Origin of the sequence: Mycobacterium sp. 141, from assembly GCF_000382405.1 — a bacterium.
GTDB lineage: Bacteria > Actinomycetota > Actinomycetes > Mycobacteriales > Mycobacteriaceae > Mycobacterium.
In genome coordinates this window covers 1-115,343 of the sequence record NZ_KB908265.1, presented here as the reverse complement: position 1 = coordinate 115,343, position 115,343 = coordinate 1, and the positions used below count along the sequence as shown (strand labels likewise).

General features: G+C 63.6%; 107 protein-coding genes and 7 pseudogenes (1 of these 114 running past the window's edge). 44 read left to right on the top strand and 70 right to left on the bottom strand.

The annotated features are described in order from the left end of the window. Positions 1–761, bottom strand: the 5' portion of a protein-coding gene (locus H276_RS0115415; protein ID WP_019972205.1) for a cation diffusion facilitator family transporter. Its footprint begins 202 nt before the window's first position; only the first 761 of its 963 coding nucleotides appear in the window; it begins with the start codon at positions 759–761; the stop codon falls past the left edge of the window. 126 nt (positions 762–887) lie between these two features. Here H276_RS0115415 and H276_RS0115410 point away from each other — a divergent pair, with 126 nt between their 5' ends. Continuing rightward, positions 888–2,072 (top strand): pyridoxal phosphate-dependent aminotransferase, encoded by a 1,185-nt coding sequence (locus H276_RS0115410; protein ID WP_019972204.1) that lies wholly within the window; start codon positions 888–890, stop codon positions 2,070–2,072. 142 nt (positions 2,073–2,214) lie between these two features. Here the strand turns inward: H276_RS0115410 and H276_RS0115405 are convergent, their stop codons facing one another. Further along, on the bottom strand, positions 2,215–2,733 hold the full coding sequence (locus H276_RS0115405) for an antibiotic biosynthesis monooxygenase (protein WP_019972203.1): 519 nt from the start codon (positions 2,731–2,733) through the stop codon (positions 2,215–2,217). Between the two features lie 152 nt (positions 2,734–2,885). Between H276_RS0115405 and H276_RS0115400 the strand changes: the two genes are divergently transcribed. From H276_RS0115400 to H276_RS0115385, 4 genes are all read left to right on the top strand, one after another. Next, on the top strand, positions 2,886–4,382 hold the full coding sequence (locus H276_RS0115400; RefSeq protein WP_051111456.1) for a PLP-dependent aminotransferase family protein: 1,497 nt from the start codon (positions 2,886–2,888) through the stop codon (positions 4,380–4,382). Positions 4,383–4,818: 436 nt separating this feature from the next. Then, a complete protein-coding gene (locus H276_RS0115395; protein ID WP_019972201.1) occupies positions 4,819–6,240 on the top strand; it encodes an amidase in 1,422 nt (473 codons plus the stop codon). Between the two features lie 254 nt (positions 6,241–6,494). Beyond that, on the top strand, positions 6,495–7,031 hold the full coding sequence (locus H276_RS0115390) for an AmiS/UreI family transporter (RefSeq protein WP_019972200.1): 537 nt from the start codon (positions 6,495–6,497) through the stop codon (positions 7,029–7,031). Positions 7,032–7,343: 312 nt separating this feature from the next. Then, a complete protein-coding gene (locus tag H276_RS0115385) occupies positions 7,344–8,618 on the top strand; it encodes a DUF222 domain-containing protein (RefSeq protein WP_019972199.1) in 1,275 nt (424 codons plus the stop codon). Here the strand turns inward: H276_RS0115385 and H276_RS0115380 are convergent. Genes H276_RS0115380 through H276_RS0115370 form a run of 3 tightly spaced genes read right to left on the bottom strand, consistent with a single transcriptional unit; the run spans position 8,599 to position 12,739 of the window. Continuing rightward, entirely contained in the window at positions 8,599–10,644 is a 2,046-nt protein-coding gene (locus H276_RS0115380; protein WP_231376690.1) for an acetoacetate--CoA ligase, read from the bottom strand. The genes H276_RS0115385 and H276_RS0115380 overlap by 20 nt on opposite strands. Before the next feature lie 23 nt (positions 10,645–10,667). Then, on the bottom strand, positions 10,668–11,414 hold the full coding sequence (locus H276_RS0115375; protein ID WP_019972197.1) for a 3-hydroxybutyrate dehydrogenase: 747 nt from the start codon (positions 11,412–11,414) through the stop codon (positions 10,668–10,670). Continuing rightward, a complete protein-coding gene (locus tag H276_RS0115370; RefSeq protein ID WP_019972196.1) occupies positions 11,411–12,739 on the bottom strand; it encodes an MFS transporter in 1,329 nt (442 codons plus the stop codon). Before H276_RS0115370 ends, H276_RS0115375 begins: the two co-directional genes overlap by 4 nt. Before the next feature lie 179 nt (positions 12,740–12,918). On the opposite strand from H276_RS0115370, the gene H276_RS0115365 reads away from it, so the two are divergent. From H276_RS0115365 to H276_RS0115340, 5 genes are all read left to right on the top strand, one after another. Further along, positions 12,919–13,695, top strand: coding sequence for a DeoR/GlpR family DNA-binding transcription regulator (locus tag H276_RS0115365; protein ID WP_019972195.1), 777 nt, complete (start codon positions 12,919–12,921; stop codon positions 13,693–13,695). 86 nt (positions 13,696–13,781) lie between these two features. Then, on the top strand, positions 13,782–15,269 hold the full coding sequence (locus H276_RS0115355; RefSeq protein WP_019972194.1) for an amino acid permease: 1,488 nt from the start codon (positions 13,782–13,784) through the stop codon (positions 15,267–15,269). Further along, on the top strand, positions 15,269–16,693 hold the full coding sequence (locus H276_RS0115350; RefSeq protein WP_019972193.1) for an FGGY family carbohydrate kinase: 1,425 nt from the start codon (positions 15,269–15,271) through the stop codon (positions 16,691–16,693). Before H276_RS0115355 ends, H276_RS0115350 begins: the two co-directional genes overlap by 1 nt. Then, positions 16,690–18,075: an NAD(P)/FAD-dependent oxidoreductase gene (locus tag H276_RS0115345; RefSeq protein ID WP_019972192.1), complete on the top strand. Its 1,386-nt coding sequence runs from the start codon at positions 16,690–16,692 to the stop codon at positions 18,073–18,075. Before H276_RS0115350 ends, H276_RS0115345 begins: the two co-directional genes overlap by 4 nt. Further along, positions 18,072–19,307: an NAD(P)/FAD-dependent oxidoreductase gene (locus tag H276_RS0115340; protein WP_019972191.1), complete on the top strand. Its 1,236-nt coding sequence runs from the start codon at positions 18,072–18,074 to the stop codon at positions 19,305–19,307. The genes H276_RS0115345 and H276_RS0115340 overlap by 4 nt, the downstream gene beginning before the upstream one ends. Here the strand turns inward: H276_RS0115340 and H276_RS0115335 are convergent. Next, a complete protein-coding gene (locus H276_RS0115335; RefSeq protein ID WP_196807928.1) occupies positions 19,291–20,709 on the bottom strand; it encodes an alpha/beta hydrolase-fold protein in 1,419 nt (472 codons plus the stop codon). The genes H276_RS0115340 and H276_RS0115335 overlap by 17 nt on opposite strands. A gap of 215 nt (positions 20,710–20,924) precedes the next feature. On the opposite strand from H276_RS0115335, the gene H276_RS0115330 reads away from it, so the two are divergent. From H276_RS0115330 to H276_RS0115315, 4 genes are all read left to right on the top strand, one after another. After that, positions 20,925–22,061: an LLM class flavin-dependent oxidoreductase gene (locus H276_RS0115330; protein ID WP_019972189.1), complete on the top strand. Its 1,137-nt coding sequence runs from the start codon at positions 20,925–20,927 to the stop codon at positions 22,059–22,061. Positions 22,062–22,239: 178 nt separating this feature from the next. Further along, positions 22,240–23,511 (top strand): acyltransferase, encoded by a 1,272-nt coding sequence (locus H276_RS0115325; protein ID WP_019972188.1) that lies wholly within the window; start codon positions 22,240–22,242, stop codon positions 23,509–23,511. A 191-nt stretch (positions 23,512–23,702) separates the two neighbouring features. Further along, positions 23,703–24,629, top strand: coding sequence for an SGNH hydrolase domain-containing protein (locus H276_RS0115320; protein ID WP_231376689.1), 927 nt, complete (start codon positions 23,703–23,705; stop codon positions 24,627–24,629). Between the two features lie 96 nt (positions 24,630–24,725). After that, entirely contained in the window at positions 24,726–25,781 is a 1,056-nt protein-coding gene (locus tag H276_RS0115315; protein ID WP_019972186.1) for an SGNH hydrolase domain-containing protein, read from the top strand. 41 nt (positions 25,782–25,822) lie between these two features. Here the strand turns inward: H276_RS0115315 and H276_RS25035 are convergent. Beyond that, positions 25,823–25,975 (bottom strand): annotated as a pseudogene (locus tag H276_RS25035) (IS1634 family transposase); the annotation flags it as partial. A 16-nt stretch (positions 25,976–25,991) separates the two neighbouring features. Further along, positions 25,992–27,662: a hypothetical protein gene (locus tag H276_RS0115305; RefSeq protein WP_019972185.1), complete on the bottom strand. Its 1,671-nt coding sequence runs from the start codon at positions 27,660–27,662 to the stop codon at positions 25,992–25,994. 299 nt (positions 27,663–27,961) lie between these two features. Between H276_RS0115305 and H276_RS0115300 the strand changes: the two genes are divergently transcribed. Beyond that, on the top strand, positions 27,962–28,948 hold the full coding sequence (locus H276_RS0115300) for an endonuclease/exonuclease/phosphatase family protein (protein ID WP_231376688.1): 987 nt from the start codon (positions 27,962–27,964) through the stop codon (positions 28,946–28,948). On the opposite strand, the gene H276_RS23080 is transcribed toward H276_RS0115300, so the two are convergent. The 3 genes from H276_RS23080 to H276_RS0115285 form a co-directional block, all read right to left on the bottom strand. Further along, complete coding sequence (locus H276_RS23080; RefSeq protein WP_019972183.1) at positions 28,935–32,711, bottom strand: alpha/beta fold hydrolase; 3,777 nt, start codon at positions 32,709–32,711, stop codon at positions 28,935–28,937. The genes H276_RS0115300 and H276_RS23080 overlap by 14 nt on opposite strands. Before the next feature lie 115 nt (positions 32,712–32,826). Beyond that, positions 32,827–33,999 (bottom strand): 3-dehydroquinate synthase II family protein, encoded by a 1,173-nt coding sequence (locus H276_RS0115290; RefSeq protein ID WP_019972182.1) that lies wholly within the window; start codon positions 33,997–33,999, stop codon positions 32,827–32,829. Positions 34,000–34,039: 40 nt separating this feature from the next. After that, entirely contained in the window at positions 34,040–34,879 is an 840-nt protein-coding gene (locus tag H276_RS0115285) for a 2-amino-3,7-dideoxy-D-threo-hept-6-ulosonate synthase (RefSeq protein WP_026357038.1), read from the bottom strand. A gap of 404 nt (positions 34,880–35,283) precedes the next feature. Here H276_RS0115285 and H276_RS0115280 point away from each other — a divergent pair, with 404 nt between their 5' ends. Then, the gene (locus tag H276_RS0115280) at positions 35,284–36,141 is read left to right on the top strand and encodes a glycosyltransferase family 2 protein (protein WP_019972180.1); all 858 of its coding nucleotides are present in this window, start codon (positions 35,284–35,286) and stop codon (positions 36,139–36,141) included. Between the two features lie 323 nt (positions 36,142–36,464). Here H276_RS0115280 and H276_RS23075 read toward each other — a convergent pair whose 3' ends face one another. From H276_RS23075 to H276_RS0115240, 8 genes are all read right to left on the bottom strand, one after another. After that, positions 36,465–38,639, bottom strand: a complete 2,175-nt coding sequence (locus tag H276_RS23075; RefSeq protein WP_155943116.1) for a hypothetical protein — start codon at positions 38,637–38,639, stop codon at positions 36,465–36,467. Between the two features lie 8 nt (positions 38,640–38,647). Continuing rightward, positions 38,648–39,913, bottom strand: a complete 1,266-nt coding sequence (locus tag H276_RS23070) for a glycosyltransferase family 2 protein (protein ID WP_019972178.1) — start codon at positions 39,911–39,913, stop codon at positions 38,648–38,650. 23 nt (positions 39,914–39,936) lie between these two features. Continuing rightward, the gene (locus H276_RS0115265) at positions 39,937–40,704 is read right to left on the bottom strand and encodes a family 16 glycosylhydrolase (RefSeq protein WP_019972177.1); all 768 of its coding nucleotides are present in this window, start codon (positions 40,702–40,704) and stop codon (positions 39,937–39,939) included. A 62-nt stretch (positions 40,705–40,766) separates the two neighbouring features. Then, on the bottom strand, positions 40,767–41,480 hold the full coding sequence (locus H276_RS0115260) for a DUF998 domain-containing protein (RefSeq protein WP_019972176.1): 714 nt from the start codon (positions 41,478–41,480) through the stop codon (positions 40,767–40,769). Further along, a complete protein-coding gene (locus H276_RS0115255; RefSeq protein WP_155943115.1) occupies positions 41,480–41,821 on the bottom strand; it encodes a hypothetical protein in 342 nt (113 codons plus the stop codon). The genes H276_RS0115260 and H276_RS0115255 overlap by 1 nt, the downstream gene beginning before the upstream one ends. Before the next feature lie 21 nt (positions 41,822–41,842). Beyond that, positions 41,843–42,799, bottom strand: coding sequence for a hypothetical protein (locus H276_RS24760; RefSeq protein ID WP_155943114.1), 957 nt, complete (start codon positions 42,797–42,799; stop codon positions 41,843–41,845). Between the two features lie 466 nt (positions 42,800–43,265). Further along, positions 43,266–44,840: a hypothetical protein gene (locus H276_RS24755; RefSeq protein WP_019972173.1), complete on the bottom strand. Its 1,575-nt coding sequence runs from the start codon at positions 44,838–44,840 to the stop codon at positions 43,266–43,268. Between the two features lie 297 nt (positions 44,841–45,137). Next, positions 45,138–46,325 (bottom strand): 4-hydroxybenzoate 3-monooxygenase, encoded by a 1,188-nt coding sequence (locus H276_RS0115240; protein ID WP_026357037.1) that lies wholly within the window; start codon positions 46,323–46,325, stop codon positions 45,138–45,140. A gap of 279 nt (positions 46,326–46,604) precedes the next feature. Between H276_RS0115240 and H276_RS0115235 the strand changes: the two genes are divergently transcribed. From H276_RS0115235 to H276_RS25335, 4 genes and pseudogenes are all read left to right on the top strand, one after another. Further along, on the top strand, positions 46,605–48,320 hold the full coding sequence (locus H276_RS0115235; protein WP_019972171.1) for an NAD(P)/FAD-dependent oxidoreductase: 1,716 nt from the start codon (positions 46,605–46,607) through the stop codon (positions 48,318–48,320). Then, positions 48,320–49,591 carry a cation:proton antiporter gene (locus tag H276_RS0115230; RefSeq protein ID WP_019972170.1) on the top strand — a complete coding sequence of 424 codons (1,272 nt, stop codon included), beginning with the start codon at positions 48,320–48,322 and terminating at the stop codon, positions 49,589–49,591. The genes H276_RS0115235 and H276_RS0115230 overlap by 1 nt, the downstream gene beginning before the upstream one ends. Next, complete coding sequence (locus H276_RS23660) at positions 49,588–50,745, top strand: alpha/beta hydrolase (RefSeq protein ID WP_019972169.1); 1,158 nt, start codon at positions 49,588–49,590, stop codon at positions 50,743–50,745. Before H276_RS0115230 ends, H276_RS23660 begins: the two co-directional genes overlap by 4 nt. Before the next feature lie 30 nt (positions 50,746–50,775). Continuing rightward, a pseudogene (locus H276_RS25335) lies at positions 50,776–50,895 on the top strand (trehalose-phosphatase); the annotation flags it as partial. A 4-nt stretch (positions 50,896–50,899) separates the two neighbouring features. Here the strand turns inward: H276_RS25335 and H276_RS23655 are convergent. Together H276_RS23655 and H276_RS23055 are read right to left on the bottom strand one after the other, a co-directional pair. Next, positions 50,900–51,727: an esterase family protein gene (locus tag H276_RS23655; RefSeq protein ID WP_019972168.1), complete on the bottom strand. Its 828-nt coding sequence runs from the start codon at positions 51,725–51,727 to the stop codon at positions 50,900–50,902. Positions 51,728–51,827: 100 nt separating this feature from the next. After that, a pseudogene (locus H276_RS23055) lies at positions 51,828–52,399 on the bottom strand (integrase core domain-containing protein); the annotation flags it as partial. Between the two features lie 110 nt (positions 52,400–52,509). Between H276_RS23055 and H276_RS23050 the strand changes: the two are divergent. The 3 genes from H276_RS23050 to H276_RS23045 all read left to right on the top strand — a co-directional run bounded on the left by H276_RS23050 (position 52,510) and on the right by H276_RS23045 (position 55,429). Further along, positions 52,510–52,953 (top strand): hypothetical protein, encoded by a 444-nt coding sequence (locus H276_RS23050; protein ID WP_019972166.1) that lies wholly within the window; start codon positions 52,510–52,512, stop codon positions 52,951–52,953. 21 nt (positions 52,954–52,974) lie between these two features. Then, positions 52,975–53,754: a tyrosine-type recombinase/integrase gene (locus H276_RS0115205; protein ID WP_019972165.1), complete on the top strand. Its 780-nt coding sequence runs from the start codon at positions 52,975–52,977 to the stop codon at positions 53,752–53,754. Positions 53,755–53,938: 184 nt separating this feature from the next. Further along, positions 53,939–55,429 (top strand): amidase, encoded by a 1,491-nt coding sequence (locus H276_RS23045; protein ID WP_051111462.1) that lies wholly within the window; start codon positions 53,939–53,941, stop codon positions 55,427–55,429. A 13-nt stretch (positions 55,430–55,442) separates the two neighbouring features. On the opposite strand, the pseudogene H276_RS24165 reads toward H276_RS23045, so the two are convergent. From H276_RS24165 to H276_RS25330, 4 genes and pseudogenes are all read right to left on the bottom strand, one after another. After that, a pseudogene (locus H276_RS24165) lies at positions 55,443–55,772 on the bottom strand (helix-turn-helix domain-containing protein); the annotation flags it as partial. 417 nt (positions 55,773–56,189) lie between these two features. Further along, the gene (locus H276_RS24750; protein WP_155943113.1) at positions 56,190–56,408 is read right to left on the bottom strand and encodes a hypothetical protein; all 219 of its coding nucleotides are present in this window, start codon (positions 56,406–56,408) and stop codon (positions 56,190–56,192) included. Between the two features lie 118 nt (positions 56,409–56,526). Continuing rightward, positions 56,527–57,573, bottom strand: coding sequence for an LLM class flavin-dependent oxidoreductase (locus H276_RS0115190; RefSeq protein ID WP_026357035.1), 1,047 nt, complete (start codon positions 57,571–57,573; stop codon positions 56,527–56,529). A 129-nt stretch (positions 57,574–57,702) separates the two neighbouring features. Further along, positions 57,703–57,962 (bottom strand): annotated as a pseudogene (locus tag H276_RS25330) (acyl-CoA dehydrogenase family protein); the annotation flags it as partial. 21 nt (positions 57,963–57,983) lie between these two features. Here H276_RS25330 and H276_RS24160 point away from each other — a divergent pair. Both H276_RS24160 and otsB read left to right on the top strand, forming a co-directional pair. Next, a pseudogene (locus H276_RS24160) lies at positions 57,984–58,093 on the top strand (TetR family transcriptional regulator); the annotation flags it as partial. 3 nt (positions 58,094–58,096) lie between these two features. Then, positions 58,097–58,834, top strand: coding sequence for a trehalose-phosphatase (gene otsB / locus H276_RS0115180; RefSeq protein ID WP_019972160.1), 738 nt, complete (start codon positions 58,097–58,099; stop codon positions 58,832–58,834). On the opposite strand, the gene H276_RS0115175 is transcribed toward otsB, so the two are convergent. From H276_RS0115175 to H276_RS0115160, 4 genes are read right to left on the bottom strand one after another with little or no spacing between them, the layout of a single operon-like run. Beyond that, on the bottom strand, positions 58,831–59,931 hold the full coding sequence (locus H276_RS0115175; protein WP_019972159.1) for a LacI family DNA-binding transcriptional regulator: 1,101 nt from the start codon (positions 59,929–59,931) through the stop codon (positions 58,831–58,833). The genes otsB and H276_RS0115175 overlap by 4 nt on opposite strands. A gap of 11 nt (positions 59,932–59,942) precedes the next feature. Next, positions 59,943–60,782 (bottom strand): metal ABC transporter permease, encoded by an 840-nt coding sequence (locus tag H276_RS0115170; RefSeq protein ID WP_019972158.1) that lies wholly within the window; start codon positions 60,780–60,782, stop codon positions 59,943–59,945. 14 nt (positions 60,783–60,796) lie between these two features. Continuing rightward, the gene (locus H276_RS0115165) at positions 60,797–61,591 is read right to left on the bottom strand and encodes a metal ABC transporter ATP-binding protein (protein ID WP_019972157.1); all 795 of its coding nucleotides are present in this window, start codon (positions 61,589–61,591) and stop codon (positions 60,797–60,799) included. Then, positions 61,588–62,565 carry a metal ABC transporter solute-binding protein, Zn/Mn family gene (locus tag H276_RS0115160; RefSeq protein ID WP_019972156.1) on the bottom strand — a complete coding sequence of 326 codons (978 nt, stop codon included), beginning with the start codon at positions 62,563–62,565 and terminating at the stop codon, positions 61,588–61,590. The genes H276_RS0115165 and H276_RS0115160 overlap by 4 nt, the downstream gene beginning before the upstream one ends. A gap of 55 nt (positions 62,566–62,620) precedes the next feature. Here H276_RS0115160 and H276_RS0115155 point away from each other — a divergent pair, with 55 nt between their 5' ends. Together H276_RS0115155 and H276_RS0115150 are read left to right on the top strand one after the other, a co-directional pair. Beyond that, complete coding sequence (locus H276_RS0115155) at positions 62,621–63,757, top strand: GTP-binding protein (RefSeq protein ID WP_019972155.1); 1,137 nt, start codon at positions 62,621–62,623, stop codon at positions 63,755–63,757. 9 nt (positions 63,758–63,766) lie between these two features. Further along, positions 63,767–64,528, top strand: a complete 762-nt coding sequence (locus H276_RS0115150) for a LamB/YcsF family protein (protein WP_019972154.1) — start codon at positions 63,767–63,769, stop codon at positions 64,526–64,528. A 201-nt stretch (positions 64,529–64,729) separates the two neighbouring features. On the opposite strand, the gene H276_RS0115145 is transcribed toward H276_RS0115150, so the two are convergent. The 21 genes from H276_RS0115145 to H276_RS0115045 are packed head-to-tail and all read right to left on the bottom strand — an operon-like array spanning position 64,730 to position 86,308. Next, complete coding sequence (locus tag H276_RS0115145) at positions 64,730–66,001, bottom strand: MlaD family protein (protein WP_369758488.1); 1,272 nt, start codon at positions 65,999–66,001, stop codon at positions 64,730–64,732. Then, on the bottom strand, positions 65,938–67,059 hold the full coding sequence (locus H276_RS0115140) for an MlaD family protein (protein WP_036461153.1): 1,122 nt from the start codon (positions 67,057–67,059) through the stop codon (positions 65,938–65,940). The genes H276_RS0115145 and H276_RS0115140 overlap by 64 nt, the downstream gene beginning before the upstream one ends. After that, positions 67,056–68,171 carry an MCE family protein gene (locus H276_RS0115135; protein ID WP_019972151.1) on the bottom strand — a complete coding sequence of 372 codons (1,116 nt, stop codon included), beginning with the start codon at positions 68,169–68,171 and terminating at the stop codon, positions 67,056–67,058. Before H276_RS0115135 ends, H276_RS0115140 begins: the two co-directional genes overlap by 4 nt. After that, the gene (locus H276_RS0115130) at positions 68,168–69,166 is read right to left on the bottom strand and encodes an MlaD family protein (RefSeq protein ID WP_019972150.1); all 999 of its coding nucleotides are present in this window, start codon (positions 69,164–69,166) and stop codon (positions 68,168–68,170) included. Before H276_RS0115130 ends, H276_RS0115135 begins: the two co-directional genes overlap by 4 nt. Then, complete coding sequence (locus H276_RS0115125) at positions 69,159–70,232, bottom strand: MCE family protein (RefSeq protein WP_036461151.1); 1,074 nt, start codon at positions 70,230–70,232, stop codon at positions 69,159–69,161. Before H276_RS0115125 ends, H276_RS0115130 begins: the two co-directional genes overlap by 8 nt. A gap of 12 nt (positions 70,233–70,244) precedes the next feature. Further along, entirely contained in the window at positions 70,245–71,771 is a 1,527-nt protein-coding gene (locus H276_RS0115120) for an MlaD family protein (RefSeq protein ID WP_036461171.1), read from the bottom strand. A gap of 2 nt (positions 71,772–71,773) precedes the next feature. Beyond that, a complete protein-coding gene (locus H276_RS0115115) occupies positions 71,774–72,568 on the bottom strand; it encodes an ABC transporter permease (RefSeq protein WP_019972147.1) in 795 nt (264 codons plus the stop codon). Positions 72,569–72,587: 19 nt separating this feature from the next. Beyond that, positions 72,588–73,457, bottom strand: coding sequence for an ABC transporter permease (locus H276_RS0115110; RefSeq protein WP_019972146.1), 870 nt, complete (start codon positions 73,455–73,457; stop codon positions 72,588–72,590). Next, the gene (locus H276_RS0115105) at positions 73,454–75,100 is read right to left on the bottom strand and encodes a fatty acyl-AMP ligase (RefSeq protein WP_051111460.1); all 1,647 of its coding nucleotides are present in this window, start codon (positions 75,098–75,100) and stop codon (positions 73,454–73,456) included. The genes H276_RS0115110 and H276_RS0115105 overlap by 4 nt, the downstream gene beginning before the upstream one ends. Positions 75,101–75,108: 8 nt before the next feature. Continuing rightward, positions 75,109–75,387 carry an acyl carrier protein gene (locus H276_RS0115100; RefSeq protein ID WP_019972144.1) on the bottom strand — a complete coding sequence of 93 codons (279 nt, stop codon included), beginning with the start codon at positions 75,385–75,387 and terminating at the stop codon, positions 75,109–75,111. A gap of 11 nt (positions 75,388–75,398) precedes the next feature. Next, entirely contained in the window at positions 75,399–76,184 is a 786-nt protein-coding gene (locus H276_RS0115095) for an ABC transporter permease (protein WP_036461169.1), read from the bottom strand. A gap of 41 nt (positions 76,185–76,225) precedes the next feature. Beyond that, positions 76,226–77,173 carry an ABC transporter ATP-binding protein gene (locus tag H276_RS0115090; protein WP_019972142.1) on the bottom strand — a complete coding sequence of 316 codons (948 nt, stop codon included), beginning with the start codon at positions 77,171–77,173 and terminating at the stop codon, positions 76,226–76,228. 7 nt (positions 77,174–77,180) lie between these two features. After that, positions 77,181–77,924 (bottom strand): hypothetical protein, encoded by a 744-nt coding sequence (locus H276_RS0115085; protein ID WP_019972141.1) that lies wholly within the window; start codon positions 77,922–77,924, stop codon positions 77,181–77,183. Next, entirely contained in the window at positions 77,921–78,427 is a 507-nt protein-coding gene (locus H276_RS0115080; RefSeq protein ID WP_026357029.1) for a hypothetical protein, read from the bottom strand. The genes H276_RS0115085 and H276_RS0115080 overlap by 4 nt, the downstream gene beginning before the upstream one ends. A gap of 7 nt (positions 78,428–78,434) precedes the next feature. Further along, positions 78,435–79,142, bottom strand: a complete 708-nt coding sequence (locus H276_RS0115075) for a hypothetical protein (protein WP_019972139.1) — start codon at positions 79,140–79,142, stop codon at positions 78,435–78,437. Continuing rightward, entirely contained in the window at positions 79,139–80,644 is a 1,506-nt protein-coding gene (locus H276_RS0115070; protein ID WP_019972138.1) for a pyridoxal-dependent decarboxylase, read from the bottom strand. The genes H276_RS0115075 and H276_RS0115070 overlap by 4 nt, the downstream gene beginning before the upstream one ends. Then, positions 80,641–81,993: an aminotransferase class III-fold pyridoxal phosphate-dependent enzyme gene (locus H276_RS0115065; protein ID WP_026357028.1), complete on the bottom strand. Its 1,353-nt coding sequence runs from the start codon at positions 81,991–81,993 to the stop codon at positions 80,641–80,643. Before H276_RS0115065 ends, H276_RS0115070 begins: the two co-directional genes overlap by 4 nt. Further along, positions 81,990–83,084 carry a fatty acid desaturase gene (locus H276_RS0115060; protein ID WP_019972136.1) on the bottom strand — a complete coding sequence of 365 codons (1,095 nt, stop codon included), beginning with the start codon at positions 83,082–83,084 and terminating at the stop codon, positions 81,990–81,992. Before H276_RS0115060 ends, H276_RS0115065 begins: the two co-directional genes overlap by 4 nt. Then, on the bottom strand, positions 83,081–84,061 hold the full coding sequence (locus H276_RS0115055) for an SDR family NAD(P)-dependent oxidoreductase (protein WP_019972135.1): 981 nt from the start codon (positions 84,059–84,061) through the stop codon (positions 83,081–83,083). Before H276_RS0115055 ends, H276_RS0115060 begins: the two co-directional genes overlap by 4 nt. Further along, entirely contained in the window at positions 84,061–85,296 is a 1,236-nt protein-coding gene (locus H276_RS0115050; protein ID WP_369758484.1) for an N-acetyltransferase, read from the bottom strand. Before H276_RS0115050 ends, H276_RS0115055 begins: the two co-directional genes overlap by 1 nt. Then, positions 85,226–86,308, bottom strand: a complete 1,083-nt coding sequence (locus H276_RS0115045) for a hypothetical protein (RefSeq protein WP_026357026.1) — start codon at positions 86,306–86,308, stop codon at positions 85,226–85,228. The genes H276_RS0115050 and H276_RS0115045 overlap by 71 nt, the downstream gene beginning before the upstream one ends. Positions 86,309–86,494: 186 nt before the next feature. On the opposite strand from H276_RS0115045, the gene H276_RS0115040 reads away from it, so the two are divergent. From H276_RS0115040 to H276_RS0115025, 4 genes are all read left to right on the top strand, one after another. Then, positions 86,495–87,106 (top strand): hypothetical protein, encoded by a 612-nt coding sequence (locus H276_RS0115040; RefSeq protein WP_019972132.1) that lies wholly within the window; start codon positions 86,495–86,497, stop codon positions 87,104–87,106. Positions 87,107–87,116: 10 nt separating this feature from the next. After that, positions 87,117–87,896: an RsiV family protein gene (locus tag H276_RS0115035; protein WP_019972131.1), complete on the top strand. Its 780-nt coding sequence runs from the start codon at positions 87,117–87,119 to the stop codon at positions 87,894–87,896. 23 nt (positions 87,897–87,919) lie between these two features. After that, positions 87,920–88,411 (top strand): hypothetical protein, encoded by a 492-nt coding sequence (locus H276_RS0115030; protein ID WP_019972130.1) that lies wholly within the window; start codon positions 87,920–87,922, stop codon positions 88,409–88,411. Between the two features lie 64 nt (positions 88,412–88,475). Then, positions 88,476–89,150 (top strand): bifunctional 2-polyprenyl-6-hydroxyphenol methylase/3-demethylubiquinol 3-O-methyltransferase UbiG, encoded by a 675-nt coding sequence (locus H276_RS0115025; protein ID WP_019972129.1) that lies wholly within the window; start codon positions 88,476–88,478, stop codon positions 89,148–89,150. 19 nt (positions 89,151–89,169) lie between these two features. Here H276_RS0115025 and H276_RS0115020 read toward each other — a convergent pair whose 3' ends face one another. The 3 genes from H276_RS0115020 to H276_RS0115010 form a co-directional block, all read right to left on the bottom strand. Continuing rightward, positions 89,170–90,024, bottom strand: a complete 855-nt coding sequence (locus H276_RS0115020) for a metal-dependent hydrolase (protein ID WP_051111454.1) — start codon at positions 90,022–90,024, stop codon at positions 89,170–89,172. A gap of 795 nt (positions 90,025–90,819) precedes the next feature. Beyond that, a complete protein-coding gene (locus H276_RS0115015; RefSeq protein WP_196807930.1) occupies positions 90,820–92,946 on the bottom strand; it encodes a cation-translocating P-type ATPase in 2,127 nt (708 codons plus the stop codon). Between the two features lie 44 nt (positions 92,947–92,990). Next, positions 92,991–93,275, bottom strand: a complete 285-nt coding sequence (locus H276_RS0115010) for a DUF1490 family protein (RefSeq protein WP_019972126.1) — start codon at positions 93,273–93,275, stop codon at positions 92,991–92,993. A gap of 90 nt (positions 93,276–93,365) precedes the next feature. Here H276_RS0115010 and H276_RS0115005 point away from each other — a divergent pair, with 90 nt between their 5' ends. Both H276_RS0115005 and H276_RS0115000 read left to right on the top strand, forming a co-directional pair. Further along, the gene (locus H276_RS0115005; RefSeq protein ID WP_036461161.1) at positions 93,366–94,364 is read left to right on the top strand and encodes a permease; all 999 of its coding nucleotides are present in this window, start codon (positions 93,366–93,368) and stop codon (positions 94,362–94,364) included. Further along, a complete protein-coding gene (locus tag H276_RS0115000; protein ID WP_019972124.1) occupies positions 94,361–95,074 on the top strand; it encodes a TIGR03943 family putative permease subunit in 714 nt (237 codons plus the stop codon). The genes H276_RS0115005 and H276_RS0115000 overlap by 4 nt, the downstream gene beginning before the upstream one ends. Here H276_RS0115000 and rpsR read toward each other — a convergent pair whose 3' ends face one another. Genes rpsR through rpmB form a run of 4 tightly spaced genes read right to left on the bottom strand, consistent with a single transcriptional unit; the run spans position 95,075 to position 96,037 of the window. Further along, the gene (gene rpsR, locus H276_RS0114995) at positions 95,075–95,335 is read right to left on the bottom strand and encodes a 30S ribosomal protein S18 (RefSeq protein ID WP_155943112.1); all 261 of its coding nucleotides are present in this window, start codon (positions 95,333–95,335) and stop codon (positions 95,075–95,077) included. Beyond that, the gene (rpsN, locus tag H276_RS0114990; RefSeq protein WP_019972122.1) at positions 95,332–95,637 is read right to left on the bottom strand and encodes a 30S ribosomal protein S14; all 306 of its coding nucleotides are present in this window, start codon (positions 95,635–95,637) and stop codon (positions 95,332–95,334) included. Before rpsN ends, rpsR begins: the two co-directional genes overlap by 4 nt. Next, the gene (rpmG, locus tag H276_RS0114985) at positions 95,637–95,801 is read right to left on the bottom strand and encodes a 50S ribosomal protein L33 (RefSeq protein ID WP_018603652.1); all 165 of its coding nucleotides are present in this window, start codon (positions 95,799–95,801) and stop codon (positions 95,637–95,639) included. Before rpmG ends, rpsN begins: the two co-directional genes overlap by 1 nt. Next, positions 95,801–96,037: a 50S ribosomal protein L28 gene (gene rpmB / locus H276_RS0114980; protein ID WP_018603651.1), complete on the bottom strand. Its 237-nt coding sequence runs from the start codon at positions 96,035–96,037 to the stop codon at positions 95,801–95,803. Before rpmB ends, rpmG begins: the two co-directional genes overlap by 1 nt. A 73-nt stretch (positions 96,038–96,110) precedes the next feature. Here rpmB and mrf point away from each other — a divergent pair, with 73 nt between their 5' ends. The 3 genes from mrf to H276_RS0114965 are packed head-to-tail and all read left to right on the top strand — an operon-like array spanning position 96,111 to position 98,848. Further along, on the top strand, positions 96,111–97,316 hold the full coding sequence (mrf, locus tag H276_RS0114975) for a ribosome hibernation factor-recruiting GTPase MRF (protein ID WP_026357022.1): 1,206 nt from the start codon (positions 96,111–96,113) through the stop codon (positions 97,314–97,316). Further along, the gene (locus H276_RS0114970) at positions 97,313–97,561 is read left to right on the top strand and encodes a type B 50S ribosomal protein L31 (RefSeq protein ID WP_019972120.1); all 249 of its coding nucleotides are present in this window, start codon (positions 97,313–97,315) and stop codon (positions 97,559–97,561) included. Before mrf ends, H276_RS0114970 begins: the two co-directional genes overlap by 4 nt. Positions 97,562–97,612: 51 nt before the next feature. Beyond that, positions 97,613–98,848, top strand: coding sequence for an SLC13 family permease (locus H276_RS0114965; protein WP_019972119.1), 1,236 nt, complete (start codon positions 97,613–97,615; stop codon positions 98,846–98,848). 8 nt (positions 98,849–98,856) lie between these two features. Here the strand turns inward: H276_RS0114965 and rlmB are convergent, their stop codons facing one another. The 5 genes from rlmB to carD are packed head-to-tail and all read right to left on the bottom strand — an operon-like array spanning position 98,857 to position 102,954. Further along, a complete protein-coding gene (rlmB, locus tag H276_RS0114960) occupies positions 98,857–99,798 on the bottom strand; it encodes a 23S rRNA (guanosine(2251)-2'-O)-methyltransferase RlmB (RefSeq protein WP_019972118.1) in 942 nt (313 codons plus the stop codon). Between the two features lie 32 nt (positions 99,799–99,830). Further along, positions 99,831–101,237: a cysteine--tRNA ligase gene (gene cysS, locus H276_RS0114955; protein ID WP_019972117.1), complete on the bottom strand. Its 1,407-nt coding sequence runs from the start codon at positions 101,235–101,237 to the stop codon at positions 99,831–99,833. A gap of 34 nt (positions 101,238–101,271) precedes the next feature. Continuing rightward, the gene (gene ispF / locus H276_RS0114950; protein ID WP_019972116.1) at positions 101,272–101,760 is read right to left on the bottom strand and encodes a 2-C-methyl-D-erythritol 2,4-cyclodiphosphate synthase; all 489 of its coding nucleotides are present in this window, start codon (positions 101,758–101,760) and stop codon (positions 101,272–101,274) included. After that, a complete protein-coding gene (gene ispD / locus H276_RS0114945; protein WP_026357021.1) occupies positions 101,757–102,458 on the bottom strand; it encodes a 2-C-methyl-D-erythritol 4-phosphate cytidylyltransferase in 702 nt (233 codons plus the stop codon). The genes ispF and ispD overlap by 4 nt, the downstream gene beginning before the upstream one ends. Before the next feature lie 7 nt (positions 102,459–102,465). Beyond that, the gene (gene carD, locus H276_RS0114940; RefSeq protein WP_018603643.1) at positions 102,466–102,954 is read right to left on the bottom strand and encodes an RNA polymerase-binding transcription factor CarD; all 489 of its coding nucleotides are present in this window, start codon (positions 102,952–102,954) and stop codon (positions 102,466–102,468) included. A gap of 239 nt (positions 102,955–103,193) precedes the next feature. Between carD and H276_RS0114935 the strand changes: the two genes are divergently transcribed. The 3 genes from H276_RS0114935 to disA are packed head-to-tail and all read left to right on the top strand — an operon-like array spanning position 103,194 to position 106,364. Next, positions 103,194–103,775, top strand: a complete 582-nt coding sequence (locus H276_RS0114935) for a hypothetical protein (protein WP_019972114.1) — start codon at positions 103,194–103,196, stop codon at positions 103,773–103,775. Positions 103,776–103,830: 55 nt separating this feature from the next. Next, positions 103,831–105,237 carry a DNA repair protein RadA gene (gene radA, locus H276_RS0114930; protein ID WP_019972113.1) on the top strand — a complete coding sequence of 469 codons (1,407 nt, stop codon included), beginning with the start codon at positions 103,831–103,833 and terminating at the stop codon, positions 105,235–105,237. Between the two features lie 8 nt (positions 105,238–105,245). Continuing rightward, positions 105,246–106,364 carry a DNA integrity scanning diadenylate cyclase DisA gene (disA, locus tag H276_RS0114925; RefSeq protein WP_019972112.1) on the top strand — a complete coding sequence of 373 codons (1,119 nt, stop codon included), beginning with the start codon at positions 105,246–105,248 and terminating at the stop codon, positions 106,362–106,364. A gap of 5 nt (positions 106,365–106,369) precedes the next feature. Here the strand turns inward: disA and H276_RS0114920 are convergent, their stop codons facing one another. Together H276_RS0114920 and H276_RS0114915 are read right to left on the bottom strand one after the other, a co-directional pair. Next, positions 106,370–107,152, bottom strand: a complete 783-nt coding sequence (locus H276_RS0114920; RefSeq protein WP_026357020.1) for a hypothetical protein — start codon at positions 107,150–107,152, stop codon at positions 106,370–106,372. A 72-nt stretch (positions 107,153–107,224) separates the two neighbouring features. Continuing rightward, positions 107,225–107,845: a carbonic anhydrase gene (locus H276_RS0114915; RefSeq protein WP_019972110.1), complete on the bottom strand. Its 621-nt coding sequence runs from the start codon at positions 107,843–107,845 to the stop codon at positions 107,225–107,227. On the opposite strand from H276_RS0114915, the gene H276_RS0114910 reads away from it, so the two are divergent. After that, positions 107,844–108,746 carry an A/G-specific adenine glycosylase gene (locus tag H276_RS0114910; protein WP_019972109.1) on the top strand — a complete coding sequence of 301 codons (903 nt, stop codon included), beginning with the start codon at positions 107,844–107,846 and terminating at the stop codon, positions 108,744–108,746. The two genes, H276_RS0114915 and H276_RS0114910, sit on opposite strands and share 2 nt — an antisense overlap. A gap of 376 nt (positions 108,747–109,122) precedes the next feature. Here the strand turns inward: H276_RS0114910 and H276_RS0114900 are convergent, their stop codons facing one another. After that, positions 109,123–110,115, bottom strand: coding sequence for a GlxA family transcriptional regulator (locus tag H276_RS0114900; protein ID WP_019972107.1), 993 nt, complete (start codon positions 110,113–110,115; stop codon positions 109,123–109,125). Between the two features lie 72 nt (positions 110,116–110,187). Here H276_RS0114900 and H276_RS0114895 point away from each other — a divergent pair, with 72 nt between their 5' ends. Then, positions 110,188–110,436 (top strand): hypothetical protein, encoded by a 249-nt coding sequence (locus H276_RS0114895; protein WP_019972106.1) that lies wholly within the window; start codon positions 110,188–110,190, stop codon positions 110,434–110,436. On the opposite strand, the gene H276_RS0114890 is transcribed toward H276_RS0114895, so the two are convergent. Then, positions 110,419–111,180: an alpha/beta fold hydrolase gene (locus H276_RS0114890; protein WP_026357018.1), complete on the bottom strand. Its 762-nt coding sequence runs from the start codon at positions 111,178–111,180 to the stop codon at positions 110,419–110,421. The genes H276_RS0114895 and H276_RS0114890 overlap by 18 nt on opposite strands. 39 nt (positions 111,181–111,219) lie before the next feature. Between H276_RS0114890 and mhuD the strand changes: the two genes are divergently transcribed. Beyond that, positions 111,220–111,537, top strand: coding sequence for a mycobilin-forming heme oxygenase MhuD (gene mhuD, locus H276_RS0114885; RefSeq protein WP_026357017.1), 318 nt, complete (start codon positions 111,220–111,222; stop codon positions 111,535–111,537). Beyond that, entirely contained in the window at positions 111,512–112,888 is a 1,377-nt protein-coding gene (locus H276_RS0114880; RefSeq protein ID WP_196807926.1) for a serine hydrolase, read from the top strand. The genes mhuD and H276_RS0114880 overlap by 26 nt, the downstream gene beginning before the upstream one ends. Here the strand turns inward: H276_RS0114880 and H276_RS0114875 are convergent. From H276_RS0114875 to H276_RS0114860, 4 genes are all read right to left on the bottom strand, one after another. Next, positions 112,885–113,439, bottom strand: a complete 555-nt coding sequence (locus H276_RS0114875) for a histidine phosphatase family protein (protein ID WP_019972102.1) — start codon at positions 113,437–113,439, stop codon at positions 112,885–112,887. The two genes, H276_RS0114880 and H276_RS0114875, sit on opposite strands and share 4 nt — an antisense overlap. Continuing rightward, positions 113,436–114,278 carry a CbtA family protein gene (locus H276_RS0114870; protein WP_019972101.1) on the bottom strand — a complete coding sequence of 281 codons (843 nt, stop codon included), beginning with the start codon at positions 114,276–114,278 and terminating at the stop codon, positions 113,436–113,438. Before H276_RS0114870 ends, H276_RS0114875 begins: the two co-directional genes overlap by 4 nt. A gap of 12 nt (positions 114,279–114,290) precedes the next feature. Beyond that, positions 114,291–114,500 (bottom strand): CbtB-domain containing protein, encoded by a 210-nt coding sequence (locus tag H276_RS0114865; protein WP_019972100.1) that lies wholly within the window; start codon positions 114,498–114,500, stop codon positions 114,291–114,293. A gap of 161 nt (positions 114,501–114,661) precedes the next feature. Then, the gene (locus H276_RS0114860; protein WP_019972099.1) at positions 114,662–115,027 is read right to left on the bottom strand and encodes a YbjQ family protein; all 366 of its coding nucleotides are present in this window, start codon (positions 115,025–115,027) and stop codon (positions 114,662–114,664) included. Between the two features lie 137 nt (positions 115,028–115,164). Between H276_RS0114860 and H276_RS24745 the strand changes: the two are divergent. Then, positions 115,165–115,343 (top strand): annotated as a pseudogene (locus H276_RS24745) (IS1634 family transposase); the annotation flags it as partial.

The following is a 115,343-nucleotide window of genomic DNA, read 5'->3' as shown; positions in this document are numbered from 1 at the left end:
CACTCCATGTGCAGGTAGCTGACCCGTTCGACGTCGCGATGGTCCCGCAGCGCGCGCAGCACATTGTTGCGGGCAAGCGGGGTGACCGCCTCGCCGGTGAGGAAGTCCATGTTGCGCCCGATGAGGAACAGCGCGACGCAGCCGAGCAGCAGACCGACCAGGATGGAGCCGATCGCGTCCCACAGCGCATTCCCCGTGAGCTGATGGGCCAGGATGCCGCACGTCGCGATCACGATGCCGATCAAGGCCGACAGATCCTCGGCGAAGACCGCGCGCAGCATGGGGTTGGACGTCACCCGGATGTAGCGCAGCGGATGAATGCGCCGCCGCACCGCGCCCGAGCGGGTCTGCGAAAACGCCTGTAGAAACGAAGTTCCCTCCAGTACGAAGGACACCGCCAGCACCGCGTACGCCCAGCCGTACGACGTTGCCTCGGCTTCCTCGCCCAACGACTGGATCCCGTGCCAGATCGACACCACCGCGCCGACGGTGAACAACCCGAAGGCCGCGAACATCGACCAGATGTAACCGGCCCTGCCGTAACCGAGCCGGTGTTCGGCGTTGGCCGGCTTGTTCGACTTGCGGGTGCCGATCAGCAAAAACACCTCGTTGCCGGTATCCGCCCACGAGTGAGCGGACTCTGCCAGCATCGAAGCGCTGCCGGTGACCACCGCGGCCAGGGTCTTGGCAACGGCGATCAATGCGTTGGCGCCGAGCGCCACGACGACGGTCAGAAAACTTTCGTCGCCGGAGTCACTCATACCTTGAACCTTAGGGTCCGACCGAGCTCTCAGCAGATACCTCATCGCGCATGTCGGCCAGGCCGCGGCGGTCGCAGCGAGGCCATCTGCGGTGGCTCGAAGCCGAGGTGTTCTAGCCTGGCTGAGATGGACGTCTCATTGCGCGCAGGTATCCCGCCGTTCCACGTGATGGACGTGTGGCTGGCCGCCGCCGAACGTCAGCGCACCCATGGTGACCTGGTCAACCTGTCGGCAGGCCAGCCCAGCGCGGGACCGCCGACCGCGGTGCGCGAGGCCGCTGTTGCGGCGATCCATGGCAACCGGCTGGGCTACACCGTCACGCTGGGGATCCCGGAATTGCGTGCCGAGATCGCCGCGTCGTACCGCAAGTACGGCGTCGAAGTAGGTGTCGACGAGGTAGTGCTGACCACCGGATCGTCCGGCGGATTCCTGCTGACGTTCCTGGCCTGTTTCGACGTTGGAGATCGCGTGGCGATCGCCAGCCCCGGCTATCCGTGTTACCGCAACATCCTCACCGCGCTCGGCTGCGAAGTCGTCGAGATTCCATGCGGCCCGGAGACCCGGTTCCAGCCCACGGTCACCATGCTCGAAGAGTTGGATCCCCCGGTCGTCGGTGTGATCGTGGCCAGCCCCGCGAACCCGACCGGGACCGTCATCGCACCCGATGAGCTCGCCGCGATCGCCACGTGGTGTGAGGCGTCGGGTGTGCGTCTGGTCAGTGACGAGGTGTACCACGGCCTGGTCTACGACGGCGCGCCCGCGACCAGCTGTGCCTGGGAGACTTCCCGAGATGCCGTGGTGGTCAACAGCTTTTCGAAGTACTTCGCGATGACGGGCTGGCGGCTCGGCTGGCTGCTGGTACCCGAGGAACTGCGCCGCGCGGTGGACTGCCTCACCGGCAACTTCACCATTTGCCCACCGGCACTGGCGCAACACGCCGCGGTGGCCGCGTTCACCCCGGAGTCTCTGGCCGAGGCCGACGGGTTGCTGGCGCACTACGCCGACAACCGCAGGTTGCTGCTCGACGGGCTGCGCGGTATCGGGATCGATCGGCTAGCGCCGACAGACGGCGCGTTCTACGTGTACGCCGATGTCAGCGATCTGACCGACGACTCGCTGTCCTTCTGCTCGAAGTTGTTGGCCGACACAGGTGTTGCCATTGCGCCCGGAATCGACTTCGACACGGTCCGCGGTGGTTCATACGTCCGGCTGTCCTTCGCGGGGCCAACGAGCGACATCAAAGAGGCGCTACGCCGGATCGGGCCGTGGGTGCAGAGCTGCAGCGAAGATTCACCGGAAACGCTTGCCTAATTTGACAAAACATCGGCTTGCCGCGACCGATTGTTGATCTTCGCTGCAAAAGCTCAGTTCAAGGATTGCTTGGTCGTCCGCCAGCGGAACACCCGGCATCACGCTATCGCGCTTGAACGCAGCGCCGGTGCTCGGACAGTCCCTATGCCAGCGATTCTGCTGGCGCGTGGCCTTCGACGTTGTCCTCAAGCGGCGGGTTGATGGCGGCGTCTTTGAAGACCGCGAAGCTCGACGGTTGTTCGGTCATGTATGGGAAGTGGAATCCGCATTTGGGGCACTGCTCATGCAGCGTCGCCTGTTCGTAAGCGAGGTCATATTTCTTGTCCTGCAACTCATTACAGCATGGGCAAATGCGTAGCAGCCGGGTTCCGACGAGCTCGAAGTTGGTGATGATGTCTTCCATGATCGCGCCGTTGGCGGCCCACGCCTTCGCATACTTGTGGTAGATATCCATGTGCCAGTCGTTGAGCGCTTTTTTGCTGGTCCAGAAGCTGCACTCGTTGAACCAGGTCGGATCGTCGGGATGCTCCCACCACGTCAGGTGCAGAAAACCCGGCAACTGCATCAGGTGGTGCCGAGTGTCGGCGAAGACGACCTTGAATTTCGCGTAGGCGTCGGGGCTGGAGAAGCGCACGCGCTGCATGCTCAGGTAGATCGACATATCGGTGTTACCTCCTTGAGAGGGTCAGACGCACTGTGCGCCTGGGGCTGTGGGGGACGGCGAAACCGGGCCCGGGTGATGTATTGGTTCTGTAGCCTAGGAAGAACTGGCGTAGATACCAGGACCAATTTGCGTTTGGTTGGAGGATCCACATGACATCGGACCGAAACAAGCCAGCGCACGGTGGCTCTGCGGGCGTGAAATCCGGTGTTCCGGCCTACAAGGTGCTCTACGAGCAATTGCGGTCAGCCATCCTGACGGGCCAACTGGCCGCGGGGGCACGACTCCCGGCGAGCCGAGTGTTGGCTGCAGACCATGGTGTTTCGCGCAACACCGTCTTGGCGGCGTTCGACCAACTTGGCTCCGAAGGCTATGTCGAAGGTCGCGCGGGGTCGGGGACCTACGTCTCGCGAGTGCTTCCCGAGCAGTACTTGCAGATGAGCCCATTTGCAGTGTCGGCGGCCTCAGCGCGTCCAGCGACGGCGACGCTGTCGCAGCGGGGTCAACGGCTAGCCGCCGCACGGCGCGTCCCGCTGCCCGCACTGCTGCACCGGCGGCCGCGCGGTACGGCCTTTCATATCGGCCTCCCCGCGCTCGACGCATTTCCGTTCGCGACGTGGAACAAGCTGTATTCATCGCGCTTGAACAAATCCGGTCCGTCACTGATGCGCTACGACGATCCAGCCGGCTACCGGCCGCTGCGGGAGGCGATCGCTGCTTACATCGGTACAGCGCGCGGCATCCACTGCACCGCCGACCACATAATCGTGACGACCGGCTCACAGCAGGCCCTGGATTTCTGCGCCCGGATTCTGCTCGATCCCGGTGATGCCGCGTGGCTCGAAGAGCCAGGCTACCTCGGTGCGCGCGCAGCACTGGTGGCCGCCGACGCCCGCATCATCCCGGTACCGGTTGACCGGTTCGGGCTTGACGTCGCCGCGGGCATCTCCTCAGAACCGGCGGCCCGACTGGCTATCGTCACTCCGTCGCATCAGTTCCCCCTGGGGCACACCATGTCGCTGGAACGCCGTCTAGCGCTGATTGATTGGGCAGACCGCAACAACGCCTGGATCCTTGAGGACGACTACGACGCCGAGTTCCGGTATGTCGGCAGGCCGCAAGCACCACTCAAAGCAATCGACACCCACCAACGCGTCATCTACATCGGCACGTTCAGCAAGGTACTCTTCCCCGGCTTGCGGCTCGGATATCTCATCGCGCCTGCCGATCTGACCGACGGTTTCATCGCGGCCCATCTGGGTGCCGATATGCACGCCCACCTCACAGACCAAGCGGTCGTGGCCGACTTCATGGAGCAAGGACACTTCGTGCACCACTTACGGCGGATGCGGACCCTCCACGCGGAGCGCCAACACCAATTGATTCGTGAAGCCGAACCGCTCAGCGAGCACCTCGAACTGAAACCATCCGATGGCGGCCTGCACCTGATCGGGCGAATGCACACCGCCGCCACGGACACGACAGTGACCAATGCTGCTCTGCAACAAGGGGTCCACGTCTGGCCCCTATCAATACACCACTACGAACCCAACCACACCGCCGGCTTGTTACTCGGCTACGCCGGAACCACCCGCGCCGACGTGCGCGAAGGCGTGCGCGTTCTCGACGACATCCTCAAGTCGCGATGACTCCTCAGTAGCATTTGCCTGTGGATCGCGCTCGCGCGATGCAGGGACCCGCTAAGACGCTGCGCTTGTGCGCCGCCGACGGTCCACAAAAAGCAGCTCGGCTAATGAAACGCTGTGAGCGGTACGGATATTGGGCTATACGCCCGACGCCCAGGCTAGCACCGCGACAATCAACCGGATTATCGGTGTCGCGGTCAGCCCGCCTCACGATCTTGCTACGACCATTTCCGTGGTACCTCTAATCAGGTCTCGATTGGACCTGGGAAACTACCAATTTCTGCGATTACCTTGCCAACAGCGCACACCGCGCAGTCACGTGAACCAAATCACGATCACGTGAAGCTATTTCACTCGATTCAATGTTGGCGTCATTCCAGCCCACGCGCCCACGCAGCGGCCCAGTGACGTATGCCCTCGATTAACAAGGAGAAAACCGATGACGGGTTCCGATGAACTCTGCTGGGTGCCGGCGATCGATCTGGCGCAGATGATCCGAAGCGGCGAGGTGACGCCGACCGACGTCGCCGAGCAGGTGGTCGCGCGGATCGAGGCGGTCAATCCCGACCTCAACGCCTATTGCGATTTCAACCGCGACAAGGTGCTGGACGATGCGGAGGAACTCACCCGCCTCCAGCGCGCCGGCGGTGATCTGGGGCCACTGCACGGCGTCCCCTACTCGATCAAGGACCTCACCGCCGTCGCCGGGCTGGCGCTCACGTTCGGGCTCGAGCCGCTCAAGGACAACATCCCCGACCGCGACGCGGCCGTCGTGACGCGGATGCGTGAGGCCGGTGGGCTGTTCCTGGGCAAGACGAACACCATCGAGAGCGGCTACCACTGCGGCAGCACCGACAACCACCTCTACGGCCCCACGCACAACCCATGGAAACACGGGCTGATCGCGGGAGGCTCCAGCGGCGGTGCCGCGGCGGCCGTCGCGGCCGGGCTTGGCCAGCTGGCCGAGGGTAGCGACGGCGCCGGCTCGGTCCGGTCGCCCTCGTCACTGTGCGGGATCGTCGGCCTCAAGCCCTCGGGCGGCCGGATCCCGCAATCGATCCTCGGCGTGCGATACAGCCCGTGGGTCTACCACGGCCCGATGACGCGCACCGTCACCGACAACGCGCTCATGCTCAGCGTGCTCGCGGGCCCCGATCCCTCCGACCCGACGAGCCTGCCCGCCGACGACGTCGACTACGTGGCCGAACTCGCCAAGGACATCTCGGGATGGCGGATCGCCTACTCACCCGACCTCGGCTACGCGCGCGTCGACGAGGAGATCGCGAGCATCTGCCGCAGCGCCGTGGCGGCGTTCGCGGAGCTCGGCGCGACCGTCACCGAGGACACCCCGCCGTGGGAGGACCCGATCGACGCGATGTGGAACGGGCTCTGGGTCCCCGGCATCGGCAGTGGGCACGACCTGCTCGACTGGGACGAGCAGCGCGGCCACGTCGACGACAACCTCATCGCGCTCATGCACGAGCTCGAGCAGCTCCCGGCTCTCGAGGTCGCGCGTGCCGACGTTTTCCGCGGCGGGATGTGGGACGCGTTCGCCGCGTTCATGACCAACTACGACCTGCTCGTCACCCCAACGCTCGCCGAGGCCGCCTTCCCGATCACGCAGTTCACGCCCGACCAGCTCGTCGGCGACACGCTGCGGCGCCAGGTAATGGCCTGGGTCCTCACGTTCCCGTTCAACATGATGACTACCCCGGCCATCTCCGTGCCGGCCGGCTTCACCGCTGACGGCCGGCCGGTCGGCCTGCAGATCACCGCGCGTCCACACGCCGACGCCGCGGTCCTGCGCGCCGCAGCCAACTTCGAGCGCGCCCGCCCCTGGGCCGATCGCCGACCGGGATAGCGCGATCTCGCCGCCCGCGCCGGTGGGCTCAACAGCCTGCCGGCCCGATCGAGAGCTGCGGTAGTCCCGGCCAGCAGCAACGCCGTTGTCAGGCCGATCAGCCCGCCGCCGACCACCATTAACACGACCGCGATACAGAACCAAAGTCTCGGGGCGCACCACTCTGGCGGTTCTCCGGCACCCGAGACGATCGTTTGCGTTCTGGTTCGCATGCCAAAGGATCGATTAACCTCACCACGAAAGCGTGTTTAACAATGCTTCCCGTCTTTCTCGTGTTCGTCGGCGCAAGCTTGCTCGTCAACGGCCTGTGGATGTGGCACTCCACTACACCGGCCCGTCCAAATCGTCTGGCTGGTAAAGATATTGCGATCGTCAATGTCTTCACCGGAGTGGTCGGATTGGTAATCGTTACGCTGACACTGGCCCGAGCTTCCGACGCCGCCAGTGCCGCCCCGGCCGCCTACATCGGGCTGTTTGCGCTGACGTATCTGTGGGTGGGCGCCAACCAATTCACCGGAGTCAACGGCGCTGCACTCGGATGGTTCTCACTCGTGGTGGCTGTCATCGCCCTTCCAGCCGGGCTGTATTCACTGTCGCACGCCAGTGGCGTCTTCGACGCGTGGATCGCTGTCAGCTGGTTCGCGTGGGCAGCCTTGTGGTTTCTGTTTTTCCTCATCCTGGGCCTTGGCAAGCCCCTTGCCCACACCGCCGCAGTAGTCGCGGTCGTCGAAGCTGTCGGTACCGCGCTCGCACCAGCAATCCTATTGTTTACCGGAGTCATTCACGCATGAACAACCGGACGAGGCCCCATCGCGGTTCCTCATGTCGCCGGCGGATGTCTGGTCGTCACTCGAAGACATGCCAACAAACAACGAACATTAGCTCCGTTGGCCGTACTTGCCGACTGACATGAAATAGAACGTTCGTACGAAATAAATTGGCACACACGGGATTTTGCACCGGAGGATTTAGACGCCGCAATGCGTCTGGACGCCATCGCCATCCCGCCGTAGTTGCCGTGGGTCAGGGCGAAGCTGCGTCTCGACACGTGGTCGCAGAGCTGACCCCGGCACTTGTCGGTAGCCGAGGGTAGCATCGGTAGCGTGTTCGAAAGTTTGTTCGAAGTCGATCCTGCGGCCAGCGAAGATGAGCTGCGCGCCCAGGTCGAGACCTTCGAACAGCTGAAGTCGGCCGCCGCCGCGGCGCAGGCGCGGGCAACCGTGTTGTGGGCCGCCAAGCGTCGCGCCGCCGAAGCTGCCGCCGGCGTGCCGGCCAAGCGGCGGGGCCGCGGGTTGGCCAGCGAGGTGGCGTTGGCACGCCACGATGCTCCCGTCTGCGGCGGCACTCATCTTGGCATGGCCCAGGCCCTCGTCCACGAGATGCCGTACACCCTGGCAGCTTTGGAATGCGGCGCGTTGTCGGAATGGCGGGCCACCCTGATCGTGCGCGAATCAGCCTGTTTGAGCATCGAACACCGCCGCCGGTTGGACGCCGAACTGTGTGCGGATGTCTCCCGACTGGAGGGTTGGGGTAATTCGCGGATCACCGCCGAGGCCAAGAAGATCGCCGCGAATCTGGATGTCGCTGCGGTCGTAGAGCGCTCGGCCAAGGCTGCCGAGGATCGATGTGTGACGATCAGGCCGGCGCCGGACACGATGACGTACGTGACCGTGCTGCTGCCGGTCCACCAGGGCGTCTCGGTCTATGCGGCCTTGAAACGCGCCGCCGACACCACATTCGACGAACGCTCACGCGGCCAGATCATGGCGGACACAGTGTTCGAACGGGTCACCGGCAGGCCGGCCGCACAACCCGTGCCGATCGCACTGAACCTGGTGATGGCGGATACGACCTTGGCCGGTGACGACCACGCCCCCGCATGGGTCGGCGGCTACGGGCCCGTCCCCGCGGGTTTCGCGCGCGCCTTGCTCAGCGACGCGGCCGCGGGGGTGAAGGCAACCCTGCGACGTCTGTATCGGCATCCTCGAAGCGGGCAGTTGGTCGCGATGGAGTCGCAAGCACGACTCTTCCCGAAGGGCTTGGCCGCTCTGCTGGATCTGCGGGACCAGACGTGCCGGACCCCCTACTGCAATGCGCCGATTCGCCATCACGATCATGCGGTGCCGAAACACCAAGGTGGTCCGACGAGCGCACGCAACGGGCTCGGCGCGTGCGAAGCGTGCAACTACGCCAAGGAAGCACCCGGCTGGTCGGTCACCACGAGTGAGACAGACGGCGTGCACACCGCCGAGTTCATGACTCCGACCGGGGCGGTCTACCGGTCGACCGCCCCGCCGCTACCGGGACCGCCGGTGAGAACGGTGAGCGTGATCGAGGGCCAGTTGAGTATTGACTTGGTCACGTTCGACGCTGCGTGACATACCAATCCAGCAGATCCGGGTTGTCCACGGCGCTGCGCTCGACGACCTTGACGGGATCGGCGCCCTGGAACAGCTTCTTGATCGGCACCTCGAGCTTCTTTCCGGTCCGGGTGTGCGGAACGCCTGGGGCGACGATGATCTCATCGGGCACATGGCGCGGGGACACCTCGGTGCGGATGGTCTGCTTGATGCGGTCCCGCAGCTCGTCTGTGAGCTCGACCCCATCGGCCAGCACCACGAACAACGGCATCCAGTAGCCGCCGTCGGGTTGCTCGGCGCCGATCACCAAGGCCTCGACGATCTCCGGCAATCGCTCGACGGACTGGTAGATGTCGGCACTACCCATCCGGATGCCGTTTCGGTTCAGGGTCGAGTCTGAACGGCCGTGCACGACGATGCTGCCGTGATCTGTGATGGTGATCCAGTCGCCGTGCCGCCACACGCCGGGGAACATCTCGAAATAGGCCGCACGGTAACGGGATCCATCGGCATCATTCCAAAAGAAGATCGGCATGGACGGCATCGGTTTGGTGATCACCAGTTCGCCCACCTCGCCGCGCACGGGATTGCCCGCCTCGTCCCAGGCATCGAGCGCCACCCCGAGGAACGGCGCAGACAACTCTCCCGGCCATACCGGCACAGTCGGAACCCCGCCGATGAACGCCGACACCACATCGGTGCCACCACTGATCGAGTTCACCTGGACCCGCTCACCGACGTTGTCCCGCAACCACAGTCCCGATGCCGGCGGCAACGAGGAGCCGGTGATTCCGACAGTCCGCAGCGCCGAGAGGTCGTGCTGTTTCCGGGGCACCGAGCCGGCTTTCGCGCAGGCGAGCACGTAACCGGGGCTGGTGCCGAGTACCGTGGCACCGATCGTGGCCGCGATACTCCACAGCGCATCGGCCTGCGGGTAGGTCGGGCTGCCGTCGTAACAGACGATGGTGGCCCCCACCAGTAGACCGGCCACCTGGAAGTTCCACATCATCCAGCTCGGGCTGGTGTACCAGAAGAAGGTGTCGTCGCGGCCGATATTGCTCTGCAACGCAATGGCTTTGAGGTGTTCCACCAGAACACCGCCGTGCCCGTGGACGATGCCCTTGGGCAGCCCCGTGGTCCCGGACGAGTACAGGATCCACAGGGGGTGATCGAAATCGACTGCGGTGGTGGCCAGCTCGGCGTCTCCGGGCGCACTCGCCGACTCCCAGTCGACCCAGTCACTCCGCGCCGAACCCAGCCGCGCGACGAGCACCGCCGCCTTGAGCGTCGGCAACCCGGCTCGCAGCGCGGCGATATCAGCGGACTTGTCGTGGTCCTTGCCGCCGAACCGGTAACCGTCCGCGGTCACCAATACGGTCGGCTCCAGCTGGCCGAGCCGGTCCAGCGCGGCCTTTGCGGTGTAGTCTTGCCCGCACGCACTCCAGATCGCCCCGATGCTCGCGGTGGCGAAAAACGCGATGATGGCCTCGGCGATGTTCGGCAGGTAGCCGGCCACCCGGTCCCCCGGCTGCACGCCGAGTGAGCGCAGGGTGTTCGCGAAAGTTGCGGTTCGCGCCAACAATTCGGACCAGGAAAGCTCGGTGACGGCACCGCCCTCGGCGACCGTCAGGATCGCGGGACGGTCGGTACGGGCGTTGCGGAGAATCTGGTCGACGTAGTTGAGCCGGGCCCCGGCAAACCAGCGCGCCCCCGGCATCGACTCACCTGTGAGCACCTCGGCCGGCCGCTCACCGAGTTCGAAGTAGTCCCACAGCGCACCCCAGAACTCTGCGGGATCATCGACCGACCACTGCCACAGATCGTGGTAGTCGGCCAGTTCGCGGCCTGCCCGCGCCGCCACGAATCGTGCGAAGTCCGTGACCCGCGCGGAGTCGATGTCGGCCTGCGTCGGCTCCCATTGAGGCGCGGTGCTTATTTTGCTCCTCGCGTCCGCGGTGCTTATTTTGCTCCTCGCGTCCGCGGTGCTTATTTTGCTCCTCGCGTCCGCGGTGCTTATTTTGCTCCTCGCGTCCGCGGTGCTCATTTTGCTCCTCGCGTCCGCGGTGCTCACCGCGCTGTCCACCCACCATCCATCGTGTACGACGCCCCCGTCACCATCCTGGCGTCCGGCGACGCGAGCCAACTTACCAACGAGCCAACCTCTTCGGGCTCGACCAGTTGCTTGATCGCGCTCTCCTTCAGCAGCACCTTGGCCACCACTTCGTCCTCGGGGATGTCGTGGATGCGCGCTTGGTCGGCGATCTGCTTGGCGACCAGCGGAGTCCGCACATATCCGGGGTTGACGCAGTTGCTGGTGACACCGTGCGGACCGCCTTCCAGCGCGGTCACCTTCGACAGGCCCTCCAACGCGTGCTTGGCGGTGACGTATCCGGCCTTGTATTCCGACGCGCGCAGCCCGTGCACCGAGGAGATGTTGATGATCCGGCCGAAACCGCTCGCGTACATGTGCGGCAACGCGGCCCGGATGAGTAGGAACGGCGCTTCGACCATCAGGGCGAGCAGCATCCGGAACTTCTCCGGCGGAAACGCGTCGATCGGGTTGATGCTCTGGACCCCGGCGTTGTTGACCAGGATGTCACAGTCCAACCGCAGGGTCTCGAGCACGCTGACGTCGAGAAGGTCCACCACCCAAGACTTTCCACCGACCTCTGTGGCCACGCCGGCGGCCCCGGCGGCGTCGATGTCAGCCACCGTGACGGTCGCGCCGCGCGCAGCCAACGCCCGCGCGCATGCTGCGCCGATCCCGCTCGCCGCACCGGTGACCAGCGCTTTACGTCCTCCGAGATCGGTCATGCCAGTGTCCGCTCCGCGTCGGCAGCATCGATCTCGACCAGGTCGATCCCCTTGGTCTCCCGCGCGAACACCACTGAAATCAGGGTGATCAGCGCGGCCCCGGCCAGGTACCCCGCGATCGGCACCCAGGAGTCGTACTGGCGCAGCAGCCAGACCGCGATGATCGGCGCCAACGACCCGGCGACGATCGAGGTCACCTGATAGCCGAGGGACACACCGGAATAACGCATCCGCGTTGGGAACATCTCAGCCATGATCGCCGGTTGCGGCGCATACATGAATGCATGGATCACCAGCCCGAGCGTAACCGCCGCGACCACCGGCAAATACTTGCCGGTATCCATCATGGGGTAGGCAACGAAGCCCCAACACACCGCTGCGGCCGCCCCGATGAAGTACACCGGCCGCCGCCCGTACCGGTCTGAGAGCCGACCGACCGTGGGGATCGCCGCCAGATGGGCCATGTGCGCGATGAGCAGCCACCACAGGATGTCGCTGGTGTCGGAGTGCACCTGTTCTTTGAGGTAGGTGATGGAGAAGGTGACCACCAGGTAGTACATGATGTTCTCGCCGAAGCGCAGCCCCATCGCGATCAGCACACCGCGCGGGTACCGCTTGAGCACCTCGATGGCGCTGAACGAGCTCTCCTTGATCTGTTCGGCCTCCTGTTGCGCCGCAATGAAGATGGGGGCGTCGGATACCTTGGTGCGAATGTAGTAGCCGATCAGCACCACGACGGCCGACAGCCAGAACGCCACGCGCCAGCCCCACGACAGGAAGTCCGCGGCGGACAACCCGCCGTAGAGCACCAGCAGCACGATGGTCGCCAGAATGTTGCCGACGGGCACGCCGGCCTGCGGCCAGCTCGCCCAGAACCCGCGGGTGCGGATGGGGCTGTGCTCGGCGACCAGCAGCACCGCTCCACCCCATTCCCCACCGACGGCAAAGCCCTGTACGAACCGCAGGATCACCAGCAGGGCCGGCGCGAGATAGCCGATCTGGCCGTATGTCGGCAGGCAGCCCATCAAGAACGTCGACGCACCTACGAGCAGCAGGCTGAACTGCAGCAGTTTCTTGCGGCCGTATTTGTCGCCGTAGTGACCGAAGACGATGCCGCCCAGCGGCCGCGCGATGAAGCCGACAGCATAGGTGATGAACGCGGCCAGGATGGCGTCGAGATCGTTGCCGCCCTGGGCGAAGAACACCTTGTTGAAGACGAGAGTGGCGGCGGTTCCGTAGAGAAAGAACTCGTACCACTCGACCACCGTGCCGGCCATCGACGCGACGACGACCCGTCGCAATCCGGTCGGAATGGGCGCGCTCATCGACGACTCCTCTGACGTGGATCATTGACTCTTCGAATTGTGACGGTCCTTACAGCTTTCTGTGAGCATTCCTGCGGCACGTTCTGCTCGTAGTCAACCTCGCCATGGGTTGACGTGAGCCACGCAACACTCCACAATTATCCTCATGAACGGTCAAAACCACACAGAAGTGGTCGATCGTGCTGCCGGTTGAACGGCATGAGGCCATCATCGAGGCGGTCGGCACCGCTCAGGCCGTGAGTACCGACGAGCTGGTCCGCCGGCTGGGGGTCTCCGCCGAGACGATCCGTCGTGACCTGGCCTTCCTCGAGGAGCGCGGCGCGGTGCGGCGCGTCCACGGCGGAGCCGCGGCAGTCACCGAGAGGCGGGTGATCGAACCGTCGTTCACCGAGCGGTCGATCATCCGGCACGAGGCCAAAGCGCACCTGGCGCGCACGGCCGTCGGGCTGCTCAAGAACGGGCAGACCGTCATCCTCGACATCGGCACCACCGCCGTCGCCGTCGCTCAGGCCATCCCGCGCGGCTTCACCGGAACCGTGATCACCCCGTCGCTGCCGGTTGCCGTCGAGCTCGCCGACCGGCCAGGAATCGAGGTGCTGCTGGCCGGCGGGAGGGTCCGCGCGGGCGACCTGGCCTGCTCCAACGCCCACACCAAGGCGTTTTTCGCCGATGTCTTCGCCGACATCGCGCTGCTCGGTTCCGGTGGAGTCGACGCCACGGCCGGGCTGACCGACTTTCATCTCGACGAAATCGACGTTCGGCGGACCATCATCGCCAACAGCGCGTCGAGCTACATCCTCGCCGACTCATCGAAGCTCGGGCTGGTCGCGCCCTACCGGGTGTGCGAGCTCGCCGCCGTCGACGGCCTCATCACCGATCAGAACACCGCACCGGCTGTTGCAGCAGCCATCGAGGAGATGGGGGGTGTAGTTCTCGCCGCAGGCCCTGGTGCCTGAAATGGGTGCGGGCGGCGTTGCAGCGCCGCCCGCGGACCGTGCTCTTGTTCCCGAAACAGTCAATTCCAGTCAGAAAGCCCGATCCGATGACAGATTCTTCCACATCACCCGGCGATAGCCGGGTCGCCGAATTCGGTTACACCGAGACCCTCGAACGATCGACGGGACGGTTCGCGTCCTTCGCCGTGGCATTCGCCTTCGTCTCCATCGCCACCGGCATCTTCACCACCTACGGCAGCGTGCTCACCAGCTCCGGACCGATGGGGATCTGGACCTGGCCCATCGTGATCGTCGGCCAACTGGCCGTCGCTCTGCTGATCGGCTCACTGGCCGCTCGCATCCCCGTCACCGGCTACGCCTACCAGTGGGTGTCGCGGCTGGCCAACCCCGTATTGGGCTGGATCACCGGCTGGATCTCGTTCACGTTCCTGGCCATCGTGGTGGTGGCGGTGGACTACACCGTGGCGGCCACCGTGGTGCCCGCGTTGTTCGATTTCACCGGCACTACCGGGACCGCGTTCCTGATCACCGCCGGAATCCTCGTGCTACAGGGACTGTTGGTCGGCCTGTCGACGAAGTGGACCGAGCGCGTCAACAACTTCGCCGTCACCGCCGAACTGATCGGCATGGTGACACTCGTGGTGCTGCTGTTCATCGTCGGGGTGATCGCCCACAAGCTCTCGGTCGGAAACCTGTTCTCCCGCAGTGATATTCCGGCCGACGGGTACTGGAGCTTCGGGACCGCCACGTCGGCCGGGCCGTGGATGCTGGGCTTCCTGCTGGGCGCGTTCACCATCGTGGGCTTCGAATCCGCGGCGAACCTGGCCGAGGAGACCAAGAAGCCCGAAATCGTCGTTCCCCGCGCCATGTGGCAGGCCGTGCTGGCGTCAGGTGTGCTGGGGTTTCTGTTCCTGCTGGTGGTCACGGCCGCGGTGAACGATCCGACGGCGCTGGCCCAGTCCGGCACGCCCATCGCCGACATCATCCGGGACATCCTCGGATCGTTCGTGGGCACCGCGCTGCTGGTGCTGGTGGCCATCGCAATCTTCGCGTGCGGTCTGGTCATCCTGATGAGCGGGGTCCGGCTGGTGTGGGCGATGTCGCGCGATCAGCGGTTCCCCGGTTGGCAGGTGCTGCACAAGATCTCGCCGCGGTTCAAGACGCCGCTCAATGCCACCGTCACCATGACGATGATCTCGGCGGTCATCCTGGGCCTGTTCTCCACGAGCACCGACGCCCTGTTCAAGCTGTTCTCGGCGGCCACTCTGCTGCCCGCCATCATCTACGCCATCACCGTGGCGCTCTACATCGCCACGCGGCGCAAGCTGCCCCCCAGCACGGGGTTCAGCCTGGGCCGCTGGGAGACACCGGTTCTGGTGGTGGCCGTGGTGTGGCTGGTTTTCGTGCTTTCCCTGTTCCGCGATGCCTCGTTCCGGGATCCTTGGCTGTATGCGGTGGTCATGGTGGCGGTCGGCGCGGTCTACCTCGGCTACCTGCTCGTCACGCGCGGCAGGCACGGTCTGAAGATGCCCGAGCTGTCCTCGATCGATGCCGAATTCGAGGATGCGTCGTAATGACCGTCCTGGCAATCGATCAAGGCACATCGGGAACGAAGGCCATCGTCTTCGACGACTCCGACGGTGTGGTCGGGTTGGCCGAAGTACCGGTGCACCCGCGCTACCTCGACGGCGGTGGTGTCGAACAGGACCCCGCCGAGCTGCTGGAGTCGGTACTCGGCGCCGGCCATGCCGCCGTCGAACAGGCAGGCCGCCCGATCGACGCGGTGTCGCTGGCCAACCAGGGAGAAACCGTGCTCGCGTGGGACCCGGACACCGGACGCCCACTCACCGCGGCGATCGTGTGGCAGGACCGCCGCGCCGAACCACTGTGCGCGGCATTGCGCGAACACCGCGAATTGTTTGCCACCCGAACAGGATTGGTTCTCGACTCGTATTTCTCGGCACCGAAGATGGCCTGGCTGCGCCGCCACGTCGAAACCGGCGGCGTGGTCACCACATCGGACACCTGGCTACTGCACCAACTGACCGGTGCCTTCGTCACCGACGCCACCACCGCCAGCCGATCACTGGTCGTCGAACTCGGCGCGCGGGACTGGAGCCGCGAGCTGCTCGGGCTCTTCGGTCTCGAAACCGAGCGGCTGCCCGCCATCGTGTCCAACGACGAGGTCATCGGGACCACAACGGCGTTCGGCACCGAGCTGCCCGTCGGTGGCATCGTGGTCGACCAGCAGGCGGCGCTGCTCGCCGAAGGCTGTCTCGAACCGGGAATGGCCAAGTGCACCTTCGGAACCGGTGCTTTTCTGCTCGCCAACACCGGCGACACCCCGGTGCACTCCACGGCCGGGCTGACCTCATCGGTGGCCTGGCGAATCGGCGACCAGGACACCTTCTGCGTCGACGGGCAGGTCTACACTGCGGCGTCGGCGGTCAAGTGGCTGTCCTCGCTGGGCATCATCAGTGGTGCGGAGGAGATGGACTCGGTTGCCGCGGCCGACGCCGGCGGGGTGCTGTGTGTACCCGCTCTGGCCGGCCTCGCTGCCCCATGGTGGAAATCAGCGGCCACCGCGACGATTTCGGGCATGTCGTTGTCCACCGGCCGCGGTCACATCGTGCTGGCGGTGCTGCAGGGCATCGCCGCGCAGGTGGCCGAACTCGCCTCGGCTATCGACACCGACTCCACCCCATTGACCAGGCTGCGGGCCGACGGCGGGCTCACCCAGTCCAAGGTGCTGATGCAGGCGGTTGCCGACATCCTGCAGGTGCCCGTGGACGTCTACCCGTCGGCCCATGCCACCGCACTCGGTGCCGCCGCACTGGCCGCGCTCAGCCTGCAACCCGGGCGGACGGTGTCGGACGTGGTTTCGTCATGGACCCCCTCGGCGAGCTACGAACCCAGTTGGCAACCGGCCCGTGTCGACGAATTCCGTTCCGAATGGCGCGAACTGGCCGCTACCACCTATTCCCAGGAGACCTCATGAACACCGCCTACGACGTCGTGATCGTCGGCGCCGGCATCGTCGGATCGGCGATCGCACGGGAACTGTCCGGATACCGACTGTCGGTCGCCCTGCTGGAGGCCCGCGACGATGTGGGCGACGGCACCAGCAAGGCCAACACCGCGATCCTGCACACCGGGTTCGACGCCAAGCCCGGCACGCTCGAATCGGCCATGGTCAGCCGCGGCTACCAATTGCTCTCCGAGTACGCCAAGCACACCGGTATCCCGGTCGAGCACACCGGCGCCATCCTGGTGGCCTGGGATGCCGAGCAACTCGAGGCGCTCCCCGGTCTGCGGGACAAAGCCGTGGCCAATGGCTACGACAGGTGTGAAATCGTGGACGCTGCAGCAGTTTACGCGGCGGTCCCGAGCCTCGGTCCGGGTGCGTTGGGCGGTCTGACGGTGCCCGACGAATCCATCATATGCACGTGGACAGTCAATCTCGCGCTCGCGACCGACGCCGTCAACCGGGGTACCACACTACTGCGCGGCCATCGCGTGGAACGGGTTGACGTCACACCCGACGGCACGACCCTGCACACCACCGCCGGCCCGCTCACCGCGCGCTGGGTGATCAACGCCGCGGGATTGGGCGCCGACGTGATCGACGGCCTGTTCGGCCACTCGCGGTTCACCGTCACACCGCGCCGCGGCGAGCTGATCGTGTACGACAAGCTGGCCCGCCCGCTCGTCGACAAGATCGTGCTGCCGGTGCCCACGGCCCGCGGCAAGGGCGTGCTCGTCAGCCCTACCATTTACGGCAATGTCATGCTGGGGCCCACCTCTGAGGACCTGCAGGACCGCACCGCAACCGGAACCTCGGAGAGCGGTTTCGAATTCCTTTTGGAGAAGGGCCGTGCCCTGATGCCGCGGCTGCTCGACGAGGAGGTCACCGCCACCTACGCCGGGCTGCGCGCCGCCATCGACCACGGCGACTACCTGATCGAGGCCGACCCACACCAGCACTATCTATTGGTCGGCGGCATTCGCTCCACGGGGCTGACCGCAGGCATGGCCATCGCCGAACATGTTCGCGACCAACTGATCTCGGCCGGGCTGGAGCTGACCCCGAGGCCCACCCTGCCGGATCCGCCCGAGATGCCCAATCTCGGTGAGGCCTTCCCCCGGCCCTATCAGCAGACCGAGAGAATCGCAGCCGACCCGGCATACGGGCGGATCGTCTGCTTCTGCGAACGCGTCACCGAGGGAGAGTTGCGCGACGCGTGCCACTCCGTCGTCCCGCCCGCCGGACTGGACGGGCTGCGCCGCCGCACCCGCGTCATGAACGGTCGCTGCCAGGCGTTCTTCTGCGGCGCCGAAGTGCAGACCATTTTCGAGAAGCAACAGGAGCAAAACGCATGAGCACCACCGACGTCGCGATCATCGGCGGCGGCCCTGCCGGGCTGACCGCGGCCGTCGCACTCGCCCGCGACCCGTCGCTCAATGTCGTGGTGTTGGAACGGGAATCGGCGGCCGGGGGCATTCCACGACACAGCGATCACCCCGGCTACGGCATCCGTGACATGAAGACGTTCATCAGCGGCCCGGCCTACGCGCGCCGGCTGGTGGCAAACGCGACCGCCGCCGGGGCCACCATTCGCACCAACACCATGGTCACCGGCTGGGCCGGCGACCGGTCGCTGGATATCACCTCGGCCGCCGGTCGGGAACGCCTCGACGCGCGCGCGGTCATCCTGGCCACCGGGGCCCGCGAGCGTCCCCGCCCGGCACGGATGATCCCGGGCGACCGACCGAGCGGCGTGTACACCACCGGTCACCTGCAGAACATCGTTCACCTCAAGCACGGCAAGGTCGGTCGCCGTGCGGTGGTGGTCGGCGCCGAACTGGTCAGCTACTCCGCGGTGCTCACCCTCAAACATGCCGGTTGCCAAACCGCACTGATGACCACCGAGTACCCCACACCCGAGTCGTATGCGGTGTTCAACCTCGCCGGTCGGACTCCCCTGCTCGGCGTCGACATCGCCACCCGCACGCGGATCACCCGCATCATCGGCAAGCCCGTGGTGCAGGGTGTGGAGATCGAGCATATCGACACCGGTGATCGTCGGGTGATCGATTGCGACACTGTGGTTTTCACCGGCGACTGGATTCCCGATCACGAGTTGGCCCGCTCCGGCGGTTTGGACATCGACGCCGGCACACTGGGTCCCGTCGTCGACACCGCCCTGCGCACCAGCCGCGACGGTGTCTTCGCGATCGGTAACCTGCTACACCCGGTCGACACCGCCGACATCGCGGCGCTCGACGGCCGCCACGTGGCTGACCAGGTGCACCACTACCTCGACGGGCGCCGGCCGCCGCAGGAGGCCATCCGCATCCAGGCCGATGCACCGCTGCGTTGGGTCGCTCCCACCTTGCTGCGCCCCGGCGACCCCGCACCGGCGCGCGGACGACTGCTGCTGTGGACCGATGCCCTCGTGCGCATTCCCAAAGTGGTTGCCCGCCAAGATGGCCGGGTGATCGGCCGCAAGACGCTGCCCTGGCCGGCATCACCGGGACGGGTGTTCCGCGTCCCGTCGAGCATCCTGCAATCAGCCGACCCGCGGGGCGGAACGGTCACCCTGTCGTTGTGACCTCCGGCATGGTCGGCACACCGGGCGTACCGAGTTCTTCAGCCATCCAGGGCAACGTGGTGACGAATGCCTGTGCAGCCATCGGCCAGTCGTGGTCACCTTCCATGACCAATAGCTGCGCATCTATTCCGACGCTGCGCGCCACGGTGCACAGTTGCCGAGCGGAATTTGCTTGATCGTCGAAGATGTCGTCGAAGATTTCGCATTCCGCGGGCGTATCTGGCGCCACCGGAGGCTGTTTACCGGAGCCTTGCGGCGTCCGGAAGACGACGAACCGCCCCGATACTCCGGTGTACGGCATATGCCGGGACATCGCATGTCGCGGATCGAACTCGTTGACCGCGTCCTGGTCACCGCCATACAGCTTGGCGACTGTATCCTGTTCGGATCCGATGTTGGGTTCGATGTCGCCGCCCATATTTACGAAGGCGCTGAAAATATCCGGATAGCGGGCCGTGAGGTGGATCGAGCAGGTTCCGCCCATCGAGAATCCGATGATGCCCCAACCCTGTCCGGCTGGTCGGGCACCGAACCGGGACTGTACATAGGGCACTAGTTCGCGGGTCAGATGGTCGCTGACGTTGCCTCGCGGGCCATTCACGCATTCGGTGTCGTTGTTGAATGAGCCTCCCACATCGGGCAATACGATGATCGGGCTGTTTCCTTCGTGTTCGGCAGCGAACGCGTCCAGTGCGGCAATCGCATTCCCGGTGCGTGCCCAGTCCTCGGGTGTATTGAACGCACCACCGATCAGCAATACTGCGGGCAACTGCGGAGGCGGGTCGCTAGCGAACCATGCCGGCGGCAGATACACGATTTCCTGACGGTGCCGGAAGCCTGACCCGCTGTCGGGAACGTCGATGCGGACAACGGCGCCAGGCACATTGGTGTTATGGGCCCGTTGGCGTTCGGCGAGCTGTTCGTCGGAAATCTCGTCCGGCAGCGGGCCGGCTGTCAGCTGCGCCCAGGCAATCTCGACGGTCGGAAAGTAGCCGATCCACACGTTGGTAGCCAGTAGTACACAGCACGCCGCCAACGGCACCGCCACAACCGTCGCACCGCGCCGCGACCACGAGGCGGCCCGCCAACCCAGAATGCAGATGACGACGGCAGCGCCGGTTACCGCTATCCACACCCACAACTGCATGGGCACAGGGTTGGTGGTCATGCTGTTGGCGAATATGTACCACCGCACCGCCAAGGCCAACGCGCCGCCGACGCCGGCGGCGAGCAAGCACATCAGCCACCAGCGTCGAGACGATCGCAGTGCGGCAACCGCCAATACGATCACCGCAACCAACTGAATAGTGGCGGGCAGCCAGCCGTCCAATAGACTGAGCCCTTGCGGGAGTGGGGCACCGGGGCGGTCCACCAGAGCCATAACTGTCACAGCACCCGTCATGCCTGCACGATATACGGCGTCCGACTGGATGGGTCGTTACAGTACGCGGCGGTGATGCAATGTCCTGTTGGTGCCCTTGTGGTCTCGACATCGGTGGCCGCGGAAGGAAGACCGCCGCGGCGGCGAGGTTTCTCGTACTCTGGGCGAATTACTCGAGAGCGTCATCACGGTGGAGGAATGCGGTGGAAGGCTGTAATCCGAACGGCCTGCGGATCATGTGGTATATCAACGGCGCAGACGGCGACGTACCTTGGCAGCCGGAACGGCGGTCACCACCATCACTGGCACACCTACGCAATCTGGCCGCAACCTTGGACCGGCTCGGCTATTTCGGTGCGCTGAGTACCGCGCGCGAAACGATCGCGCTGATCGGCGATACACAACGACTGCGGTTCATGATCCCGGAGTATCCGGGCGTCAAGCCGCCGGCGCTGCTTGCCGAAGAGGCCCAGGTCTTCGACCACTACTCAGGTGGGCGCCTGATCTACAATCAGGTCAACGGCGCGGACCCGGTGTTGGCCCGATACGGCAGTTTTGCGCCGAAGGCCCAGCGGTACAAGATCTCCGAAGAGTACTGGAAGCTGGTGCGGTCGCTGTACCTTGACGACACCGAGGCCGTCGAAGGCGAATATTTCCGGCTGGGACCCAGGTACAAGCCGCCGATCGCAGGGCCCCGCCAGCGTGGCGGGGTGCCGGTGTGGGGTACCGGAGCCTCACCCGAGGGCATCGCCCACGCCGCCGAGGTACTCGACGTATACCTGAGCTTCCTGGCCCAACCTCACCTGCTTGACGACACTTTCGGGGCAGCCCGGAAGGCGGCGGCGAACAACGGCCGCAGCCTGCCATGTGGCGTGCTGGCCTCAGTGGTGGTGCGCGACACCGACGACGCCGCCTGGGAGCACTTCGAATGGCAACTGGCACATACCGATCCGGAACGGATGAGGAAGCTGGCCGACCGCAACTTGCGTTCGTTCGGATTCGGCCCTCTGACGGAGATGTCCAGCACCGACCCCCAGGTACAGCGCCGGATCGACGCACTGAGCGCGGGGCGGATCCCCAGCCGCGACGACCTGGAATTCGTACCGGGACTCGCGGCCGGACTGACCACCTGGACCTCCGGAGAACCTCCGTTCGACATCGCCGGCAAGGGTTCGGGCAACTATCTCGTCGGGAGCCCGGAAACAGTAGCCAAGCTGATCACCGAGTTATCCGCCCAACTCGACATCGATACCTGGATTCTGTCCGGCTGGCCACTGGCCGTCGAGGCCCAGCGGTTCGCCGAGCAGGTGATGCCGCTGCTGGATGTCCGTCCATACGAGCCGCCGTTGGTCGATCCGGCACCGACGATCTGAAAGGGTTTCGCGAATTATCTGGGAGGGACTGCTGTCGCTGTCACCGCCTCCCCAGGCCTCGGATACGTAGGCCCCAATTCTTCTGGGAGAGGTGTTAATTTCTCTGCGTCGTTCCGCGACGGAACCATCCGACGGTTACTACGGCAAATCCGTCAGTCTTTACTGAAGGGAGGTCGACATGGCCGAGCAACCACTCGCGATCCAGATTGCGGATCCGCCTCCGGAGCGCCACCACGACACGGCCTCGATGTCTGCCGCGGGCACCGCACCTGCCGGGGTGTCGTCTCGGTTTCGGCCGGACATCGAGGGCATGCGTGCGATTGCCGTGCTGCTGGTGGTGCTGTATCACGCTTATGGAACGCCGTTTGTGGGCGGTTTCGTCGGTGTTGACGTCTTCTTCGTGATCTCTGGATTTCTGATCACCGGCCTGCTCCTCAGGGAACGGGAACGGTCAGGACGGATTTCGGTGTCCGACTTCTACGCAAGACGTGTTCGTCGGATCCTCCCGGCGGCCACCTTGGTGGTGTTGGTGACACTGTTTGCCACCTATCGTTGGCTCGGCTTCATCGCCGGGAACAGCGTTGCGGGCGACGCAAAGTGGTCCGCAGTGTTCGCGGCGAACCTACACTTCGGACTGACTCGCACCGATTACTTCGGCGCGCAGATGCCTCCTTCTCCGCTGCAGCACATGTGGTCACTGGGCGTCGAAGAGCAATTTTATTTGATATGGCCCGGCGTCACAGTAGCGCTGCTCCTGGTGGCCCGCAGAATGCACCATCGCAAAGTGCTCGCCGGGGCGCTGTGCGCAATCATCGCCGCTTCGTTGACTTGGTCTGTGCTACAGACCTCGGTCAATCAGACGTGGGCATATTTTTCGCCGCTGACACGGGCGTGGGAGCTCGCGCTGGGAGCACTGATCGCGGTCATGGCGCCGACTATCGCACGACGCCTGAAATATGGATTCGCACCGTCGGCTCTCGCGTTCGTGGGGCTGGCCGGAATCGTCCTTGCCGCTGTGCTTCTCACATCACAAACCCGCTACCCGGGTGCGGCCGTGGCACTGCCCGTGTTGGGTAGCGGCGCACTGATCGCGGCCGGTTGCGCGGACCCCCGAACACTCGTCGGGCGCTGCTTGTCGATCCACCCGATGCGCTGGCTCGGCGCGCGGTCTTACTCGTTGTACCTCTGGCATTGGCCACTTCTCGTCATTCCCGACCAGTACTCCGCCGATGACATGAGTGTGTTGGCGACTACGGGTTGGGTGCTCCTCGCCGTGGTGGCTTCAGAAATCACCTACCGACTCGTGGAGAATCCGTTTCGACGCGCCAAGCTGTTGACCGCGCGCACCGGAACAACCTTGGCATTAGGGCTGGCGCTGGTGGGAATCACGATACTTACCGCACAGTGGTGCATCGCAAGCCATTTCGGTTCCTGGGATGTTCTCCGCTGACCCGGAGCGCCAAATTCTTCATATTGCTGTCCCGTTCCAACATGCTTAGGAGTTGTTCCATGTCGGTCGCCACCGGAAAAAGGTTCTCCAAACCGAGCCGACGCTCGGTCCGACGGGTAGCTACGGCGCTAGCGGTACTGGCGGTCGCACTGACGGCATGTTCGGGCAGAGGTTCCGATCCCAACATCGATTTGTCCGAACTCCAGTCTGATGGCACCGGAAGCACTCCCCTGACCAATCAGACATACGCCACCACCGATCAAGTGCTCGCGGCCGTAGCCGCGGCCCAACAGACCCAGACGTTGCCCGAGACCGCTTCGGAACAGCTGGCGACAATCACTCAACAATTGAACGACCGCAATTACGACGATCACGCGGATTACTGTTTTGACAGGCGCGACGTATCTGCGCCGGTGGTTCAATTCAATGAGTTCGGCGAATGCGCCTACGGTGCCCCGAACGGCATGAAACACATGGTCCTGTTCGGGGATTCGCATGCGGAGACGTGGTCGGGCGCATTGGAGCGGGTCGCAGCGGTCACCGGCTGGAAGCTGCGAGTTTTCGACAAGCCCGGCTGTCCAGTGGCCGATTTACTGTTCCGTAACGAGGAAGCCGGCTCGCCCGATGCCGATTGCGACACATTTCGAGCCGCGGCGATCGACACGATTCGCGAACTGAGGCCACATCTTGTAGTTACCGCAAGTCTGGCTGGAGCCCCCCTGGCCAACGGTGACTGGCCGACTCAAGCCCAATGGCAGGACGGTTGGACGTCGACACTGCGCAAGCTCGCTCAGCCCGGCACTCGGCTGGCGGTACTCGGGGCCTATCCAGAATGGGAAAACTCCGGTGCTCGATGCCTTGCCGCTCATACCGGGGACATCCAGCAGTGCGGTACCGATCGGGTAGACATGACGGGTTCCCTCTTCGAGTCCGAGAAGATTGCGGCGGCACAGTCGGATGCACTGCATATAGACACCGTGCCGTGGGTGTGCGCGCAGCGATGCGTGCCGGTCGCCGCCGACATCATCACCTACAACGATCCCTACCACCTCAGCAAAAAATACACGGACTATCTTTCCGGCGCGGTGATGGAAGCCTTGAAACCCGCTATGGCATAGGTAAATCCGGTATCGCCAAATATGTGATTTCAGGTGCATCGTCGGCAGCACGACACGATGGTGCGATGAAACGCCTTATGTTTAAGGAGTTGTTCCATGTCGGTCGCCACCGGAAAAGGGTTCTCCAAACCGACCCGACGCTCGGTCCGACGGGTAGCTACGGCGCTAGCGGTACTGGCGGTCGCACTGACGGCATGTTCGGGCAGAGGTTCCGATCCCAACATCGATTTGTCCGAACTCCAGTCTGATGGCACCGGAAGCACTCCCCTGACCAATCAGACATACGCCACCACCGATCAAGTGCTCGCGGCCGTAGCCGCGGCCCAACAGACCCAGACGTTGCCCGAGACCGCTTCGGAGCAGCTGGTGAAAATCACCCAACAACCGAGCGACTATCTTAACGGCGGCGCGGATTACTGTTTTGACAGGCGCGAAGTGGCCGCACCGGCGGTCGAGCTGAGAGAATTCGGCGAATGCGCCTACGGTGACCACGACGGCGGGAAACTCATGGTCCTGTTCGGGGATTCGCGCGGGGAGACGTGGTCGAGTGCATTGGAGCGGGTCGCAGCGGTCACCGGCTGGAAGCTGCGAATTTTCGACAAGCACAGCTGTCCAGTGGCCGATTTGCCGCTCCGCAACCTGGAAACCGGTTCACCCGACGCCGATTGCGACACATTTCGAGCCGCGGCGATCGACGCTATTCGCGAGCTGAAGCCACAACTCGTAGTTACCGCAAGTCACGCCGGAGCTCGCCTGGCCAACGGTGACTGGCCGACTCAAGCCCAATGGCAGGACGGTTGGACGTCGACACTGGGCAAACTGGCTCAGCCCGGCACTCGGCTGGCGGTACTCGGGGCCTATCCAGAATGGAAAAACTCCGATGCTCGATGCCTCGCCGCTCACACCGCAGACGTCCAGCAGTGCAGCACCGACCGAGCAGACGTGATGGTTCCGCAATTCGAGTCCGAGAAGGCTGCGGCGGCACAGTCGGATGCACTGTATGTAGACACCGTGCCGTGGGTGTGCGCGCAGCGATGCGAGCCGGTGGTGGCCGACATCATCGTCTACAACGATCCCTACCACTTCACCAAACAGTACTCGAATTATCTTTCCGGTGCGGTGATGGAAGCCTTGAAACCCGCTATGGCATAGGTAAATTCGGCATCCGGCACGCGCAGCGGAGGCCTTCGCCAGGGTTCGACACCGACTTCGCTCAGGACCCGGATAGTGTCCAGCTTGATGATCGGTTCGATGATCTGGGCGAGTACCAGATCACGAAACACCATGTCGCTCTTGATGGCTGAATCGAACCCGAGCACGCGGTACGCGGTGCACAACCCGTCCCAGTCTGCGGGAGCGGTTCTATTCGTTCGTCGGCAAGGCAGGCTTCTTACCCCGAAGAGGTCCGTAGTATTCCTCGATCGACGGAGAGATGGCGGCGAGCTCTTGGATCACTTTTGTGTTCCGCGCAACCTCAGGGCGTACATAGACGGCAAACCCCGAGTCAGGCTGAGGTTCCGCAATCGCGGCAAGCACATAGTTGTTGCCTTCGGCGAAGCGGATCACTGGATCAGTCATCTGCTCCCATCCACGAACTGGGAATTCGGCACTCGATTCGTGGATCGACCGGGCGTTCGGCGATGTGGGAACATGGGCGACGATCACGTCTGGATGTAGGTCCATTAGCGCCGCCTGATCAAGCAAGCCCTCGTGCGCAATCCGCTTGTCGTTCAGGCCCCAAAGATCGATACATCTCCAGCCCGACTTCCAGCATACGTATCCTGCTTCGGTCGTTGCCACTACGAGGTCGTCTTCACCCGAAGCGGCCAGAGCCTTCGCGATTTTTTCCTGTGGTGTCTCCGCAATACGCCAAGTCAGCAACTGTGTCATAGACTGATGTACCACCGGTAACGTCACCGCGGCATTTACCATGACGATCAAAATGACTATCGCAGGCACCGACCTCAGAACCATCTTCGGGAAAGCTGCGATGCGCGCCGTCAAACGTGAAGCATTTCTCGAAAAAATATCTACTACCATAAGTAGAATCACAACGAGAATAGGAAACTGAAAGCGAAACCCATAGTTCATCTCACTGGAAAGCAGGGCCCACATCCCCAGCAGGGCAGCAATACTTGCCAAGTATGAGATGGCACGCCGATTCAAACCTGCGAGTATCGCTGTTGCAGTAAGCAATACAATCGAAATAAACCCGGACGACAAAGCGAACTGCACTGACGAGAGCAGGCCGCTGAAATGTATTCTTCCGCCGCCCTTTTTATAGTAGGGATTCGGGAACGGGTAGCCGAAGTATTGCCACCGTACGGCAACGAATGCGAACGCCGCTAAGAATAGCGTTGCAATTGCCCAGATGACAGAACGAAGTGCAGGGCGTCCACTTGCAGCGATTGCGGTTATAAGCAAGACGCCCGCGATGAGAAATCCCTCTGGTCGGATGATTCCAGATACCGCCCCCGCACAACCGAAATATATCGCGTTTCTCCGAGTAGGATCATCGGTGAACCTGAACATCGCCAGGGCAGTAAGGGCAACGCTCCCGCTGAAGAAGACAGCACCGAATCCGACGTTGATAATACCGACGGCCGGGCTGGAGATGAATATGGCGGTCAACAAAACTGCGAGCCCTAGGCAGGTTCGCCGCAGCGCATACACAAATATCAGCGCCGCGACTGAAAGGAATGCAATGGTGTTGACAATCAAGGCCGCGGCCTGCGTGCTGACGCCCAAATATTTTACCGCAACCACCAAGAACATATAACCCAGGTCCGTCGCACCATCCACGGGCGGCTCGCCGGTGTTCCATACGACGCCATGGCCGGCGAACACATTATCGACGTACCGAAAGAGCATCGCAGCATCCTCGGCTACCCGGAAGTTTGGCCAATCCATCCACCACAACCAGGCCGCAGTAAAAATGCTCAACAGAGCAACGGCGCCAAGAACAGATTTCCGCTGTGCATGCACGCTGGGGCCGGCTGTATCCTCTTGCATTTGTTCCAGCGCGCCAGTCATGCGCTTATGCTAACGGCACCTCACCTGCGGTTGCCGGCTACCATCGGAGCCTTCGCTGGCATCTCGCGCGGATGGTTGCACCCAGCATGATTCAGTGATCGTGAGGTGGTGAGTCGTGCGGTGAGCACGGCGGGCAGGTCGATAGCGTCCGCAGTGTTCCTCACGTCGATTCCTTTGCGCGAGTCGCCTTCACGTGACGAACAATCGGGGTAAGGCCAGTTTTACTACGGCACAAGTGAATCGGCTCTTACCAAGGCTTGGTTTCAGGTGCATCGCCGCCAGCATGGCACCATAGTGTGGTGAAGCACCTTCGCATCGTCTCGGCCATGCTCGGCGTAGTTGCCGCACTGGCCGCGCTGGCCGGGATAGTCACGCATTACCTCCGCATCGTCAGTTCCACTGCCACCCGGATCGCTTCCTTCACTCCATACCTCATCCTGTTGACGGTACCGGCGATACTGCTGCTGTTGTTCGCCCGCCAACGGGCACTGGCGGCAGTGTGCGTCTTGATCGCCGGGGCCGGGGTGTGGTCGCAGTTGCCGTTGTTTGTCGGAACGTCGCACCCGCCGCTCGCGGCGGACGGTCTCACAGTCCGGTTGATGCAGGCCAATATTTTCCTCGGCCAGGCTGACGCCGGGGCCATCGTGCGCACCGTGCAGGATGAGCGGGTAGATCTGCTCACAGTCGTAGAACTGACTCCGGACGCGGTGGGTCGGCTCAAGGCCGCCGGACTCGAACGGACGCTGCCGTATTCGTTCCTGCGCCCCCGCACCGGTGGCGGCGGAGCGGGCATCTTCTCACGCTTCCCTCTGCACGACGGAACCCTGCTCGAAGGGTACGCGTTGAACAATGTCAAAGCAGTCGCGGCCATCCCGGGCTCTCCCCCGACCGCCGTCTATGCGCTGCACCCGGTGCCTCCATTCCCGGAGCCCGCCTGGAAGTGGGTTCACGAGTTGCAGCGATTGCGTGCAGAGTTCGCCACGCAAACCCGACCGATGATCGTGGGAGCGGACTTCAACTCCACCTATGACCATCGCCAGTTCCGTGATCTGGTCAATGATTCGGTTGCCGAAGGCACGGGCCCGTTGCTGGACGCGCAACAGTACTTAGGCGCCGGACTCATAATGACGTATCCAGCCGACCAGTGGTATCCGGCATTGTTGGGCATCGACAAGATTCTTACGCGTGGCCCGCTCCCGGTCGCAATACATCGAATCGATCTGCCGGGCTCCGACCATCACGGTCTGATCGGTGATATTCGGGTAAAGCCGGTCAGCCAACCGTAGGCGCACTCAACCGATTTGCGGCCAGGAGGTCGACCACCGCCGATATGTAAGGCTCCCGAACGATCGAATTATGGTCGCATTCCAGTGTTTCCACGACCAGATCGCCGGTGAGCAAATACGGCCACAATCGGCGGTCGTCGCGGTTGAGATGGCTCAGGACCAGCAGTGCGCGTCCCGGCCACGGTCGCGGCCGATGCATCAATCCCACCCGCACGCCGACCTCTTCGAGTGCTTGGGCCTGCGCTTCGCCCCGGCGCTGCACAATTCCTGCCAGCGGCAGCATCATGCGCCGACGCCACAGTTCACGACGATCCAGATGAGCGCCGTCGAGGCTCAACACGGCGTCGCGGATCTCCAGGCGCGGTCCGCGCACTGCACCGGGCGAAAGGAACGGATCCAACAACACCACGAGGTCCACGGTCTCGTCCAGCTCCTCGAGCCTATGCGCAACCTCCAGCGCAATGTAGGAGCCAAGCGAGTGGCCGATCAACGTGTACGGTCCGTGGCGCTGTAACCGCCGTAGATCAGCGATATGCCGTTTGGCCGCACGTGCGACAGTCCAGTCGGGTATCGCACGATTCTCCAATCCGTTCTGGATGAATGCGTACACCGGGGTGCCCGGTCCGATACGGTCCGCAAGCGGTACGAAGGTCAGCGCCGAGGCACCCGCGCCGGCGAAGCAGAACACCGGCAATGACTCAGTTTCCGGCATCTGGTCCGGCGCAAGCGATCGGATGGGCACGGTGGTAGGCGCCAGCCGACGACGATGAGCGGGCAATCGGGAATCGCTTCGCGCTGCAACCGTTTCCGCGAACTGCGCCACGGTGGGCGCGCTGGCGAGGTCTGCGTGAGAGAGGTGGACATCGTGCAGGTCACTGATCCGCGCCAACATTTGCGTGACGGTCAACGAATCACCGCCCAACGCGTAGAAGCTCTCAGTGCGGCCGACTTCGATCAGTTGCAGAACCTCGGCCCATATCTCAGCGATCGCCGATTCCAGCTTTCCGCGCGGCGGTTCGCTCGCAACCCTGGTCGGCGCCGGCAAGGCCTGACGGTCCACCTTTCCGCGTTCTGTGCGAGGCAGTGCCGACAGGATCACCAAATGCGTCGGCACCATCCACGCGGGTAAATCACGGTGCAACCTTGCGCGCAAGTCTGCCATCGACGGTGCACGGTTGTCCTGCGTGGGTGCCAGGTAAGCGGTAAGTTCCGGCGAATCATCGTTGGTCTCACCAAGCTTCGGACTGACAACGACCACCGCCTCACGCACTTCTGGATAGCGAAGCAACGCGGCCTCGACCTCGGCGGGTTCTATCAGGTATCCGCGGATCTTGACAGCTGAGTCGGCACGACCAAGCAGGATCAGGTTGCCCTCATCATCCCAGCGCCCCAGGTCCCCACCACGGAATGTACGGCTACCGTCGGCATTCTCGGTGAACGTGCTGTCGGCCACCGACGGATCGAGGTAGCGCAACGCAAGGTACCGGGATGACACAGCTACTGCGCCCGCTTCGTCGAGTTCTATCCGCTTGTGCGGCGAAGGTATTCCGGCTGGAATCGCTCCGGTGGGGACTTCAGTATTCGGCGCAATGTCATAAGTTGCTATCGAACTCGCCTCCGACGACCCTACCCAGTTGGTAAACACTGCATGCGGTGCGAGCCTGCGTGCACGATGTACGTGCCGAGAGTGCGCTGCTTCGCCGGTCGTCACGATGCGGTCCAACCGCTGCAGCTCGTCACCGTGAGCCGCGGTGCACAGCGCTTCGAGGAAGGCCGGCGTCGAAACCATCACTTCCGCACCGATATCGGCGATGCGTTCGAACGCATCCCTTGGGGTTTCGCTACGGGGGTCGATCGCGACCACCTCGGCACCGCTGCACAACGAGCCGGTCAGCACGTTGAGGCCTGCTCCGAAGCTGATCGGCATGCACAGCGCCACCCGGCGTCCCGGGGTGATTCCGAATCGATCGTGCATGAGTTGTGCGTCGCACAGCCACATTCCGTTACCGTGCATCACGGCCTTGGGGGTACCGGATGAGCCCGAGGTGAACTGAATACTCGTGACATCATCGAGTCCGAAGCGATGTACACCGAGCGGTTCGGACAACGCCGACTCGGCTCGGATCTCGGTGGACTCCACGCGATATCCCGATCCCAGGGTCATGGCGAGACTGCCATTCGGATCATCCGTCAGGAGAATGTCTGGATGCCATCCCTGTTCGTCCAGAATGCGTACGATCGTCTGCACCCGGCTGGATGGTAAACCGGGATCGACAGCGACCAGCACGGAATCGGAGGCGAACGCACCCAACACGGCGGCCACCGTGCCCGGCGACATGCCGGCAGAAAGCAGAATCACGCCGGAACGATCGCCCGTATCGAAAATCGGACTCCACCGCTGCGCGGCAGCCTCGAGTTCCCCGTAGGTAATTCCACCGCGCGCGGTACGGACCGCAACCCGCTCCGACTGTTGCAACGCAGTGGATTTGAACTGATCGATTACCGACGTGAACTCGAGGGGTCGGTCGGCTACTGGGACCGGCTTCGTCAGAGACTCGGCTTGGATATCGGGTACCGGCGTACTCGCCAGCGCCCGGCGCAGAAGCCGCACAGTCGGACCGATGAGGATCAAGGTGCACACCACTTCCGTTGCCAGGTATGAATATCCCACTGCGTTAATGCCCCACCATGGGCTGGTGACTGCGATACCAGAAACAATCAGGACGCCGCCGAGGACCTGGACGGAAACCGCCAATTTGAGTTTGCGACGCAATCTGGACAACGCGCTGTAAATCGCCATCAGCGCCAGCGCAGGCAAGGTCAGGGCCATCAACCGGAGCATGGTCGTGCCGGCCTCGGCGTATTGGGGTCCCACGATGCTCAAGATCAAAGGGGCCCCTACCAAGAGGCCGGCACAACACGCCAGTGCCGCACCGCCGCACATAACCGTGAATCTCAGCGTGCACGCACGCAGGTCGGCACCCGGAGTCGAGGCAGCAGCAACGTATGGGGCGGAAGTTGCACCCACCAGCACACCGAGCGTGCTGATCACCAGCCAACAGACCGAGAAGTACGCATTCATTGTCGTGCCGAGCCTGGCCACGATGATCAGAGGCACCAGAAGTGGCACGACGACGACGACGGCGTCGATCGCATACGAGCTTGCAAAGAAGTGAAACAACTCGCTACGCGGCGGCAGGTCAGGTTCGCCACCACGGCGAGAACTCACCGGCGCGATCACGCGAAAGCCCACCAGAAAAGTGATCACGGCGGCGGGTAGCACCCACGCCCAGACAATCGCCGACCCCGTGGCGAACGGGATGAACGCCGCGACTGCCACGAGCTTCACGATCGACTGCCCGATATTTTTCGTCGCGACCATGCGGGTGCGGCCTATCCCGATGAGCACAGGGTCTTGGACGGTGAATATCGCAAGGATCATCACGCAGACCGGAAACAGCAGGGTTTCCGTTCTACCGGTGAACAACGCACTCGGCCCGAGGATCACAAAGAGGGTGCCGAAAAGCAGTGCAGCCAGGAGCACTACGGCAGATCCCGACCAGACAAGGCGTCGGGTGTGCACTCCTGCGATAGGCAAGAAGCGTTCATAGAGCCGACCGAGGCTCAGGGTGGCCAAGATGGCGATCAGCGTGGCCGAGGAGATGACTGCCGAGGCGCGACCGAATTCGGCAGTCGTATATCCCCGGGCGGCCACGGTCCAGAACACGAATCCGAGGGCACCCGTAGCGGCACTGGAAGTCATGACCGCGAATATGTCGATGCCAAGCGCGCGGCTGCGTAACCGCGATGAGCTTACTGCGGCAGGTTTCGTAACAGTGTCTTTCATCGAGAGCGGAGCCGGTGTTGAATCGGTATTCTCACCGCTCGTCGCAGAACTCGGTGATGGGCAGACCGACGTGACGAGACTCGAGCGGTACGCAGCCGAGCAGGCGATCGCCAGCCTTGAGCTCGGTGACGTTGTTGACAGTTCCACCGGGGCCGAGCAACCGCACGTGCCAGTCGTCCTGTGTGATCACATTGACGGTGGCACCATCGGGCGCAGTCGCTGTGATGGAGAGCAACGGGCGACGCTCGATCTTCACCCTACCGATCCGTACCTCACGCGCGGTGCCGTCACTCCGCACGGCCAGGATCGGTTGCCCCGCCCGTAGTTCGGATACATAGCGGGTCCGGTTTCCCGGCACGAGCACATAAGAATGCACCGCGCCGGCGTTCCAGCGAAACGGCCTGGTGGGCATATAGGGCAGCGGATGGGTTTCGCTGCAGGACAGGAACATTCCGCTGGCGAAGGAGCCAATCAGGCATCCCTCGTCGGTGTCCAGCAGTGAACAAGTGTCGATGCAGGCACGGTCCCCCATTCCGATGTGTTCGACACCGGTGACTATGAGTTCGACGAGCGGGGCATCATCCAGACGATGCGAAACCACCCGGGCCAGGGTCGCCACATCGTCGGCTGCGGTCGGAGCGAGAAGCAGACCGTCAGAACCATGTTCAAGCACAAGCTTGACGATCTCTGCATCGGTGATGTCATTGACGACGGTAACCGTACGTCCGCCCGAATTCTCGGCGGCGGCAATGACAATCTCCAACGGGATTTTGGTGGGGTCGGTGAACGTAAGCACCGTCCAAGGCACCACGCGAACAGCGTCGCATGCCGACTGAAGGGTGCGGGCATCGGAGACGACCAGTTCGGTTCCGAGCTCGCCTTGCGCGGAGAGCCCCGGCTCAACGGCGGTCGCCCCGTTCATCAGGACCACATCGACTTCGAGCCGCGTCAGATCACCGGGCTCGATGACTTGATCTACGGCGAGCACGCGGCGAATCGTCGGCGGCAAATCGCTGAGCAGCATCGGATCGTCGGACACGATGCCATCGATCCGATGATGAATCGCGGCCTGAACAACAGCCTCTCGCAATTCTGCGGCTACCCCGCGCACGTCGATCCAGGCGAAGTGGTCTTCGCGCCGGTCCGGTCCGGTTCCTGCGGCAGGAGTGATGTTATCGGTGACGATTTCGGTTACGTCGGTCACGGGCAATCCTTGAAGGTGCTAGGAGAAAGCTGGAAACAGATCAGGCGGATTCGAGTTTGGCAGACAGCGTCCGCGCTGCGGGTCCGCGGCCGTCGTGAAGCTGACGGGACAATTCGGCGGCGACTCGATGAGGGTCGTGGGCGCCGAAGATCGATCGGCCGAAACTCAGCCCGGCCACTGAAGTCTCGGCGACCTCGGTGCCCAGTGCGATGGAGGCATCGTCATTCTCGCTTGCCGGCCCGCCAGCTACCAGGATCGGCAGTGGGCAGGAGTCGACCACGGCGTTCATGGCGTCGGGGCTACCCGCATAGTCCAGCTTGACGATATCTGCACCGAGATCGGTGGCAATGGCAGCCAGATGTGACAACGTGTCGACCAGTTCAGCGCGCGAGCCCATTTCCGGACCGCGGGCGTACATCATGGCCAGAAGCGGAATGCCCAAAGCTTCGCAGGCTGCGGACACCACACCAAGGTCGGTTAATTGTGTTGACTCAGTTGATGATCCGATGTTGACATGGACGCTGACCGCATCGGCTCCCAGCCGTAGACATTCCTCGACGGATCCTACGAGCACCTTACTGGTGCGGTCGAGTGCGAGTTCGGTTCCCGCGGACAGATGTATGACGAGACCCATCTCGGTGAAGTGCACCGGATTGATCGATCGAGCGCGACCCTTGTGCACTACGACCGCGTTAGCGCCGGCGGCGGCCAGCATGGCCGCGGTGCGATCGGCGTGGTCGGCTTTTCCGAGCGGACCGATCGTCACCGAGTGATCCATCGGGACCACCAGAGCGCGGCCACTGTGCGGACTGAATATGCGGGACAGGCGAATTCGCTTCCCCGTGTCGCCACGCCGACGCCAAGCGCGGTTCTCCAGCATGAGACTCTCCGATCCGAATACTACCCAGACAACCCGGCTAGGTTAGCCTAACCTCGGCTCCTCGTGGCAGCTACGTCCAGGAAACCCCAAGAATTAGCTGAAATCGCAAACTACCGGGCGACGCGCGCGAGATATATCGCCTGTCGCAAGCGTCGTGGGCGCTCCGTCAGACAGCAGGAGCGTTGGACTGCAGCGCAAACCACGCCACAGCCACTCAGCAAGGACTTGAGCCGAAGTCAAAAATGTGACGCTGGTCACGCACGCTGAGGTAGACCTTAAGATTTCCTGTGTCTCCATTACCGTGCTCGTCAGGATGGGGTTCAACAGAACTCCGTGACGTCTAGGGCTTCCGAAACAGCTTGTGTTTTGGTCCCGAACAATGCGAGAAAGCGACCAAATCTCCAGTGACTGAACTGGTTCCAGGCCGTCGCGACGGCCGATCTGACGACAAGTTTCTTGGATACGGCGCCAACGGTGGGATCGCCTCCCCCATATCTGACGGCGAGGCGCCCGGCGCGGGAGGCTCCGAGGAGCCCACCGTTACCGTCATCATTCCGACTCTCAACGAGTCACGCAATCTGCCCTATGTGGCCGAACGGATGCCCCCGGTGGAGCAGATCGTCGTGGTCGATGGTGGATCGACAGACGACACGATGGCAGTCGCGCGCGAACTATGGCCTGACGCAACCATATTGCATCAGACTCGGAGCGGCAAAGGCAACGCGTTGGCCTGCGGCTTCGAGGAGGCGACCGGCGACATTTTGGTGATGCTCGACGCGGACGGTTCCACCGATCCCGCTGAGATCCCGCTGTTCGTCGATGCTTTGGTGCGAGGTGCGGATCTCGCCAAAGGCAGCAGATTTAGCTCCGGCGGCGGGAGCGACGACATCACCAAGTTCCGCCGTCTCGGCAATTGGGGACTGAACTGGTTGGTCAACAGGATCTTTCAGACGTCATTCACCGATCTATGCTACGGATACAACGCTTTTTGGCGGCACGCGCTAGTGACTCTCGATTTGCCTGCCACAGATTTGACCGAACCGCAGTGGGGTGACGGGTTCGAGGTCGAAACGGTCATCAATGTCCGAATTGCCCGCAGCGGCTTGCTGATCAGTGAAGTTGGCAGCTTCGAAGGAAAACGAATCCACGGCCGCAGTAATCTCAATGCATTCAGTGACGGGTGGCGGGTGCTACGCACCATCGGCAGGGAAAGACGCGAACACAAGGCCGTTGGTAGCCGCATCTCGGTTGGTCCGCGCTGACGTTGCACGAAATGTAGCGACTCTCGAGTTCACCCGCGGCCACGCTGCCGCGGGTTTTCTCGCTGTTAGTGGACGTCCGGCGTCCAGAGTGTTTGCACTCTCGACCAATTCGATGGTGATGGTGGCGCCTCATCTGCGGGTTGAGCAACTCGACCTGCGCCCGAAACTACTTCCATGGCGGCGTTATCGAAGCAGTCGCCTACGTGCCGAACGAGCCGGGTGCGGCAGTGAGTTTGGTCAACCTCCAGGCTCGGCGTGCCCTGGATCCATCCAGGGCAGAAGGCGTCTGAGAGATCTCAGTCTGACCAGGGCCCGCTAGAACCCTATTCAGTCGCCTTCTCGGTCGTCTTCCACGGCGTCCACGTCCACTTGTCTATGTAGGAGGCGAAGCTCTTGTGCCGGAAGATCACGGTCTCACCGTTACGGTAGACCAACTCCCACCTTGTTGACTTGTACAAGTAGCTTTGGAACTCCGCCACGGCCTGTGGTCGAAACAGATCGTAATAGCGGATCGCGTTGTTGGATTGCGCACTGAACATGATATAGCTGTCGTACGGATGATGCCGTGCCGTCCATTCCACCCCGCTGAGCTGTTCCGCCGTTGGGAAGTCCGACTTTTTGCCGGGAACCTCCTGGTATTCAAATGGCTGATCATAGCTGGGATTGCGCAGCGTGAGGCGCACATATTGTTCACCGGTACGCGTCGGCAAGCCACCGGGACCCATTCTCATAATGCGGGTGCCGGGCTCGGCTGCCTTCGTGAGTGCATCCATGAGGGCGATTTGTTCACGGGTTTCCAAGAAGATCGGCCACAGAGAAACGTAAACATTGGCGTTCATGCCCGCGAGCGTGGCCAACGTAAGCCACGCGGTCGCTGCCCCTGTGGCGACGCGGTGTCCGCCCCCGGACCTGCCGATAGCCAACACCAGGACCGGCGCGATGAGAAGTGCAACTCCCAGGAGCCCGTAGAGGAATACGCGGAAGATAGCCTCACCGCCGTAACTCTGCCCCAATAGCAGCAGCAACGGTGAAAACGCGATGATGCACAGTGAGAGCACCGGCCGCCGGTGCCGGCGTAGCCATACCGCCGCCGCCGCCGCCGAGACGAACATGGCCGCAGACAGTGAACGGCACACCACTGAGGTAAACAACTTGGCTTGACTACTATCGGGACGATAGTTGCTCTCGGCATTTTGGAGTGGATTCGAACCCGAAAAAATACTGTAATCAGATAACGAATCCATGTTTCGAGCTACGAACAACCCGGCCATAAGTGCCATCACCACCAAAACCCACCACGGTTTGGCACGCTTGGTGATGACCAACAGCCCGCCGGTGAGCAACAGCCAGAATGGGGTCAACTGGTGAGTCGGGACTATGGCTGCAAACGGAATGAGCGCCAGTATTCCTGCGGTACGCGACTCGATGGATAACAAGAGCAGCGCCAGCACCCCGAACGCCAGGACGATTGTCCACGCCTGCGGCGCAAAATAGTCCTGGGCCACCCAGTTCAAGATTTCTACGATGAAGGCTGCGGTGAGAGCCACACGCCAGCCGGCCTTAAGCACCCGCGCAGCACTGAACACGATCAACGCGATGAGTATGTGCCAAATCGGCGTGCAAACATGCGCCAGCGTGATCGGCGCCAACCCGGTTATCTTGCTGAACCACGCCATGATCACGAAGAACCCGGGCCACGCTGCGTATATGTCAGTTTCGTAGGGTTGGATGGCGCCGTGGGTGACGATGTAGTCGACGATAGCAATGTGCTTGTACGACCAGTCGAGCAAGGGAACCTCGGTGCCCACAGCAGTTGTAAGCCGACCGACCACAATCACGGTTCCCAGCGCCAAAATCGCCGCAGGACGGTGTGCGGAACGAATCGCCAATACGAACGCGAACGCGCCCAGCACAATGGCGACGGCCAGTAAAGGACCGGTTCCGGAGAAGAGCAAACCGTACAGGCTGGCTTCGACACCCGGCAACCCAGGGATGCTGGCAGCCCACACCACCAGAGCCACAACACTTATCAGTATGGACGGATTGGTTAGTGCCGCGCGCCAAGGAATCGGAGGTAGCCGGACCTCGAATCGGCGGGGTCTGGGCCAGCTATTTTTCCGGTACCACAGCACACAACTGAGACCCACCGCGACTATGCAGAGAATAAGGATTCCACGCGGATGCCAGCGGTAAGACCATATTGCGCCGACGGTGATCATCGTGATCAACGACATACCCAGTACCGGGATCAGGCCTAGCCGTGCGCGCGCTGGGATGTTGACCCAGGTGAGCAGCGCTGCACCGGGCGCCAAGACAATGAATGCGGCCAGCAGCAGTCCGCGCACCGCCGCGGGAAGCGGCAGCAGAGCCGCGAGCCCCAAGACGGCGCCTACCGCCGCCACATCAGCGGGGCGGGAAGGCTTACGAGTGGTGCGAGACTGCTTCGGCAACACTGCCTGAACAGCATTTGCGACGGGGGCTTCGGGCGTCAATGTCATCGTCGTCCTCATTTCACAGCACCCTGCGACTGCGCCGGATGAATTTTGAGCGGTTCGGCTCGCCGGCCCTCCCGCCGACCGCGCCAAAGTGCCCATGGCCCACCAAGGACCGACAGGACTTCGGTGCTACCAACGCTGCTCGGTACCGCATGGTCAAATCCACTGCCCGCAGTGGCGATCGCACCGTATGCGGCTACGAACCGGGCCGTCGTGCTGAACCGCCGACGCGCCACCGCCAAAGCGCGACGCCGCTGCTCGCGATCAAGAGCGATCTTGGTCAGCCACGCGCCGAGGCCGACTCCGTACCCCTTGGCTTGCGCCATCAGTGCATCGGAATCGCTGCGATGCCGATGCCAAACAATAGCTGCAGGTTCGTTGATCAATGTGTGGCCTGCCGCGATCACGCGGTAGAACATGTCGATATCCTCGCCGCCCCGAGCCGCGGTACCCGCGCCCAGCGCTTCGTCGAATCCGCCGAGTTCGATGGCGTGGGTTCGCTTGACCGCGAAGTTCGCACCAGTACCGTACTGCCCTATTTGAAATGGGAAGAGCGGCAGATTCTCTGGCGGATCCGCGAGGCAGAAACGGCGCGGCTTCAGCGAGATTGCCCAGGAGACCCGCTGGTCAAAGTATGCTTGTGCCGCGGTACGCAATTCTCCGCTGGGCACCATACCGCACACACATACGGCGTCAGGATACGACGAGAATCCACGCAGAAGACCGTGCAACCAACGCGGGTCCACGGTGACATCGTCATCGGTGAACGCCACAATGTCATGGTTGGCAGCGCGCATTCCGGCGTTGCGCGCATTGGACAGTCCGGCGACGGGTTCTACGATTCGGCGTACTCGCGAGTCACCGAGTTCCTCGACAACCCGGGCGGTGCCATCGGTGGTAGCGGCATTGTCGACCACTACTACTTCGAAGTCCGGATAGTCCAGTGCCGTTATCGACGCCAACGCACGCGCAAGATCATCAGGCCGATCACGAGTACACAACACAACGGAAATGGGTTGCACGGCAATGTCGTCCGCCGAGCCATCGGCGGTCGGTATGTCAGGCACCGGCACCTTGGCGGTGCCTTCGACGATGTCACTCTCAACGAATGCCACTGGGTCCAAGCCATGTCGCAGCAGAATCCGGGCCCGTCGATAATTCTCGGCGTATAGCGGTTCGACGATCACGTACCCTCTGGCGACGTCGTCGCGGTCGATATCGAGCCAGCCGATCCACCGAGTGTGGGGTCCGCCGTCGCAATCGCCTGTCTTGGGCATGGCTGGTGGAATAACACGAGCAGTCATCGCGTGGTCACCCGTACCCAATCGACGAGCATGGTGGTCGGGAAAGTGGTGTCGTCTGCCGAGCCCGGCCAATCGCCACCAATGGCGAGGTTGAGCAGGAGATAAAATGGTGCATCGAACACCCAGGTGGCGCCCGGCTTCAAGTTGAACGGCGTGATGATGGCCAGGGTGACGTTGTCCACGCCGGTCACAATGCGTTCAGGAGTGCGGTCCACCCAGTAGGTGTGGAACTGACCCGCCAACGGGAACGGCGCCGGTCCTGTTGCCGAGATCTCTTGTCCGCGAACTGAACCCCCGTCCGGGGCGTGCACACCGGTGTGGTATTCGGAGGCGTCATTCAGGGTTTCGATGACATCGATCTCACCGGCGGCCGGCCATCCGACCGCATTGATATTGGCGCCCAGCAGCCAGAAGGCCGGATGCACTCCGGTGCCAGCAGGCAATGCAATACGTGCCGCAGCCCGACCCGTGGTAAAGGCGAACGATGGTGCGGTGGTCAGGCGTCCGGACACAATACGGTTTCCGTCGCGGCGGGCGGTTATGGCGAGGTGACCGGCACCATCCAGACCGACGGTGCTTGGATCGGCAGTGTAAATCTGTGCTTCGTTGTTGCCCCAGCCGCCACCACCGGTATCGATATGCCAGGCCGGCCCAGGCAAAGTACCTGCAGGTCCGTCAAAGTCGTCGGAGAACAAAATACTCTCCTGCGGGTCAGGGTCGGCCCAGCTGACGATGCTCGGCAACATGCATCCGATCAGCAGCATCGACGATGCCACCACGGCAATGCGCCTCGCGAGGCGCAGGCACCCTCCCGGTCTTCGGAGTCTCATTTCGCTGTGACCTCATCGGCGCTGTCGATCCGCGCTGCGTGACGAGGTACTGATGCTTCCGGCCTGTTGGAATCTTGTGTGTCATCGCCGGTGCGGCTGCGATCGAACCAGCTCAACACGATAAGCGACACAAACACTGAATAAACCACCAGGCGGTCGACGCCTCCTTGTCCTAGGCTCAGGGTGGATCCACCCAGGTAGGCGAAGTATCCGACGATCGCGACGAGACCCGCGATGGTAGCGAAATAGCGTGCCTTTGGCGGCAACTCGGTTGAGCTGCTCGATCCAATAAGGAAAATAGCGACAGCACCCAGGACCATGAAAATTATCATTGCGCCGGAATGTGCTGGACCATCTTGTTTTTCGGTGACAACACCCGCGTAGCCGAGGCCTACTCCGGCTGCTGCCAGCAGAATACAGTGCGGATAGGTGACAGCCTTACGCACAGCCCAGGACAGCGCCACGGCAACCACAGCCAATCCCGCGATCACCAGGGCAACGTTCATGACCGGATAAAGCCGGCTACAGGGCCAGTTGCCTTCTGGTCCGCAGAACGGCACACCCAGTGCACCGATACCGATGGTTCGGTATCCGTAGTAGCCACGCCAGGTTGCCGAAACCACCCACTCAGCAATGAAGAAGAGCAGGGTGGTCAACGCCGCAATGAAGGCAAAATTCCGGTGGTTCAGTGCATTTCGAATTCTGCTCATCAGAAGAGATCCTTTCGGGACGAGCCGGTGGCCAAAAATTGGATCAGCCCGATGACAACCCCGGCAGTGGTGAGCGCAGATCCGCCGACAAACGTCAACGCGCAGCTGGGTATCCGGCGGCACTGCCACAAGCCCGAGGCAGGGATCCTTGCGATGTCTCCGCGTTCCTTGGCCGGCACAGAACCGATCGCGTTGAGTAGCAGCGCCCGCTGTGCAACGGCGAAACCGCGCGCCACGATATTCAAAGCGATGTCTTGGGCGCAGGCGTGCACCTGATGCGCAGGGCTCATGGAAACGACGACTCCGGAGGCGGGAAGTGGGCGCGACAGCACGCGCTGCATTTTGAGCAAGGCTAGCCTAACCTATTTGGCGACTAAGTTGTGCATTCGCGTTCCGATCGAGGTCAACGCCGTGCTGATCTGGTCGACATCGAAGACGTTGTCGTGGAACTCAGCCGTCAAACACAGGTTGCCCGATGTCCACGTCGAGGTGACGGTGACTCCCTCGGCACACATCGGATCGCTGGCGACCAGCGTGCGGGCCGCGGCGCGATCGGTGAACGGCCAGCGATGGGTCACCGCGCGCATGACATTGGAGTGCAGGAGTCGAACGCGAGGACGCAGCGGATGCGGTTCGGCGATCTCAGAGCGACTCCGCCGCGCCTTCATGGAGCTGACCAGAAGGTTGGCGACGGGCCGACCGCTGCTGGCGGACCGATTTATATCTGCCTGCAGCTGGACGGGACCACGACCACCGCCGATCTCGAAATCAAGACCGGCCGAAGCCGAGGCGAGGGTGCCCGGGCGCGTGCCCAGGTATCGACGAACGTCGAACGGTATCTTCACGATGTCGTCGACCTCCAAACCGACACCTACCAGACTTTCCCATAGGGCATACGTGCACAAGGCCATCAGGCTGACGCCCGGCATGGTCGTATCGCGGCGCCGCCGTAGTTCGGCGACGAATTCCGCTGGAAATCCTACGAAGTGGGTGGCGGACGATCCGGTGAAGCGCGGAGTACTCGAATCGACTCCGGTATACGGCACCGCGCGGCGCGGTCGCTGCCGGTAGAGGCTGAGCAGTTCCGCCACGCGCCGCGGATCGGAACCGAAGGTTCGCAATCCTGCACTGAGCAGCGGCAGCGAAGGGTATCGGTACTGCCGCGGGAACTCCAGGTCCTGCGGGGCGACAACGCCCAGCAACACGTCGACCAGCGTACGGATGAACTGGACGTCGCCCAGGCCGTGGTTGAAGTCGATGGCCAGGTGATCGCCGGCGCGCAGCACACGAATACCGTCGCCACACCCGTGTGTCCGCATTGCCCGGACCCGTGCAATTAATCGCGTGGGCTCGGCCTCCGGAGGCAACGGATCGGTACTGGTGATGACATCAGCTCCATCCACCCGAATTATGGGCCAGCGGTTGGTGTTTGACGCAGGCTGCAGGCAAAGCCTGGCGGGCGGTCCGAGATCGGCCAGCGCATTGTAGCGGTCGATGATATCGCTCAATGGCGGCAGCTCAAGTGGTCCGATCAGGACAGTGCAGCGACGCAGACTGTGTTCAGTGTCCAGGGCGGCGACGCGAACCCGCTTGACGGCTTCACTAGGACTCATCAGGTTGGTCATGATGAGTCGGTCATAGCCAGTGGCAGACCTGAACAAATTGGCGCTCCGATGGCGACGATCAATGGGTATTACCGAGATGCAAGCGGTTTCACCGCGAATTCCGAACTGGGGTGGCCCCCCGGTTGTTTGGTCGAGGGGCCACCCCGTCATCGATCCGGCGTTACTCGTTGCCCCCGGACTTGCCGCTGGCCGATTCGGAGCCGGTCTTGGCACTCCGAGCCTTGGCCTTTCCGGCCTTATCCGCAGACTTGGTGGAGTCCGACTTGGCACCGGTCTTAACGCTGCCGGACTTCGTGCTGTCCGACTTGGCGCTATCCGACTTGGCGGCATCAGACTTCGCGGAATCCGACTTGGCACGGGTCTTAACGCTGCCGGACTTCGTGCTGTCCGACTTGGCGCTATCGGACTTCGCGGAATCCGACTTCGCGGAATCCGACTTGGCGGCGTCAGACTTGGCGGCATCAGACTTCGCGGAATCCGACTTGGCGGCATCAGACTTCGCGGCGTCAGTGCTGTTGGTGTCGGAGGTGTCCGACGCACCGACGGCACTCTTGGTGGTATCGCCGGCCTTTGTCTCGTCGACCTTTGTCTCGTCGACCGCTGTGGTGTTCACGGCAGGAGCCGCCGAGTCGGCCGCCTTTGCCACGTCGGCGTCAGCCGCGGCCTTGCTCGGGACCAGCGCCTTCAAGCTGGCAGCCAACTTAGAAGGTGCCGCACTCGTGGAGGCCTCGGCGGGGTCGACATCCAACGTCACCAACTTGTCGGATGCGGGGAGGGCTGTCGAAGCGGCATCCGTACTGGCAGTCTGAGTCTGCTCGGTGGACTGCTCAATCGGAGCAGTCAGCCCCCAGGTGAGGTTCCTTGGAACCGTGAACAACAGCGTCTCGAGGGTGCCATCCTTGGTGAGCAGGCCCGGCCAGCCGCCAACGCCCGGGTCAAAGCTGGCGGATGGGGCATAGCCTTCGAAGTAGGCGCGGAGGACCTTGGTCGGCAGATTGACAAGACCGCTACTCACGGTCTCCCAATCCTCGTCGTTCGCTGCCGCCACGACCTCATCGAGAGCTTCGGTGAGCTGGAAGGTAGCACCGATCACCGGGGTCAAGATCGCCTGCGAGTACATGGTCAGGGCGTCGCTGCCGAACAGTGCCTCGTACGTCCTTGCGAGCCTGGGTGCACCCAGAGTGTCGAGAATGTCACTCGGAATGGCGGCAACGGTTTGCATGTTCCAGCCAGCGCTAGAGCCCAGGCTGAACAGAGCCCACCAGTTGAACTCGGCGTACGCCTCGGTGAACTCGCCGTTGGCGAGATGCGTTGCGACAGACTCCAATACTCCCGGCAGCTGCTCCAACCCACCGCCTGCCGAGTCTCCGGATATTAAGCCCGAGAGAGTGCTTTGCAGAAAGTCACTGATGGCGGTGCCATATCCGGGCAGATCGGCGGCGACCTGCTGCCAGCCGTCAGTGTTGGTCAGCGCCGTTTGCAGCTCGGCGAGGATATCCGGACTCCCGTCCGCGACCTCCAGCGCCAATGTCGGATATAGCGTGGGGATCAGGTCGAGACCGTACTGCACGTGCCCTGCAGCCGTCTCCAGCGTGCTCTGCAAAAGGGAGAATGGCCCCTCGGCTGCGGACAGCTGGACGGCACGGTTCTGAATCTCGGTCAAGGTCGGTGCCAGCTGCGCTGACGGCGTGATGGCCATGACGGACGCACCGGCCACCGCGACGCCGGCAAGCATGACTCGTCGACCTAGTGGATTGACCGGTGTCGAGCGAGGCGAAAAATATCGATCCGCATGATCGGTAATAGCGAGCTCCATGGTTCTCCTGTGGAGTGGCGTGAATGTGTATGGGGACGGCCAGCCGTGAACCGGCCGTGCGAAGATTAGCTGAGCCTATCCTTAATTTCAACACCTACCTGATTTGCCAACGCTGCACTCATCCGCACTATCTGACAAAATCCTGTACGGACTTTGCGGGCGTTTTAGGAGCTGTCCTGCAGTTCTGCCCGTGAGCGGACTTGTTGCCGATCCAACCTACGGATAGCGCCAGGGCGTCGGGAACGGCAGCCCGAAGTACACCTCGGCCATGGCCTCCTGCTCGGCTGCCGAATGTGTCCAGCGCTGCAGCCTGGCCCGCCGCAACTGCCAGTCCACCGGGTCGTCGGTGAACCGATGCAGCGTCGTGGTCAGCGCGGCCGAAAAGGCTTGGGCCTGCCAGATTCTGGGCAGTGCGACCGAGCTGTAGTCGTCAAGATGATCACGCCGACCAGTCCGATAGAACGCACTCAGGGCGTGAGATAGCACGCATGCGTCGGACATTGCCAAGTTGAGCCCCTTGGCACCGGTGGGCGGGACGATATGCGCAGCATCACCGAGCAGGAACAACGAGCCGTACTGCATGGGCTCGGTGACCACGCTGCGCAGCGGCGCCAGGCTACGTTCGATGATCTCGCCGGTCTCAAGCGGAGGCCAGTCATCGCTTTCGCTGCGTCGCTGCAGCTCCTTCCAGATTCGATCGTCACTCCACTCGGCCAGCGTCGTCCCGGGCGGCACCTGCAGATACTGCCGAGTGATGTCCGGCCCACGCATGCTGTGCAGGGAGAGTCCGTCGGGGTGAGCGCAGTACATGCCCTCGGCGGTTACCGGGGTGGTGTGCGCGAGGATGCCAAGCCAGGACGCAGGATAGCTTCGGTGGTACCGAGCGAGCGCCTGCGGAGGTGGCAACGTGGCCGAAATCCCGTGAGAGCCATCGCAACCCGCGACAAAATCACACCGCAACCGGTGCACCTGGCCATCGGCACGGTAGTGCACCACCGGGCAGTTGGTGTCGATACCTTCGACGGTGACCTCGGATGCCTCGAACACCAGGGGGCGCCCAGTGCTGACCCGAGCGTCGATGAGATCCCGCACGATCTCAGCCTGACCGTAGACGTAGCTGTGCCGGCCGCAATGTTGGTGCAGATTCAGGCGATGCGTGCGACGGTCGAATCGGATGAAGAATCCGTCGTGCACCAGGGCGCGCTCGGCAAGCCGGCCCCCCACACCGATGTCGGTGAGCAGGTCGACGGTGACCTGCTCGAGCACACCTGCGCGGACACGCCCCTGCACGTAGTCACGCGACCGGTTCTCGAGCACGACGGAGTCGATACCCTGCAGATGCAGCATCTGGGCCAGTGCTAATCCAGCGGGTCCGGCGCCGACTACGGCGACCTGGGTGCGCAACGGTCTCCCTGATTCTGTTCGTTGGGTCTTGACGCATTACCACCGGGGCCGAAATAGCATGCCCCGGATTCGATTAGAGAACCCTAGCCGCTATCAGCATGCACCGGTGGGCCACCTCAAGCTCCGCGGGTGCATTCCATGGAGCTTGGAAAGACACCCGCTGCTACACCTTCAGCAACGCTGCACCGTAGGCCTCAACCCAACAGAAAATTAGGCTAGCCTCCCCTATTTGGGTGCGGGGATCATGGGGATCCGGCCCAGAAGACGGAGGTTCAGCACATGAGGGTATGCGTCGTCGGGGCGGGTCCATGCGGGCTGACAACTATCAAGCAGCTCCTGGACGAAGGTCACGAGGTCGTCTGTTTCGACAAGAACCCTGACGTCGGAGGTATCTGGCTTCGCAGCGAGGGCGACGAAGACAAGGCCAAGGCGTTCGACAACCTGCACTTGACCATTTCCATCAAGCTGATGGCGTACTCGGACTACCCGTTCCAAGGTAAAGACCGGGTGATCTACAGTCGCCGCGAATACTTCGAGTACCTCAGAAAATACGCCGACCACTTCGGCCTCAACGACCACATCCGGTTCGACAGCGAGGTAACCGACATCCGCCGGGAGTCTGATGGCTGGACAGTGTCGGTGCGTCACGACGGCGTCGAATCCGACGAGAAGTTCGGCGCAGTCGCCATCTGCTCCGGGCCATTCAAAACCCCGAACCGTGCCATTCCGGGACTGGAACACTTCACCGGCGAAGTAGTACATTCCGCTGAATACCGCAACAATGAACGTTTTCGAGGCAAACGAGTCCTCATCGTCGGACTGGCCGAATCCGGCGCCGACATCGTCCGTGAAATCGGCGACGTCGCAGAAACCTGCACGTTGTCAATCCGGTCCTACACCTACTTGCTTCCCAGGGTGTACAACCGCAATCAAACGACCGATCACGGCACCGTGCGTGCCCACCACCACGAGATTTGCGGACGGTCTTCCTCGTATCCGCTTGTGCCGGAATCGTTCTGGGGTCGCAGCGCCGCGGCGAAGACACTATTTCGCATCATGTCGGTGATCTACGGTTTCGCGGGTGTGGCTCTGGGCGCCTTCCGGCTCCTCCGGAGCAAGATGTCTGAGCGCTGGCGCCCGGTTCTGCCTGACATCAACCCGCTCGGTGAACCTGCCGATCCCGCCAAGATCGATATCGGGACTCTCGACAATGCCGAGAACTGGGACATGATCAGGACTTGGAATCACCGATCCCACCCGGACGGAAGCTGGGCTCAGCGGGGCATCTTCTGCAAGAACGTCAGCTTCATCCCGGGCATCGTCAGCGGTCGAATCATGCTCAACGACACGGGAATCGACAAGTCCGACGGCAACATGGTCCACTTCCGCGACAACACGGTCGGAGAATTCGACACCGTCGTGTTGTGCACCGGCTACACCCAGGATTTCTCCATCGGAGACCTGGACATCAAAGAGGAGAACGTCCGCAACCTATACAAACATTTCCTACACCCCGAACACGAAGGAACGGCGGCCTTCATTGGTTTCGTCCGACCCTTCTCAGGGGGTATACCGATCTGCGCGGAGATGCAGGCCCGCCACTTCGCACGGGTCTGCAGTGGCAAACAAAGACTTCCCGACAATCTCGACGAGGTCATAGGCCGCGACAAGGAGTGGGAAGAGTACTGGACGGCATTGAGCCCGGGGCACACCGAAGCCACACCGTCGCAGATCCTCTACCTGGACGACCTCGCGCGAGAGATCGGCTGTCTGATACCGATGTGGCGGATGATCCTCAACCCGAAGCTGTTCATCCAGCTGTGGTTCGGCAGCTTCAACCAATCCAGCTACCGGATCGTCGGGCCACACAATCGGGGTTCAGCCGCACTGGCCGACCTGTATTCCGAACCGGTCACCGATTGGCTCAATAACGCGCTGCGACTGTCGGTACTGCAACTGATGCCGTCGTCTGTTCACCCCCGCGACAACGTCTGATGCCACTCGGCAACACCCTGCAGGCCCTGGTCACTCTCGCAGTGATCGTGATCGCGTCGGTATTTCTCGGGAACCTGTTCGCCAAGTTCGGCCAGCCCCGGGTCCTCGGCCCGATCACACTCGGCATCGTGGTCGGGAGCGCTGTTGCTGTATCCTCGGAACCGGCTCGGACGACGCTGATTTCGTCGACATCACGGTTTCTGCTCGATGTCTCCGGAACCGCTGCATTGCTGCTGCTGATGTTCGCGGTGGGTCTGGAACTGCGCACCTACCGCACAACAGAGGAGGCATCGGTCGGCTGGCGCGTCGTTCCGAGTGTCGCGCTTCCAATCGTGGTCTGCACCCTCGCGGCGTGGCCGTTCGCCATGCGCCTCAGCGCCTCCGGTGATTCGGAACGGTACGGCTGGCTTTTCGCCGGTATCGCGCTCGGCGTCACAGCGGTGCCGGTCCTGGTCATGATCGTCAAAGATCTATGTATCGGGTCCCGGCCCAGCGCACGGGCGGCGCTTGGCATCGCGGTCAACACCGATGGCTGCGCGTGGATCTTGGTGACCGTTCTGATCGTGCTCAGCACCAACCTGTCAGCCGTATCGATTCTCAATCTGGTCACCGGTGCGGGCCTGCTGCTCATCGTCATCTTCGGCGCACCACGGGTTATCCGGCGGAACCCACGGGTGAATCAGGGTGGCGGACTGGTGGCCACGATGATCGTCACGGCGCTGACCGGTGCCGCAGCAACACAGTTCCTCGGATTTCACCCTGCGATCGGAGCTGTCATCGCCGGCTTCTCCTTTCCAGCCGGAACGGCCAATGCCTCGTCGGAGAGAACGTTGAATTCGATCATCGATGTGCTGCTGCCGGCATTCTTCGTCAGCGCGGCAATGTCGGTTCCGGTGCAGACGCTTCGCGACCAGGTGAGCTGGGGCGGGCTGGGATGCCTAGTGGTCCTGACCATCGCGGCGATACTCTCCAAGATCGCAGTCGGGTTCATGTTCGGGGCGATGTATCGGTGGCCCTGGCGATCGGCAGCTGAGCTCGGAGTGTTGCTCAATTGTCGCGGTGTCACCGAGATCGCCATCGCTTCAGTCGGTTTTGGCGCCGGTTTGATCAGCCCATTTGCTTTCGCGGTGCTGTGCGCACTGGCGCTCGTCACCACGACGCTGACTGTGCCGCTCTACCGCGCGTTTACCCGCTCACCCCAGCCGCCCGACGGGGCCCACGCCGTGGCGGAACCCTCCCGCGGGTTGATGAAAGGTCTGACACCACTATGAAGAAACCTGAACCTCTGGTCACGAACAGACGCTCCTTCCTCCAATCAGGACTGGTAATACTCGCCGGTGTAGGTGGCGTAGCAGCCTGTACCAGCAGCGGCTCGGCCAGTGAAGGCCGCACATCATCTCAGCCGCCGATCCCCGATCCGCAAGAGGCCGAGAACTATCTGCTCTACCCGGATCTCGTCTATACCGAGTCAGAGCCGGTGGGGCGAGCACACTTGCTCGACGTCTATGTTCCCCGCGACGCGGCCGGTCCCTTTCCCGTCCTGATCCACCAAATGGGTTCGGCGTTCCGCGCGGATGACTCCAAAGGCAACCCGCTGCGAGACCTGCGGCACCAGATTGATTCCACGCCGGACACCGAGTCCGATAGTAGATCCGATGTCGACCCTGACGAAGCGAGCCTGTTGTACGGGGCGAAGCAACTGGCGAACCTCTGGGCGCCCAAAGGCTACGCCGTGGTCGGTTTGAATGTACGCAACAGCAGCCAGAGCAAGTTCCCCGGCCAGATCCACGACGCCAAAGCCGCGATTCGTTACCTGCGGGCGAACGCCAAGACATTGGGCCTCGACCCCAACCGCTTCGCCATGATGGGAGCCAGCAGCGGCGGATGGGTTTCCCTGATGGTGGCGTTGACGGCAGGTGATCCAGAATTCGAGGGAAACCTGGGCAACCAGAATGAATCGAGTTCCATACGGTCGGTGATCGCCTTGTCCAGCCCAAGTGATTTCCTTCAGATGGATGCCCACCGGCCGCCCGGCGGGCACCTACACGAAGTACCGGATTCTCCGGAGTCGGAGCTGATGGGCTTTTCCATCCAAACCGACCCGGCAGCGGTCGAAAAGGCGAACCCGGCACGGTATGTACGCTCCGACAGTCCTCCGGCGTTTATCGCTCACGGCATCGGCGACCTGTTCGTCCCCTACAACCAAGCCGAGCTATTGTTCGATGCATACGTTAAGGCTCGCGCCACCGCCAATATGACGCTGATCCCCAATGCCGGACACACCGACAGTTACCTTGCAGATCCGAACTATTCGACAGACTGCACCCTGCTCTACACCCGCGGCGGATATACGACGACCGAAACCGGGCACGCACCGACGTTCGACGACTTGCTCTCATTCTTGGACAAGCACCTTCGCTACTAAACACCCCGGTACTGCCTGACCTACGACGGCGACGCCGGGCCCGCCGACGACGAAACCGCACTGGCGCAAGCCCGTACGGCGGTGCGGGCCTGGCCGGCCGAGCTGACCGAAGGCAAGGCCGTGCTGGAATTCGCGGTGATCTCGACGGACACCGCTACGGAATGCGCCCAAGGCTCCTCTGCAGGAAGGACATCGCCGGCCAGCCGGCGATGCGGTCGGCCTCGACGAAGGAGCCGAAATCATGAGGGACGTCTTGGTAGGTATACGGAATGTCGATACCCACATTGCGCAGATCTTCGATCAAGGTCTCCACCCGCTCGCCGTTGGTCGGCCCTGCGACCGAAATGACGTGAAAGTCCGCGGTTTTCCGACCGTCCACGAACGGCATATAAGCGTTCGAGTCGCGAGCCATCGCCCCGTCGACCGACCACGTGGCGGCGAACATTTTCGGGTACTTCAACGCAAACCGTATCGCCCCGTGCCCGCCCATTGAGAATCCGACGAGCAACCGCTGCGCCGGCCCCTGGGTGACCCGGTAGCTCGATTCGATATGAGGGATGAGGTGATTGATGAAATTATCCTCCGCGGGGCCGGTATCCAAGTCTTCCCAGCGTCCGGTCTGGTAACTATCCGGGGTCACAATAATGGATTCGGTCAATGCTCCCTCGGACACTGCGCGGCGCAGCGTCAACGCGTCATCCATGAAAGACGCGTTGTTGTCCAGCTTTCCATGCAGCACATACACCACGGGATAGGTTTTGCAGTCGTCGTAGTATCCGTCCGGCACGCTGATGCTGTAGTTCACCTCGACGCCGTCGGCGGTAATGAAGGCGGTGTCCTGTCGGAGGGGGCCGCTCTGGGGGCTCGTGCAGGCAGATGCCGGGCTCGTCACCTCAGGAACCGCCGCCGGCACACGTGCCTCCGGTTCAGTGCCCGGTCTTCCAGGCAGGCCGCACGCCGCAAGCATCACGATGAGTGCCACGGTCGATGCCGTGCGTACAACGAGGGGCCGGTTTCCAGGCGTCCACGAGCGTGACTGCGGCATCAGACCACGATAAGGGTGACGTAACGCGCGTAGGGGGCTAGCTGTACGAGGTCATGACGTTCGTTACGCCGGTGGCGAGTCGGGATGCCGGTGGTCGGCCTGCGGCAGCTGAATGAGGGCGGTGATAGTTGTAGTGGACGTTCCATACCTTCAGGGCCTCGCAGCGCTGCTGCTCGGAGGTCTAGGTGCGTGCGTAGAGGAATTCCTCCGCGAGGATTCGGTTGTAGCGTTCTATCTTCCCGTTGTGGCGCAGGGTGTAGGGCTTGATTCGTTGATGACGTGCGCCGTGTAGGACATGAGCGAAGTCGCGGGCGCGATAGCAGGCGCCATTGTCGGTGACGATGCGTTCGATACGCGTGATGCCATGGGCGGCGAACCACACGCGAGCGCGATGCATGAACCCAATTGCCGTGAGCCCCTTTTCGTCCGGTAGCGCTTCCGTGTACGCCAATCGCGAGAAGCCATCGACAGCTGAGTGCAGGTATACGTACCCGGCCCGGGCGCCTCCCTTGGTGGCCGACGCGACGGCTTTGGCTTGAGTGCTGCCCCGCCGTGAATACGCCAGCCGCCCCCGTTGGGGATGCGGCCCACCTTCTTGACGTCGACGTGTCTGTTGACCGGACTACGGGCAGACACTCTGCTCGGGATCTGTGCCGCTGATCCCGCGAGTTGATAGACCTTCGCCATTGCCCTTCGTAGGCCGGTGAGGAGGTCGCAGCGTGTTCGACGACGTGGAGCGGGATGTTCGGGCGATTCGGTTGCCACGCTGGGGTCGTGTCGTGGAGGTGGATGATGCGGTGCCCTGGGTGGTGATCGGTGAGGATGGACAGATCGTTGAGCCGATCCGCCGATTTCTGTTGGACTTCATTGCTCGCGACAATCGCCCGGGCTCAGTGCGCAGTTACGCGTTCGTGCTACTGCGGTGGTGGCGCTGGCTGAATGCGGTTGACGTGCAATGGGATAAAGCAACACCAGCAGAAGCGCGCGACCTGGTGCTGTGGCTGGTACAGGCCACCAAGCCGCGGCGGTCCAAGCGCACGGCGTCGGCAGTCACCGCCGGCACGGTCAATCGTGTCACCCGCAAGCGCGAGCTCGACGATCACTACCAGCCGCGAACGATCCGTCACAACAACGCGGTGGTGCGTAGCTTCTACGAGTATTAAATCGATCAGGGTCACGGCCCGTTGATCAACCCCGTACGGCAGGACCGCGTCCGAGGCCGGCGGCCCAACGACCACCACGATCCGTTGGAGCCGTTCCGGGGCGGAGGGCCGTTTGCGTTACAACCCGAGGCTGCCCAAGCCCGCTCCGCGGGCTATGCCCGATCACCCAACACCGTCCGTGAAATGCTCAACCGCACACTGGACCGCGCGGACCTGCGCGACGCTGCTGGACAGCCCTTGCGTTTCACGGCCCACGACTTCCGACGCATCTTCGCCACCGAGGCCGTCAACGGTGGACTACCCGTGCACATCGTCTCGCGGCTGCTCGGGCACGCCAACATCAACACCAGCCAGGCCTATACCGCGGTCTTCGAAGACGACCTCGTGCGCACCTACCGCGCATTCCTTGGCCGTCGCCGCGCCGAACGGCCCGCCACCGAGTACTGCGAGCCCACCGATAACGAGTGGCGGGAATTTCAACAGCACTTCCACGAACGCAAACTCGAACTCGGAGAGTGCGCACGTCCCTACGGCACGAGTTGCAAACACGAACACGCCTGTATCAGATGCCCAAGCCTGCGCCTGGACCCCAAGGCGCGACCCCGCCTCGTGATCATCATCGCCAACCTGAAAGACCGAATCCAGGAAGCCCGCATCAACGGCTGGCTCGGAGAAGTCCAAGGCCTCCAAATCAGCCTCCGTGCCGCCGTCGACAAACTCACCGCGCTCGACCGTCTCCGCAGTCAACAGCCGGGCACCGGCGTATCAGACCTCGGCATCCCGATCATCAAGGACCGCTGAGTGTCATACCTCATCGCACCCAGGCCGCGGCATGCATGGCTTCGAGGCCACAGCCCTCGGTCCAGTCCCGGTGAATCGTCCGCGGCTAGGGAGAAGAACATCACGAACGAGTACCACCGATTCCGTTGCGGGAAGAGAGATTTTATGGCCTCCGCAGCTAGCCGATAGCGTCAGATTCATGTTCATGGAGCGAAGTTTCCAGTCGGCCGAATACCTTTCGGCGGCATTGCGTGCCGGCGAGGTGACATCGGTGGAACTGATCGACGAGGCGATTGCCGGTGTCGAGAGAGATGACACGGCGATCAACTCGATCTGCGTGCCGGACTTTGATCGTGCGCGGGCCGCTGCACGAGACGCTGACAAGGCGCGTGCCGGCGACCAGGACCGGCCACTGCTGGGTATTCCGGTGACGGTCAAGGAGTCCTACAACATGGTCGGGCTACCCACGACGTGGGGCATGCCTGAGCACGCGAACTACATGCCGGCCGAGGACGCGGTGCAGGTATCACGGCTCAAGGCTGCTGGCGCGGTGGTGCTCGGTAAGACCAACGTGCCTTTCATGCTGCAAGATCTGCAGAGTTTCAACCAGATTTACGGCACCACAAACAACCCGTGGGATCACGATCGCACAGCCGGTGGATCTTCGGGTGGATCAGCAGCGGCACTGGCGTCCGGATTTGGCGCATTATCTATCGGCTCAGACATGGCTGGTTCGCTGCGCACTCCCGCACATTTCTGCGGAATCTACGCCCACAAGCCGACATTCGGGCTAGCGGCCACCCGCGGCATGGTCCCGCCGCGCGCACCAGCATTGCCTGCTGGCGGTGACCTCGCCGTTGTGGGTCCTATGGCGCGCACTGCCCGCGACCTCGCGCTGCTTTTGGAGGTGATGGCTGGACCGGACCCACTGACGCTGGGCGTTGCGTTTGACCTGGCTCTGCCCCCGCCGCGTCACGACCGGCTTTGCGGCTTCCGTGTCCTGGTTGTCGATGAGCATCCGCTCATTGCGACCGGGTCCGCGGTGAGGGCCGCTGTGAACCGAGTCGCCACTGCACTCATCGACGGTGGCGCCATGGTTGAACGGCACAGTCCGCTGCTACCTGATCTGACCGAAGCCGCCACGCTCTACATCGAGCTACTGACCTCGTACGCTGCCGCGGGTTACCCTGCCGAGAAGTACGAACAGCTCCGCACTGAGGCCGCCGAACTGTCCACTGAAGAGCGGGGATTCGATACCGCGTGGCTACGCGGCCCGGTGTTGAGCCACCGCCAATGGATTGAAGCGAACAATCGGCGTGAACTGCACCGCCACCGCTGGCGCCAACTCTTTGCCAAGTTCGATGCCGTGGTATGCCCGATCACACCCACCCCCGCGTTCGCCCACAATCACGAACCCAACCTGGCGCAGCGGCACATCGACATCGACGGTCGCCAGTACCCATTCGCCGACCAGTTTGTCTGGGCCGGACTGGCCACCATGCCCGGTCTGCCTGCCACCGCCATACCGGCGGGCCACTCACCTGAGGGCCTACCGGTAGGAGTGCAGCTCATCGGCCCGATGTTCGAAGACCGCACTCCACTGCGACTGGCCGAACTACTCGAACAGGCCATCGGTGGCTTCCAAACACCGAAACGAGTGCAACCCGAACACATTCGGCCGAAAAACAGTCCCTAATTTAATCCGGAAAATGAACCATGTGCCCTGGTCGACGCGCTTGGATCGAACGCGGTACCCGATTGAGGTGGCCTGCGGGGTCGATGAAGCGCCGTCGATTTAAACCCAATGTGAGCAGGTGCCTGCTCACGGTTCGCCTGCTGATCGGCAGTCCGAGCTCGTTGAGCTCGAATGTGATGCGCTCGGCTGACCATTTGCGATGCCGCCTCATCCACTCTATTTGCTGGCTGACTACTGCTGGCGTGGCGGTGGGTTGATGCATTGGCGTACAGGACCGGTCCTGCAATCCCTGATCGCCGAATCGTCGGAATCGGTTGACTCACTTGCTGGCGCACGCGCGCGATGAGGACTATCCGGTGCGGTGCCCCCGCGCTCAGCGTCAACAACGTCATGACCCGCAACACCTAGCACTCTTCGGCTAACTCCGTCTCAATCAGCCGCGCAGTGACCCGTTCCCTTGGTGGATACGAAAGCGATGTAAGGGATTTCGGCGACTTCAGCATCTCGGCGAGGTGATAGATAGTGCGGGACAAGGAGTGGGAAGAGCACTGGACAGCATTGAGCCCGCGGCATACCGAAGCCACGCCGTCACAGATCCTGCACCTGGACGCACTCGCGCGTGAGTTGACCGAGGATGTCGATGATCTCGCCCAGTCTGTTCTCAACCGGGCAGACGGAGATCCTTGTGAACGAGATATGTCGGGGTCAAACGAGTTCCACCGCGTCGCCAACACTCCTACGTCGCGGGTAGTTAACCCAATCAGCCGTCGGTGTGGTTGTCTACGCAGATGAGCAGCACCGAGAATTCAGGCGATGTGGAGCAGCATCGGTTGGATGCGACGTCGATGATCGACGCTGTGCGGGCCGCGGTGACGCTGCGGCTACCCGAGAACCTGCTCTGCGGTCCCGCGACCACGGCGGCACTGGCTGACCGTACGGGAACGAAGCCTTGGGCGTTGGAGTACGTTGCTCTCGCCACGGCCGTAGGGTTACGGTGGCCACGAACACGCCGATCAGTCACGGCATCACGGTCATGGAGTTCCGCTCGGCTTCGTGAGTTGTTCTCGATCGGTTGACTATTGCCATTCCTGGGGCAATCAGACGGACACCCCGAGTTGTGGCACAACATGCAGGGCGAAGTCGCGAAGCGACTTCATCGTCGTTGCCGGATCGGCGATAGCCTCGTGATAGACGGCGATCCGTCGAGCGCCGGTTGTCTCGATGAAGCCACCGAGTTCGTCGACGACCCGAGCCGGCGATCCCACAATGGCGTCGTCAGCGACCATCTGCGCCATGGTGTCCCGATCCACCGGCTCACCGTCAGGCCCGACGTGACGGTTCACGGCTTGGGGCACTGCTGGGTGATCACCGTCGCGAAACGACCGACGCAGCGCGGCCGCCAGCCTGTCGCGACAGTCCACGGCGTCGTCGACGATGACAATCAGGGTGTGCAGATGCTCGGGTATCGGGCGATCCTGGCCGCACAGTTCGCGATAGCGGGCTTCGAGTTCGACGCGCGATGCGGCCGGCGTGGCGAAATAGTGTTGCAGGGCAAACCCATAGCGGGCGGCGAACTCAACACCGGATGCACTTGAGGTCGCCAGCAACAGTTCCGGGTGGGGGCGGGAGCGCACGGGCGGTTGCACCTCTGCCGTTCGGCCCGGCGTCGGCGAGTGGGATGCACTCCACACGTCAAGGAGACATTGCGCGCTGGACTGTGGTTCGTCGTCCCAGCGGGCCAAGTCCACACCGAACACGTCGTAATCGCGCCGGTATCCTCCGCGGCCCAGCCCCAGCATGAATCGGCCGTGGCTGAGCTGATCGAGCAGTGCGGCACGTTCGGCCAGCTCGATAGGGTGGTAAAGCGGTGCGAGCGCCACCGCAGTGCCGACGCGGATCTTGGAAGTGCGGCCCAACAGGAAAGCGGCGCTGGTGGGTGCACTCGGGTTGATCCCGAAGTCGATGAAATGGTGCTCGGTAACCCACAATTCGTCGTAGCCGAGCTGTTCTGCGGATGCAGCTTGCTCGAGCGTGAGGTCGAAGACCGCGTCGGGACCGTTGGCCATCCCGGCTCCCATGTTCAGCAGTACACCGAACCTGATCCGCGGTCTGTCATGGGCGGAAGAAGCCACCCCTGCGTCCATCGGATCAGGCTACCCAAAGTACGCCGGCACTTGGCGCTCCCATGTGGAATGTTCTTGTCCGGCTCTATCCCCGTGTATCTCGGACATGTCGTGACGCGCCGAACACCACATAGTGGTCACCACCACCCTGTCGGTGACGAGCAGGGTTACCAGCGCCGTGGTTGCTACGAGTCCGGACACAAGTGCCGCGGCGGCCTCGTCGAGCATCGCGCACAGGTTCTCCCGCTTCCGCCGGTGCCACCAGACCCTTCGGGAAGGGCGACGCCGAAGATCCCTAGTTCGGCGAACCGCTGATACGGAGCGCGCCACGCGTTCGGGTCATGTTCGCCGTCACGCACAGCGGTGATCGAACCGGACGCCGCAGCCCAGCTTCGTACCAGGTCCGGCATATCCCAGTCAGCGCGTAACGAGCCAGCCTGCTGGCCTGGCTGACCCACGCGCCTCGGCGACCGATGTCGCCAAGCGGCTGGACCTAGCCGTGCGACTGCTGATCGGCGACGCAGACCAACCTAAGATCTGACGGGTGAGCGGTCTTCGGCACGCGCTAGCCCGGATAGCGCACACCCCGCGGCTGCTGGTGACCTCCGATTTCGACGGAACCCTCGCCCCGATCGTCAACAATCCGGCCGATGCCCGCCCGCTGGCCGATGCCGCGGCCACGCTCGTCGAGCTTGCCGCGCTGCCCGACACCGCTACGGCCCTGATCTCCGGGCGGGCGCTGAGCGTGCTGCGGGAATTGTCCGGCATGCCCGCGACGGTGCACATGATCGGCAGTCACGGCGCCGAGTTCGACACCGGCTTCGCCCATCGGATCGACACGGCCCTACTGGCCACCATCACCGCCGAGCTCGAGGCGATCGCGGCCGGTAAGCCCGGCGTGGCCGTCGAGGTCAAGCCCGCAAGCGTCGCGCTGCACGTCCGCAACGCCGGGCCCGACGACGCCGAAGCCGCCCTGACGCAGGCCCGTATCACCGCTCGGGCCTGGCCGGTCGAATTGACCGAAGGCAAGGCCGTGCTGGAATTCGCGGTGATCTCGACGGACAAGGGCGAGGCGATCGACATCCTGCGCAAGGAGTTCGACGCGTCGGCGGTCGTGTACTTCGGCGACGATGTGACCGACGAGAAGGCGTTCCGGCGCATGCGCGACGGCGACGTAGGTGTCAAGGTCGGCCCAGGCGAAACCCTGGCCGGCTACCGGGTGCAACTTCCGAAAGACGTTGCGGCAGCACTGAAATACCTGTTCGACGTGCGTCGCGGCTAAGCCGGCGGACCGGACGTCCGGCCGCGCACCACCTCGGTGTCGAGCACCTCGATCACCGGAAGCCCGGATCGCGGCGGATTGTGCAGCAACTGGCCGGCGCGCCGGCCCTTCTCGACACTGGGCTGCACGACTGTGGTCAGGCCGCGGCGCAGCGCGTCGGGAATCCCGTCGAACCCGGTGACCGTCATCTGCCCGGGAACGTAAATGCCATGCGCGCGTAGATAATCCATCGCCGACAGGGCCAGTACATCGGCCGTGCACATCAGCGCGGTGATCAACGGATTGACCGCAAGCGCCACCTCGGCCGCAGCACCTCCCGAGGTCGGCAGGTGCTCGTAACTCTCCACGACCGTCAGCGATTCCGGGGCCAGCCCGGCGGCGCTCATCGCGTCGTACACCCCGTGGATACGCTCGCGCTGCACATGGAAATGCGGGGTCAGCACCCGATCCGACGCTGCCGGCGCGGGTTTACCGCTCGGGTGGGGCCAGTCGCGCCCCAACCGCATGGTGAGCAGACCGATGTCGCGGTGGCCGAGTTCCAAAACGTGCTCGGCCAGCCGACGCATGGAACCACGATCGTCGATGCCGACACGTGACGCCCCGGGCACATCCTTAGGCTGGTCGACCACCACCATCGGCAGGTGACGCTGCCGCACCACGGGCAGGTACGGGTCATCGTCGGACGCGGAGTACACCACGAAGCCGTCGACACCCGCGGACAGCACCGCGGCGCAACCCTCGTCGAAGGTGCGGTTCGGCCCGACCGCCACCAACAGCAGGCCCTGACCGGCCGCCTCACACGATTCGGCCAGTCCGGCAACGAAGTCGAGTGCGGCGGGATCACTGAACGAGTAATTGAGCGGCTCGGTGATCATCAGGCCGACCGCGCCGGCCTTGCGGGTGCGCAATGACCGCGCCACCGGGTCGGGCCCCGCGTAGCCGAGACGCTTGGCGGCGTCGAAGATGCGCTCCCGCAGGTCCGACGACAGCTGATCAGGCCGGTTGTAGGCGTTGGAGATCGTGGTGCGGGAGACGTTGAGTTCCGCAGCCAGCGAAGCCAGGGTCGCCCGCCGCGGCGGATGGGGACTCCTGGGCATGCTTTCTGAGGCTAGCCGATCAACGCCCCGGTCTCGCGTGCGGCACGCGCCGCGAGCCACACCGCGAGCCAGCATCCGCAGGCGATGGTCACGATCAGGAAGCTCGGCGGCATGTTGAACACCGCCGACACCGCCAACCCCACCCAGACCGACACCAGGCTGATGCCTGTCGAAATCGCCATCGCCACCAGGGGCCTGGCGGTCAGCATGATCGCCGTCGCCGCCGGGGTGACGACGAGCGCAAACAACAGCAATGTACCGACGGCCTGCACCGCCATGGTGACCGCGACTCCGAGCAGTGCCATGAACACGATCGACAGCGCCTTGACCGGCACCCCCTTGGCCTCGGCCACCGGTGCGTTGACCGACGCGAACAGCAGTGGGCGGTAGATGAACCCCATCGTGGCGGCCAGCAGCGCCAGCAGCGCCGTGAATGTCGACAACTGCTCACCGGTGATCGCCAGCAGATTCCCGAACAGCACATTGGTCATGGTGGACGAGTTCTTGGTGGCCAGCGAGTTGAAGAAGAGCCCGAATCCGGTGGCCAGCGCCAACACGGTGCCGGTCGCCACCTCGCGGTCCCCGGCCCGTTTCCCGAGCGCCCCGATGACCAGCGCCCCGCCGACGCAGAACACCCCGAGCCCGAACCCGACCGGCAGCCCCAGCAGGAAGGCTCCGGTCGCCCCCGGCAGGCCGATGTGGGCCAGGGCGTGGGCGGCGAACGCCGTGTTCCGCACGATGATGAAATAGCCGATGAGCCCGGCGGCGAGCGCCACCAGCGTGCCACCGATCAGCGCATTGCGCATGAACGCCGAAGTGAGGATCTGCCACCAGTTCTGCTGGTAGCCCATCGCGAGAACAGTCACTACCCGCTCCTCATGTACATCTTGCCCTGCAGGGTATTGGCCACTTGAATCTTCGTGCCGTACAGGTGGGTCAGCAGGTCGGCGTCGACCACCTCGTCGATCGCAGCGTAGTGAGCATGCCCGTCGAGCAGATAGATGGCACTGTCGAGGACCGACAGCAGTGGGTTGAGGTCGTGGGCGACAACGAGAATCGTCACACCGAGATCGGCGTTCAGACGGGCCAGCAGGCCCACGATCTCATGCTGGTTACGTAGGTCCAGCGAAGCCAACGGTTCGTCGAGGATGAGCATCTTCGGATGCCCCACAAGAGCATTGGCCAAGGCTATGCGCTGCCGCTGCCCGCCGGAGAGCTGGGACAACCGCCGGTCGGCGAACTCTTCCGCCTCAACCCACGTGAGCGCCTCGTCGACCCTGGCCATGTCGGCCTGAGTGGTGCGACGCAGTCCCCAGCGACGCCCCGTGAGGCCGAGCATCACGGCGTCCCTGGCTCGGATCGCCTCCCCCGCGCCGGCGACATAGTCCTGCGGCACATAGCCGATCAGATCGTTGTTATCCCCTGGCTTGCCGCCAAGCACCCGTACCGAACCCGATGCCGTCGGCAGCAGGCCCAGCACGACCTGGAGCATGGTCGATTTGCCGGAGCCGTTCGACCCGATCAGCGCGACGATGCCGCCGGCCGGGATCTCGAAGGTGCCTTCCGACCAGATCAGCCGTCCGCCGCGCACCACACTGACATCGTTGAAGATCAGTGCGGGCGGATCGGCTGCTGGTGCGCGGTTGGAGTCTGGTGTCACGTCTGGATCTGGAGGGCTTTGGCAAGAGCGGTGAGTTGGTCCACCTGCCAAGCCTCGAACGACTTCGCTCCCGGCGCCACCGTTTCGGTGACTTCGACCACCGGAACTCCTGCCTTCTCGGCCGCGGCACGGATCTGCTCCGGCACCGACCCTTCGGTCTGGGTGTTGTAAATCAGCACGTCGACGCCCTTGTCGCCCAGCAGCCGCAGGAAGGCGTCCAGGTCGGCAGGTGAGGGATCGGTCTCGTTGGACGACGCCGCCTGATAGCCCTCGGGCGTGCGGTCGGATAACCCGAGCGCGCCGGCCATGTCGTCGAACACGGCTTCGGTGGCGGCGTAGGTCTTGCCCGCACCCTTGGTCTTGATGGTGTCGATGAGCTGAGTGTAGGGCTTCATCTGGTCGGTGAATGCCGAGCGCCGTTCCTGGAAATAGTCCTTGGCCGGCGGGGCCAGATCGCTCAGTTTGGCCGTGACCGCATCGGCAACGGCCGTCACCGTGGCCGGGCGGTACCAGGCGTGGGGATTGACGCCGGCGCCTTCGCCGCGATCGAGATCGATGGCGTTGACGACCGGCGCACTCGCCGCCGAAGTCGCGGCCAGCTTGGCCGCCCACTCGTCGTAGTGGCCGCCGTTGATGACGACCAGTTGGGCACCGGCGAACTTGGCCGCGTCCGACGGCGAGGGTTCGTAGTCGTGCGGGTCGACCGACGAACTGGCCAACACGGTCGTGACCTTGGCGCAGGCCCCGCCGAGGTCGGAGACTATGTCGCCCCACTGGTCGACGCTGACGACGACGTTGAGCGGCGTGGTCGGGCAGTCACCGGCGGCGGCAGCGCTTGTCGACGAAGCAGTCTCGGTGCCGGAGCCGGAGCAGGCGGCCAGAGCCAAGGGTGCAGCGAGCAGCGCGGCGGCGGCTGTAGCGCGCAGTGTGCGGGGCAAGGTGAGTTTCACGGCGATAACGATAACCGTTTGCATTAATCCGCGCACTCCCGGATCATCATACTGAAAATCATTTTCATTAAGGAGTTCGATGACCCCCTTGTTACCCGTCACGGTCCTGTCCGGCTTCCTCGGCGCAGGCAAGACCACGCTGCTCAACCACATCCTGGCCAACCGTGACGGCAGACGCGTCGCGGTCATCGTCAACGACATGAGCGAGATCAACATCGACGCGGCCCTCATCGCCGGGCAGGGACATCTCGACCGGACCCAGGAGAAGCTCGTCGAACTCACCAACGGCTGCATCTGCTGCACACTGCGTGAAGACCTCATCGAGGCCGTCGGTGAGCTGGCCCGGCAGAACCGGTTCGACCATCTGGTGATCGAATCGACCGGCATCTCCGAACCCATGCCGGTCGCGGCGACGTTCAGCTGGGAATTCGAGGACGGCTTCAGCCTGGGCGCACTGGCTCGATTGGACACGTTGGTGACGGTCGTCGACGCGTCGACGTTCCTGACCGAGTTGGCCAGAGGAGAAGCGCTGGCCACCCGCGAGATGACCGCGGGACCGGGCGACGCGCGCAGCGTCGCCGACCTGCTCGTCGATCAAGTCGAGTTCGCCGATGTCATCCTGCTCAACAAGACCGACCTGGTCGGCGAACAGCGGCTCGGAGCGGTCGAGGCGGTAGTACGCCGGCTCAATCCCAAGGCCCGACTCATACACACCGACCACGGCGTCGTCGACCTCGACGAAGTGCTGAACACCGGTCTGTTCGACCCGATTGCCGCCGCGGCGGCACCAGGCTGGGACGAGGAGATCGCCGACGGACACACACCGGAGACCGAGGAGTACGGCATCGGCTCGATGACGTTTCGCGCCGACCGGCCGTTTCACCCCCAGCGGCTGTCGGCGGCGCTCGATCAGATCACCGGCCTGCTGCGCAGCAAGGGTTTCTGCTGGATCGCCAGCAGGCCCTCGATCGCCGCGATCTGGTCGCAGGCCGGGCCCAACCTCGTCATCGAGCCCGCTCAGTTCTGGTCGTCGACCGAGATCGAACCGGGCCAGGAGATCGTGTTCATCGGTATCCGCATCGACCGTGACGGGCTCGACGCCCTGCTGCGCGGTGCGCTGCTGACCGACGACGAGCTGGCCCTTGGCGAACAAGCGTGGCTGCGCTACCCCGATCCGCTACCGGAGTGGAACGTCACGCACGTGCATGCCTCCTAAGCTGGAGCCGTGGGCGCGACAGTCGATCTCAACGCCGACCTCGGCGAGAGCTTTTCGGTGTGGCAGCTCGGTGACGACGAGGCCATGCTCGGTGTCGTCACGAGCGCCAACGTGGCCTGCGGCTTTCATGCCGGCGACCCGGCGCTGCTGCTGCGCACCTGTCGGATAGCTGCCGATCGGGGCGTCCAGGTCGGTGCGCAAGTCAGCTATCGGGACTTGGCCGGCTTCGGCAGGCGGTTCATCGACGTTGCGCCCGAGGAACTGACAGCCGAGATCATCTACCAGATCGGCGCCCTGCAGGCGATCGCGGTTGCAGCGGGAACCTCCGTAAGCTACGTCAAACCCCATGGTGCGCTGTACAACGCGATCGTCACCCATGCCGAGCAAGCGGTCGCGGTCGCGGCAGCCGTGCACGCCGTCGATCCCGGGCTGCCGGTGCTGGGCCTGGCCGGCTCCGCGTTCTTCGCCGAGGCGCGGCGCCTCGGCCTGCGCACGGTGTCGGAGGCGTTCGCCGACCGCGCCTACCGCTCCGACGGCACGCTGGTCTCCCGACGCGAACCAGGAGCCGTTATACACGACCCGGTGGAGATCGCCGACCGGGTCGCCACGATGGTGACGACGGGACAGGTGATCACCGCCGACGGCGTAACCATCTCGATCAAGCCGGAATCGATTTGTGTGCACGGCGATTCGCCCGGAGCGGTGCAGATCGCCACAACGGTGCGAGCGCGTTTGGTCGCCGAAGGGATCGCGCTGGCTGCGTTCGGTTGACAAGCCTCACGCTTGGCGCAGAGCTGGCCGCCCTAATGAAAATCATTATCATTAATATGTGACCCGGTATTCCCGTTTTCATATCCGCCTGCACGCCACCGCGATGCTGTGGTTTGTTCGTCTGCTGCGATTGATTGCCGTATGTGCCGAACGAATACCGGCGCCGAGTCCGCAACCGAACAAGTCCACAAACGCGAAGTGTCAGCGCGGGGGCTCGATCGGTAGCGTCGGGCCACCGTAAGGCGTCGGAATGGTGTAGCGGCCCTTAGGGGTTGGGTCGGCGGTGGTGGCGAGGCTCGCGCCGGGCGGCGGCCCCGCCGTATCATCTCCAGCCGGTCGCGGCGCATTCCGGGCGCCCCTGACAAGCAGGCTGGGGTCGTCGTCGTGACAGTACGTGTAGAGGAACGGTTCGGGGTAGTCCGCCGCCGACGGGGGACGGCGAGGCGTGCCGTAATCGCAGGAGTACCGCGGATAGATGTCGGCAGTCACCCACAGTCCATGGTCGTGCATGGTGCTGATGAACGCCTCGAGCGCCGAACCTCGATAGTCTGGAAAGAGGGCATTGAGCGCAGGGACCCGGACATACGACAGTCGAGTTACCGTGGCCAGGTTTCCCAGCAATTGCACCATTGTGTCGGAGTTGTCGGTGAACAGGTTGTCGACCGTACCGAGCACACCCGGTGACTGCTCGATCAACCGGCGATAGCCACCTTGCATTGCCGCGACTCCGCGCAGAGTGTGACGGAAATTCACTGCGGTGCGGGCGATTCCGTTATTTACGTCGACTGCCGATGACAGCACGATCCTGCTGTTCTTGATGATGCCGACGGTTTCGGGTAGCACCGAATCCAACGTCGAAAGCAGAAACACTCCCCCGTCGACGATCGACGAAAGTTTTTCGGGGCCTGCGGCACTCAGACTCAGTTCAGCCTTGATGCGCTCCAGTTTGGCCGGATCCACCTGTGCCAACAGCCCGTCTGCGTGTGACAACAACTCGGCCATCGGTACCGGAGTAGCAGTCCTGTCGCGCGCTATGACATCTCCGTCAGTCAGAAATGGTCCGCCATTCCAGGCTGCCGCGAAGTCGACATACTGTTCGCCGGCCGCCGAGAGTGCCGATACCCGAACGGTGCTGGATTCGGGTATATGAGCATCCCCCGCAACAGTGAGGACCGCGTCCACGCCGCCTGGCGTGAGATTCAGCGATTCGACCCTTCCTATCCGCACCCCGCGCAGCGTCACCGCCTGGTTGGGTAACAGCCCGCCCGACGTTGAAAGCTGGACCGTGATGCGGTAGTCGCGCGATAACGGCTTGACTTGGAGCACACCGAACATCAAGTAAGAGACCGATATCGCGAGGGTGACTATCAGTGCCGGTATCGCCAACCATGCGCTGCGTCGACTGCCGCTCACTGCTGAGGCCCTCGACCCACCACCCGCTCCTGTAGCCGCCAGAGTGCGAATTTGATCGATCCGACGAACTTGTGCCAATCGGCACGCTTGGGGCCGTGGAATCCAGGATCGCCGGCGAACCCTGCATCGGGAATCGAGCCCAGGACGAGTCTGTCGATGCCGGCGGTTCCCGCCATGGCCGTGCCCGCCGTGATCTTGATGAAGGGTGCGTACAACCGGTTCAGAGAAGCCAGGCTGGTCTGGGGATCCAGCACCACGTCATTTAATGCACTCGCGACAGTGTCCGCGTCAGCAACGACGCTCCTGCCGCTACTGTCCGTGCCCGCCACAGACGGGAACTTCCGCAGGGCACCGGCGATATCGCCGAGCATCAGGGCGAGGTCGGACGCTTGGTCTGTGCTGCCCGCCAACGTCGCGGTCGCTGGATCGGCGGCCTGAAGTAGATCGGTGACTTCTTGATTCTTCGCCTCCAGCAACTCGGCCAGTCGCACAGTCTCACTCATCGCCGAATCTATCTGTCCCGAACGCGTATTCACCGTTTCCAGCAGTCGATTCGACTTGCCCACCAGATCGCCGAATGCGCTGCCGTCTGGGCCAGCAGCCTTGCCCATCCCATTGACGATATTGGCTAGGTTGTGCACCGCTCCCCCGTTGACGAGAACCGCGGCTGAACTCAAGACCGACTCGACGGTGGCTGCCGCTGTGGTGGAATCGAGCCCGATCGTGTCACCGTCCTTGAGCAGCGCCCCGAACTGTGCTCTGCGCGGTGGGACAATCGACACAAACACGTCGCCAAGGGGTGTGGCAGAACGGAGTTCGGCGGTACTGCCCATCGGTAACTGGATCTTCTTGTCGATCCGGAGCGTAGTCGCGGCGATGTAGTCACGCGCCGTCATCGCCTCAACCTGCCCGATATCCGCACCGGCAAGCTTGACCTTGGCGTGTTCAGGCAGATTGAGCACGTTCGCGAACAGGACCGTCAGCCGATAACCACCGGTTCCCATGCCCGGGGCGGGAAGGGGTAGATCAGACAGTCCGTTCATCGAGCATCCCGCGGTCAGCAACACCGTTGAGACGACGACAACCACTCGCTGCCAATTGCATTGAAACGCGGTCATTTCTGCCCCATCGCCGCAAGTCCGTCGAGCATGTTGGTCAGCCCGAAGTCGGGCCCGTAATCCTGCAATGTCCCGGTGCTACATCCGAGTTGACGCAGACCCATCATGTTGCACACCTCTTTCGCCATCTGGCCGTCGAACACCATCCGGTCGGCCAGGAAGTGCGCCCGTAGTGCACCGCTGTGCTGATCGACCGCGTTGTAGAGGTTGTCTGCCATCAGCGGCAGGACGTCGAAGAACTCGGCCAGCTCGCGCTGCCGGTCGTACAGCGACTGAATACTGGTGTTGCCATTGCTGATTCCCTGCCGGATGACATCTCGGTTGGCCGTGAGGATGTCACCGGTCCGCTCGACGACTTCGTTGAGCTGTTTGCCGGTCGAACCTGAACCGAAGTCCTCTGCTGCCAGGATCTGGCTGAGTTGGCGCACGGTCGAGCCGAACTGGCGCAATGTCGCGTCGTTACCTGCCGCCGCGTCCAACAGCGAGTTGAGGTTCTTGACGACGGTCGTCAGCTGCTGTCGTGTCTGGTCGCCGCCGTCGGCACTCAACCGTAAGGCTCGCGAGAGCTCATCGAGTGCGGATTTGATCTGGTCGCCATGGCCGGCCACGATGTTGTCGCCGGCACCCAGTATGTCGGCCACCGGGCCACCGCCGGCGCCGTCGCCGCTCAGTGACTTCGAGAGCTTGTCGAGCATGCCGAGCACCCGGTCGAATTCGACCGGTGTTTTCGTGCGATGCAATCCGATGGTGTCACCGTTGCGTAGCACCGGCCCACCCCGGTACGGCGGAGACAACTCGATTTGGCGGTCGGTGAGTATCGATGTCGAGAGCGTCACCGCTTGTACGTCAGCGGGTATCCGTACAGCGTGGTCCACGCTGAACTCGACCTCTGCGTAACTGCCCCGGGGAGTCACCTTGGTGACCTCACCTACTGGAACGCCCAGCACCGCAACAACGTTGCCGACATAAAGACCCGCAGCGCTGTCGAATTGCGCGGTGAGGCTCATCGGGCGGTCGTGGCGTGCCAACAGATGCCATCCCGCACCGACAACCGTCACGAGTACTGCGACAAGGGCGCCGGCGACTGTCAGCCGTTTGCGTTTCTTGGTCATTTGCAGTCCTTGAGGTACGGGATCATGCCGAACTGTTGAGCGCGACCGCTGATGGCACACATCCAGGAGTCGATGAGGGCACCGGCAGGCGGGTTTCCCTCGACCGCATTGCCGAATCCGGTGGCGTTTGCGATCTCCCGTATGGGCACTGGCGCAATCTGTAAGAGATTCCGGAACAACGCATCCTGCTCGGCGAACTTCGCGCTCAGTTGCTCCATAGTGGACAGGACGCTGTCGAGGGCCGCTCTGTCATCGACCACGATTGTCCGTAACGAGTCGACGACCGCACGCAAAGACTGCATAAGTGCGTGGAAAGCTGCTGAACGGGCGACAAACTCCCCCACCAGGTCTTCGCCTTGACGAATGAAGTTGCCGATCTCGGATTGCTGACGGTGCAACATATTTGTGACGCGCTCGGTGTTGCGGAGCACTCGACCGATCTGATCGCGGCGCCCGGCTACTACCGATGAGAGCGCTTGTACGTTGGCCATTGCCTGCGGCACCACAGCGGGCAGCCCTTCGAGCTGCTTGCTGAGGATGTTGAGAGAGTCGGCGATTCGATCGGCATCGACTTGTTCGAAAGTTCTGGTGGAGTCGGCGAGTGCGGCTTGCAGATCGTACGGAACCTCGGTGTGGGTCAAGTCGATGGTGCGATCGGCCGGCGCACCGTCACCGCTCGGGCGTAATTCGAGATAGCGGGATCCGAACAGCGTCGTGACCTTGATCGCAGCGTGGCTGTCCCTGCCGACCGGCACATCGTCGCGAACTCGGATTCGAGCCTCGACATGATCTCCGGCGAGCCGAACCTCGGTCACGGTTCCGACCGGAACGCCTGCGACGGTGACGATGTCGTCGGCTCGTAGCGCCGCCGCCTGAAGAAACTCTGCCGTGTATCGGTGGTAGCCGATTCCGGCGTCTTTGATGAGCAGCATGGCCCCGATGAGGGCGCTGGCAGAGACCATCGCGACGAATCCGAGCCAGGTCTTCTTACCCATCGGCCATATTCCTGCACTTGGGTGTGTGCATCGCGGTCCCGCCCGGCGTCGCTGCGTTGACGATGATCGGCACGACGTCGTTGAGTCCGGGGAAGAAGCCGTAAATGTTGACGTCACACGCATAGGCATTCATATACGCACCTTCGCCGAAAACACGCGAAAGGCCCTTGAGCAGCAAGGGGGTATTGCGGCCTGTGAACGCGATCTGCGGTTCGATGTCGAGCATGTGCTTCGTGTAGCCGGGCTCTCGGTTCAGCATGTGTTCGACGGTCGGTTGCACGTCCTGCGCGATTCGGGACAACCTTCCGACCGCGGCCGTCATTGTTCCCATGGCGGTAACCAGCTCCTGCCTACGGCCGTCGAACGCAGCGACCGCCTGGCGTGCCTGCGAAATCGACCGATCGAAGTGATCGTTCTGCTGGGCGAGGTTGCCGACCACACCGTCCAGGCTCGCGAGCGCCCTGTCCAACGTCCGATCCTGACCGACGAATGTTTTTGTCAGGGTGGATGTCTGGTCCACGAGCAGCGTGATCGATGCGGTATCGCCCTGCAGCGAGCCCACGACGGCGTTGGTGAGGTTGTTGACCTGATCGGGATCGAGCACCGCGAACAACGGCTCGTAGCCGTTGAGCAACGCACCCACGTCGAACGACGGCTCAGTGTGATCGACGTTGATCAGGCTGCCGGGGGGAAGCACCCGTGCAGGCTCACCGCGTCCTCGCCCCAATGCCAGATATCGTTGGCCGACGACGTTCTGGTAATTGACCGCCGCCACTGTCCGGTCCGTCAATCGCTGGTCGTCCTGCACGATGAACGACACCTTCGCGAGCGTGCCCTGCAGTTGGATTTTCTGCACCCGCCCTACCCGAACTCCTGCCACGCGGACGTCGTCGCCCTCGCGTAAGCCGAACACGTCGGTGAAGAGCGCGTCGAAGGATGCGGTGGATCCTCTGACGTCGCGCCGCAGGGTGATGAATACCAGCCACGTCAGGACAGTGGCGACCGTGAGGAACAGACACAGACCCAGCACGGGGCCGCTTCTGTGCGTCGTTTCGAGACTGGTCATCGGCGACTTCTCCTACGGATTGGGTTTCGCTGCGCCCAGCGGAGTCAACGTGACGGTGGTTCCGCGCGCGGCGGGGCCGAGTAGCAGTTGACCGGCCACCGTGGCCGGCTGGCCGAGAATCCTGCCCAACTGGTCTCGTTCTGATGTGCTGCCGACCGGCCCGACATTGCCGCCGAAAGATGCGGGCGCCGCTGGACTGGCGGTGTCGTTCGAAGGTGTCACCGGTGGTGGTGCGGCGCTGCCGGGAACAGGTAGCGCCGGCGAGACTCCCGGCGGCAGCGGCGGATTGGGATCGTGCAGGTCTGGGTTCGGATTGACCAGTGGCGGGCCGACAGCAATGAGATTGCCGTCATCGCCGATGATTGTTCCTGCCGGTGGAGCGAGGTCGGGTGGCGGCTGATAGTTCTGCGGGAGCAGTACCTCCGGAAGGTCGGCTCGTACCGGTACCTGAGGCGCAGTGAAGCAACTCGGACCGAGGAGCGCGCCGTAGCGCGGACAGTCGGCGCGGGTATAGGTATAGGACGGTGTGAACGACAGGTTCACCCGCCCGCGCGGGGTGTCTAGTTCAGAGTCCCAAACCTCGGCGAAGAAGGTGTCGGAAAACCTGGTCATCCGCCGACTGATCGGCACGAAATGGCGGGCATTCTGCGCCAGCACACCAAGCACCGGTGTGAGATCCGTGGTGATCTGTACGAGCCGATCTACCTGGTGGTCCAGCGCCTCAACGGTTGTCCCTGCGGTATGCGCACCTGCGGACAGGAAGCTGTCGAGTTGCCGACGCTGCTCGGCCAAGGTACGCATCGGACCGACAGCTTCGTGTAAAGCGTCGACGAGGTCTGGGGCGGTCCGGGACAAGCCTTGTGCCGCTGCGACCAGGGCCGAGACAGTGGACGGCTCTTGATCGGTGGCAACGATTCCGTTCAGCTGGTCGATAAGACGGTCGAGCTGTGCGGCGGAGGTCAACAGCTCGCCGCGGCGGTCGTTGGTTGCGGCGCCGACGGCGGCCAGGATACCTACGCTGTGGTCATTGCGGCCGCGGCCCGCTGCACCAAGAATGTCCCGCAGTTTGGTGATGGTGGTTTGAAACAGCACGGTCGGCAGCGCGGTGTCTTCGGCGATGTGCGCACCATCGTGAATCGGTGTGCCGGTTACATTCTCCTGATTGTCGACCAGCTGCAGTGAGGACACCGCGAAAACGTTGCTGGGCACCACCCGAGCCGTGATATTTGCCGGAATATGTTGTGCATAAGTTGAATTCAACCGGATACCGACCAGATTCGGTCTCCCGCCCGATCCTGGTGTGACGTTCTCGACAATACCGACGAGGACGCCCCGAAACTTCACATCCGACCTGCTGGGCAGACCGTCACCGATGTTGTGCAGTTCGGCGATGGCGTGCACACTCCGATCCAACAGTCCGGTCCACTTGACCACGAGCGCCGCCGCAACGAGGCCGATGACGACGAGTGCGACGGTTCCGCGCAAGAACAGTTGCTTACCGGTGAGGTAGTTGCCGTCCAAGTCAACCCGATCCGCCATCATCAGCCGCCGAACCTGGCAGTCGAATTCACACTCCATAGCGCCATCGTGAGCAACATATTGACGATGATGATCAGGGTGATACTTGCCCGCATGGCGTGGCCGGCAGCTATTCCGACCCCTTCAGGGCCGCCGTTCGCACAGAATCCGTAGTAGCACTGCACCGTTGCCGCGATCCAGACGAAGACGACCGCCTTCACCGTCGAGTAGATGATGTCCGGCCCACTGATCAACAATGTGAAGTAATGCAGGTATGAGCCGAGTGAGCCACCGCTGATGACGCCCACCACGGCCTGACACGACAGATAGCAGATGCATAGACACGCCGCATAGAGCGGGATGATCGCTACGACGGATGCCAACAGGCGCGTTGTCACCAGGTAGGGGATAGGCCTGATTGCAAGGGAATTCATCGCATCGATCTCTTCGGAGATGCGCATGGAACCGATCTGTGTGGTGAACCGGCAGCCGGCCTGAACCGCAAATGCCAGTGCCGCCATGATCGGAGCAAGTTCGCGCGTGGTCACCAAAGACGAGATGACGCCGGTTGCCGGTCCGAGCCCGAGCAGATCCAGGAAGCGGTAGCCCTCGATCGCGATCAACGCCCCGGTGGTGAGCCCCAGAACAAGAATGACGCCTGCGGTACCGCCCCCCACCACGATCGAACCGTTGCCCCAGGTGATGTCGGACAGCAGCCGAAAGAACTCTCGCCGGTACCGTTGCAGCGCAAGCGGGACTCCGGCGACAGCGTGGGCAAAGAATGCGACGAGATGACCGAACCGCGTCACCGGCCGCATGACGAGTGATTCGGTCACTTCACAGACCTGTTCTCGGAAAAAGCATTGCGTAGAGCTGACTCACGGCGACGTTGACGATCATCAGGACCAGGACCGATCCCACCACCGCTGCATTGACGGCATTGGCCACTCCGGCTGGCCCCCTTCGCGCGGCAAGGCCCTTCTGACAGGACACCACCGCAACGATTGCCCCGTACACGGCCGACTTGAACAGTGCGAGGAGCATGTCTCCCGTGGTGGCGAAGGACGCAAAGGTGGCGACGAAGCTACCGGGCGATCCACCTTGGACGTAGACATTGAACAGGTAGCTGGACAGGAAACCAACGAAGCACACCACACCGGTCAGCGCCACGCCGACGATGATTGCGGCGGCAAAACGGGGTACGACAAGGCGTCGCACGACTGAAACACCCATGACTTCCATGGCGGCGGTCTCTTCACGCATGGTCCGGCAGCCCAGATCAGCGGTCATCGCGGCCCCCACCGCAGAGGCGAGTAACAGAGCAGCAACCAACGAGGCTGCCTGGCGAACTATCGCCAGGCCACTGGCCGCGCCGGCCAACGAGGAAGCTCCGACTTGACCCGCCAGCAGAGCAAACTGGATCGACAGGGTTACGCCTATCGGCAACGCCACGAGGATCGTCGGCACCACGACAGCGCCGGCCATGAAAGCAGCCTGACGAACAAACTCGATCCACTGAAATCGTCCGGTGAGCATATCGATGAAGAACCAACGAACTGTGTGGACACCCAGTTCTACCTGGTCACCAACAGTCGCGAGCGCCGCCATGGGGTGACGTTGTATGAATCCGGCACCCCAGTCCCTCAGCGCTACAGCCCTTTCCGATACCAGTTCGACAGCGCGGGCGTCCCGATCCCGCACTGTCATCTGGCGAGCTCACCCTCCCCTAGTCGATGTAATCGATCGGCGGTCTCCGACCGGCGCAGCTTGCCCGACGAGGTTTTCGGTATCCAGCCCACAGGTACCAGATGCACCGTGCGAGGACTGATTCCGAGCTTTCGATAGACACGGTCGGCGATCTCGGTCCGGATTCTTGCCCTTTCCGCACCGTCGCCATGCAATGCGGACTCGGCCACCATCGAGAATCCCTCACCGACCCCCGCAGTTGAGAACCTCACCGCTGCAACAGCGCCAGCCCGAACCCCGTTCACGTCCGCCACCGATCGTTCGATGTCTTCGGGGTGGACGTTGCGCCCCGAGACAACGAGAACGTCCTTCTTGCGACCACAGATGACCGGTTGACCGTCATCGGTCAGGTAGCCGATATCCCCGGTGCGAAACCAACCGTCGGAATCCGTGACGGATTCGACACCGTCTGCGGTGCGGTACCCACGGGTGACGTTTTCGCCCCGGACCTCCAACTCACCTATGGCCGGCGAGGTCACCTCCGAGCCGTCCTCGGCCACCACTCGAATTTCACAGCCCGGCAACGGCGGCCCGAGCGCCACCCGCTGAGCGGAATCCTCTTGGCTCGCTACCAGTTCAGGATGGGGTGGGGTGAGCGTGTAGCCCTGGCCCGGTCGGACGAGCGACACCCCCAGTGTTGCCTCCGCCATACCATAGCCAGGGATGATGGCCTCTTTCTGCAAACCAAACCTGGCCCCCTCGACCAAGAGTCGCTCCAGTGTCTTCACATCCACCGTCTCCGCACCGCTGAGCGCGAACCGCAGTGTCGACAGGTCGTACGCACCATCTGCTGCCTTGCGCAGGCGACGAGCGAGTAAGGAGTACGCGAAGTTCGGGGCCGCAGTCATGGTGCCGCCGTGCCTCGTTATCAGGTCTGCCCAGAGCAGCGGATCGCTCAAGAAGTCCACCGGAGTCACCTTGACCGTCTCGATGCCCAGACACATGGGCACGATGAGGTAACCCATCATGCCCATGTCGTGGAAGAGCGGCAACCAGCTGACCACAACGTCAGACTCTGGATCCGCTCCTGATGCGGCTTGCATTCCCCGCAAGTTGGCTTCGATATTGCGATAACTGATGGTTACCGCCTTGGCCCGCCCGGTCGAACCAGAGGTCAGTTGTTGAAACGCGATCGCATCGTCTGGTGTGCTCACAATCCGACCTGATGCCCCGCCGAACAGCTCAGGAAGTTGCAGAACCCGTCGAGCGACACCGGAGAGTTCGCCTACCGCGGATCGAAAGGGCGACCCCACCACCACGGTCGAGGCCCCGATCGCGGAAAGCGTGGCAGCGAGGTCGGCCGCCCACAGCGCCAAGTCCATTCGGTGGGTTGGATGATGCAGCATCGTCACCGAGGCACCGCACATCCAAATTCCCTGTACCAGTGGGGCAATCTCGCCCGGAGCGCCGGCCAGCACGGCGACGGCTTCCCCCGGTTCGACCCCGCTTGCCTGCAATGCCCCCGCGACGCTGCGGGCCATTTCGTGTACGTGTGCCCAGGAGGACGTCGTCATGTCGCCGAGTCGGGACCGGCCATCTTCGTCAACAGGCGCAGTGGTGAGGCCGCGGACCGTGTCATCGGCACCGGCGCACAGCCTCTCCATGATTGCGTTCACGAATCCCCCGCTGAACTCAGCGCTGCCGCCCCCGATGCCGCAAGCCGCCGATTCTCAACCAGTTCGACCAACGCGCCGAGAGTCTTGCACTCGAAGACGTCGTCTTTGCTCAGCACCACGCCGAACTGATTCTTGATCTCAGCGACGCCAAGGGCAAACGACAGCGAGTCGAAACCCAAGTCCCCCACCATTTCTGAGAAATCATTCACGTGCTCAGTGGGCAACTCGAGCTCGTCGGCAATAAATTCGATGAGAAAACTCCGTACTTCTGACACGATGTGGTTTCCTACTTTCCGATCTTCTTGCGCATTACGAAATAAATAGGTATCTGCAAGATTGCGAACATTCCAACGGCCACCAGGCAACCCTTGATCACCACCATGGTGTCGAATTCGCCGTACATGATGGTCGATGCCGCCGACACGATGTGAGAGAACGGATTTACGTTGATGCTGATCCTGAGCCAGTCGGAAAGAAACACCGACGGCATCAGCGCCTGGCTGACGAAGAGTACCGGCAGAGCCAGCGGCAGCATCGCCACCGGCGCCTGGGGATTGAGGGTCCGCAGCGCCACCAGGTAGAACAGCGAACTGTAGGCCGCTGACCACAAGAACATGAGCACGATCAGCAGCGCCGCTGTGAGCACGCCGGCGCGTAACGGCGCATCGAGCAGCGCAAGCAATCCGATGACAATGATTGCCGCCGGCAGGATCCGGAACATCTCGAAGCCGTACTTGGCGGCCATGATCTGGCTTGTGGACACGCCATACAGCCGGAGCCGGTCGGTGAATCCCGAGCGGATCTCGTCGATGAGGGTGCCGGCGCCGTAACCCGCGCCGAGCATGGGTATCAACATGATCAACCCCGGCGCGATATAAGCCGTGTAGGACGACAACGGAAAACCCGGGAGATCGGCGACTCGCTGGAACATCGACCGCACGAAAATCACCAGCACCACTGGGAAGACGATCGGGAAGATGAAGCCGAACACCGGCTGGCGCAGCCCGACGACGACATACCGTCGGAAGAGCCGCAGGGTGTTCACCATGGCCGAGCTTCTCCGGGTGCTCATCGACGTTTGCGCCGTGGCCTCATCGAGGCCTACCTGCGCGCTCATCGGGTGGCCTCCAGGAACGCATCCCGCAGCGACGTCGACCGCACTTCGATGTTTGCATCGGCCAAGCCCAATCGACTCAGGTCAGCACTGAGCTGTCCGAGCGCCGACGCGGACGCGGACGTCAACGTGGTAGTGAGCGCGGCGCCGTTGCTTCGCTCCACTGCGTAACCGGCATCATTGAGCTGTCGCACAGCGTCTTCCGATATTCCCCCACCCGCCGAGATATCGACGACGAAGCCGTGGCTTCTGGTGAATTCTTGCGTCGACCCGGATGCGACCAATTTGCCGTCCTTGATGATCCCGACTTCGTCCGCCAGCGCGACCGCCTCATCCATATCGTGGGTTGTGAGCACAACCGTGCGGCCCTGCGACCGCAGCGACCTGATGGCGTTCCACACCTCTTGTTTGCCCTCGATGTCGAGGCCGGTGGAGGGTTCGTCGAGGAAGAGCATTCGAGGGTTGTGAGCCACCGCCAGTGCCACGTCGACTCGGCGCCGCATCCCCCCGGACAGCGCGCCCACTTTGCGGTTCAGGTAGCTCCCCAGACCGAACTGTTCGACCAGCTCGTCCTCGCGCCGACACCTATCGTCCTTCGACCAGCCGGCCATTGCCAAACTCATGCGTACCTGTTCGATCGGGGACATCCAAAGGTCGAGAGCGACTTCCTGTAGCGCAACGCCGATGAGCGGCCGCAGCTCCTCGGTGTCATCGACAGGTATTCCCAACACCTCCAACTGCCCGCTGCTGGGGCGCAGCAACGTCGTAGCCATACGAATGGTGGTTGTCTTACCTGCACCGTTGCGGCCGAGCAGGCAGTAGACGATCCCGGTCGGCACCGTCAAACTGAGCCCGTCGACAGCGTTGACCTCCGAACCCGGATAGGACTTCACGACGTCGACCGCACTCAAGGCCGGCGACGAATTCTCTTGGTTCTCGTCAGACATCGGTGTATCAGTCTCCGACTTTGGGCAGGACGTTGCGTTCCAGCTTTTCCGTCATGTGGATTCCTTGAGCTGTCAGACTCACGTCGAGAGCGGTGTGGAGCGGAAAGCTCCCTCCTCTGGGCGTCTCGTTCACCTGGTGAATCGATCCGGTGCTCACCCCCGAAACATCGAGTTCAACTACGGTTCGGGTCAATTCGACCGGTTTGCCGCGCCAACTGGCTTGGCGGGTGCCCTCGGCCCGCACGGTACCGGTCACCGTGGAGCCGCCACCGCACGTGCCCTTGAGTTCACGCGATTCGGCTATGTCTCCCAACGCAATACCTCCGTCCACGGCGCATTGCAAAGAGACCCTGGAATCCAGCGGGTTGACGATCGCTATCGCATCCAGTGTGCTTGCGCCGTCCCGGGTGGATACCATCCCGGTCTCGTATGGGAAGCGGTCGCCCGAGTAGTACTGCTCGATCTGTACCTCGCCACGCCGCGGTCCCGGGCCGATGGTCAACGTCCCCGATGTCGGCAGCGCCGTCGTCTCGTCGAGGTAGGTCACCGATCCCGATATCTCGAGCGGATAGCTGCCGAATGGTGAGTCCTGGCGGGGCTCGTTGGCTGCCTCTGCCACGGCGTCTGGGTACTTCAGAAGTTTGTAGGCGTGCCCAACCGGTTGTCCGGCTTCGGCATTCACCGATGTGCAGCCGCCGAGCAGAGCCGACGCGACCACCCAGGCGGCCGCGCCCACCCCGATCCGGTTCACCGCGCAACACCAGTGGCGGTCAGACTCCGGTTCAACCGATGGTGCCGGTGGCTGAAGAAAGCAGAGAGAACCCTGCTCATGAGGCTGCCCCAGCCGGGAATCAGACCCATCGGCGCTTGCGGGGCAAGCGTGATTTCATCGGTCACAATCGTCTTGTCTCCCAACGGCTCCAGGGTCCTGTGATGTACCCAGATCCGCATCCCGGTCATGACCGACTCCTCACGGAACATGTGTCCTGGGTCGATCCTGGCAATGGTGATGTCGTCAAAACCGAAGGGGAGAAACCCGAAAAGCAACAAGAAACTCTTACCGATCCGCGTACCAGGCGCCACATCAGCGATCGACTTGCCACGGAACTGACGTGGCATGGTCATCTTCATGTAGGGGCCCATCTCGTCGTTGATCCCCTCTTGTGTGGTGACACGTTCCCACACCCGGTCGATCGGGCAGTCGATTTCACTGACCTTCTTGAACACGTGCTCTTTGGTGTGTATCGATCGCATGGTTCCCCTAATCAGAGTGCAAGAGTGTTGAATTGGTGGCCATCGCCAACAGTGAGCCCCCATTTCGGTCGAGGGTGCGGGTGGCGTCGGTGACGAATGATCCGCTGATGTCGACCACTGCCGGAACGCTGTCGGCGCCAATGTAGCGGGGCATGATCTCACCGATCTGTTGGATGCGATCGGACAGCAGATGGCTGTACCACTCGAATAGCGGGACCACGAGCGCGACCGTGACGAACTCGACGCCGTCGGCCGCGAGGCTGCCGAAGAAGGCCTGCCAGAGCTGCTCGATCATGCCGACACGGCGGTATTTCTTGCGCACTCCTTGCGTAGCAAGCTCGGCAACCCGTTGTGGTGCTATACCTTCGAAGAAGGAATTCCACCATGGGTGGATATAGTTCCGCGCCGGATGGCCGTCCACTGCATAGTTGCGGCCGTCGCGCAGCGTGCTGAAACTGTCCAGGCCCAGTTCGGAATCCGCCCTCAGGGCTCTTAGGACTCCGACCGGCTCGTCCGGGGAATCATCGGTGAAGCTCACGAATATCTCTGAGGACTGCTCCCACGGACGGTAGTGCACCATTTCCGTCGCAGCGACATCGGACTCGTCCGCATAGTTGTTCTCTAGACCGAAAATCTCGTACTCGACACTTTTCGCCCACGGAAATCGATCGTCCGACGCTCGAATCCGTTCGACACGCTCCATCTGGTCACTCATGCGGTGGTGAACTCCCTTCCGCGGGTTCGGAGGATCTGCTCGCCCTGCTCGGCAATCGCGGCGACAGTGCCGGCGGCCAGCTCAGCGGTTACAAGGGGGTTGACAAAGGTGAGCTTGATCGCCTGGTGTCCCGCAGCTTTCGATCTGCCGACGATAGCGTGACCCGAGTGCGCCAGCTTGGTGCGGATGGCGTTATTGATCTCATCGCACTCGAGATCACTCAAACCTGTGTGCTGCCAACGTAGTACCACGGTGTTTGTCATTACCGGTGCCAGCAGGGCCAGGCTGGGATGGCGGTCCGCCGCTTCGGCGGCAGCTGCAGCGGCTGCGCAGGTGGCATCGACCATCTCGGCGATGCGCCGCTGCCCCAACGCGCGCAGGGTGACCCAAACCTTGAGGGCATCGAATCTGCGTGTGGTTTGGATCGATTTGCCTACCAGATTCACCACGTCCTGATCAGAGTCTTGTTCCGGATTCAGATAGTCGGCGTGGCCGGCCAAGACATCGAAGGACTTCCCTTGGCGTACCAACAACGCGCTACAGCTAATCGCCTGGAACATCAGCTTATGAAAATCGATGGCGATCGAGTCAGCCAACTCGATACCGGACAACAGATGGCGATGAGTATCGCTGAATGCCAGACAACCGCCGGCACAGGCGTCCACGTGAATCCAGACGTTCCGCTCTCGGGCAACGGCAATCGCTTCCCGCAGCGGATCGATCGCACCGTAATCGGTAGTGCCCGCCGTGAGTACAAGTGCCATGATCGGGGTGTCCGCCGTAGCCGCTTTGGCCACCTCGTCTGCCAGCGCCCCGATGTTCAACCGTCCGGCCGAGTCGGTCGGGATCTCCACCGGTGCGGCCGCCAGGCCCAGGATTCGTAGTGCTTGTTGCACGGAGAAATGTGTCTGCCGGGTACACAGCACTCGCCACGCCGGTGCTTCGGGAGGCAGACCGCGCGTGGCGACGTCCCAACCGAGAGTTCTCTTGGCGAACAGGTCGCGTGCGATCAACAGCGCCTCAAGATTGGACTGGGTTCCACCGCTGGTGAAGGTGCCGTCCGAACCGTGGTCGTATCCCATGGCGGTGCAGAGGTATTCGATCACCCGCTGTTCGACCGCGGTGGCTGCGGGCGCCTGATCGAAAGAGTCCATCGACTGATTGAAGGCGTTTATCAGGACTTCGGCGGCCAGCGAGGCCACCGTCGGAGGACAGTGCAGATGAGCGAGGTAGGCGGGATGGGTGACCGCCGCCGAGTTTCGAGCCAGCAGATTGACCGCCTCCCCCAGCGCTCCCGGCAGACCGATGCCGACCGGGATATCAAGGGGCAAGGCGTCGACGGCTTCTTTCAGGTCTGCATACCCCTCCACCAGCCCCGGTGTGGGCTGCTCGGCCAACTCGGTGCCCACCCACGTGGTTGCGAGCATCATCGCTTCGCGGTACCCGTTCAGACCGGATGCAGTGACGAAGTCTGCCGCGAACGGGCTGGGGTCCGCCTTCACCGTGCCCCCGCCCGGGCGGCATCCGCCGATCGTCGGCTATCGACTTGGCGCACCGCGGCCTCGAAAGCATCCAGTGCGGCCGCGATGTCGCGCTCCCCGATGACGAGTGGCGGCAGGAATCGCACGACATTGCCGTATTGACCACCGGTTTCAACGATGAGGCCGTGCTGCAGGCAGGCCCGTTGGATCTGCTCGGCCAGCTGAGGAGCCGGCGCACCGCCAATCTGATCCCACGGAGTTGCCGGATCGATGATTTCGGCAGCCAACATCAAGCCGGCGCCGCGAACGTCACCGATGATGCCCGTTTGCGCAGCAATCGCGGTCAACCCTTCGAGAAATATTCGCCCGTTCACCGCGACCTGGTCGGCCAATCCGGTCTCGACCGCGAACCGGATGACGGCGCTGGCAGCGGCGAATGACATTGCGTTACCACGGAAGGTGCCGGTGAATGCGCCAGGTTCCCACACGTCGAACTGTTCACGGACCACGAGGACGGCAATGGGCAGACCGGATCCGAGCCCCTTGGAGATCACCATGATGTCCGGCTCCACGCCGCAATGCTGAAAGGCCCACGGCGGTCCGGTACGGAACATCCCGGCCTGCACCTCGTCGGCAATGAGTGGCACACCGAGGCGCTCCGCTCCGTCGCGAAGCGCCTGGCCCCAGCGGTACGGCGCAGGGATCACGCCGCCCTCCCCGAGAACGAACTCCGCGATGATCGACGCGGGAGACGTCACCGCGGTGTGGGGTCGGGTCAGACTCTCGACAGCGGCTACCGCCAGGTCGACACCTCGCTCTCCGCCGACCCCGAACGGGCACCGGTAATCCTGCGGGTAAGGCAGAAAGGTAGCCCGCGGTGACAGCACCACGGGCTGCTGCCGCAGCCCGCCACCGGAACTCGCGGCGCGTGCCGCACGTGTGCAACCGTGGAATCCGCCTTGCACGCCGACGTGTTCGCGGCCGCCGGTCGCGATTTCGGCCAGCATCAACGCGGCCTCGACAGCGCTGGCACCGCTCGGTGAGCACAGGTGGATGCGGCCGGCCGCCGCCATTCCCGGCGGCAGGATGGACAGCAGGTCCTCGACGAACCGTTCCCTGGTCGGGGTGTGGAAGTCCAGTGACTGCCACGGCTCTCCAGAATCGAGCGTCTTGACCACGGCCTCACGTACAACGGGGTGATTCCACCCCAACGACATTGCCCCGGCCGCGGCCAGGCAGTCCACGTACCAGCGACCGTCACTGTCACGCAGCCGAGCCCCGGCCGCTTCCACGGGCCGGATCGGCAACCGCCGGGAATAGGTGGCAGCACCCGATTCGCGCACGGCAGAAGATGATCGCGCCAAGGTCATGCCGACCCCCCAGCGGAACGCGACACTCGAGCAGAGGTGCGTGGGCGGGCCAGCAACCGCCGGATCGAAGCTGTCAGTGACCGGTCCTCGGTCACCCAGTACCCGCCATCGCGCGGAATCGCTTCCGCCAGACGCCGACGCGCCTTGCCGAGTTGGTGGTACGGCAGCTTGGGAAATAGATGGTGTACTGCGTGAAAGCGCAACCCAAGCGGGGCCCATAGTTCGCCGAGGATGGGCAGTGACGGATGGTCGATCGAATCCAACACCTGCTCAGAGAATGTCATCTGTTCGTTCTCACTCTCGTAGCGGTGGGCTGCCAGCACCCGAATCCAGTTGACGAACAGCACCGCTGCGACGATCACGTATGCCTCGAGCAGTCGGTTGGGTGAGTACGCACCAAGGCCCAGCAGCACCATCATCGCCACGAGGTAGGAAAAACATGCAAACTCCTGCACCAGCCAAGAGCGCGGGGTTCTGTCGGCTGGGAGCACCCGGACATAGTCCGCATCGATCATCAGTGCCGAGGCGCGCGTCAACACGTACGAACGGAACGCCGGAACCAGCCAACTCAGCGGAGCCAAAACCAGAAAGCGCACGACGAACACCACCGGCCCGAGCAACGCGGTGAACGGCAACGCGATCACCCGCCAGCGCGGCTCGCTGGCGTAGGCCACATACTCGCCGTCTTCAGCAGTGCCGTAAGTACGCGATCCGTGGTGATCCTGATGAAACTCGTAAGTGAATTTCGGTACCAGAAAAGGGATTCCGCAGACAACATGCCAGACGACCGAAAACCAGCGCAGTTCTTCCGGCGCGTGGACGATCTCGTGTACGAACAGCACCGCCCGGTAAAAGGCCAGCGCCGCGACCAGCATGCACACGACAGCAGGTGCAGACAGTAGGTCATCGGCCGGGCACAACACGAACGCGACGTATCCGATCCCCGCGCACACCATGAGGTCGCCCCAGTAGATCCACTGCCTTCGAGCCGAGAGATCGGCGACCAGTGAGCGCGCCTCGGCCATCGAAATGCCGAGCACTTCCTTGGAGCCAGGCCTCCTGGACGAGGCTTGCCGGGTATCGACGTTCATCGAATAAACTCCGAAATCAGTTCAGGGACAGAGACTCTTGGAATGCCCAGTTCGCGCACAGCTTTGTCGGGCGCGTAATACACCTGACGGGCCATCAATTCGACGTTCTCCGGTATCAAGGCATCTTCCGCATGTGGGCCGCCGACCAGATCCCGCACCACCCGGTTGCCTGCACCAATCGCCCGGAGCACGCCCACAGGCGCGGTTCTGACCTTGTGCCGTCGACCCACTGCGTCGATGAGCAGTTCGGCGATCCGGCGGTAAGTGAGATTTTCGGTCGCGAGAATGTATCGCTGGCCGACCTCACCCTTGACCATTGCGCCAGTGGCACCTATCACGAAATCCCGAGCCGAACACACAGCGGTACCGCCGGGGGGAACGACTCGTAAGAGTCCGCTTCGCGCCGCGGACAACAAGCCCTGCCAAGAACGCACAGTGCCGGATCTCGGTGCGAAAACGGCCGCGGGATTTATCACGACCACCTCAAGGCCATGCTCAACGAAGTCCAGCATCACACGCTCGCCTGCACGTTTGGTCGCGGCATAGACGTTGTCCACAACCGATTCCCGGACATCGAACGACTCGTCGGCCACCACCCCGTCCGGCGGATAGCCAACAGCGGCTGTCGACGACACATGAACGACACGTCCGACGCCATGGCGCAGTGCGCTCCGCGCGACATGATAGGTACCCAGTACATTCACATTCCAGATGGCATGGCCCAAACGAGAATTCGGGGAAGCAATGCCGGCGAGGTGGTAGATCGACGAGACACCCCGGATTGCACGGTCGATGCTGCACGCATCGGTGACATCAGCCCGAACGATCTCCACGTCGAGTTCAGGAATCTCCGGTATGCCAGCTTGGTCCTGGGGGCCTACCACGATTCTCACGGGATCGCCGGTGCGTGCGAGCTCGGCGACAAGCGCGCGACCCAGATAACCGGCACCTCCGGTGACGAGAATGCGACCGGTCATCACAGCGCCTTCTGATAGACCCGGTGCCGTTTCTCCGGGTCGGTCTTCATCTGAGCCGCCAGCGAATTCGACCAGACATTGTCTTCGTGCACCCAGGTTGTGGCGACGGACGTATACCCGCTGCCCGTGATGGTCTTGACGATCTCCCCCGCCAGGACTCGTCCGATGCCCGCCCCGAATTGTGTTTCGACAGCGCCGATGAGCACCACGACCGCGGTGTCGACGCCGCGGATATGTCCGTTACGTCGAGTCGCAATCCGTAACAGTGTCGACGGTGTGAGCCTTCCCGACCGTCCGGCGATTTCGTTGATATCGGGCAACATCAAGAGAAACCCGACTGGCTGTCGGTCGGTTTCAACGATCCGCACGATATTCGGGTCGATCAATGGTCGCATCTCCGCGGCCATACCCTCGAACACTGCTTTGCTCAGCGGGACGTTCTCCGGATGCCTGGCGAACGAGTCGTTGTACAGGCTACGAAGAACCTCCAGTTCGTTGCCGAACTCCGACATCCGTACCGGCCGGGTCGTCACATTCTGCGTTCTCATCACCGCGTCGGCGCGTCTGACCAAGCGTCGCTGAATCTCGCTGCTACCCTCGGCGTCCCACCGATACGAGGCGGTGTCGAACTTCTTCTGATACCCAGCGGATTCGATCAGTCGCGGATAGTACATCGGGTTGTAGGGCTGCATGAGAGTCGGCGGCTTGCCGTAGCCCGAGATGAGCAGACCTACCTCCTCACGTGTCGAATAGCTGAACGGTCCAACTATTTTGGTCATCCCCCTACGCCGTGCCCACCGCTCGACGGCGGTCAGCAACACCTCGGCTACGTCGTCGTCCGGCGGACACTCGAAGTGACCGAAGAAGGCGCAGTCGCCGTACCGTTTGACGTACTCGGAATCAATGCTCGCCGATATACGTCCGACCGCACGTCCCGATTGGTACGCAACGAAGTTCGCGATTTCGACCTCTTGATGCAGCGGATTCTTGCCCGCGTTCATCTTTGCCACCATGGTGCGCCGCAGCATCGGCCGCCATTGCGCATCGTACCGATAGATACGCCACGGTAGCTGCACGAAGTCCTTTACTTCTGTGCGCGACGCCACCTCGCGCGCGTTGAGAGACCACGCATTGCCGTTCCGCGGAGACCGCGTAGATGTGTACTCATTTAGCACGAACGATTCCCAGATCGTGCGCAAGCTCGGGATTTCCCTTGCTTTTCCAGAGGGCGCCATCCATGTAGAAGTGATGCAACACGAACATCAGTGGGACAGCGAAGATTACCGTGTCCAACTGTCCGGCGAGAATGCCGATACCGGCCAAGCAAGCGGCATACAGCGGGAGCGCCTTTCGAGTCGAGAGCCGGGCCAACAACAGCTTCTTCTCAGCCGGATCCGCCGAAGCGGCGAATCTGGTGTTGTTTCTCGTCCAGTTGATCAGGTGGTACTGCAAGCTGTGAGTGGTGGTGGCGATCAGAATGAGCGCGAACAGATCCGACACCAGCAGATACGACAGGTTGTAGGACAACGCGGCGATGACAAGGGTGGCCACCGCCATGGTGGGTAGGGCGGTCTGTCCCGCACGCCGCAGCTTGACCTGCTCCCAAACGGCCCTAGCGACCAGGACCACGGCGATCACATACGCACCGACGACGAGCACGCTCGGTATCGGCGGGACGGGCACACTGAGATTGGAGAACGGCAGGCGGTGACCAAACACCTCGTAGTCCGAAAAGTGCAGCCCGTGGCTGGCCCGGTAGATCACCGGGGCGAGGCAGATGGCATAAAGAGCGTACTTGAGGCGGTTCCGCGGCCCCTTGTATCCGTTCTTCGCCGCGTAGATGTTCATGATCCCGAAATGCTGCTTCAGGACATGGAATACCTGCCAGTACGCCCAAACGGCCAGTAGCGGCACCAGCCAACCGCCGAACCAAAGCACACCGACGATCGTGCCGACTACCGCGAAACTGATCACATAGTGCCGCCAATACCGCGTCCGTTCCCGCGGATCCAGCCAGATTCGTGCCGTGGTGGTCAGCACATGCGGTAAGTCGGACAGCAACGAGAACGCCACTGCTCCAATGAGAAATATCCCCTTGTGACTTTCGGCAGCGAAGAGTACCGCCGACAGCAGGGCGCCGAGGCCGAACACGAAGAAGATGTCCACACGACGGCTGACGAACCAACCTGGTTGATGTTCCCCATCTTTCAGGTGCGGCTGTTGAGCATTTGCGGCGACGGTAGCCATCGCAGCCCCCTCCCAGTGGCTTCAGCAAGAAGTCTTAATGAAAATGGTTTTCGTTATCGTCTTAACGTAAGGTCGTCTGGAGACGGTGTCAACGCCAACCCCGCTGTCAAGCAAGAATGTGGCCGCCGCCACATGGGGCTCCGCCAGGGCCGGCCCTCAACCGCAACGTGAACCAAGGAACGAACCGTGACGTCAAAGACCGAAGACGACACCGCCGAAGTCGTTGTTGAAGAGCCGACCGCCGCAGAGGAACCCGAGGACGGCGAGAGCGGGGCCAGCGACGCAGACACCGGCGAACCGGGGGTCGGGCGGCGCGGGCTCAGACTTCGCCACCTGACCATGGTAGGGGTGGGTATGGTTCTCGTTGCCGCACTTACGTTCTCGGGCCTTTTCGGCTGGCAACTGTGGCAACAGTGGCAATTGGACTCGGCGGGCCGCCAGGCCCTCCAGACAGCGATCGACTACGCGCAGACGCTGACCAGTATCGACAGCGATCAGGTTGACGACAACTTCACTCGTGTTCTTGACGGCGCCACGGGCGAGTTCAAGGACATGTACACGCAATCCAGCATGCAACTTCGACAGTTGCTCATCGACAACAAGGCGACTGCCCATGGGACCGTGGTCGATTCGGCAATCCAGTCCGTGTCCAAAGACAAGGTTGTCGTCCTGCTGATGGTCGATCAGACCGTGACCAACACTGCTCAGCCCGATCCCCGGGTTGACCGCAGCCGCATGAAAATCACCATGGACAGAGTCGACGGCCGATGGCTTGCCGGCAAAGTCGAACTTCCGTGAGGTGGTCCAAATGCCGAAGGTAGCCATACTCGTCGCAATGTCGGTCGGACTCGCATTCCTGGGTGCGCCGACAGCGCGTGCCTCCTCGGAAGCGTTTTGCACCGAGCTCGGCGGAGACTTCGATGGCCACTACTGCCGCACGGTGGTGACTTCGGTGCGCAATGCCAACAGGGATATCAGAATCGCGATTCCAGGCGAGGTCATCGATAACCCGGTCGCCCACACCGCGATCCGCGAGTATCTGCATGCCCTGTATGAGAATTGGAGCGCCAAGGCCGTGGACATGGCTCAGGACAGCTACGGCGAGGCGAACTTCGAGGTGTTCAGGCATGACTCGACACTCTCGGTGGTATTCCACGAGGACTATCACGCGGACGGGCCTGCGATCAACAACGCATACCGCACGTTCACGTTCGACATGGCGACCCGCAGAGAACTCGAGCTGAGAGATATCGTCCGACCCGGAGCCGATCCACTGATGGATATTCCACGGCTGGCAGCACCAGCCGTGAGCGAGGCCTTGGACCGGGCTGCGCCCCCACATCAACCCGGCACCTATCCATTCACCCCGGATCGCTGGACACCGGACAAGGTGTACTCCGGTGGCTACCGGTCATGGGCGCTGACACCGGATTCATTGATCATCTACATGCCCGACTATCCAGTCGCGCATGATATTCCGGTCGACTACAGCCCGGGCATGCCGGTTTGGTCAATGGACGGCGGCACCGTACAAGCGCACATACCGCTCACTGCGTTATCACCCGTGCTACGACCCGAGTACGCGTAATCCCCAGTCTGTCAGGAGCGCCCATGGCCGAGAAAATCCACGCCAGACCGATCGTCAAGGCCATAGCCGCACTTGTGGCCACCGCCGTTCTCGTCTGTCCGGTTGTTTTGGGCTGGCTGTGGAAGGCACAACGCGACAGAGATACGGCGGCCCGCGAGGGTCTGGCTGCGGCACAGCAATTCATCGGGGTTTTGACCAATATCGACGCAGGCAAGCTCGACGAGAACTTTAGGCAAGCCGCCGAAGGATCGACCGGAGCCTTCAAGGACATGTATGCCCAGTCCAGCGCGCAACTGCGGCAGCTCCTGGTCGAGAACAATGCCACCGCGCACGGCCTGGTCGTCGAGTCAGCCGTCAAATCGGTGTCGACCGACAAGGTCGAAGTGTTGATGTTTGTCGACCAGTCGGTGAGCAACGCCGCGTCGCCCGAACCGCGATTGGATCGCAGCAGGATCAGGATGACCATGGAAAAGGTCGACGGCCGCTGGCTTGCAGGAAAAGTCGAGCTTCCCTGAAAGAGATGTTGCCGAATCGGCAAGTACGGTTGCATAATTTGCCGCCGGCCGAAACGATGATGCCATGCAAGACCAGACGTCCGGCAAAAGCCAATCCAGCACCCCGGCCTACGATCCGGAAGGTGACGCGCGGGAATTCTGGGATTCGATCTACCGCAGAGCAGGCCAAGCGGCGACAGGACGTGTGAACGCCCCACTCGTCGAGTTCGCATCCCAACTTGTTCCCGGCAAGGCGCTGGACCTGGGCTGTGGCACGGGCGGCGACTCGATATGGCTTGCGCAACACGGGTGGCGAGTCGTCGCGGTGGACGTCGCACCCAGTGCATTGCGGCTCGCCGCCGACTTCGCCCGACAGCTACACGTAGACGAGTCGATCGAGTTTCAACAGCATGATCTGTCCGATAGCTTTCCGGTCGGCTCATTCGATCTTGTGTCGGCACAGTACCTGCACTCACCGGTTCGTTTTCACCGACCGGAGATCCTGAAACGGGCTGTGAACGCGGTCCGGCCAGGAGGCACGCTGCTGATTGTGGATCATGGCTCGGCAGCACCATGGTCGTGGAAAATCTCTGAGCACCAATTCTTGTCACCCCAAGAGGTACTGGCCTCACTGCAGTTGGACGACGATCTGTGGGACCAGCTGCGGGTGTCCTGTGTCGACAAGGAGGTCGTCGGCCCAGACGGTCAAACCGCCACCGTGACAGACAATGTGATTGCGGTGCGGCGACACGCAGATTGACATGCCTGGCATTTTGGGGCTACTTCAGATGGTCCAGAAGCGTGCCCTCTGAACCGAAATACTCCTCGCGCCAACGCTCGAGCAGTTCACTGTGGTCGATATCGTCGGGGTGGAATCCAGTTCTGAAGTAATCCCGAATCTGAGAAAGCACCCCGTGAAACAGCGGCTGACGAGGTAACGCGGCAATGCTGCCGGCGGTCTTGACCGGGTGCCGCCATGCCCAGGTATCCGACCCGATCGATAGCAGAAGCACAACTGTCCTGGTGAGAAACAGAAACAGCACAGTTGCCATGGCGGCAGTGCGCATCCGCTCGGTTCCACCGACGTACCGATATACGTCGAATGCAACCGCCTTGTGTTCCATTTCCTCTATCGCATGCCAGTTCAACATTGCCCGGACCTCCGGGTCGGTCAGTTGTTGCTGAACCCAAGGTGTGCTCAACACCTGGGCCCCCAACACTGCGGTCAGGTGTTCTACGCCTGCCGTGCTGGCCAAAGCGAATCTGGCTATGCCATCTGGAAGATGATCACGGTGCCGCTCAAAACGTTTGACCATCTTCGTACCGAGGCGATCGATAGCGCGCGTGGCCCAGTAACCCATCCTGCCCAATTCCGCGTTCAAAGACCGATGATGTAAACCATGGGTCGTCTCTTGCCCGATGAATCCAGCGACTTGCTTTTTCAGCTCTGAGTCGACGATCTGTTCACGGTAACGCCGGACAGAGTGAATAAAGAACTCTTCCCCAGAGGGGAAGAAGCCGGACAAGAGCGCCACCAGATGACTCATTGCGATGTCATTGGCGACAAAGTGCCGGCGCGACGGTGATCCTCCGTCAAATGTGAAGGAAATCCTACGTGTTGCAATGACTTTCATGACCGCACTTTCCGGCCGGCGCTGCCACGGCACGCCGTCACCTCCACCTGTTCTGGCGACAACCGGCGGTCAGACATGCAATCTCCTTCGAACAACGAGAATCTTTCCCCTGTGTCCGAGCTCGGAAGCTCTTCCGGACGAACCCTCGGCCTGACCCCATGTTAATGATAATCATTTTCATTAGGAAGACCTACCTCCGTCACTCACCATCACGTCAGTCGCACCATTGACGGGTTATTGAGCAGAAAACCCTTATTTCATAACGAGTTTCAGTGCTACGCTCGGCGAGTTGGCTTATTGAAAATAATTTTCGACAAGGATCGACACGCCACGTCCGCCACGCGAAAGGCGCGCATATGCCGAACCGGGTCTATACCTGCGATCCATTCACCCTTGCCATCTGCAGGCATTGCTCGGCAGAGCCGCAATCCCTCCTGATCGGCTTGCTGAGTAACGTCATACGCCAATGCCCGCATGCAGTCCTGGTGAGCACGGACTGCCTGTTAGGGGAATTCACTTGTGCAACAATAAATTCCGATCGTACCCCGATACTCGTCCTACAGCCGTGCTCGGTTGATCGAGTCCCGAACGCGGCAGCGATCTGGATCGGCCCCGTCAACACCGACGCCGACGCGCGCAGCGCGTGCAACTGGATCGCGGCCGGCGGGTGGGATCGAGCGAACCTCCCACTACGTCTGCGGGCAGACCTGAATCTTTCACGTGCGAGTTCTCAAAACTAGATCTGCAAAGCGCCGATCCCCGGACATACCCCGAAATCGGGGCCGTTTCATATCACTACGTGCTGGTGTCGTCCGCTTTTGGCTGGCGAAGTTCGTAACGGATGAGCCTGGCACTGTTGGCCACCACCGCAACTGACGACGCGTTGTGCAGGATCGCCGCAAGCACCGGCGACAGTGCGCCCCCGGCCCCGATCGCGAGTCCGATCGCGTTGACCGCGATGGCCATCGCATAGTTCTGTTGGATGACGTCGACCGCCCGCCCGCCCAACGCCCGCACATCGAGCAGTCGGCGCAAGTCATCACTGGCGAGCGCGACGTCCGCGGTCTCTACGGCAACATCCGTTCCGCCCAGACCCATCGCGATGCCTATGTCGGCTGCCGCCAAGGCCGGCGCGTCGTTGACGCCGTCGCCCACCATCGCGACGGTATGTCCCTGCTCGCGCAGTTCACGTACCAGTTCGAGCTTGTCCTCGGGCATGACCTCCGCACGCCACTCGGTGATGCCCAGTTCGGCTGCGACCGCGGCAGCGGCGTCGGGATGGTCGCCGGTGATCATCACCACGCGCTGCACCCCACTGGCCCGCAACCTCTCCAGCACCGCCGCAGCCTCCGGGCGCACCTCGTCACGCAGGCTGATCAGGCCCACCAGCTTGCCGTCCACCGCGAGCAACAGCGGCGTCTCGGCCCGGGCGCGCAGCTCATCCACCCACTCCACAGCCCGCTTGGTCACGCGAACCTTTTCCTGCCGTAGCAACGACGGGCTGCCCAGCAGCAGCGTGCGCCCGTCGGCCCTGATACGCATTCCCAGACCGACCAGAACCTCGCATTCCTCATGCGGAGGAATCTCGATATGCCTTTCTTTGGTCGATCGGATGACAGCCTCGGCCAACGGGTGCTTGGCGTGGATCTCCGAGCTGGCAGCGTAGGCCAGGACTTGCTCAGGTTCCCATTCCTTTTGAAAGGCAACGACATTGGTCACGATCGGACGACCGAGAGTCAGTGTGCCGGTCTTGTCGAACACCACGGCGTCAACCCGGCCGGCTTCCTCAAGGTGCGAGCCACCCTTGATCAGGATCCCCCGTCGGGCGCCATTGCCGATCGCCGCACTGATCGCGGTCGGAGTCGACAGGCCTACCGCACACGGGCAGGCAACCAGGAGCATGGTCATCGCGCGCCGTACGTCTCTGGTGACGACGAGTGTCACGGCTGAAAGCAGGAACGATGCCGGCACGAAACGCCTCGAGAAGTTCTCACCGATCGTCTGGATGGGTGCCCGGTCCTGCTGTGCCTCTTCGACCCGACTGATGATCCGGCCGATCGTCGTCTGTCGTCCGACGGCCTCGGCTTTCACCACCAACTGCCCGCGAACAACAACCGAGCCTGCGAAGACCTTGCTCCCCGGCATCAAAGCGACCGGGAGATTCTCACCGGTGATCGCCGACTGGTCGACGATCGCCTCCCCATCGCTGACGACGCCGTCGACCGCGATCGCCACTTGTTCGTGCACGACGACCTCATCGCCGATACGCACTGTGTCAACGGCAACCTCGACCTCGGTTCCGTCGGGTAGCCGAAGCCAAACCGTATCCTGCGTGCCCTGAAGCAGATTGGCAATGGCGCGGCGGGTGCGCCGGAGCGTCAAATCTTGGAGGTACTCGCCGATGTTGAGCAGCCACAGGACGGTCAGCGCCACCACGTTCTCGCGGAGCACCAGGCTGGCGACCGTTGCGGCCGACACGAGCATATCGGTGCCGGCGGTGCGATCACCGGTCAGAGTCCGCAGCGCACCGCGCAGGAATGGATAGCCGGTGAATATCGTCGCCCCGGTGGCGAACATTCGACTGGTTGGTCCGAGCAATGGCGGACGGCGGAACCCGTAACGGCGAATACCCAACAGCGCCAAAGCTATAGCGCCGATGGCCATCCGCACGACATCGGCGTTGTGGATATCGGCGGAGTGTGGGAGGCGAACCGGAACAAGACGGCGCTCCACGGCCGCAGCCGCGGAGATGGCAGCCACCAGCGCGGCGCGGTCACACCGCTTCGGTGAGTACCAGACCACCACCGACGCCGTCCGCGGATACGCATGCACTGCACGCACACCGGGCACCGCGCCCACTGCGTCCTCGATCGCCACCGCACGCACGGCATCCCTGCACATCCACGGTGCCGACACACGCATTCTGCCCGCGGCATCGGACACCACGTCCACGGCTGCCACAGCGATCAGTGATCGTGGTCGTGGTTGACCTCGGCCGCCGCGGGAGGCGGCACTTCCTCACCAATTCGTTCCCGCGCCTCGGCCACCACGTCCCCGACCTTCAGTCGGGCGGCTTCCGCCCCCTCTTCGGCTTTGCGTGCGCCGCGCAAGGCCCACGTGGTCGTCGTCACCGCAGCCTCCCGGACCGGTGCTTTTGCGACTGCCTTACGGAATCCCTCGTACGCCGCGACGCCGACCGCCCCGGTGATCACCGTCGTCGCCGCCTTCGCCAGCAATCCATGCCAAACCATCTGGCCAGCTTAACCCCAAGCACCCATGAGCGAAAATGATTGTCATTTACAGGCTGTGGCATCGGCGGGTTCACAGCCAGGACTGGCATGATGACCGCCGTGGCGACGAACGCGACGGCGACGCGAAAGCGGTTGGGGTCCATGCCCGTCCTCGTCGTCGGCATCATCGCACTGGCGCTGGCCGGCGGGCCGGCGCGGGACTTCGTCGAGCGGACCCCGAAGGTGGCGACCGCTGCCACGGTGTTCTGCGGGGTGTTCGTGCAGGCGCTGCCCTTCCTCGCACTCGGTGTGGTGATCAGCGGGTTGATCGCGGTTTTCGTCACTCCCGAGCGGTTGACCCGCTGGCTGCCGCGGCACACCGGCGTCGCGATTCTGGCGGCCGGTGTCGGCGGTGCCGCGCTCCCCGGCTGTGAATGCGGATCGGTACCCGTGGCACGCCGGCTGTTCAACGACGGCGCGCTCGGTGCGGCCGCACTGACGTTCATGTTGGCGGCTCCGGCCATCAACCCCGTGGTGCTGGTCGCGACGGCGGTCGCGTTTCCGGGTCACCCGCAGATGGTGGCCGCCCGATGCGCGGCGTCACTACTGACGGCGCTCATCATGGGTGCGGCGTGGTCCCGGTTCGGCAAACCCGAATGGATCACCAGGCGGCTGCCCCGGCCCCATCACGACGGCGGCTCGAAGTGGACGGTGTTCATCGAGGCCGCCCGCCATGACTTTCTCACCGCCTGCTCCTACCTGGTCATCGGTGCGGTCGCCGCTGGTGCGCTGCACGTGCTGGTCCCCGCCTGGGTGTATGAGCACCTGGCCGGGCATCTGGTACTCGGCGTGCTCACCATGGCGCTGCTGGCGGTGGTGCTGGCGCTGTGTTCGGAGGCCGACGCGTTCGTCGCGGCCAGCCTGACCATGTTGCCGTTGTTGCCACGGCTGGTGTTCCTGGTGGTCGGGCCGGCCGTCGACCTCAAGCTGTTCGCGATGCAGGCCGGAATGTTCGGCCGCGCGTTCGCCGTCCGGTTCTCCCCCGCCACTTTCGTGGTGGCAACCTTGGTCGGCACCGGGATCGGGCTGCTCGTGCTGGGGCCGCGATGAGCCGCGAGACCGAGAACGCACTGCTGCTGCTGATCGGGATCAGCACGGCCATCATCGTCGCCACCGGCAGCTTCACCCGCTACGTCAAACCGACCCTGCTGCCGTACCTGATCGCCACGGCCGTGCTGCTCATCGTGCTGGCCCTGGCGGCCATCGTTCGCGACATCCGGCACGGGCCCGCCGAGCAGCACGATCCCGAGCACGACCACGCCCACTCCAGCGGCACGGCCTGGCTACTGCTCATTCCGATCGCCCTGCTTGCCTTCGTGGTCCCGCCGCCGATCCGGCCGGACGCGGCATCGGTCACCGCGGTGTCCACCGACGTACTGCGGCGGCCGTTCCCGCCACTGCCCGACGGCGGGACTCCGGAACTCTCGCTGCCCGATGTGCTCATCCGCATCGCCCAGGACACCGCAGGCACGCTCGACAACCGGACCATCAAGGTCACCGGCTTCACCATGCACGACGGCGACCACACCTACCTCGCGCGCATCGTCATCATCTGCTGTGCGGCGGATGCGCAACTGGCCCGCATCGGGCTCGCCGGCCCGGCTGCCGAACCCCTGACCGGCTACCCGGAGAACACCTGGGTCACGGTCGAAGGCAGCGTGCCTGCAGGGCAGGACGATTCGGGCCGACGCACCATCCCGACCATGACCGTGCAGACCGCGGCGCGCACCGACCCGCCGCCACACCAGTACGCCTACTGACTAACCCCGCGGGCCCGCCACCGGCAAAAGTGCCATCTCCCGGGCGTTCTTGATCGCGGTGGCGACCTGGCGCTGCTGTTGCGGCGTCAGGCCTGTCACGCGCCGCGACCGGATCTTCCCGCGCTCACTGATGAAGGTCCGCAGCAGCTGCACGTCCTTGTAGTCGATCCGGGTGACGCCGAGCGCGTCCAGCTGATTGCGCCGGGGTTTCTTGAGTTCTGGTGCGGGCGCCCGCTTCTTGGAGTTCTTTTTCGCCATCACCAGCTCGACTTCCGCACACCGGGCAGCTCCCCGCGATGCGCCAGTTCCCTGACCCGCACGCGCGACAGACCGAACTTGCGCAGATGACCGCGGGGCCGCCCGTCGATAGCATCGCGGTTACGCAGCCGCACCGGGCTGGAATCCCGCGGAAGGCGTTGCAGCGTCGAGACCGCCGCGGCCCGCTGCTCGCGCGAGCTCGCCGGATTGCGGATGATCTCCTTGAGTTCAGCGCGACGTTCGGCGTAGCGCTGAACCAGCTCTCGGCGCTTCTCGTTCTTGACGATCTTGGATCGCTTGGCCATCAGCGTTCCTCCCGGAAATCGACGTGCCGACGGATCACCGGGTCGTACTTGCGCAGCACGATGCGGTCGGGATCGTTGCGGCGGTTTTTGCGGGTGACATACGTGTAGCCGGTGCCCGCCGTGGACCGTAACTTGACGATCGGACGAATATCGGTGCGCGCCATCAGATTTTCTCTCCGCTGCTACGCAGCCTGGCGACCACCGCTTCGATGCCGTCGCGATCGATCACCTTGATGCCTTTGGCGCTGACCCGCAGCCGGATCCGACGCCCCTCCGAGGGCAGGTAATAGGTCTTGTTCTGGATGTTCGGATCCCAGCGTCTACGACTGCGACGGTGTGAGTGGGACACGGTGTTGCCGAACCCGGGCTTGCGCCCGGTGACTTGGCAGTGGGCCGACATGAGCCTCCTTCGTGGTGGGGTAACCTGACTTAATCATAATGATAATCATTTTCACCAATCGTTGGGAGGCGAGGTGCGAACCCCTGTTGTGCTGGTCGCGGGCCAGGGCGATACCGACAGCGTCATCGCGGAGCTGATCCGGAATCCGGGCACGGTGCTGGTGCGGCACCGCTTTGACGGCCAGGTCGTGGTGCGGACGGTGGCAATGGGTCCGTCCGGCGTGCGGGGCGGTCCCACGTCCGGAACATCGGACTGGCCATTGGAACTCGCGCACGGCTGTGTCTCGTGCACCGTCCGCGACGACCTGCTGGTGCTGCTGCGTCGTCTGCACCGACGCAGCGACGTCCAGCGGATCGTCGTGCAGTTGATGGAGTGGCTCGAACCCGAACCGGTGTGCTGGGCCATCGAGAATATCCGTGTGCGCGTCGGCCCCGGCTACATCGACGGGCCGGCGTCACGCGATGTCCGCATCGAAGGCGTCGTCACCTGTATCGACACCGCGTCCTGGGTCTCGGAGGCCATCGGCGAGGACGAACTCGACGACGGACGCACCGTCGCGCAGGTCGTGGTCGGCCAGGCCGAACTCGCCGACGTACTGGTGCTCACCGAACCCGATGTCACCACGCTGGCGGTGCTGCGCCGGCTCGCACCGCGGGCCCGCATGACGGTCGGGCCCGATCGGGTCGAGCTGGCGCTGGCCCACCTCGAACCCGACAGCCCCCGCGGTCGCGCCATCGCGCCACACGATCCACTGCTGGTGGGCGAACCGCCGCTGGATCGCGACGGCGAGGTCGGCATCGTCGAATTCACCGCACGACGACCGTTTCACCCGCAGCGCCTGCACGCCGTACTGGACTTGCTGCTCGACGGAGTGGTGCGCACGCGCGGTCGGGTCTGGTTGGCCAACCGTCCGGCCGAGGCCATGTATATCGAATCCGCGGGTGGCGGCATGCGAGTCAGCAACGCTGGAAAGTGGCTGGCAGCAATGGATTCCAGCGAGCGCGCCTATGTCGACCCGCAGCGCGCGGCGCTGGCGGCCGTCGTCTGGGACGAGCGGTTCGGGGACCGGCACAACTCACTGGCGGTGCTGGTGTATGGCGCCCGCCCCGACGAGATCCTCGACGGCCTGCGGGGCGCGCTGCTCACCGACGACGAACTGGGCAATCCCGAGGATTGGGCCCACTACCCAGACCCGTTCGGTGACTGGCACGAGGAGCCGTGTGAGACACCCGCCGAAGAAACCGCCCAACCCGGACACCACGAAGGAGAATCACGATGAAACCCGGCATCCACCCCGACTACCACCCGGTGGTGTTCCAGGACGCTGCGACCGGCACCCGATTTCTGACCCGGTCCACCGCCACCAGCGAGCGGACCGTCGAATGGTCCACGCCGGCGGGCGTCCAGACCTACCCGCTGATCGTCGTCGACGTCAGCTCGGCCTCCCATCCGTTCTGGACCGGATCGCAGCGCCACATCGACTCGGCGGGTCAGGTGGAGAAGTTCCGCCGCCGTTACGGATAGAGATCGCCCCTAGGGTGGGAGCATGCGGCGAAAACCCGGCAGGCCCGACCCGTGGGCCTAGCGCTGCTGCTGCTCGCTCTCGTCCTGGTGTTCGCACTCGCGAAGCCGGAAGGCTGGCCCGAGGCGGTCGTGGCGGTTCCGGCGGCCGGACTGTTGATCGCGTTCGGAGTGATCTCGCCGCAGGACGCACTGGCCGAGATGAACCGGCTGCTGCCCGTGGTCGGATTTCTGGCAGCCGTGCTGGTGCTGGCGCAGCTGTGCGACGACGAAGGCCTGTTCCACGCGGCCGGCACGCTCATGGCCCGTGCCAGCACGGGCGATCCGCGCCGATTGCTCACCCGCGTGTTTCTCATCGGCGCCACCACCACCGCAGTGCTGAGCCTCGACGCGACCGTTGTGCTGCTCACGCCGGTGGTGCTGACCACGGCCCGCACGCTGGGCATCACGCCTCGGCCGCACGCGTACGCCACAGCGCACCTGGCCAACACCGCGTCGTTGGTGTTTCCTGTGTCCAACCTGACCAACCTGCTGGCCTTCGCTGTGGCCGGGCTGTCCTTCACCCAGTTCAGCGCGGTCATGGCGGCGCCGTGGCTGGCCGGTATCGCGGTCGAATTCGTCGCATTGCGTTGGCTTTTCCGTCGCGAGCTGAGCCGCCCCGCAGCCAAGGTGACTCCCCCGCCTCCCGAAGTTCCGGTGTTCGTCCTCGCGGTGCTGGGTTTGACGCTGGCGGGTTTCGTGGTCACCTCGTTGTTCGACCTGGCCCCGGCCTGGGCCGCGCTGGCAGGCGCGCTCGTGCTCGGTGTCCGCAGCCTGATCCAGCGGCGTAGCTCCGTGCGCGGTATCGCACGCGCGGTCAACGTTCCGTTTCTCGCGTTCGTGCTGTGCCTGGGTGTGGTGGTCGACGCAGTTGTCCATAACGGTCTCGGCGACGTCATGCGTGGGCTGCTGCCCGTCGGCAACTCACTTCCAGCACTGCTGGGCTTCGCGGCGGCGGCGGCGATACTTGCGAATCTGGTCAACAATCTGCCGGCCGTGCTGGTGCTGCTGCCACTGGTGGCGGCGTCGGGGCCGGCGGCAGTGCTGGCCGTGCTGATCGGCGTCAACGTCGGGCCGAACCTCAGCTACGTTGGTTCACTGTCGAATCTGCTGTGGCGCAACGTAGTTCATCAACATGGCTTGACGGCCCGCTTCGACGAATTCAGCCGCGTCGGGTTGTGTACGGTGCCGTTGACACTGGTGGCCGCGGTGCTCGGACTGTGGGCCGGGCTGCGCCTCTGCGGGCTCTGAGCTCGAAATCAGCCGCGGCGTTGGCGGGCGATCTCGGCGAGCACCACACCGGCGGCCACCGAGGCGTTCAGCGATTCCGTCGGCCCGGCCATCGGGATGGACACCACCGCGTCACAGGTCTCCCGCACCAGCCGCGACAAGCCTTTGCCTTCGGAACCCACCACCACGACCATGGGCCCGGTGCCGTCGAGTTGATCCAGCGTGGTGTCACCACCGGCGTCCAGACCCACCACCTGCAGGCCGGCGTCAGCCCAACTCGTCAGTGTGCGAGTGAGATTCGTGGCCCGGGCCACGCGCAACCGGGCCGCGGCCCCCGCGCTCGTCCGCCACGCCACCGCCGTCACCGATGCGGAGCGTCGCTGCGGGATCACCACACCATGCCCCCCGAAAGCGGCTACGGAACGTACGATCGCGCCCAGGTTGCGTGGGTCGGAGATGTTGTCCAGCGCCACCAGCAGAGCGGGCGCCCCTTCGGCTTTCGCCGTCGCCAACAGATCGTCGGGATGGGCATAGACGTACGGCGGAACCTGCAGGGCCAACCCCTGGTGCAGCCCATTGGAACTCATCCGGTCGAGGTCGGTGCGCGGCACCTCCAGGATGGAAATCCCGCGGTCCGCAGCCATCTGCACGGATTCGGTCAGCCGCTCGTCCGCCTCGGTGCCCAGCGCGATGAACAGCGCGGTGGCCGGGACTTTCGCGCGGAGGCATTCCACCACCGGATTGCGGCCAAGCACCAGCTCGGTGTCATCGGTCTTCTTGTGCCGGCCCTGCTGCTGGCGGGCCGCCTTCGCGGCTTTTTTGGCAGCCGGGTGGTTGGGCCGCTGGTGGGCGGGCGGCGTCGCCCCTCGTCCCTCGAGCCCACGGCGGCGTACCCCGCCGGACCCGACGGTCGGGCCCTTCTTCGTACCCGCCTTGCGGATGGCGCCCCGTCGCTGCGAATTGCCGGCCATTATTTTCCCCGTCGCTTCGCTCGCCCAGCCATTTATTTCGTCCCGTCCAACAGCGACCACTGGGGGCCGTCGGAGGTATCGGTGACCTCGATACCGGCCTCCTTCAGGCGATCCCGGATCGCGTCGGCGGCGTCCCAGTCCCGCCGTTCCCGCGCTTCGGTCCGGCTTGTCAATGCCCATTGCACCAGGACGTCGACTGCGGCAAGTGCGGCCGACGTCTCGTCGCGCGACTCCCACCGTTCGTCGAGCGGATCGCAGCCGAGGATGCTCGTCATCGCCCGGATGGCCCGGGCTTGGGCTATCGCGCCGTCGTGATCGCCGGCGTCCAACGCCCGGTTGCCCTCGGCGCGCGCGGCGTGCACTTCGGCGAGCGCGATCGGCACCGCGAGGTCGTCATCGAGCGCGGCTGCGAATTTCGGTGTCCACTCGCCGACGGTCACCATGCCGACCCGGTTGCGCACGCGGTGCAGGAAATCCTCGATACCGCAGTAGGCCTTGACTGCGTCCTGTAGCGCCGTCTCGGAGAACTCGAGCATCGACCGGTAGTGTGCGCTGCCCAGGTAGTACCGCAGCTCAGCAGCCCGAACCCGTTGCAGCACAGCGGGAATCGCCAAGACGTTGCCGAGCGATTTGCTCATCTTCTCGCCACCCATGGTAACCCAGCCGTTGTGCAGCCAGTACCGCGCAAAACCATCCCCGGCGGCGTTGGCCTGGGCGATCTCGTTCTCGTGGTGCGGGAACACCAGGTCCATTCCGCCTGCGTGAATGTCGAACTCCGCACCGAGATAGGCCTCGCACATCGCGACGCATTCGGTGTGCCAACCGGGACGGCCGCGGCCGAAAGGCGTCGGCCAGGACGGCTCACCGGGCTTGGCACCCTTCCACAGGGTGAAGTCGCGCTGATCGCGTTTGCCGGTCGCGACACCCTCGCCCTGATGCACGTCGTCGATACGGTGGCCCGACAGCTTGCCGTAGTCCGGCAGGCTCAGCACGTTGAAGTACACGTCGCCATCAGCGGCATAGGCATGGCCCTTGTCGACCAATCGCTCGATGAGCTCGACCATCTGGGTGATGTGCCCGGTGGCGCGGGGCTCGGCCGACGGCGGCAACACCCCCAGCGCGTCGTAGGCAGCGGTGAACGCACGCTCGAAGGTCGCCGCCCACTCCCACCACGGCCGGCCGGCGTCGGCGGCCTTGTTGAGGATCTTGTCATCGATGTCGGTGACGTTGCGGATGAAGGCGACGTCATAGCCGTTGGCGGCGAGCCAGCGTCGTAAGACGTCGAAGGCAACGCCACTGCGGACATGCCCGATGTGGGGCAGGCCCTGCACTGTGGCACCGCACAGGTAGATGGAGGCGTGCCCTGGGCGCAACGGCACGAAATCACGTACGGCACCAGCCATGGTGTCGTACAGCCGGAGCCCGGCACGGTCGGTCACGACGCGCCAGCTTACCGGCCTCTTCAGCTGGGACCTACCCGCGCACTCGAGGAGCAGAAAACACAAGAGCGGTGGCAATGGCGGCCAGACCCTCACCACGGCCGGTCAACCCGAGACCGTCGGTGGTGGTGGCCGAAACCGAGACCGGTGCCCCCACCAGCTCGCCCAGCACCCGCTGGGCCTCGTCACGGCGCGGCCCGACCTTGGGCCGGTTGCCGATCACCTGGACCGCCGCGTTGCCCACCGTGAAGCCGGCGTCGGCCAGCAAACCGCGCACATACCGCAGCATGTCCCCGCCACTCACACCACGCCACTGCGGCTGGTCGGTACCGAACACCGCGCCGACATCTCCGAGCCCGGCCGCGCTCAACAGCGCATCACACAGGGCGTGCGCAGCGACGTCACCGTCGGAGTGTCCGGCACAGCCGTCGGCACCGTCGAAAAACAGCCCCAGCAGCCAGCAGGGCCGCCCCGGCTCGATGGGATGAACATCGGTGCCCAACCCGACCCGTGGAATCGTCACGCTCCGACCGATCCGCCACGCGCCAGCAGGGCTTGCGCCAGCAGCAGATCCATGGGGGTGGTGATCTTGAACGCCACCGGGTCGCCGTCGACGATCTGCACCGGCGTTCCGGTCCGCTCGACAAGCGAGGCGTCGTCGGTGAGACCACCGGCAGGCGCCTGGAGCGAATTAGACCGAGGCGCCTGTCGGTAGGCGCGGCGCAGCACATCGGTGTGGAAGCCCTGGGGCGTCTGCACCGCGCGCAGACCAGCCCGCTCCGGCGTGCCGAGCACCACACCGTTGGCGTCGACCGCCTTGATGGTGTCGGTCAGCGGCAGACCCGGGACGACGGCACTGTGCCCGGCCTCGAGCGCTCGTACGACACGGACGATCAACGCGGCCGGGGTCAAAGCCCTGGCCGCGTCGTGTACCAGCACGAATTCAGCATCGCCCACGGCCTCCAGCGCCAGCCGGACCGACTCGGTACGGTCGGCACCGCCCGCCACGATCTCGGCCGCTCCGCCGAAGATCAGCTTGGCCTGATCGGTCAGCGCAGGCGGGACTGCGACGACAACATCATCGACCACCCCTGACGCGCGCAAACCGAGGAGAGCATGCTCCAGCAGGGGCTTACCGCCCAATTTGACGAAGGCCTTTGGCCTACCCGCACCTAACCGCTCACCCGAGCCCGCGGCAGGGACGACGGCTACCGTTTTCACCACGCCGTCAGGATGCGGCAGCCAGAACCTCGTCGAGCATGGTCTCGGCCTTGGCGTCATCGGTGTTCTCCGCCAGCGCGAGCTCACCGACCAGGATCTGCCGGGCCTTGGCCAGCATCCGCTTCTCGCCCGCGGACAAGCCACGCTCCTGGTCGCGGCGCCACAGATCGCGGACGACCTCGGCCACCTTGTTCACATCACCCGAGGCCAGCTTCTCCAGATTGGCCTTGTAGCGGCGCGACCAGTTTGTCGGTTCTTCGGTGTGCGGCGCCCGCAGCACCTGGAACACCTTGTCGAGGCCTTCCTGCCCGACCACATCGCGCACACCGACGTATTCGGCGTTCTCTGCAGGCACTCGAACGGTGAGATCCCCCTGCGCGACCTTCAGGACGAGATATTCTTTCTGCTCGCCCTTGATGGTTCGGGTTTCGATCGCGTCGATCAACGCAGCACCGTGGTGTGGATAGACAACGGTGTCTCCGACCTTGAAAATCATCTGATTCGAGCCCCTTTCGCCCCTACATGCTAACACGCGCCTTGCTCACACGCCGACCAACAGCGCAGGTCAGGGGCACCGAAGGTGAAGGGTAGGGGTTGACAGAGTGACGAAATCGTGCAACCAAACCGCCACTGCGCCACCCGATTCGGGTGTTCTCAACCCTCGCGGTTCCGCCCGCGACCTCCACCTACTACTCTGCATAGTCGAAGTATGGCGACCCATTTCAGGAGGCTTGAGTGAACCGCTTCACATTGCGTGCCTCGGTCGGCGTGGCCGCGTGCGGCCTGGCCGCCGCAGCCGCCCTCACCGCGTGTGGTGCCGGGCAGGTCTCCCAGACGGCCACCCAGGAACCGGCGGTCAACGGCGTCAACGCCCAGGCCGGCCAGGTCTCATTGCGTAACGTCCACCTGCGGGCGCCGCAGCAGACCGACTACGTCCAACCGGGTTCGCCGGCCGAGCTGCTGTTCGTGGCGGCAAACGGGTCGGCCGACGACGACAACAAGTTGACGTCGATCACCTCCGACATCGGCGACGTGGCACTGACCGGCGACACCACTGTGCCGGCCAACGGCGTGCTGGTGGTGGGTGAACCCGACGGGCAGACCGCGCCGCTGGAGAAGGTCGAGGCGGCCGACGCCGTCACCGCCAAGGTGACCCTGACCAAGCCGATCACCAACGGCCTGCTGTACAACTTCACGTTCAACTTCGAACGTGGTGCGACCACCGTGGCCGTTCCGATCTCGGCGGGCGACCAACCGCGCCGCGACGCGACCGGCGACGCCGATCAGGCCGCGGGCGAATCGGGCGAACACCACTAGGTTCTTCGCCGCTGGGCTACCGACAGATGTCGGTGACAGCCGCTAATGTCACGGCGTGGCCGGTTCGAAAGCACGTTCGCAATACCGGTGCTCGGAATGTGCGCACATCACCCCGAAATGGGTTGGACGCTGCGCGAACTGCGGCACCTGGGGCACCGTCGATGAGGTTGCCGTGCTGGCTTTCCCGGGTAACCGGGGCGGTGCAGCGGCCCGTCGCTCGGTAGCACCGGCCTCCCCTGCCGTACCGATCACCGCCATCGATCCCGGCGCTACCCGGCACTGCCCGACCGGGGTCAGCGAGCTCGACCGCGTACTGGGCGGCGGGCTGGTCGCGGGGTCGGTAACGCTGCTGTCCGGCGATCCGGGAATCGGCAAATCCACGCTGCTGCTCGAGGTGGCCAACCGCTGGGCACACGAGGGCCGCCGCGTCCTCTACGTGTCCGGGGAGGAGTCCGCCGGACAGATCCGGCTACGGGCCGAGCGCACCGGCTGCACTCACGACGAGCTGTACCTGGCGGCCGAGTCCGATCTGCAGATCGCGCTGGGCCACATCGACCAGGTGCGCCCGAGCCTCGTGGTGATCGATTCGGTGCAGACCATGTCCACCACCGAAGTGGACGGCGTGACCGGCGGGGTGACGCAGGTGCGGGCGGTGACGACGGCGCTGACCAGTTACGCGAAATCGACCGCCGAGGGGCATTCGGTGGCTCTCATCCTGGTGGGTCATGTCACCAAGGAGGGTGCCATCGCCGGGCCGCGATCGCTCGAGCATCTGGTCGACGTCGTGCTGCACTTCGAGGGTGACCGCGCATCGTCGCTGCGGATCGTGCGCGGGGTCAAGAACCGGTTCGGCGCCGCCGACGAGGTCGGCTGTTTCCTGATGCACGACAACGGAATCGAATGCGTCAGCGACCCGTCGGGGCTGTTCCTGGATCAGCGCACCGCGCCCGTCCCCGGCACCGCGGTGACCGTCACGCTCGACGGCAAGCGCCCGATGATCGGAGAGGTTCAGGCCCTGTCGAACCCGACAGAAGGCCCGCCGCGGCGGACAGTCAGCGGTATCGACTCGGCCCGCGCCGCGATGATCAGCGCAGTGCTGGAGCGCCACAGCGCCCTTCCGCTCGCGCGCAGCGACCTGTACGTGGCGACCGTCGGGGGCATGCGGTTGACCGACCCGTCGGCTGATCTGGCGGTCGCGATGGCCATCATGTCGTCTTGCTATCAGTTACCGCTGCCGATGGACGTGGTCGCCATCGGTGAGGTTGGCCTGGCCGGTGATCTCCGCCGGGTCAACGGGCTGGATCGCAGGCTGGCAGAGGCCGCCCGACTGGGCTTCAACACCGCGGTCGTGCCACCCGGGATCACGGACACACCAGCCGGGATGCGGGTCATCGCTGCCGACAACATCGGGACCGCATTGCGGGCGGTCCGGGAGATCGCGGAGAATAACGGCCGATCCTAGGAGGACCGATGGCCGTGAAGTCCACTGTCCGGGCGGGCCACAACGTGGTACAGCTGGCCCGTCCGACGCTGCGCGAGACTTTGGGCAGGCTGGCACCCGGCACGCCACTGCGCGACGGTCTGGAGCGCATCCTGCGTGGCAAAACGGGCGCACTGATAGTGCTGGGCTACGACGACAGCGTGGAGGCCATCTGCGACGGCGGGTTCGAGCTCGACATCCGCTATGCGCCGACCCGGCTGCGCGAGCTGTCGAAGATGGACGGCGCGGTCGTGCTGTCCAGCGACGCGAGCCACATCCTGCGGGCCAACGTGCAGCTGGTGCCCGACCCGTCGATCCCGACCGACGAGTCCGGTACGCGGCACCGCTCGGCCGAGCGCGCGGCGATCCAGACCGGCTACCCGGTGGTGTCGGTCAGCCATTCGATGAGCATCGTGACGGTCTATGTGGCCGGGGAACGGCATGTCGTCCCCGAGTCGGCGACCATCTTGTCGCGCGCCAACCAGACCGTCGCCACCCTGGAGCGCTACAAGGGCCGGCTCGACGAGGTCAGCAAGCAGCTCTCCACGGCCGAGATCGAGGACTTCGTGACGTTGCGCGATGTCATGACGGTGGTGCAGCGCCTCGAGATGGTGCGTCGCATCAGCCTCGAGATCGACGCCGACGTCGTCGAACTCGGTACCGACGGACGCCAGCTCAAGCTGCAGCTCGACGAGCTCGTCGGCGACAACGACACGGCCCGGGAACTGATCGTGCGGGACTACCACGCCAATCCGGACCCGCCGACGGCCGCACAGGTCAGCGCCACCCTGGAAGATCTCGATGCGCTGACCGACAGCGAGCTGCTGGACTTCACCACGCTGGCGCGGGTCTTCGGGTATCCGTCGACGGCAGAGGCGCAGGATTCTGCGATGAGTTCGCGCGGCTACCGGGCCATGGCCGGCATCCCGCGACTCCAGTTCGCCCACGTCGATCTGCTGGTTCGCTCGTTCGGGTCGCTACAGGGGCTGCTGGCCGCCAGTGCCGACGATCTGCAGTCGGTGGAAGGCATCGGGTCGATGTGGGCCCGCCACATCCGGGAGGGACTGTCCGTGCTAGCCGAGTCGACGATCGCCGACCGGCTGGCCTGAACGGATCAGTTACCCGGCTCCGGAGCGGGAGCAGCAGGAGCCGGCGGAGCGCCGTCGGCCGGTTGCGGCGGGTTCGCGGGCGACAGGATGAACGGCACGGGCGCCGATCTCAGATTGCCCAACTGCACCATCAAGTTGTAGGTGCCCGGCCCGATGGGCTGCCGCGGCAGCGGGCATTGGGGTGCCGAACTCATCGCGGTCCAGGTCACCTCCGTGGTGACCTGCTCGCCCGGGTTGAAGGTCTTGACCAGGGTTTCGTTGGACGGCGCACAGTCGAGATTCGACCACAGTCGCGTGTTGTCCAGCGAGTAGACGTAGGCGGCGAGGACGGCTGCCCCGACGTCACGCTTGCAGGCCACGAGGCCGATGTTGGTGACGACCATGGTGAACTTCGGCTGATCACCGACCACGTACTCCGGCTGGCTGGTGATGCCCTTGACAGCCAGAGTCGAATCCGGGCAATCGTCGCCTTCCTTGAGCACCGGCGGCGGCGTGACTGCCGCGGTCGGGGTCGCCGTCGGAGCCGGAGCGTGCTGCGCCGGCGGCTGCACCGGCGTCTTGACCCCGGGGGTCTCCCCCGGCAACGGGGTCGGCGCGGCGGCCGTCGGGGTGGGGGCAGGGGTCGATTGTTCCGCGGACTTGGATTCAGTGCCCGAGCTGTTGCTCAGGACCACCGCGACGATCGCGATGACCACCGCGACGACGACCACCCCGATCCCGATGGCCAGCGCCCTACGTCGCCGGTAAATCTCCGCAGGCAGTGGGCCCCGTGGTTCCAGATCCAACACGACCTTCACGGTAAGCCCAGGTAATCCCCAGTGGCCCGAGGCGGCCCGGCGTGTCGCGCCGGTCTTTGCGCGTCAGACCTGGCCGATGTCGCCGACGTGATGCCGCAACTCCACCCGGCCGTCGGCCAGGTGGTAGGTCGCGCCGACGATCGCCTGGGTGCCGGCCGCGATACCCTGGGCAATCGCCGCAGACCGCATCTGCAGCTGCGACACGGTTTCCTTGACGTGCTGGACCTCGAACTCGTCGACCCGCTCCAGACCGGCGCGGCGGCCCAACAGGATCGACGGCGTCACGCGCTCTACGATGTCGCGCACATAACCGCCAGGCAGGTGACCCTCGTCGAGCGCGGTGAGCGCGGCCTTGACCGCGCCGCAGCTGTCATGGCCCAGCACCACGATCAGCGGCACATCGAGGATGGAGACCGCGTATTCGATAGAGCCGAGTACCGCGCTGTCGATGACGTGGCCTGCGGTGCGCACCACGAACATGTCACCGAGCCCCTGGTCGAACAGGATCTCGGCGGCGACCCGGCTGTCACCGCAGCCGAACACCACCGCGGTGGGCTTCTGAGTGTGGGCCAGGCTCGCCCGTCGTGCGATGTCCTGGCTGGGATGCTGCTGCTCGCCCGCGACAAAGCGCGCGTTACCGTCCTTGAGTGCCTTCCACGCCGACACCGGATTCGAATTGGGCATGGGCGTCATTCTGCCCGAGTCGGATATGACCATCGAGTCAGAAGAGCTGCTGGGCTGGTATCGGCAAGCTCAGCGAGACCTCCCGTGGCGCAGGCCCGAGGTCACCGCCTGGCAGATCCTGGTCAGCGAGTTCATGCTGCAGCAAACACCGGTTTCGCGCGTTGAGCCGATCTGGCTGGCCTGGATCGAGCGGTGGCCCACCCCGTCGGCCACCGCGGCGGCCGGTGTCGGCGAGGTGCTGCGGGCCTGGGGCAAGCTCGGCTACCCGCGCCGGGCCAAACGCCTGCACGAATGTGCCGTCACCATCGCGGCCGAGCACGGTGACGTGGTGCCCGCCGACGTCGACACACTGCTGAGCCTGCCGGGGGTGGGGGCTTACACCGCGCGGGCGGTTGCGTGCTTCGCATACGCCGCCAGGGTGCCGGTGGTCGACACCAACGTGCGCCGGGTAGTGGCACGGGCGGTGCACGGCCGGGCCGACTCACCGGCGAGCGTGCGGGACCTCGACGACGTGTCCGTGCTGCTGCCCGACTCGGACGCGGCACCGGTGTTCTCGGCTGCACTGATGGAACTCGGCGCGACGGTGTGTACCGCGCGGACCCCGCGATGCGGGATCTGCCCCTTGAGTGCGTGTCTTTGGCGTACAACGGGTTATCCACCGCCGACGGGCCCCGCCCGCAAGGCGCAGCGCTACGCGGGAACCGACCGTCAGGCGCGCGGCAGACTACTGGATGTGTTGCGCACCAACAATTTCCCCGTCACCCGCGGACAGTTGGACGTGGCCTGGCTGACTGATACCGCGCAGCGCGACAGGGCGCTGGACTCGCTGCTGGTCGACGGCCTGGTGGAACAGACGCCCGATGGCCGGTTCGCCCTGGCGGGCGAGGGCGAGAATATCTGAGGTTCGACGGGTGGGTCGGGGCCTGCGGCCGGGTTGACGATTCCCGCGAAATCTGCTCCCGTGCAGACGAATTAGCCCGTGCACGGCTAACCAATTTGGTGGCCCTGGTGGACGGCCGCGAAGAAGCTGGTCAGACAGGAGAATTCACATGGTTCGCACCAACACCAGCGGGCTGTGTCGATTCGCAGTCGCCACGACCGCGATCAGCGCACTGGCTTCGGGCGTGGCGAGTTTCGCGCTCGCCACCGCGGGCACGGCGCGCGAGTGGCACCGCCACCAATTGGAACGGCTTTGCACCAGACGTGCTTATCATCGCGCACTGCACGTCCGACAGGCTCGCGGCAAGAAAGCTGTACAGACCCGGCGGGCGGACAAGTCACGCCGAGGCGGCAGATTCTTCGTCGTCGCAGACGGGTTCCCCTGCACCGCAGGCGAACCGGCGACGGTAATCCGACGGCGTCACGCCGATCACGCGACGGAAATGGTGCCGCAACAGGGTCGCGGAACCGAACCCGGCCTGCCCGGCGATCCAATCGAGATCCACGTCGGTCTCCTCGAGCAGACGGCGGGCGTACAGCACGCGCTGATCGGTGATCCACTGCATCGGCGTGGTCCCGGTCTCCTCGACGAAACGCCGCGCGAAGGTACGCGTGGACATGGCCGCCCGCTTGGCGAGCGTACCGACGGTGTGCGGCTTCTCCAGGTTGCTGATGATCCAATCCAGGTGCGGCGCAAAGCCGTCCGAACAGCGCACCGGGATGGGCTGGTCGATGAACTGCCGCTGACCACCGTCGCGCTGCGGCGGAACCACCATGCGGCGGGCGATCTTGTTGGTCACCTCGCTGCCGAGCTCACGACGCACCAGATGCAGACACGCGTCGATGCCCGCGGCCGTGCCCGCGCTGGTGATCAGATTGCCGTCGTCCACGAACAGCACGTTGCGATCGACGTGCGCGGTCGGATATCTGCGCGCCAGCTCGTCGGCATGCATCCAATGCGTGGTGCACGGGCGTCCGTCGAGCAATCCGGCCGCGCCCGCCAGAAACGCTCCTGAGCACACGGTCAGGATTATCGACCCGGCGTCGGCCGCCGTGCGCACCGCGGCCAGCGCCTCCGGCAGGTAGTCGGTGCCCGCAATCGCGGGGATGGCCACCAGATCCGCGCCGATCAGGGCATCGAGACCGTGATCGGGTGTCAGCGTGGCACCGATCGAGGTCCGCACCGGCTTCCCAGGTTCCGGCCCGCACACCTTGAAGTCGAAGTTCGGCACCCCGTCGGCCGAGCGGTCGATCCCGAAAACCTCGCAGATCACCCCGAATTCGAAGACGGCCAAGCCATCGAGCACCAGCGCGGAGACGCTTTTGATCATGGCAGTATCTTACCGAAAGGTGTCAGTACTGCCACTTGCTGGCTGGATATTGGCTTAACAAAAATTACTGCCATGACCGTTGCACTCGCCCTCGTGATCATGGCCCTACCGTTCGTGGTCGCCATGGCCCTGAGCTGGACGGCGCACCGCGCCGGCATTCTGCGAATCCAGCAGGACCAGTTTCGGACCTACGCGCCGTTCGCGGGCCGGCTGGCGGACTATGACACCCAGCGAGCCGAGCAGGATCTCGATGCCGCGCGCACCCGCTTCGAGCAGCATCCGTCCTGGCCGTCCGGGGGTGCCTCAGGCGAACGACGCTAGGAACCCGCTGACGGCCCGACGGTATGTCTCCGGCTGCTCGTCGTGGATCAGGTGACCCGACTCAGGTACATACAGATATGTTGTCCGGTAACCACTTTCGGCCATGGTCCGCATCTGGCCCGCAGGTGCGACAGAAGTCCCGGCCTCCATCAGCAGCGTCGGCACCCGCACCGCACGCCACTGCTGCCAGTACTGCCTGGTGCCCCACTCCGCGGCGATGTCCAGCCACCACTGCGGACGGCCGTGCAACCGCCAACCGGTGGCCGTCCGGTCGAACGCTTCCAGGAAATACCGGCCCGCCACGGAGCCGAACTCCCGGTAAACCTCCTGCGCCGAGCCGAATTCGACCGGCAACGCGTGCACCCACGGCTCCCACGGGCCGGTGGTACGCCCCAGGAAGTCCGGTGCCATGTCCTCGACCACGACCGAGCGCACGAGCTCGGGCCTGGCTGCGGCCAGGCACCACGAATGCAACGCACCCATCGAATGACCCACCAGCCGCGCCGGCTCCGCCAATTGCGCGACCGCGTCACCCAGGTCCGCGACGAACCGCTCGGTGCTGATCGGATACGCGTCGGGCACATCGTGCCCGCGATGCCACGGCGCGTCGTAGGTGTACACCGCACCCAGCTCGGCCAGCCACGGCAGTTGACGGGTCCAGGTACTGCCACGACCCATCAGCCCGTGCACCAGCACTATGGGCGCACCGCGACCACCGCGATGGATCAGAAGTTCTGTGACCATGTCGTTATCCTGCCGGGCGGTCACGGTAGCCTGAATCCCATGCCAGTCGTGAAGATCAACGCCATCGAAGTGCCGCCCAACGCAGGTCCGGAACTGGAGAAGCGGTTCGCGCACCGTGCACATGCCGTCGACAGCCAGCCGGGGTTCCTTGGCTTCCAGCTGCTGCGCCCGGTCAAGGGTGAAGACCGCTACTTCGTCGTGACGCAGTGGGAATCCGAAGAGGCGTTCCAGGCGTGGGCATCCGGCCCCGCCATCGAGGCCCACAAGGGCGAACACAAGAACCCCGTGGCAACCGGGGCGTCGCTGCTGGAGTTCGAGGTTGTGTTGGACGTTGCGGGGCCCGGCACCCAGGCATAGCCGAGGCAGGGTGGCACGGCGGGCGATCGGCCTGACAGCCGTCGTCTCGCTCACCGCTGCCCTGGCCTGTGGCTGTTCACAAGGTGCTGCACCGGCGGCCGGGATCTCATACGGCGCCCACATAGACACCAACACCCCGCCCGGCCTGCGTGCCAAGCAGACGATGGACATGCTGAACTCGGATTGGCCCATCGGGCCGGTCGGAGTGCGCACTCTGGCCAGTCCGGAGAAGGTCGACGACGTCGGCACCAAGATGGACCGGATCTGGTGGGACCGTCCGTTCCGGGTCAGCTCTGTGGACATCGGCGCGGGACAGGCCACCCTGCACGTGCTGACGTCCTACAACGTCGCACAGGACATCGAACTGCGCACCAACGACGCCGGCCTCGTCGACCGGTTCGACGTCGACCTCGTCCCACCGGTGATCAACTCCTGGTCGGACATCGACACCGAGCTGTCCAAGTCCGGAGCGCGGTACTCCTACCAGGTCGCCAAAGTCGTCCCGGGAGGCCCCGCAGGCAAGTGCCAGAAGGTCGCCGGCACCAACACCGACCTGTCGCTACCCCTCGCGTCGATCTTCAAACTGTATGTGCTGCTTGCCGTTTCGGATGCGATCAAGGCCGGAACGGTGCATTGGGACGATCACCTGACCATCACCAAAGAAGGCAAGAAACTGGGTTCAGCCGGGCTGGACAAGCTGCCGCCAGGCGCCCAGATCACGGTGCTGACCGCAGCCCAGCAGATGATCTCGGCCAGTGACAACATGGCCACCGATCTGTTGATCGGGCGCGTGGGGACCGCAGCGGTGGAGCGCGCCCTGGTCACCGGCGGCCACCACGACCCGGCCAGCATGACGCCGTTCCCGACCATGCACGAGGTGTTCTCGGTCGGCTGGGGCAAACCGAACCTGCGTGAGCAGTGGAAGCAGGCCTCGCCCAAGGATCGCGTACAGCTCCTGCAACAGACCAATTCGCGTCCCTACGAACCGGATCCGAACCGCACCCATACCCCGGCATCCAACGACGGCCTGGAATGGTTCGCCAGCGCCGAGGACATCTGCCGCGTGCACGCTGCACTGCAGGCCTCGGCCGTGGGCGAGGCCGCCCGCGTCAAGCAGATCCTGTCCGCACTCCCCGGCATCGATCTGGACCCGGCGAAGTGGCCCTACGTCGGCGCCAAGGGTGGCAACCTGCCGGGAGATCTGACCTACAGCTGGTACGCCGTGGACCACACCGGACAACCGTGGGTGGTGAGTTTCCAGTTGAACTGGCCGCAATTCCGCAGCCCGACGGCCGCGGGCTGGCTGTGGTCGATCGCCAAGCGTGCCTTCGCGATGGCCCCCGTGGCCTAGCTCAATGGGCTGCGCAGCGTCCAGGCGTGACCGCGGAAATGCAGCGCAGTGCGGCTCACCGGCGCAACATCGATGCGCCAGAAGGATTTCGGCGGCGCCTCGAGCGTGACCAGGACAGCAGCCCGGACCACCGCGGGGTGGGTGACGGCGACCATCCGGCCGCGGCGGGTGGTCATGGCGTCCATCCACCGACGCACTCGGGCGATCAGCTCGACGACGGTTTCTCCGCCGTGGGGCGCCTGGGTCGGATCGGTGAGCCAGCTGGCCAGCTCGGCCGAGGGTACCCCGGAGAGCACATCTCCCCGCCACAGGCCGCAGTCCAGATCCGCCAATTGTGGTTCTACCTCGGCTCGCAGACCGAGCAGCTCCGCGGTTTGGCGGGCCCGTTTCTCGGGGCCGCAATAGGCACCGTCGACCGGACCGAGCTCGATCGACGCGGCGGCTTGACGGTGGCCCAGTGAATTGAGCGGCTCGTCGATCGGGAAGCGTCCGGCTGCCATGGCATCGGTCATCGCATGCGATACCAAGGACAGCCGGACGACCTCACTCACGCTGCGACGCGGGCCGCATCCGCAGGAGCCCCGAGCATCTTGTCGGCCATCGGCGCGAAGCCCAGACCGATGGTCGCCCACAGGATGACCTGTGCCCCGATCGAGTAGAGCCGGAAGTAGAACAGATCGTCGGCCGAGAATCCGGGGAAGACGATCTTGCCCTGCGGGTCGAGCAACGGCTGCGGCGTCTCGGTGGCGTGGTTACCGTACTGCGCCACATTGACACTCAGCTGCCCCAGCGACGGCAGCAACAGCATCACGATGGCGATCACGACGATGAACGCGCCGCCGGCCAGCAGCACCGACCCGTATGAACCGAAACGCGGCCGCAGTCGACCGGCCAGTCCGACTGCCAACGCCAGGCCGACAACCGACACCACGACCATCGTCAGGTACAGACCCGTCCTGAAACCGATCGTGTCCGGGTGACCGATCGAAGGCGGATTCGCCGGATACTTCAGGAACGGCACGAGATAGAGCGCGACGAACATCGCAGCTGCCAGCCGAAGCGCCAACGTCCCGGGTGACAGCTGGGGGAACCGGTTGTAGACGACGCAGTAGGCGACCGCGAACAATGCGCCCATCGCGGCGCCGAAGGCGATGATCCCGACACCGATGCCGACATTGCTCTGTATCGAGCGGGAGAAGAGCTCGACACCTTCGTCCATCCCCGGCATACCGCCCGGGTGATCGAGATATTCCTGCGCCTCGTCGCGGGCACCCTCGTAGTCGATAGCCCGCTGAATGATCGGCTCGGCGAAAATTCGCGCGAAGATGAAGGCCAGCAGCCCACCGAGGGCGCCCCAGAGCGTCGCGCGGATGATTATTCTTTTTTCCATGTCGGCTACCCGCTAGTGGCAGGGGAAGCCGAGGAAGTGGCGTGCGTCGTGCACGAACTCGTGAACGTGCATATCGCTACCGAATATCGACGTCGCGCCCTGGTCGATGCCGACGAAGTAGTAAACCAGAAGCGCCAGAACCGTGGCGGCGCTGAGCCACAGCGCGGCCTTTGCGGCCGACAAGTCGACCGCACGTGACACTGTCTGCGGTGAGGTGGTCATCCAAGTGCTCCTCTCGGGAGTACGCGTCCCGTTTGAAAAGGTAACGGCATCAGGGTCTGACTGTGTACAGTGGCGCGACCGTTCTGGATTCTCACCAGATTCCTTCAACCGTCGATTACTCGAGCATCGTAAACCCGCGGTCCAGCCGCCCGGTGTCGGTATCAGCCGCCGTACCCGAGTTGCTTGGCGGTGTACTTGGCGGCGTCGGTGACGGGCACGGCCTGCACAGCGGTGCCGTAGGCACAGATCTCCGTCCAGGTGTCGCCGATCTCGGTGGTGTCGAAGCGCATGGCGACGATGGCGTTGCCGCCACGGGCGCGGGCCTCGTTCATCAGTCGGCCCATCGCTTCGTTACGACTTTCGGCGAGGTTCTTCGTCATCCCCTGCAGCTCGCCGCCGAACATGCTCTTGAACCCGGCACCCATCTGAGAGAAGGCGTTTCGGGACCGCACGGTAAGTCCGAAGACCTCGCCGCAGACCCGCTGAATCTCCCACCCCGGAATGTCGTTGGTGGTCACGATGAGCATGGCAAAAGCCCTTTCCGTATTGGATTCCGACCTGAGTTTGGACACCCCGGCTCGTTTTCAGGGTTGACAGTCGTTTGACCTGCGGCGTTTCTGTTTCAGGTGGGTGTTTTGGGGTACTAACCGGGTAGGTTCGTGCGGTGGCGTACGTGCGGAAAGTGCGCACCGCCTCAGGCGCAGTGGCGGTGCAGGTGGCCCGCAAGGACGCGGGCCGGGTGGTGATCCTGGCTCATCTGGGTTCGGCGCATACCGATGCTGAGCTGGGCATTCTGCTCGACCAAGCCAGAGCGATGGTCGTTGGCGGGCAGGCGGCGCTGGA

What these genes read in the sequence shown, in the direction of transcription:
- H276_RS0115410 (WP_019972204.1), top strand. Translation starts at nt 888, where the DNA reads ATGGACGTCTCATTGCGCGCAGGTATCCCGCCGTTCCACGTGATGGAC.
- H276_RS0115405 (WP_019972203.1), bottom strand. Translation starts at nt 2,733, where the DNA reads ATGTCGATCTACCTGAGCATGCAGCGCGTGCGCTTCTCCAGCCCCGAC.
- H276_RS0115400 (WP_051111456.1), top strand. Translation starts at nt 2,886, where the DNA reads ATGACATCGGACCGAAACAAGCCAGCGCACGGTGGCTCTGCGGGCGTG.
- H276_RS0115395 (WP_019972201.1), top strand. Translation starts at nt 4,819, where the DNA reads ATGACGGGTTCCGATGAACTCTGCTGGGTGCCGGCGATCGATCTGGCG.
- H276_RS0115390 (WP_019972200.1), top strand. Translation starts at nt 6,495, where the DNA reads ATGCTTCCCGTCTTTCTCGTGTTCGTCGGCGCAAGCTTGCTCGTCAAC.
- H276_RS0115380 (WP_231376690.1), bottom strand. Translation starts at nt 10,644, where the DNA reads ATGAGCACCGCGGACGCGAGGAGCAAAATAAGCACCGCGGACGCGAGG.
- H276_RS0115375 (WP_019972197.1), bottom strand. Translation starts at nt 11,414, where the DNA reads ATGACCGATCTCGGAGGACGTAAAGCGCTGGTCACCGGTGCGGCGAGC.
- H276_RS0115370 (WP_019972196.1), bottom strand. Translation starts at nt 12,739, where the DNA reads ATGAGCGCGCCCATTCCGACCGGATTGCGACGGGTCGTCGTCGCGTCG.
- H276_RS0115355 (WP_019972194.1), top strand. Translation starts at nt 13,782, where the DNA reads ATGACAGATTCTTCCACATCACCCGGCGATAGCCGGGTCGCCGAATTC.
- H276_RS0115350 (WP_019972193.1), top strand. Translation starts at nt 15,269, where the DNA reads ATGACCGTCCTGGCAATCGATCAAGGCACATCGGGAACGAAGGCCATC.
- H276_RS0115345 (WP_019972192.1), top strand. Translation starts at nt 16,690, where the DNA reads ATGAACACCGCCTACGACGTCGTGATCGTCGGCGCCGGCATCGTCGGA.
- H276_RS0115340 (WP_019972191.1), top strand. Translation starts at nt 18,072, where the DNA reads ATGAGCACCACCGACGTCGCGATCATCGGCGGCGGCCCTGCCGGGCTG.
- H276_RS0115335 (WP_196807928.1), bottom strand. Translation starts at nt 20,709, where the DNA reads ATGACGGGTGCTGTGACAGTTATGGCTCTGGTGGACCGCCCCGGTGCC.
- H276_RS0115330 (WP_019972189.1), top strand. Translation starts at nt 20,925, where the DNA reads ATGTGGTATATCAACGGCGCAGACGGCGACGTACCTTGGCAGCCGGAA.
- H276_RS0115325 (WP_019972188.1), top strand. Translation starts at nt 22,240, where the DNA reads ATGGCCGAGCAACCACTCGCGATCCAGATTGCGGATCCGCCTCCGGAG.
- H276_RS0115315 (WP_019972186.1), top strand. Translation starts at nt 24,726, where the DNA reads ATGTCGGTCGCCACCGGAAAAGGGTTCTCCAAACCGACCCGACGCTCG.
- H276_RS0115305 (WP_019972185.1), bottom strand. Translation starts at nt 27,662, where the DNA reads ATGACTGGCGCGCTGGAACAAATGCAAGAGGATACAGCCGGCCCCAGC.
- H276_RS23080 (WP_019972183.1), bottom strand. Translation starts at nt 32,711, where the DNA reads ATGACTTCCAGTGCCGCTACGGGTGCCCTCGGATTCGTGTTCTGGACC.
- H276_RS0115285 (WP_026357038.1), bottom strand. Translation starts at nt 34,879, where the DNA reads ATGCTGGAGAACCGCGCTTGGCGTCGGCGTGGCGACACGGGGAAGCGA.
- H276_RS23075 (WP_155943116.1), bottom strand. Translation starts at nt 38,639, where the DNA reads ATGACATTGACGCCCGAAGCCCCCGTCGCAAATGCTGTTCAGGCAGTG.
- H276_RS23070 (WP_019972178.1), bottom strand. Translation starts at nt 39,913, where the DNA reads ATGCCCAAGACAGGCGATTGCGACGGCGGACCCCACACTCGGTGGATC.
- H276_RS0115265 (WP_019972177.1), bottom strand. Translation starts at nt 40,704, where the DNA reads ATGCTGCTGATCGGATGCATGTTGCCGAGCATCGTCAGCTGGGCCGAC.
- H276_RS0115260 (WP_019972176.1), bottom strand. Translation starts at nt 41,480, where the DNA reads ATGAGCAGAATTCGAAATGCACTGAACCACCGGAATTTTGCCTTCATT.
- H276_RS0115255 (WP_155943115.1), bottom strand. Translation starts at nt 41,821, where the DNA reads ATGCAGCGCGTGCTGTCGCGCCCACTTCCCGCCTCCGGAGTCGTCGTT.
- H276_RS24760 (WP_155943114.1), bottom strand. Translation starts at nt 42,799, where the DNA reads ATGCGGACACACGGGTGTGGCGACGGTATTCGTGTGCTGCGCGCCGGC.
- H276_RS24755 (WP_019972173.1), bottom strand. Translation starts at nt 44,840, where the DNA reads ATGCTTGCCGGCGTCGCGGTGGCCGGTGCGTCCGTCATGGCCATCACG.
- H276_RS0115235 (WP_019972171.1), top strand. Translation starts at nt 46,605, where the DNA reads ATGAGGGTATGCGTCGTCGGGGCGGGTCCATGCGGGCTGACAACTATC.
- H276_RS0115230 (WP_019972170.1), top strand. Translation starts at nt 48,320, where the DNA reads ATGCCACTCGGCAACACCCTGCAGGCCCTGGTCACTCTCGCAGTGATC.
- H276_RS23660 (WP_019972169.1), top strand. Translation starts at nt 49,588, where the DNA reads ATGAAGAAACCTGAACCTCTGGTCACGAACAGACGCTCCTTCCTCCAA.
- H276_RS23045 (WP_051111462.1), top strand. Translation starts at nt 53,939, where the DNA reads ATGGAGCGAAGTTTCCAGTCGGCCGAATACCTTTCGGCGGCATTGCGT.
- H276_RS0115190 (WP_026357035.1), bottom strand. Translation starts at nt 57,573, where the DNA reads ATGGACGCAGGGGTGGCTTCTTCCGCCCATGACAGACCGCGGATCAGG.
- H276_RS0115175 (WP_019972159.1), bottom strand. Translation starts at nt 59,931, where the DNA reads ATGCCCAGGAGTCCCCATCCGCCGCGGCGGGCGACCCTGGCTTCGCTG.
- H276_RS0115170 (WP_019972158.1), bottom strand. Translation starts at nt 60,782, where the DNA reads ATGGGCTACCAGCAGAACTGGTGGCAGATCCTCACTTCGGCGTTCATG.
- H276_RS0115160 (WP_019972156.1), bottom strand. Translation starts at nt 62,565, where the DNA reads ATGCAAACGGTTATCGTTATCGCCGTGAAACTCACCTTGCCCCGCACA.
- H276_RS0115155 (WP_019972155.1), top strand. Translation starts at nt 62,621, where the DNA reads ATGACCCCCTTGTTACCCGTCACGGTCCTGTCCGGCTTCCTCGGCGCA.
- H276_RS0115140 (WP_036461153.1), bottom strand. Translation starts at nt 67,059, where the DNA reads ATGACCGCGTTTCAATGCAATTGGCAGCGAGTGGTTGTCGTCGTCTCA.
- H276_RS0115135 (WP_019972151.1), bottom strand. Translation starts at nt 68,171, where the DNA reads ATGACCAAGAAACGCAAACGGCTGACAGTCGCCGGCGCCCTTGTCGCA.
- H276_RS0115130 (WP_019972150.1), bottom strand. Translation starts at nt 69,166, where the DNA reads ATGGGTAAGAAGACCTGGCTCGGATTCGTCGCGATGGTCTCTGCCAGC.
- H276_RS0115125 (WP_036461151.1), bottom strand. Translation starts at nt 70,232, where the DNA reads ATGACCAGTCTCGAAACGACGCACAGAAGCGGCCCCGTGCTGGGTCTG.
- H276_RS0115120 (WP_036461171.1), bottom strand. Translation starts at nt 71,771, where the DNA reads ATGGCGGATCGGGTTGACTTGGACGGCAACTACCTCACCGGTAAGCAA.
- H276_RS0115115 (WP_019972147.1), bottom strand. Translation starts at nt 72,568, where the DNA reads ATGCGGCCGGTGACGCGGTTCGGTCATCTCGTCGCATTCTTTGCCCAC.
- H276_RS0115110 (WP_019972146.1), bottom strand. Translation starts at nt 73,457, where the DNA reads ATGACAGTGCGGGATCGGGACGCCCGCGCTGTCGAACTGGTATCGGAA.
- H276_RS0115105 (WP_051111460.1), bottom strand. Translation starts at nt 75,100, where the DNA reads ATGGAGAGGCTGTGCGCCGGTGCCGATGACACGGTCCGCGGCCTCACC.
- H276_RS0115095 (WP_036461169.1), bottom strand. Translation starts at nt 76,184, where the DNA reads ATGAGCACCCGGAGAAGCTCGGCCATGGTGAACACCCTGCGGCTCTTC.
- H276_RS0115090 (WP_019972142.1), bottom strand. Translation starts at nt 77,173, where the DNA reads ATGTCTGACGAGAACCAAGAGAATTCGTCGCCGGCCTTGAGTGCGGTC.
- H276_RS0115080 (WP_026357029.1), bottom strand. Translation starts at nt 78,427, where the DNA reads ATGCGATCGATACACACCAAAGAGCACGTGTTCAAGAAGGTCAGTGAA.
- H276_RS0115075 (WP_019972139.1), bottom strand. Translation starts at nt 79,142, where the DNA reads ATGAGTGACCAGATGGAGCGTGTCGAACGGATTCGAGCGTCGGACGAT.
- H276_RS0115065 (WP_026357028.1), bottom strand. Translation starts at nt 81,993, where the DNA reads ATGACCTTGGCGCGATCATCTTCTGCCGTGCGCGAATCGGGTGCTGCC.
- H276_RS0115060 (WP_019972136.1), bottom strand. Translation starts at nt 83,084, where the DNA reads ATGAACGTCGATACCCGGCAAGCCTCGTCCAGGAGGCCTGGCTCCAAG.
- H276_RS0115055 (WP_019972135.1), bottom strand. Translation starts at nt 84,061, where the DNA reads ATGACCGGTCGCATTCTCGTCACCGGAGGTGCCGGTTATCTGGGTCGC.
- H276_RS0115050 (WP_369758484.1), bottom strand. Translation starts at nt 85,296, where the DNA reads ATGGCGCCCTCTGGAAAAGCAAGGGAAATCCCGAGCTTGCGCACGATC.
- H276_RS0115045 (WP_026357026.1), bottom strand. Translation starts at nt 86,308, where the DNA reads ATGGCTACCGTCGCCGCAAATGCTCAACAGCCGCACCTGAAAGATGGG.
- H276_RS0115035 (WP_019972131.1), top strand. Translation starts at nt 87,117, where the DNA reads ATGCCGAAGGTAGCCATACTCGTCGCAATGTCGGTCGGACTCGCATTC.
- H276_RS0115030 (WP_019972130.1), top strand. Translation starts at nt 87,920, where the DNA reads ATGGCCGAGAAAATCCACGCCAGACCGATCGTCAAGGCCATAGCCGCA.
- H276_RS0115025 (WP_019972129.1), top strand. Translation starts at nt 88,476, where the DNA reads ATGCAAGACCAGACGTCCGGCAAAAGCCAATCCAGCACCCCGGCCTAC.
- H276_RS0115020 (WP_051111454.1), bottom strand. Translation starts at nt 90,024, where the DNA reads ATGAAAGTCATTGCAACACGTAGGATTTCCTTCACATTTGACGGAGGA.
- H276_RS0115015 (WP_196807930.1), bottom strand. Translation starts at nt 92,946, where the DNA reads ATGCGTGTGTCGGCACCGTGGATGTGCAGGGATGCCGTGCGTGCGGTG.
- H276_RS0115010 (WP_019972126.1), bottom strand. Translation starts at nt 93,275, where the DNA reads ATGGTTTGGCATGGATTGCTGGCGAAGGCGGCGACGACGGTGATCACC.
- H276_RS0115005 (WP_036461161.1), top strand. Translation starts at nt 93,366, where the DNA reads ATGACCGCCGTGGCGACGAACGCGACGGCGACGCGAAAGCGGTTGGGG.
- H276_RS0115000 (WP_019972124.1), top strand. Translation starts at nt 94,361, where the DNA reads ATGAGCCGCGAGACCGAGAACGCACTGCTGCTGCTGATCGGGATCAGC.
- rpsN (WP_019972122.1), bottom strand. Translation starts at nt 95,637, where the DNA reads ATGGCCAAGCGATCCAAGATCGTCAAGAACGAGAAGCGCCGAGAGCTG.
- rpmG (WP_018603652.1), bottom strand. Translation starts at nt 95,801, where the DNA reads ATGGCGCGCACCGATATTCGTCCGATCGTCAAGTTACGGTCCACGGCG.
- rpmB (WP_018603651.1), bottom strand. Translation starts at nt 96,037, where the DNA reads ATGTCGGCCCACTGCCAAGTCACCGGGCGCAAGCCCGGGTTCGGCAAC.
- H276_RS0114970 (WP_019972120.1), top strand. Translation starts at nt 97,313, where the DNA reads ATGAAACCCGGCATCCACCCCGACTACCACCCGGTGGTGTTCCAGGAC.
- rlmB (WP_019972118.1), bottom strand. Translation starts at nt 99,798, where the DNA reads ATGGCCGGCAATTCGCAGCGACGGGGCGCCATCCGCAAGGCGGGTACG.
- carD (WP_018603643.1), bottom strand. Translation starts at nt 102,954, where the DNA reads ATGATTTTCAAGGTCGGAGACACCGTTGTCTATCCACACCACGGTGCT.
- disA (WP_019972112.1), top strand. Translation starts at nt 105,246, where the DNA reads ATGGCCGTGAAGTCCACTGTCCGGGCGGGCCACAACGTGGTACAGCTG.
- H276_RS0114910 (WP_019972109.1), top strand. Translation starts at nt 107,844, where the DNA reads ATGGGCGTCATTCTGCCCGAGTCGGATATGACCATCGAGTCAGAAGAG.
- H276_RS0114915 (WP_019972110.1), bottom strand. Translation starts at nt 107,845, where the DNA reads ATGCCCAATTCGAATCCGGTGTCGGCGTGGAAGGCACTCAAGGACGGT.
- H276_RS0114900 (WP_019972107.1), bottom strand. Translation starts at nt 110,115, where the DNA reads ATGATCAAAAGCGTCTCCGCGCTGGTGCTCGATGGCTTGGCCGTCTTC.
- H276_RS0114895 (WP_019972106.1), top strand. Translation starts at nt 110,188, where the DNA reads ATGACCGTTGCACTCGCCCTCGTGATCATGGCCCTACCGTTCGTGGTC.
- H276_RS0114890 (WP_026357018.1), bottom strand. Translation starts at nt 111,180, where the DNA reads ATGGTCACAGAACTTCTGATCCATCGCGGTGGTCGCGGTGCGCCCATA.
- mhuD (WP_026357017.1), top strand. Translation starts at nt 111,220, where the DNA reads ATGCCAGTCGTGAAGATCAACGCCATCGAAGTGCCGCCCAACGCAGGT.
- H276_RS0114870 (WP_019972101.1), bottom strand. Translation starts at nt 114,278, where the DNA reads ATGGAAAAAAGAATAATCATCCGCGCGACGCTCTGGGGCGCCCTCGGT.
- H276_RS0114865 (WP_019972100.1), bottom strand. Translation starts at nt 114,500, where the DNA reads ATGACCACCTCACCGCAGACAGTGTCACGTGCGGTCGACTTGTCGGCC.
- H276_RS0114860 (WP_019972099.1), bottom strand. Translation starts at nt 115,027, where the DNA reads ATGCTCATCGTGACCACCAACGACATTCCGGGGTGGGAGATTCAGCGG.